Source organism: Lysinibacillus sp. NPDC096382 (genome assembly GCF_044762845.1).
Classification (GTDB): domain Bacteria; phylum Bacillota; class Bacilli; order Bacillales_A; family Planococcaceae; genus Lysinibacillus.
The window spans coordinates 1-109,361 of the sequence record NZ_JBIWFC010000018.1; the positions used below are offsets into that span (position 1 = coordinate 1).

The following is a 109,361-nucleotide window of genomic DNA, read 5'->3' on the forward strand; positions in this document are numbered from 1 at the left end:
GATGTCCAAAATTTTGTTTCGTTCACTAACTCGAGGTTAGCTAGTAAAAACTTTATTGATTACGTTTTGCTTGTTCAGTTTTCAAGGTTCATTTTGCCGCTGCTTTTCTCAACAGCAACTTTTACATAATACCATGTCGTCCACTAGATGTCAACAACTAATTTTCATTTGATTTAATTGTTTTTCAGTAGCTGTCTTAACGACTTGTATAATACTACACTCTTAATTTTAAAAGGTCAACACTTTTTCTAAAAAAACTTTATAGTTTTTCACTTCATTGAGAATCTTCCTATATAATGATTAAGAAAACAATTTATTATTAGACTCACAATCTGACGTTAATTTAATGTTTTATTGTTATCTATAATATAATTTTATCATAATCTCTATTAAAAAATTAATTGTTTTTCACTAAAAACAAAAAACTCGGTATAGAAACCGAGTTTTTAAAATGGGAAGAAAAATGGAATTGCTAGCACCATGACAACAAACATAATAATCTGTAATGGCATTCCAATCTTCACAAAATCCATAAATTTATAACCGCCAGCTGTCATCACAAGCGCATTTGTTGGGGAAGCAATTGGTGTGACAAACGCCATACTCGCTGCTACAGCAACAGCAATCATAAATGTCGTGGGACTTGCTTCCATTGCAATCGCGGCATTCATAGCGATTGGTGCGAACAAGACCGCAGTCGCCGTATTACTAATAAACTGTCCAAAAATAGCTGTTAAAATATATACGCCAACTAGTACTCCATACGGTCCATAATCTCCAAGTGCATTAATGATACCATCAGATAAAATAACCATACCACCTGTTTTCTCCAATGCAGTCGCCATCGGAAGCATTGCAGCTACAAGCACAATACTTTCAAAATTCATATTGCTGTATGCGTCTTCCATATTTCGCAAACAACCTGTTAATATCATCAATACGGCACCAATCATAACGGAAATTACAGCAGGGAAAATTTCAAAAGCCATTAACACAATCATTAAAAGCATAATGACACCAGCAATACCAGCTTTACCCGTTGCTGCTGCGACACTCGCATGCTCTTTCGGCTGACCAACAACAACGACATCCTGCGTTTCCCTTGCAAGTAATAAAATTTCATCCCATGCACCTTGCACTAAAATGGCATCGCCAAATTTCAATTTATGCGTCACCATATCTTGTAGTTTATAGCCGCCTCTACGATTAATGCCAATTATATTAAGATTATATTTTTCTCGAAAGCCTAGGGTGCTAACAGTCTTATTAATAAAGCTCGAATTTGGCGTTAATAATACTTCAGCAATACCAAGATGCTTTGATACCAATTCATCAGCCTCTCCTTCGACTAATTCCTGCATCTCTAGACTATAATCCAAAGCAAAGCGACGAATATTTTCTTCCTCACCTTGGACATACAATTCATCTTTGGCATGTATCACACTCGTTGGACCTGCCATTTCCTGATATGTCATCGGTAAAAAATTAATGCCTTCTTGAGATCGTCGGTGAATTTTCATCATACAAAGCGCATATTTGGCCGGAAGCTTTAATTCTGCTAATGTTGCGTCAATAATCGACGAATCCTCTGGGACAAACACTTTAAACAAACGATTGTTTAAATCATACTGCTTAATAATTTTCTTTGGAGATAGTTTATAGTCAGCTTTTGTTTGTGTACGATTTTTTTCATTTGGTAAAAGAATATTGCGCACGAGTACTAAATAGATAATACCGACTATCATTCCTACAATACCGATGGGTGTCACTTCGAAAAATCCTAACTTATTATAGCCTCTATCTACTAATAACTGACTGACAATTAAATTTGTTGGTGAGGCAATTAATGTCATAAGCCCAGAAAGACTCGCAACATAAGAAAGTGGTAGCAAGAATTTCGAAGGACTTTCCTTCATACTAATGGCAATACTAACAACGATCGGCATCATTAAAGCTACAGTACCTGTATTACTCATAAAGGCACCTACCGTCCCTACAATAATGAGCAATAGCACAAATAACTTCAGCTCACTATCACCTGACCATTTCAACAATAATCGCCCTGCCATCCCCGCAAGTCCCGTGCGTAAAATTCCTGCGCCCACAACGAACAACCCTGCAATCATTAAAACTACAGAGTTCGAAAAGCCAGCAAGCGCCTCTGTTGGCGTTAAAATATCTGTAATGACGAATGCTAGTAGTGACACAATCGCAACGAGATCCGCTCGTACTTTATTTGTCACAAATGCAATAATCGTCGCTCCTAAAATAAAAAATGTTAATGTAAGCTGCACTTCTAAGAATTCCTTTCTAACATTAATCATTACGCTAGATGATACACACAACCTTTTGTATATCATTTAGATTTATTATATCTTACCCAAACCTGTAAATGAGAAAGTTCACCATCTTTTCAAAATAAAAGACTCCTCCTTATAACGTGAGATTGATTTTCGTTCCAACTGGGCGCTTTCCTGAGGGCGTCCGATGAGCCGCTTCGCTGCAGGGTCTCATCCGTGACGCTAATCCCCAAGGAGTCGCCCAGTCTCCACTACAATCAACAATTTATCGACGAAAAAACATAAAATAATGCGTATCATTAAACTAATGTTGATCTCCACTCCGAGTTGGTGCTTTCTGCACAAGCTAATCCCGCAGGAGTCGCTACTCTCCGCGAAAAATCAACAGCCCCTCATAATTTATTTAAAAATCCTAAATTGCAACGGGATATGTTTGATAGTTTTCGCGCAAGGAAAGCATAAAAGTTTCTTTCAATACGCTACATGACGAGGTCTCCCCAATAAATTACCATACCGCTTTTTAAAACAAATAGCTTTTACCTACAGTTTGAAGCGCAGTTTAAAACCACACTCTATTATCATGTATCGCCCATACCTAGATTATTTTTGATAAAGATTATGCTCTTTAATATAGTCATAACAAGCGTCAGGCAGTAGATATTTGGGTTCACCGCCCATTGCGAATTCTTCTCGAATATAGGTAGAGCTAATTTCCATCGCTAAGCCTTTGTCAATCAAATGAAATCTTCCATCATCATGATTCCTCAATATTGGAGAACGACTAATTGTTGATAACATATCAATCCCATGCCTTGCCATTACAATAAATTTGTTCTCATCTACTAACACTTCTCCTTTTTTCCACAATCCTGCGCCAATATCAACTAATAAATCAGCTCCCATAATAAAATGAATGTCATCATTAGGGTGCTGTTCTCTAAAATATTTCATCGTATCATATGTGTAAATGTTCCAGCCTTCTTGCTCCATTTCATATGAATCTGCAATAAAACGCTCATCCTTAGTAATAGCCAGCTGCAGCATATTCCATCGATGAGTATTTTCTGTTTTTATTTCCTTGTCCTTTCGTTTATTTGAGCAAGGTAAAAAAATTACTTTATCTAATTTGCAACGATGCGCGACTGTGCTCGCGGTCCAAAGATGAACATTTGTAATCGGATCAAAGGACGATCCGTAAATTCCTATTCTCGCCATCTCTATCCCTCCGTTCTTCTTCTCCTTTTGGTTCTCCATTTATCATCTTTACAACTTTTTCTTTAATAATTAAATCGACGGGATACTTTTCTGGATTCATTGTTCGTTTATACTTACTCCATAGTAGATGTAAATTCTCTTCTATATATACCATCACCAAAACGTGTGGTTGATTTCCGTTCCGACTGGGCGCTTTCCTGGGGGCGTCCGATGAGCCGCTTCGCTGCTCTGCAGGGTCTCATCTGTGACGCTGATCCCCGAGGAGTCGCCCAGTCTCCACTCCAATCAACTATTTACATAGTAGAAGTTTTAACAAAAGTCACCCTCAACTTTTGGTGATGAACCATGGATTTCCTTAAGTGTTGGTTCTTTGTAAAGAATAGATCCATTTACTACAATGTCTTGCTGTAATTCTTTCGCTGTAAAATTCTTCACGAATTTGCTGATATAAGTATGAACAGGGTGAAACATTTTCAAGCGCTTTTCCTCTTGCGGGTTTTCATTGTCTAACGCAATATAATACCTTCAATTTAAAAAGCATAAACAAGGCACCTCTGCCTTATTTATGCTTTTCGTATTATTCAATTCACTAGCTGATTTTTCAAAAGAATACCATCCTGTACGACAACTCGCCCATTTTTAATTACAGTATTCGTATGATTCATGCCATAGAAATATTGTAACTGCTTATAATTGGCAACATCCAATATAATGACGTCAGCTTTTTTGCCCGCTTCAAGAGAGCCAATTTGATGCCCACGATTAAGTGCATATGCTGCATTAATAGTAGTCGCCGTTAACACTTCCTCTAATGTCATACCCATATGCATACAAGCTAAATTCATGATAAACGGCAGACTCATCGTTGGGGATGAGCCAGGATTAAAGTCAGTTGAAATAGCTACAGGTACCCCTTCATCAATCATGAGGCGTCCCCTTGCAAAAGGCGCACGTAAGAAGAATGCTGTTCCAGGTAGCAGCACTGCAATCGTCCCGGCTTCAGCCATTTTTTGTATACCCTCATCCGAAGCAACTAATAAATGCTCCGCCGAAATTGCCCCTACTTCCGCGGCAAGCTCTGCTCCCTTATAAGGCTCAATTTCATCTGCATGAATTTTCGGTGTTAACCCCAACGCTTTTCCCGCCTCTAAAATGCGTTGTGATTGCTCTGGCGTAAATACACCTTTTTCACAAAATACATCATTGAATTCTGCAAGATTTAGCTCAGCTACTTTCGGCAGCATGTCATGAATGACTACATCCACAAATTCATCCTCACGACCCTTATAATCACGTGGCACCGCATGCGCCCCCATAAAGGTACTAACGACATCAATGTCATGTGTGGCTTGCAGTTCCTTAGCTACCTCAAGCTGTTTCTTTTCAGTTTCCCAATCCAAACCATAGCCAGATTTTGCTTCAACTGTTGTGACACCATGCTTTAAAAACACATCTAAATGATTCATCGTTTTTCTATATAAATCACCAAAGCTAGTTTCTCGAGTCCACTTTGTTGTGGCATGAATCCCACCACCCGCATTCATAATTTCCATGTATGTGGAACCATTGAGTCGCATATTAAACTCCTGCTCACGTGTTCCTCCATGAACTAAATGCGTATGACAATCAACGAGACCTGGCATAACAACCTTACCTGAGGCGTCAATAACCTCAGCCACCTTGACAAGTTTAGGGAAGTCCACTTCTAGCTGCGCAATGGGCCCTACTGCTATAATGCTATTGCCCTCCATTAAAACACTGCCATTTTCCAGCACCGCAATTTCACGCATTTGTTCTTTTGTACGAGGACCTTGTACGGCACTTTTTAACGTGATCACTTCATTGGCATTTTTGATTAAAATTGTCACTTCGCATCATCCTTTAACATTGGTATACGCACACCTTTGTTCTTTGCTGTATTAATAGCAATTTCATAGCCAGCATCTGCGTGACGCACAACGCCCATTCCTGGATCGGAAATTAACACTCGTGCAATCTTCTCTGCCGCTAACTCAGAACCATCCGCTACTAGCACTTGACCAGCATGCTGAGAATAACCCATACCTACACCACCACCGTGATGAACACTTACCCAGCTGGCACCACTTGCTGTATTGACAAGCGCATTTAGAATCGGCCAGTCTGATACTGCATCAGAGCCATCAAGCATACCCTCTGTTTCACGATTTGGCGATGCAACTGAGCCTGAGTCTAGATGATCTCGACCAAAGACAATCGGCCCTGATAGCTCACCATTAGCAACCATTTCATTAACCTTCAATGCAAAACGATGACGATCACCATAGCCTAACCAGCAAATTCGTGCCGGTAACCCTTGCCATTTCACCATTTTTTGCGCCATATCAATCCAGTTCACAAGACCTTCATCTTCAGCGAACATCTCTTTTGCAAGTGCATCTGTTTTATAAATATCCTCAGGGTTACCCGAAAGTGCAGCCCAACGGAATGGTCCTTTCCCCTCACAGAATAATGGACGAATGTACGCCGGAACAAAGCCAGGGAAGTCAAAGGCATTCGTTACACCCATCTCTTTGGCATAAGCACGAATGTTATTACCGTAATCAAATACTTCTGCGCCCGCCTGTTGGAAGTCAAGCATTGTACGAACATGCTCAGCCATCGTCTCTTTTGCTCTTCGCTCATACGTTTTTACATCACTTTTACGCAGTTCAAGCGCTTCCCCAAATGTCATACCATTTGGAACATAACCATTTATCGGATCATGAGCAGATGTTTGGTCAGTTACAAAATCAGGGATAATTCCTCGATTCAATAGCTCACGATTAACATCCGCACAGTTGCCAACAAGACCAATCGACGCAGGCTCTTTTTGGTCACGTAGTTTATTGACTAATTCAATAGCTTCATCTACTGTCTCCACAAGATAATCACAGTAGCCCTCTTTTATTTTACGTTCAATTCGAGCACGATCTACTTCGACGACTAAAATGACAGCGCCAGCCATTTTCCCAGCTAAAGGCTGTGCACCACTCATACCACCCATACCACCTGTAAGGATGAATTTACCGCGTAAATCTGCTGTGCCAAATACTTTTTTACCTGCCTCTACGAATGATAAATACGTTCCTTGTAAAATGCCTTGTGCGCCAATATAAATCCAGCTACCAGCCGTCATTTGACCGTACATCATTAAATCACGGTCCTCCAACTCATAGAAATGCTCCCAATTTGCCCACGCTGGCACTAAATTAGAATTTGCAATCAATACACGTGGCGAATGTTCATGTGTACGGAATACAGCTACCGGTTTTCCTGATTGAATAAGAAGTGTTTCATCATTCTCTAATTCTTTTAATGACGCAATAATTTGCTCATAGCTCTCCCAATTACGCGCCGCTTTACCGATACCTCCGTAAACGATTAGTTCATCTGGATTTTCTGCTACTTCAGGATCTAAATTGTTCATTAACATACGCATTGCAGCTTCCTGCGTCCAACCTTTACATGTTAATTCATTCCCACGTGGTGCACGAATATTTGTTTTAACTACCATTAAAAACACACTCCTTTAAAATAGTAAAAATGCTATTGGTGTTACGATGATTAACGTTAATACGACACGCTCAAACCAAATGAGTAAAATTTGGCGCAATGTCAATGGAATTTCAGATGATAAAATAAGCGGAATAACGGCTGAAAAGAACAGAACTGCCGATATCGATACGACCGCCACAATAAATTTCGTCACAAGTGCTGCCTGTGTGACAACAAGTGCTGGTAAAAATACTTCTGCTAACGATAATGACAGCGCTTTCGCTGCTAAATATGGTTCTGGAACTTGTAACACATATGTGAATGGTACAAAAATATACGCAAGCCAATCAAAAATTGGTGTATATGTTGCAAGTACAAGCCCTAGCAGACCGATTGATAGAATCGATGGAATAACACCCATCGCCATAATGAAGCCATCCTTTAAATTCGCCCATAAAACTTTAGATAAGGGTGGATTTTGCTCAACTGCATCCATCGCTTGACGCCATGCTTCTTTAAAACGGTCCTTCTTTACAATCTTTTCAGGCATCGGCGTCGCGCCCTTATAGTATTCATCCTTCATTGAACGAAGTGGATAAATACGCGCTGTTAACGCAGTGACCACAAATGTTACAACGAGCGACACCCAGAAAAACGCATTCCAATGCTGCATAATATCCAGCGTACTCGCAATGACAACCATAAACGTTGCAGATACAGTCGAGAAACCTGTTGCAATAATCGCGGCTTCCTTCGCTGTGTAGCGACCTTCCATATAAACACGATTCGTTAAAAGTAAGCCAACCGAATAACTGCCGACAAATGAGGCAACTGCATCCACTGCTGAACGTCCAGGTGTTTTAAAAACAGGCTTCATAAACGGCTGTGTTAAAACACCGATGTATTCAAGCAACCCATAGCTTACTAGAAGTGCTAAAAACAAAGATCCAATCGGGATTAGTATCCCTACCGGCTTAATAAGCTTCTCCATTAAATACGGACCGATGCTTTCATTTGCTAGCCATGCAGGTGCTATATTAAAAATTAATAAAATCCCGGCAACCATACCGCCCACTTTAAAAATTGACAATACAATATTGACTATCGACTTATTCCACTTCTTCGTAAGGAATGGATGAACCGCTCCACCTACAAGCATTATGAGTACATATGCAGTTACAAGTAGTGGTGCTTCAGTGCGAATAAAATTCACAATGTGATCAATTAAAATTGTATTCTTACCTTGCCATTCAAACGATATGAAGAAACTGAATATTCCGACCAAACTGCACGCAATCATCTTCATAGCGGAGGAGACTCGGAATTGCGAGTCTTGCCTCAGCTCTTGTTGTTGAAATTCCATCCTATTCCCCCTCGACTGTTAATTAGAATTCCCTGTCAATCCGGACAAATTGAAAGATTTGTTGGATTTCCTATAGGAAATTATCATCTAAGGTTTACATATACTCGTTTAATAGAACATCACTCGTTAATAAATACTGTGAAAGCGCTTCTATTTCATCGCCGATTGGTTGATCCGCTAACAGTGGCGGACAAAATTCACGCACTTTTTCTAAATACTTTCGAGTTGTTGGAGATAACTGCTCTTCCGCTTTGTCTAAATGGATAGCCTGCGATGCACAAATCATTTCTATTGCAATGACACGAGCGGCATTGTGTACGATTTGACGTACTTGGCGCGCTGATGTTGTACCCATGCTCACATGATCCTCTTGGTTCCCTGATGTCGGTATAGAATCCACACTTGAGGGATGTGCCAACACTTTGTTTTCGGATACGATAGAGGCTGCTGTATATTGAGCAATCATTAGCCCACATTCAATACCAGGATTTGTCGCTAAAAATGGAGGCAAACCTTCATTAAGCTGTGGATTAACCATGCGTTCTGTACGTCGCTCCGAAATATTAGCCCATTCACATACACCGACTTTTAAAAAGTCCATTGCTAATGCAATTGGTTGACCGTGGAAATGCCCACCAGATAATACTTCTCCATTTTCTAAAACAATCGGATTATCTGTCGTTGCATTCATTTCGGTTTGCACACGGTCCTGAGCATAGAAAAATGACTGCCATGAAGCACCATGCACTTGTGGAATACAACGTAGTGAATAGGCATCCTGCATACGGATTTCACCTTGCTTTGTCACACGTTTACTTCCATCAAGCCATTTACGGATTCGTGCGCCAACAAGCTCTAATTCCGGGTGTGGTCTTACCGCCAAAAGTGCTGGATCAAATGCTGAAGTAATACCCTTCAGTGACTCAAGCGTTAAACTTGCTGCCATATCTGCTGCTAGCCCAATACGCTCTGCCTCGTTGACTGTTAAAACCCCGATACCCGTCATTGCTTGGGTACCATTTACAAGCGCTAGACCTTCCTTAGCTTGTAGTCGGACAGGCGTTAGCCCAGCTTGCTGTAACGCCGAACTGCCACTCATAATCTCTCCATTAAACTCCGCCTTACCTTCACCTACAAGCACTAAAGCCAAATGTGACAATGGCGCTAAATCTCCACTTGCCCCAACTGAACCTTGAGACGGCACAATCGGATGTACTCCCTTATTTATAAAATCCAATAGCAGCTGCACTGTTTCCAGACGAATTCCTGAAAAACCACGAGCTAGAGCATTCGCACGTAAAACCATCATTGCACGTACAACATCTGTTGGAAACGGTGCACCCACACCAGTTGCATCTGAGCGCAATAAATTTAACTGTAAAAGCTCAATGTCTTCCTCTTCAATCTTTATATTACTCAGCTTTCCAAAGCCTGTATTCACACCATATATCGTTTGCCCCTCAGCTAAACGCTTTTCAATGCGTTCCCTACTTAAACGTATACGCTCCACACTGTCTAGAGAAAGCGCTACCGTGGCACGACCTGCTACAATTTCCCCTATTTGCTGTCTTGTTAATGTCTGACCATCAAGCTCGATAATAGACTTCATAATGTCATCCCCCTGTTTCCTTAGAGCTATGTAAAAATGCTTTTAATCAATTTCGCTATCGCTACAAAAGATAAATAACAATTACACTAACTACATTGTACTAACTACCTTTTTCAGAAAATAGGGAATTTTAAAAGAGAAAACATGAATTATTTCAGAATTTTTGTTATTTTAATAATATAATAGTATTTTTTTACGAAACTAGATTATTTTAAGGAGGTTTGAGTTTTGAAATTATTACTAATTGACAGGGATTCCACTGATCTTTCAGGGATTCGTTGGTTTTTACATACATATTTTCCTGGGGATGTAACTATAGAAATAGGTACAACTATTAATGAGGCACTTCAAAGTATCCAGCAATTCGAGCCTGAGGTGATACTGCTAAATATTGACCTATTCTCAAATAATCGTTTAATTGCACTTTATCGTGTTTTACAAAAACATTCAGGGACTATTTTAGCTATGACGACAGAGCCACTTTTTAAAAATGCGTTAAAGGCAATTGATTTACAGGTCGCACATCTCTTCGTTAAACCAATTGATTTAGAAGTATTAAAGCAAAAGCTCACTGCTATTTCCCTTCGGACAACCAAAGCAGAAGCTGTGTATCAAGAAGCAACAGATGAATCCTTTTACTATCAACTATTTTTAGATAGTAAAACTAGTTCCATAGAGACAAATATACATTTCACAATGATCGAGCCTGAGCATTCCGAAATGTTTAACAAACTATACAACTGGCTTCAGCAAACGCCTATTTATTCTAGCATGAGGATTTATCCTTTATCAGAAAAAATTGTATGTTTATTCCAAACAAATGATTTAGAGAAGGATGTTCGTACATTAATGAAGGAATGGCGATTAACGAATAATAGCTCGTTAAATATTGGGGTTTATGATGGGGAACCGACCACCATGAAGAATATGTATACCTTAACAAAACGTGCACTTCATCAAAGCTTTTACGAAGGCTATGGGCATATTTTTTATGCGAGCAAACAATTGGAGACACAGCCCTTCGATCCTTTACTAACACCTGAAGAGCAGCAATTACTAATAAGTAGTTTAGAGGACGGAAATATTGAAGCCGTCAAAGCATTTTTATATCGACTATCTAATGAAGGAATATATTACAAGCAAGATGACTTACGTATTCATCTAACGAGTGTTCTGGCGCAAATTCGGCGTTTTATGCTGAAGTATAAATTACATGAGAAAGCGGCAATTGAGCAAAACTATCGTCAGCTTTTTCATTTAATTATTGAGCATCCTATATTTTATACCATTTTAAATGGCATCATATCATTTACACAAAGACTGATTGAATTAGCTAATGAGGCTCGAATAGAAAAACGGGCTGACTATGTAGAACTGGCCATAGAAATTATCGACCAGCAATTTCAGGATAGCGGGTTATCATTACCTTACGTTGCTCATAAATTAGGGATTAGTCCCAATTATTTAAGTACGATTTTTTCAAAGAAGCAAGGCCTGCCATTTAAACGCTACCTACAGCAAGTCCGAATTCAAAATGCCACAAAAATGCTTGTAGAAACCGATTTTGCTATTAGTGAAATTGCCGATTTAAATGGTTTTGATGATTCGAATTACTTCATAAAAATTTTTAAACAGCACATCGGAATTACTCCCCATCGTTATCGCAAAACTTAAAAAGACGTTTAAGTAACAAGGAGTTGATTTCCGTTCTAACTAGAAACTTGTGCGAAGCGTAGCGGGTAAAGGCTATATCTTTAAGGGATCTCCGATACCTGATCCCCAAAACTTTCACTGCAATTATTTTCAATTATCATACTCTATTTTCAATAAGAATAAGTAAACAAAAGAATTCATTTTATTCTTAAGCTTCCTCTTCTTCATAACTTATTTTCAAGTAATTCTCGAAAATGTTTTAAAAACTAAATTAGTGGTAAAGGTTATTCATAAGCTATTTAAATCTAGCATATATTTGTAGTCTGTATCTTAATGTAAAAATTCTTTAACAATAATAATTATAATTTACTAGCAATTCTAATTTACATTTGTTATAGTTATTGATGAAGAGTTTGACTCACAATTTTTCTTAGGAGGTAAACTAATATGACAAATGAAAATAACCGTAGCCGTCGTTTTACAACAGCAGGTGGTGCTCCAGTAGTAAGCAACCACGATTCTATGTCAGCAGGTCCTCGTGGTCCTCTATTACTCCAGGATGTATGGCTAGTTGAAAAATTAGCGAACTTCAACCGTGAAGTTATTCCTGAACGTCGTATGCATGCTAAAGGTTCAGGTGCATTCGGTACTTTCACTGTAACGCATGATATTACTAAATATACAAAAGCAAAAATCTTCTCAGAGGTTGGGAAAAAGACTGACATGTTTGCACGCTTCTCCACAGTTGCAGGTGAGCGTGGTGCAGCGGATGCTGAGCGCGATATTCGTGGCTTTGCGCTTAAGTTCTATACAGAAGAAGGTAACTGGGATTTAGTTGGTAACAACACACCTGTATTCTTCTTCCGTGATCCTTTACACTTTACAGATTTAAACCACGTGGTAAAACGTGACCCACGTACGAATATGAAAAATGCGAATTCAAACTGGGATTTCTGGACTTCATTACCAGAGGCGCTCCACCAAGTAACAATTGTTATGTCTGACCGTGGTATTCCGGCTGGATACCGTAATATGCATGGTTTCGGTTCTCACACTTATAGCTTTATTAATGCTGAAAATGAGCGCGTATGGGTTAAATTCCACTTCCGTACAGAGCAAGACATTAAAAACTTAACTGGTGCTGAGGCTGCTGAAGTAATCAGTAACGACCGCGAATCTTCACAACGCGATCTATATGAGGCTATTGAAAAAGGCGACTTCCCTAAATGGAAAATGTACATTCAAGTAATGACAGAGGAACAAGCTCGTGAGTTACCATATAACCCATTTGATTTAACGAAGGTATGGTATAAAAAAGACTTCCCATTAATTCCTGTGGGTGAATTCGAGTTAAACAAAAATGCGGACAACTACTTTGCGGAAGTTGAGCAAGCTGCATTTGCACCATCTAACATTATCCCTGGTATTAGCTTCTCGCCAGACAAAATGTTACAAGCTCGTATCTTTGCGTATGCAGACGCACAACGCTACCGTTTAGGTGTGAACCACTACATGCTTCCTGTAAACGCACCAAAATGCCCATTCCGTTCATTCCACCGCGACGGCGCTATGCGTTTCGATGGCAACCTAGGTTCAACTTTAAGCTACGAACCAAATAGCTATGGTGAGTGGGAACATAATTTAGACTATAAAGAGCCTGAATTACGTATAGACGGTAATGCTGGTATCCACGATTTCCGTGAAGACGACAATAACTACTTCGAGCAGCCGGGTAAATTATTCCGCCTAATGACTGCCGAAGAGCAACAACGTCTATTCGAAAATACTGCTAATGATATGGCACCAGTTGAAGAGTTCATCAAACGCCGTCATATTCTTCACTGCTATTTAGCTGATCCAGCATATGGCGAAGGTGTAGCAAAAGCTATGGGTCTTTCATTAGAAGGTATGGATCTTTCAAACCCATACGAAAAGCAAGCAACAAACGTTTAATTTTCCATTATTATTGATATCCAATCCAACTTTTTACTCCATGTGAAGGACATCTTCACATGGAGTTTTTTTATATTAATGACAGAACGAGGACTCATCACCATAATGTGTGGTTGATTTCCGTTCCGACAGGGCGCTTTTCTGGGGGCGTCCGATGAAACTAATAAGGCTTGTGCCTAATTTGACACAAGCCTGCTTTACTAATTATTGATAAATTTGACTGCCTGCCCGTTTAAATTCCTCTGCTTTCTCCTTCATACCTTTGTGGATTGCTTCAGTCGTATTTAAGTCACTCTCTTTTGCATAATTACGAATATCCTGTGAGATTCTCATACTACAAAACTTAGGTCCACACATTGAACAAAAGTGCGCAGTTTTTGCCCCTTCTGCAGGCAATGTTTCATCATGGTATTCAACTGCACGCTCTGGATCTAACGAAAGATTGAATTGATCGCGCCAGCGGAATTCAAATCGTGCCTTAGATAGCGCATCGTCACGCTGCTGTGCTCCCGGATGCCCTTTCGCTAAATCGGCAGCATGTGCAGCAATTTTATACGTAATAACCCCTACACGAACATCGTCACGATTTGGTAGGCCGAGATGCTCTTTTGGCGTCACATAACATAGCATTGCCGTACCATACCACCCTATCATTGCAGCACCAATAGCCGATGTAATATGGTCGTAACCAGGGGCAATATCTGTTGTCAACGGTCCTAAAGTATAGAAAGGAGCTTCCTTACACACCTCTAACTGTTTATCCATATTTTCTTTAATAAGATGCATTGGTACATGCCCTGGTCCTTCTACCATCACCTGTACATCATGCTCCCAGGCAATTTGCGTTAATTCCCCTAGCGTTTCTAGCTCTGCAAATTGAGCCTCATCATTTGCATCTGCAATAGAACCAGGACGTAAACCATCACCTAAAGAGAAGGCAACATCATAGGTTTTCATAATTTCGCAGATCTCTTCAAAATGAGTATATAAGAAGCTCTCTTGATGGTGATATAAACACCACTGCGCCATAATCGAGCCTCCTCGAGACACTATGCCTGTTACACGATTAGCCGTTAATGGCACATAGCGTAGCAATACCCCTGCATGAATCGTGAAGTAATCAACACCTTGCTCAGCCTGTTCGATTAACGTATCACGATACACCTCCCATGTTAAATCTTCTGCCACTCCATTTACTTTTTCTAGCGCTTGATAAATCGGCACCGTTCCCACTGGCACCGCGGCGTTACGAATAATCCATTCACGTGTCGTATGAATATGCTTACCAGTAGATAAATCCATAATGTTATCAGCACCCCAGCGTGTAGCCCACGTCATTTTTTCTACCTCTTCTGCAATAGAGGATGACACCGCTGAATTTCCAATATTGGCGTTTATTTTTACGTGGAAGTTACGTCCAATAATCATCGGCTCTGCCTCAGGGTGATTAATATTAGATGGCAAAATAGCACGTCCTGCCGCGATCTCTGAGCGCACAAATTCTGGGTCCATATTTTCGCGTATCGCTACAAATTCCATTTCTGGAGTAATAATTCCCTTTCGTGCATAGTGAAGCTGCGTTACATTTTTACCTTTCTTCGCACGCAAAGGCTTTTTGGATAAATACGGAAAAATATTTTCACTTATTCGTGGATCATCAGCTTTGCGGAATCCATTATCTTCTGGCTTGATAGTACGCCCTTCGTATTCTTCAACGTCACCTCGTTTTTTGATCCATGCACTACATAAAGCTGGCAATCCTTTCGTAATGTCCACCTTATACGCAGGATCAGTATACGGGCCGCTCGTATCATAAACACGTACTGGTGCATTTTCCTCTTCACCAAAGCTTCCTGTCGTTGGACTTAGAGCAATTTCACGCATTGGCACTAAAATATCTGGTCGAGAACCTTCTACGTAAACTTTTTTACTTCCTTCAAAACTAGACATAATCGTAATATTCTTGTCGCTAACTGTTGTCATAAACTACTTCGCCCCCTTTTATATTTATACAAGGACCGAATCTAGCTCACCCCAATAAAGACAAAAGCCGAATCCAAAAAATTTTGGATCCGGCTAAGAATGTAAAGGTATAGTTATTGCAAATACATTGAGTGCAATAATGGTTAACTTTCCCACGCTGGTATGAGCCAGATCAGGTCCAAAGGGTCAAGAAACCTCTATGCGTTTCCCTCTCAGCCTGACTCATCAGACTCCCCTAGTTAATGCTATTAAGTTTGATGATAGTGTAGCAGATATTGTTAAGAGATGGAAGCTTCATTTGTTTTTTTTGCTTATCATCAAAAGTTGGCGACAGCAATTGATCAATTATGCCTCGGCATAATTGCATCTGGATTCGGCATTGTGCTTAGGCCTGCATCTATATTAATTCCTTATCGATCCGTGTTCAGCTGATGCTTGGACACCACTGAAAAGTAACTTAAACCCGAATTGTATCTTACAACCTATAGAGATGGGAGACTTCTACTGAAAGAAGTTTAAACGTAAGCCATGCATATAGGTTGATTGGAGTGGAGGCTGGGCGACTCCTCGGGGATCAGCGTCACAGATGAGACCCTGGAGCGAGCAGCGCGAGTGGCTCATCGGACGCCCCCAGGAAGCTCTGCTCTGTGCGAAAGCGAAGCGTCAGCGACAAATGTTTTAACTGTGCGAAAGCGAAGCGTCAGCGACAAAGCGCCCAGCCGGAACGGAAATCAACCTCACGTTTTGACAATAATCTTTTTTATTCCGAATAGCACCAAACTGTTAAGTAAACAACAGTTCCGCCACATAAATCACAATCGTCACTGTAATACAGCTCACAATCGTTGAAAATAAAACTGTTTGTGCAGCAGTTGCCGATTCTACGTCATATTCTAATGCAAGACTAGAACTATTTCGCGATGTCGGGAACGAACTAGCTATAAAAAGTGATTGTGCCACGACACCATCAAGACCAAGCGCAAAAATGATTAGCAATGCAACGGCTGGCCCTATGACTAGTCGTGTAAAACAGCTAATGAATACTATCTTATTGAACATGGATTTAATTTCAAGTTGCGATAGTTGCGTCCCTAAAGTTATTAATGCTACAGCGATAAAGCCATCTGCCACATGGTCTATCGGAATTCTTACAAACTGCGGAATAGCGATAGTAAAATAGTTCATTGCCACACCAATAATAAGTGCATGAATAATGGGCATTTTGAGGAAGTCTTTCACAATAGACATGCCCGATTTTGTTGAAGAAATTAAATTGTACAAGCCGTAAGTATAGGTCGTCATATTTTGAAATATAACGAGAATGACCTGAATCGCTACGCCAATCGGCTGAGCCACAAAAATCATTTGTGCAACTGGAATTCCATAGTTACCCGAATTAATTAGGACAACACTATTTTTAAACACCGCAGCCTCTGTTTTTACTAAGCCTAGTCCCTTTGCAAGAAAATGACTAAGCACCATTTGGCTTCCGATAAAGAGTAGAATAAATAACGCAACTTCCCCAAGCACAGACAGCTCTATACTCGTTTCATATATATTCACAAAAACTGCTGCTGGCATGAAGCAATATGTAATAAGTTGAGATAACGCCTTTAAATTAAAGCGAAATTTCTTTTGTAAAACTGCACCAAGTACTAGAAGCACTAAAATTGGAGCCACAATTTTAAAAAAAATCATACCGAGATACATCATAGCTTGTCCCCTTCCCTCTCCCATAGTAGTGCTGTTTTTATGCTTGGTCAATGTACTTCAAAACTAACTCACCACTCATATCAAGGCGTTTTTCCTGAACACACTAAACTAATACAGTGTCTTTAACAAGATGGTAAAAGTTATCTTTTAGAACGGTATAGCCCTTGAAATGAGCGTGATTTCCGCACCCAACTACCCAATTTCGTACAAAAAAAATCTGGCACTTCACTTTCATTTTTTTGAAATAATTAAGGATTCTTAAAAACGAACGATAAAGAAAAAGGGACTACATTTCATTTAAGTATAATAAATAGTAAAATATACCCTTTATGTACTAAAACAAAGAAATATATGATATATTATCCATTAAATACAATGATCGGAGTGACTAAAATGAAGAATAAAGTATTAACGACTTTTATGGCAACTGCTATTACAGCAACCCTAGTATCGCCAATGCCCAATGCAGATGCCGCTTCAAGTAATTCACCTTTAAACCACTCAATTCAAATTAATGGGCAGGTAGCTGCAGCCAAAACAAAGGGGCAAACCGTTACCATTAACAACATCACTAAAGAGAAAGTACTTACATCCAATGGCCAATTTAAAATTAGCCATTCGCTGAAGCCCCTCTTTAACACATCGAATAAAACTGCATTGATGGATGCCGAAGCAACAATAGTAGTGAAAAACGGCGAAATTACGAGCGTTACAGAACTAACATTAACTAAAGCTGGCACTGACAAAAAAGCGGTATATTTTGATGGTGGTGACGCACAGATTGAAGGAAGTCTAACTGTAAATGCGGATTATGTAAAAGTTCAAAATGTAACTATTAAAGATAAGCTTATTGTAACTAATCGTGTGAAGAAGGCAATTACAATTGATGACGTTACTATCGGGGATACAATTACTTTTAAACCTTTATTAACTAGAAATATTAATTGGTTAAATGTCACTTTAAAAGATATTAAATCTCCAGACATTAACTTGGAGCGTACGAAAGTACATGTGACTTCTGACAAGACTATTTCAAAAATCAATGTAGTTGGTAAAGTTACAGCATTTGAAGTTACTGCCAATGTTGATAAGCTTACAATCGATGTTGAGAAAGATTTTAGCCTTTACGGGGAAGGTAAAATTGAGCAAGTGATTGTCAAACACGGGGAAAAGGTGGCATTAGATTCAGGACATTTTATTAACAAGGTACAGGTGGATGATAAAAAAGCCTCTGTAAAATTACCTATGGCGAATAAAACTGAGCTAAGTAATTTAGTAGCTATACCCCCATACGTTACCGTATCTGTTAATGGAAACGACGTTTTAACAACTGAGAAATGGACAACGCAGGCTGAACGTACAGCATTCGAATATGCCGTAAGTAGCGCAAGAGCGGTAGCTAATAATTCCAACGCCTCTCAGGAACAAATAAACAATGCTATTACACAATACAGGATTTCATTAACCGTTTATCAAGCTGCGCAAAAGAACGGAACAAAATATGTTTACGGCGATAAGTCTTCATTACAATCGATGATTAATTCTATTCAGTATGTAACGGTTTCTTGGAATAATGGTAATGATGTAGCTTCTTATACGCCTTGGACGACTCAAAGTGAGAAGGATGCTCTAGCTTCTGCCGTTTCATCCGCTCAGTATGTTGTAAATAATAACTATGCAACTCAGTCTGATATCACAAATTCTATTAGCAATTTAAACTACGCGATCACAGTTTATAAAAATGCACAAAAATATGGTACTTACCAAACTAGTGGAGATAGATCTGCCCTTTCATCGCTGATTAACTCTGTTCAGTATGTTGCAGTATCTTGGAATAATGGTAATGATGTAGCTTCTTATACGCCTTGGACGACTCAAAGTGAGAAGGATGCTCTAGCTTCTGCCGTTTCATCCGCTCAGTCTGTTGCAAATAATACCTATGCAACCCAGTCTGATATCTCAAGTTCTATTAGCAATTTAAACTACGCGATCACAGTTTATAAAAATGCACAAAAATATGGTACTTACCAAACTAATGCCGATAGATCTGCCCTTTTATCGCTGATTAACTCTGTTCAATATGTAACCGTTTCTGTTAATGGATCTGAATTATCTTCTTATACAATTTGGACGACGCAAAGTGAAAAAGACGCTCTAGTTTCAGCTGTTTCATATGCTCAAAATGTTGCAAATAATGGCTACTCGTCTCAGTCAGAAATTTCGTCTGCCTATAATTATTTAAATAGTGCTATTTCAACGTATAGAAGTAATCATAAATCCGGTGTAAACTATCGAAATTATGTTGATAAATCTTGGCTAACGTCACTCGTAAATTCTGTTCAGTATGTAAAGACTTCTGCTAATGGAGATGGAACTGACATACCTTATTATGAAAAGTGGACAACAGAAAGAGCAAAACGTGACCTAGAAAAAGCAGTGCAAAACGCTCAATCTGTTGCCAATAACTCCTATGCATCTTCGCACGAAGTGACAGATGCTATTAACAGTTTAGACAAGGCAATCAACATCTATAATGATGTCCAACGTTCAGGTAAACAACGATAAAAATTCTTCTATTATAATAGAAAAACAACAGGCTAGAAAATCTCTATGGCCTGTTGTTTCTTTTATATAAGCAATATCGCCTCTGTATAGGTTTTAAAATCACTTAAATGATTCTCGATAATTGCTTGGAGTATATTTAATTCAATAGCTTGATAATCATGCATAGCAATATTTAGGAACCCTACCAAACTCGTTAAATTTTAGCTAATGTATGGTCAATAATGTCGTTTTCCTCAAGATACTTGAATGCTTCACGACTCATTTTAGGCTTATAGATTCTTGCAGTTCTATCCATCATTCTTGCGATTCTATCCACCTTATCCATCTCTATTGAAAAGCGACCTCTTACCTTTCGTATTCCCAAGTACATAAGACACAAAGTGTTTAAAAAAATGCACAACCTATCTACCTATTCACTCAAAATATACATAAAAGAATCCTAATATATGATAAAATTGGTTTATCAACGTATATTAGGATATTCTCAAGACAATCAAAGATTTCATCTAGGACAAAAATCCTCATGAATTACCATGACACTTGTGAAAAAACCAATTAGGAGGTTTCCCATATTATGAAAAACAAAAGAAAACTAGCCTTCCTCGCCTTAGTTGCAGCCCCTTCACTAATTTATGCTGCACCTACTACGTCAGCATCGGCTGCTGATATTGCTGGACAGGTAAAAACTGCTTACATATACGATAATACTTATTACTACAACTCTAAGGTTTCGAATGTTGTTCGACTTATTTCGAATATTAATGATACAACCTCTTCATTCCAAGCGACTTTAGAGACAGCTAGCAAAGCATACGATGAGTTGACTGCAACGGAACAACAGTACGTTACGAATTATTCAATGCTGTCCAATTATAAACAGACGAAAGTAGCGTATCGTAAGCTTGCTGATCAAATTGAAGAGAAATTAGCTTCAGTGGAATCGACTTCCGTTAATTACTACCAAAATGTTATGGAAACGAAAGATTGGTACAATACGTTAAATGCAGCGCAGAAGACCTTTGTAAGTGCGGAATCACAAAGAATACTGACATCCTATATCTCACCAAACACATCTATCGATAAAGTGGTCAATAAAATCCAATTATTAAACTCTTCTCGCATTACCTTCCATCAAGATGTAGCTGATGCTAGAGCTGAGCTTAATGCACTACGCAGACATACAAACGTCTCATTACCTGCTGGTGTCGAAAAGATGTTGTTAGATGCCGAACAACTTGTTGTAAAGGATAAGGCAGCAGCTAAGGAAGTGGAAAACGCTATTGCCGCTTTATCGCCTAAAACGTCCACTGCCCAAGATGTACAGACAGTGAAAACAGCCTTCGAAGCTTTAACGCCTGTGCAACAGCAGCTTGTGCCAAACGTTTGGACTTTAGTAGACTTTGTAAATGGAAAATATGATCTACCGACTAAAGGGAACGGGACTAAAACTCCAGTTATATCGGATACTGCAGCCGTACCTGGTAAAATCACAGCTATGACTAGAAACAAAAATACTTATACAGCAAAAATAAACGTTGCAGATTCGGAAAATAGTACAGAGCGCTTCGTTTTAACAACAAAATCCAATATGACTGTTATTATTCCACCACTAGGAACTCTTCTTAATGAGGATACTGGTGTTATGGAAATTCAAATTACACGAAATTTGAATCGTATCACATTCCAGGCAACATTAAATAAAAAACAAGTTGAATTCGAGGCGGATATGGAAATCATTATCAATAACCTATCACCGAATGCCTCTATCGTTCGTACCTATGACTTTGGCGATCAAGAACCTGCTGATTACACAATAGAAGGAAATCGTCATTTCATTCAAACAAAGACATCTGGTTCATTCCTAATCCAACAGTGATCTCCAAATAAAGAAAAAATCATGACCCTCTGCCAATTCGTTGTTAATTGCAGAGGGTTATGTTTACCTCCGACTAATTTCCTTAGCTTTGTGAAAGGAGCAGAAATTTGATCTTCGTAAAAGTCCTCTAGGAGACTCTTTTATCCCCGCTTCCTGTATTCACTTGAATGGCCAGAAGGATATGATCATCTTTACCCACTATTTGTTTTCACACCTTTCTAATTCAAGTCATAGAATTTGTAAATACTATTAATCCCAAACATTTTCAATAACATATTAAAAACAAAAAAGAAGCACCTCCATTTCTAAAGATGCTTCCATTATTTTATTGCTAAAGATCAAATGTGCAAATTTTTTAGCTATACTGGTTTTGTTATTTCTTTTTCGTTAGCCAGTTTGTTAATTCCTCAACCTGAGCCAACACAGCTGTTGGGTCGTAATACCATGAGCGCTCCTCTGGCCAAACATAAAGGTGATCATTCTTTACGGCTGGCAAGCTACCCCAAACAGGATCTTTTTTGTACTCTTCCACTGTTCGATTACCATTAGATGTCAAAATAATATAATCGCCTGTATAATCCGCCAACACTTCTTCTGAAATCTCAGCCCACTGCTTTTCCATAATTTCATCTGCTACTTTGACAGGTGGCTTTCGACCAAGTGCCTGATAAACGGGCTGTCCACCACGTCCAAAATTATCACCATAGGCATAATAGGTTTTGCCAGCATCTTCAATAATGGAGAAGCTCGCATCTTCTGGAATTATTGCATCCACCTGTGCTTTGGCATCGGCAATTTTTTGATCATATTGTGCGAGCCACTCCTTTGCTTCTTGCTCTTTGCCAAGTAACTCACCAAAATATGTAAGCTCTTCATGAGCATTCTTCAATTCACCGTAAGGGATGACAACCGTAGGAGCAATTTTACTTAATGCATCATAATTTTCCCCATTGCCGGTAATAATCATATCAGGTTTGAGCGCTAAAATTCTTTCAGCCGATGGTTTTCCATACACACCGATATCTTCTACACCCTTTAATGCTTCCTTTAAATAATAGTTTTCAAGAGTCAACCCAGGAGCTCCCACAGGTTTTACATCTAACACAAGTAAACTAGCGATATATTCCTCTGCTACAATACGCTTCGGATTAGTCGGAATAACAATCTCACCATTTGTAGTCTGCACCGTTTTTGTCTCTGCCTCTTTTTTATCTTGTTCTGCAGAAGGACTAGCTGTCTTTTCTTTTTCTCCGCAAGCCGTTAATATAAGCAGTAATATAAGAAAAAGTGGTGTTATGAAATTTCTATTTTGTTTTAGCAATTTTTTCCCTCCATACGCATCAATTGATAATCATTCTCAATAATTGTAGAAGAATGTAAAATAACTGTCTATGTATGGAAGTGATTTGTTGCCCTGTACTTTTGTGATGTCAGTACTCCCATTAATTTATGTAATTGAGATGCTGTAGATAATGGATCATATCCATAAAATAATTCATACTGATTAATAAAATACACCTGCTTCTTTTGTACAGCCATAAGCGATTGCCATTTTTCTGAGTGTAACACTGTTAAGAGACGCTCTTTTCCGAAATCTTTTGTAGGAAGAGCAGTTATGAATATATAATCAGCTGGAAAATGAACGATTTCTTCAATATCTACTGTTAAATATCCTGTTTGTTCAATATTTTGTGTGATTATCGCATCTGGTCGACTAAAGCCTAAATCTTCGTATAGTATATGACTCCCTCGCCCATGGCTACTATTTAGGCAATAAGCTGCATGACTACCTATTTCCCAAACAATAGCAGTACCTCTTGTGCCATGCTGTTGATCAAGAATATGGTTACAGAGAGCTATCTGTTCATCATATTGCTGGAGCCAGCTCTTATATACTTCTCTTCTATCAACAATATTGGCAATAAGCCCAAATTGCTCTCGCCAGCTTAACTGTCTACATGGCAGCTCGAATACAGGTGCTAATGACAGTAAAAATTGTTTTTCCATGCTGCCACTGTAGTTAATAATGACATCTGGACAAGCAGCTGTTATCTCCTGATAATTTGAGGCGATATCATGCTCATAGCCTTTTAATTTGTGGACCGGGCTTACTTGCCTTACACTCTCCAACCAAGGAGAATATACACCTAGTTCGGGTGTAATACCGAGAGCAATGAGGCACGCTGTATGATTTGTATTAAGTGCAACTATCCGTTTTTCCTTCTTGTAATAAGCAGTAGGAGAGACCCCAACCAACTGTTTAAACTTCCGACTAAAATACGTCCCTTCACTGTAACCAACCTCTTGAGCAAGAAGATCTAATTTCGGCATATGCTGGAGTAATCTTTGCTGTGATTTTCGAATTCTCAGTAATGTAAGATAAGCACTGAATGTATAGCCCGTATGTTTGTGAAAAGTGCGAGAAAAATGCTCTGGGCTTACTTGTGCAATTTCAGCCACCTGATCACGTGTTAGCTCATCATGGAAATACAAATCTATGTAATCAAGTACTTTTTCTATCCATAAATCATCGTGCTTCTTTCGATTATCTAATTCGTTATAAAGTGCTTCTAGTAGCTCCACAAACATTCTTTGAAAATGAAACGGGTTACCAATAGAGGTATTCCTTGAAGCCTTTTGCAATTCTAGAGCTAAATTAATAATTCTATAAGAGCAATTCAAAAGCGGTTTAGCATGATGCAATATGCTTGGCTTTTCATGACCATACGTACGATATTGAATGACTATGCCTCGTAATTTTGACTCTACAGTGATGAGAAAATTTTTTGCATTATCCAAAAGTAAGACGGATCCACGCGATAACTTAAACTCCTTATCATTTACTGGACATAATGCCACGCCTTCAGAAACAACAACAATACAAGGCAAAGAAGACAATTCTTCATGGTCACATATAATGTCCTCTAATCTAGTTATTTGAACAGGATAATAAACTTGTGAAATCGCCATATCTTGTTTACATTTATTTTTCTTCATATAGATGCCATCCCCTAATATACGAAATTATTCACCAGAAACTTATTAATATTAATAGTTTTTCATTCGTACTAGCGACAGTCGATTGTCATTGTAAAGATTTCTTATTATCTCCCTAGGATTCATTCCAAATTTCTCCTTAAAAACCCCCGCAAAATAGCTAGGATTAGCTCAGATGAGCTCCTTTCCCACTATGTATCACTTGAAACTTCTTTAAAATGTAATCAATGTTGTCTAGTTGTATTTCTGCACTTCCTTTTGTTGCAAATAAAAATACACTGGCAGGTAATTGATAGTTTCGCAAAGAGTTATCCTTCTTCATTCTCGTATAACGTATATCCAACACTTTAATAGAGGCTTGAATCCATAAAAAAATATGATGATCCACATTCATGGCATTCACTCATTTCTTTTGTTTGAAGTTGTCAACATAAATCATTATAATTGATAATGATAACTATTATCAATTATTCTAGTGCAAAGGATGAGGTGGATTGGATAATGGAAACGGAGAAAATACATTACATATTTTTTTGCTCCGCTATCGCCTCTTCAATGCAAATCCCCTCTTATCTATATGCACTAATAACGAACCCATCATACTGAGTATCATTACATCAAAACTTTGCCCGCTTTGTATGCTAAACACCTCCCCTTTTTTTCAACATTTCTTAGTCAAAAAATGCGCCGTCATCCCTTCATTAGGACGCTCTTTCATCACGTTCTTTCAAAAAATTTTCAGATAACTATTGACAATTGTCATAAAACAGGGATAATCATTAATAAAGTTTCCTTAGAGAAACAATATGGAGTTAGAGAAATATTATTATAGAGAGGAATAAAAAATGCATATGGAAAAAACATTAAAACCACTTTCTGAATGCTCATTCGGAGATTGCTTTTTAATAAAAGAAATTAATATTAAGGGTCCTCTTAGAAGAAGATTATTAGATTTAGGCTTTGTGAAAGAAGCAGAAATCTCTGTTCTTCGTAAAAGTCCTTTAGGAGACCCTGTTGCTTATCGCGTAAGCAATACGACGATTGCATTACGTAATAATGAAAGCTCTATGATTTTGGGCGAAATTGTAAGGGGGAATACAAAATGAGCGTTAATAGAATAGCTTTAGCGGGAAACCCAAATACCGGTAAAAGTACATTATTTAATACATTAACAGGATTGAAACAGCATACTGGGAACTGGCCAGGGAAAACAGTTGTTCATGCAGAAGGATCTTTTGAACACAAAGGACAGCAATATGTACTTGTGGATTTACCCGGGACCTATTCTCTATTTTCCAATTCGGCAGATGAAGAAGTCGCAAGAGACTATATTATTTTTGACCAACCGGATGCAACGATTGTTGTTCTCGATGCAACATCATTAGAGAGAAATTTAAATCTTGCGCTTCAAGTTTTAGAAATGACTAATAATGTCATTATTTGTATTAATTTAATTGATGAAGCTGAGAAAAAAGGGATCCGAATTGATGAACAGAGATTAGCTCGTGAACTAGGAGTCCCAGTTGTAAAAATATCAGCAAGAAATAAAAAAGGGATTAATCGATTGCTGGATACGTTAAATCAACTGGTGAGTGGGCAAATTGTCACAACTCCGTATCGTATGAAATATTCAAAAGAAATAGAGGACGCCATTACAAAGGTAGAATCCAAATTAGAAGGTTATTTTGATGATAAATATCCATCGAGATGGGTTGCCCTTCGCTTACTTGATGGTGATGAGGAATTAATCTTAAAACTGCAACACCATAAAAATAATAACCAGCAAGAGGTGAGAACGAATGGAGTCCCAGTCAGTGTTAAATCATAATTCACTTAAGGGTATTTTAGCTGAAGTAAACGAAGTTTCAAATGAGGATATTCGAGATGAAATCGTTAGTGATATTTATACCAAAAGCAAATCTTTATGTAAAAAAGCAGTATCACAGCAGCCTGCAATGTACAGATCTGATAAATTAGATGAAATTTTCACATCCCGCATTTGGGGATTCCCTATTATGCTTCTCTTGCTTGGGGCTGTCTTTTACATTACTATTGCTGGCGCAAACGTACCTTCAGATATGTTAGCAAACTTATTCGGCTATCTAGAGGGTAAGCTAACAATTCTTTTTGAAACATTGCACGCACCAGAATGGCTACACGGTATTTTAATTCTTGGGCTATTTAGAGGTACAGGTTGGGTTATTAGTGTTATGCTGCCACCAATGGCTATATTCTTCCCTATCTTCGCTCTATTAGAAAACTACGGTTACCTACCACGTGTAGCATTTAATATGGACCGTTTATTTAAACGAGCTGGAGGACATGGGAAACAATCATTAACAATGGCAATGGGCTTTGGCTGTAATGCTGCAGCTATTCTATCAACGAGAATTATAGAATCTCCTCGTGAACGAATGTTAGCCATTTTAACGAACAATTTTGTTCCTTGTAATGGGAGATGGCCAACACTTATTTTATTAGCCTCATTATTTATGGTAACTGGTTTTTCAGGTGCAACAGGTTCAATGATAACAGCGGCTATTTTAATAGGATTTGTTATGTTAGGCGTCGTTGTGACATTATCCGTTTCTTGGGTTCTTTCTAAAACGGCTTTAAAGGGTGTACCTACCCATTACACATTAGAGCTTCCACCATTCCGAAAACCAAAGTTTTGGGATACAGTTTTAAGAGCAAGTATTGATAAAGCATGGAATGTACTAAAAAGAGCTGTTATCGTTGCAGCGCCTGCCTCTATTTTAACTTGGGTATTCGCCAATATTTACGTTGGCGATACGAGTATTCTAATGCATTTTGTTAACTTTTTAGATCCGTTTGGTCAGGCTCTTGGTATGGATGGCTTTATTATGGCTGCGTTTATTCTTGGGCTACCAGCCAATGAAATCGTTATCCCTATCCTAATTATGGCGTATTTATCACAAGGAGCTATGCTAGAAATTGAGGATTTATCGAAGTTAAAACAAGTGTTTATCGACCAAGGATGGACGTGGCTAACAGCTTTAAATATGATGTTATTCTCACTTCTACACTTCCCTTGCGGAACGACTTTAGTCAATATTTATAAAGAAACAAAAAGTGCAAAGTGGACATTTATGTCGTTTTTAATTCCAACGGTTATTGCTATTGGTGTGACATGGCTAACGGCGACAGTTGCTCGAGCGTTTGGTTGGGTATGAGTATGAAAAGGGTGGTCTTAAATAGGCCCCCTTTTTTATTTCTATCTAAAGAATGCTATTAAACTTGCAAAAAAATCTACCATTTGCTATTCCCATAATAAACACCTTAAATTAATTCACTCAATTTAAGCTGTATTGTGAGTTAGAGATATATCCTCTACAATCGATTAAGATCTCTTAATATTTCCCTAGGATTAATTCCAAATCTCTCCTTAAAAATCTCTGCAAAATAGCTAGGATTAGAATATCCCACTGCACTCGCAATGTCAGTTACATTCATAGTTCCCTCTTGTAATAAAAGAAATGCTTTCTCTAGCCTTTTTTCTCTTAAATATCCAAACACTGTTGTCCCAAACATTTCTTTAAATCCCTTTTTTAATTTGTAATCGTTTAAACCAATTAAACGCGATAACTCAATTAGTGTTGGAGGATTGGACATGTGCTCCATAATAATTGATTGGGCTTGCTGTATTTTTGTTCTATCACTTTTTGAAAACATAACAGGGCTAAGAGAATTATCCAATAGATGAGATCGAAATGTCATAGATAATAGCTGTAATGCTCGACATTCTAGCTCTAAATTGGTCATTTTCTTACTTGCTATAGCATTTAACATTTGCCGAACAATAATTAGGGAAGATGCGTTAATTCTCTCTTGAAATAGTCTATATCTTTTTCCATCAAGAATTTTAGAGAAACTAAAGGATTCCCTACTAGTTTCACCAATTTCACTCATAAAATGATTGAAGGTTGAAATTGGAATACCAACCCCCACCATTTGATAGGATTGATTTTTATGAAACATAAAATTTGCCCCCACTTGCTCTATAAATTGAAGCGAGCATGTTCCTGAAGAAATTTCATATTCTGAACCTGAGATGTAAACACCTCTATTACCTTGTAAACAGAAACTAAGTTCAACCATAGGCTGCTTTGTTACTACTTGCATTTGGTACTCTCGATAAAATGAATAATCAGATATAACCACTTCTAAATCTGGCCGAGGAATAAAACGATGTACAGCTCCTTCCTGCACATTTGGTTGGAATGCAAACGGACATTCTTGTACCTTCAATATTTCCAATGCATGAAAAAATTCACTAAAGTTCTCATGGAAATTAGTATTCAACATGTTCGTCACCATCCTTCGGTTTCAATTGAGAACGATTATCAATCATAACCAAAGTATAGCAAACGAACAGAGATTAAGCTATTCTTCTTTAGTAGTAAGTACCATTGATAATAGTAAACATAAAAAGAAAATAGTAGCTCCAAAACCATAAGCAGTAGCATATCCCCCAGTATATTCTATAAGCCATCCTGCGAGTCCAGGCCCAATCATTTGACCGATAGCGTAAAAGATGGAAATAAAGCCGATCGCTGGCGCCACATATTTTGCCGATACCTCTTGACTCGCCTTCATTTGAATGAGTACAAGGACACCTCCAAGAGACGAACCCCATATAATAGCAGACACGATAAATCCAATTACATTAGGAATTAACAGCGGAAAGACATCTCCAATAACTGACAAAAATAACGCTCCCATTAATGCTTTTTTCACACCTATCTTATCCGCTAGCATTCCCCATATTGGAGCACCGCCAATTGAAACGATCCCTGCAACAGCATAAATGGAGCCCGCCACTGCATTCGAAATCCCAATGTCCTTCATATAGCTTGTTTGATATAAATTCGGAATAAGATAAACGAGTCCAACAGCAAAATAAATTCCAGCTAAAAGGTATAGTTCTTTACTTCTCCAGGCTTTAGTTTTTTCTTGTACAGTACCATTTTCTGCCGTTGATTGTGGTGTCTTTATCACCAAAAATGCAACTAACACGACTATAATTGTGATTACCGTAAATACTAACCATACTCCTCGCCAGCCAAGCTCAGGAAAATGCCGAAGCATAGCGGGTACAAGTACTCCAGATAAGAGCATTCCTACTCCCACACCACTCATTAGCAATCCCATCACTGCCCCTCTTTTCTTTGGGAAAGAGCTCACTGCTATTGATAATAGAGGTGTATAGACAAGGGCACTACCAGCACCAGCCAAAAATAAAGGTATAGCGGCCCACCAAAAGTTCGTTACAAATATAAGACCTCCAAAACCTGCAATAACAAAGCCTCCGCCTATCAACAGCACATTTTTCGCCCCAATCCGCAACGTAAGCATCCCAGACAGACCTACTGTAAGTAAATAACCTAAAAAAAGCACCGTACCTAATAAACCTGACTGTGTTGTAGTTAATGACAGCCCTTCCTGCATAAAAGGTAATATAATACCGTAAGCCATACGAGCAAATCCCGTAGTTGTAACGATTAATAGCATTCCTGTTATAACAAATACCCAAAAGTTTTTCATTTCCATTCCCCTTTCATTATTAATGCCTATGACTCTTAAAATAAAGAAACTATTCACTATGTGGATCTTAGATCCCCTTTTCATTTTTTCTATTTTTAGGAATATAGTTATCTTAATTTTTTTAGTTCTACTACTCTACCGATTGACGGATAATAAGGCGGTTTAACGGATTTTATTTTAAACATAAAAAGACACCTCAATGGGATTTGAGGTGTCTCTTCTAGGAAATATACATTTCTATCAGTAATTTTATTCAAAGCATTAGACTTGCTTCTTATTGAAAAATGGAAAGCAGAGCAAGCACTACAATTTTATAACGACCAAGTAGATACCGAACGGAAAATTAATTTCTGATGGTAATGATTTGCTATTAAGTCTTTCTTCTCACAGCTAGACGAATTCGTTTGAAATAATTTGAAAGTGAATCGTTAAATTCATTTTAATATTTTTATGGAATTATTAATTAACGTTAAATCTTGTTTAGCATATATGCTTTGACCAATTCAAGAAATGCCTATCAAATATATACAACAGCCTTTGCTAAGATTTTAGCCAGGGGGTTTCATCCAAAGTGAAAACCAAGTGGTCTTTATATGACCACTTGGTTTTTGTATGCTTATGGCGTTGTTTGGATGGCAGGGTCCTTATAGCCAACCTTCGCATAAAACTTATGGAAATTACCATACTTATCTTCCAATACAATTGTTACCCAGTCGCCGTTAAAGAATTTGGCTGGATGCGTCAGCTCTTTTGTAATACGAGCAATATTTGTTGCAATTGTTCCTGTTCCTTTTGCTAATGAACTATTTGAACCATGCACAACTGTATCAATTACCTCCGCTGGTAATCTATTTTTAATAACATTAGGATCTGTTCCTGCTGTATCTGATAAGTAGTAGTACTTCAGTAATTCGCCATTTTCATAGAATTGTTGAGCAGAGCCCAGCAAATCGAAAGTAGCTTGAACTTTTCTATCGTCACCTAACGATTCAAGGTAGCTAAGTTTAATTTCCATAAACTTCGCATCCAATGTTCTGTATAGATATTGACCAGTATTAATGAACTTATGTCCTTCATAGCCTGGAATAACAAAATCTCGAGTTTTATCATTCATTGTAACAGTAATTGTTTTATTACCGTCACTTGGTAATTTCGGTTTAATAATGAGTTTACTTTCTTTTGTAGTATCTGTTCCTACTGTATAAGACACAGGTTCGTATTTGTTTGTAACATCAATATCATTACCATTCGTGTCTTTTGTAGTAATCTTCAAGATATCTGCCAAACCAACAACAACTTTATCATCTGTTCCTACAAGGCTTGATTTACCGTTTTCATCACGCATAATCGTTTCACTAAACGTGATTGTAAATGTATCATCATCATTGCGGTAGATAAGTCCTGGATACTTTATATTGTCCATAGGGGACGTCATGCCAATGCTTGGTGGTGTACCATCCGAGTAGAAATCTTGTTTCATCAAGCCCGTTGCTGATCTATCATGGTCATTATATGGATCATTCGCCTTATAAATCGTGAAATTACCATACGTATCCTCTGCTCCGACGTAAACAACATATTCAGTATGTGGCTTTAATGATACGCCTACCGCATCTACTTTCCCCGAAATACCTTTACCTATTTTAGATACAGATGGACTTGCTTTCAGTTTCGTTTCTAAATACTTTTCATCAGCTGGCGCCGTTAATTTAGCGTCTGGATTATCAATTAAATTGCCATCTTTATCTTTAATTCTCTTTTCTACAAACCAGTAATGAACTTTTGCTGTTTCGTTCGTTTCAAAGCTAATCGTTGCTTTTTTATCATCATTTTCTTTTGGTTTAAGATCCAAATCTCGAATTAACGGTGCTTTAACATCTCCAAATACTTCTTTAGGACCTGCAATTTTAGAAAGCTCACCACCACGATCTCTTAGTACCATGTAAACAGAATAGCTGCTAAACGGATCCAGTTTATTTTCTTCAACAGATACAGGGAATTTTTGTGTGGCCGTTTCTAAATCAGCAGTACCTGAGCCACGTTGAATATAAACATCTTTTCCACCAATTTGGAAGTAACCAGATTTATTAGAATCACCGGCAAATTCATTGGTAAAATCACGTTCTGTAATATTATGATCTGTTAAATACTGTTGGAAAGTTTTCGTTTCGCCATTATCGACTACTGTATCTGGTAGTATCATATAGTAATACGTACCGGCCTTATTCGGCTTGAATTCAATTTCTGCTCGACGGAAACCGTCAGATTCATCAGCTTTATTCACCGTATTTTCTATTTTTATAACTGGCATTACAGTATCATCATGTTTATACTCCGCGTAGTTACGGATAGAGTTTCCTGGCTTCACGTTATTTGCGTTTTCAAATGCATTATCCGCTAAATCTTTAACACCTGGTAACACCGTTACACGTAATGTATCACCATTAACAAACCCTGTATCCGATGGAATTGTTAATAATACTTTTTTATCTCCAGGCTTATACTCTACAGCTGATGGTTTAATCCCTTTTTCTCCAGTTACATTGACAATAACTGTACCTGTTAACAAATAATTATTAACGTCGTTAGCACTTTTTGGGTCTAATGCTTCGCTCACAGTTAGCTCAAACTGATTGTTGCTCTTTCTTACTAGCTTTCCTTGTTCCACATATGGAGGAACATTATCAAGCTCGCTCGTTTTAAATTCTTTTGCCACAGCGGGATCTTTTGAATAATTACCTGAATCATCCTTCATCACTACATAAAGTTGGTATTCCGTTTCAGCCTCTAAACCTGTTAGAATTTCAGTAATTCCAAGTTTCCCTGCAACTGCCTTGCCCTTACCTGTTGGTTTAGCAACAATATCTGCTGTTGTTGGATCAGCAGCAGTTGTCTTTTTACGTACGTAGTAGTAATAGTCTCCTGGTTCACTCGCTGTAAATGTAAACTCTGCACGTGTACCACCATGTAGAGGTGTAACTGTTAAAGATTTAACAGCTGGCGGTGTTCCATCTTTCATTTGGAATGATTGCGATTTAATATCCGAAACATTTTTCGCCCCGTCAACAACCATCACATAAACGATATATTCTTTTTTCTCACCTAAATTAGTGATTTTAATAGTGTTTTTGCCATTCACCGCTGCGCCTGTTCCATTTGCCGCATTGTCAGTAGAAATACGATTCACCATTTCTTTTTTCGTTGGTGCTTCAGCGCCTTTTTCACGAACAATATAGTAGTAAGTTCCAACTTTATCTGAAGTAAAGTCGACCTGAACATCACTACCGTTTAGAACTGCTACATTTGTAATGTCGATTAAAGGTTTTGTTTTATCAGCTGGTTTTTGATTATCAATGTCATCTTTATCGACTGGTTTACCATCTGGATCTGTAATAGTGCCAATATTATCTTTATCCTCTAGGAAGTCATCGAAAATATTATTCGGTGACTCGTCCTTCGGTATAATAGCTTTGTCAACATACGTGTAATCGCCAAGATCCACCCAACCATAAACATTATCAACGTACAAAATCCCTACGCGACCGTCTATATAAAGCTCTAAATCAGTAAAGCTATTGTAATTTACCCTGTCGATATTACCAGTTCCGTAAATTGTTATCTTCGTTTCTGTATCGAGGTTTAGTGTGCCAATATTTCCTTGAATCTCAAATTCGCGGACATTCCTAATGATGTCTACACGTGGTAGCTTCATATTTGTTTCGATTTTTGTACCACTTTGAGAGACAACTAGGCGTGATACAGTGCTGTTATAAAATTCAATATGTTTTTCAACATTTTTCATCGTCACTTTATCTTTAGACCAGTTCACAAATGGCTTGTTTTTATCAGGATTTTTGTCAGAATTCTGATCTGTCCAATTTTGAAGATCTGTTGTTGGACCGTTATTTGATGAAGACGAGCCTTCATCAGTTGGATTATCTGGATTAGACCAGTTGATAAATGCCGTATTTGTGCTTGCTATAGGGCCCAGCCATAAAGGCTTATAGTAGGAAACGCCTAATTGTAAAGGTGGACGTACCGTTTCATTAACAAACATTGTGCCAGTCAATGTAACATTGGAAAATTCAATATAGTTCCCATTGACAACGATTGTTGCACCAAAGGACCCATGATTTCCATCAAACTCTAGAAATCTTGAGCTTGTCCCACTAGCGTTCAATGTTAGCTTCGACACAGAGCGAATGGTTTTGCCTGAAAGATCTCCTTCAATAAGTGCACCTTTTAATACCGCTGCATTATCTTCGTTAAAAATATGCGAGAGACTTTTCGGTACTGTGTAAGGCTCACCATTTATGTAGATCTGTTCGTCTTCAACACCTGTAATTTTGAAAGATGTGGCATTGCCCCTTTTCTCTTGTGAACGCACAATAAAGGATGCAATTTGTCCACGTGTTACCGCATTATATGGTGAGAAAGTGACAGGTGTTGTCCCTTCTGTAATCTTTAAATCTACTAAAGTTTGAATATAGATGGCGTTGCTTGTTTGGCTAGTTACATCTTTGAAACTATTGTTGTAATTAGATGCTACCTCAAATTTAAAGCCAAGCACTAATATTTTCGCTAATTGCCCACGCGTAATCACTTCATTAGGCATAAATGTTCCGTTTGAATACCCCGCCATGATTCCTGCATTTTGTAACGCGGCTATATACTTGTAGTATTCACTGCTTTTTGGGACATCTTTAAAATATGGATCTTGTACATTATTTAAATCTAAGTTTAAAACAGTTGCCAACATTTTTGCTGCTTGACCACGTGTTACATTTTGATCTGGTCGAAAGGTTTTATCTGCATACCCACTTATCGCACCTTGAGAGTATAATTTTAAAATATTATCGTAATGGCTTGAATATTGGTCAATATCCGTGAATGGTGAATTAGCCGCAGCGGCCGCTTTTTGTGGTGGTGGCACTACAGCAGCAATCCCACTAGTAGCAAAAACAGTTGCTATAAGTGCTTTATTCACTTTTTGGACTTTTGTTTTATCCATTCCACTCTTCCTTTCATCTATGTATTTGATACGTTCAAAATATCATTTTCATCATACCCTTTATATCGACAGGTATATAGTGAACCTTCATAGATAAACCTAAATTAATGGAAGAAAAACGTTAACAAAATACAGAAATAAATATACGGAAGTTCACCATCATAACGTGAGGTTGATCTCCGTTCCGACTGGGCGCTTTCCCGGGGGCGTCCGATGAGCCGCTTCGCTTCGCTGCAGGGTCTCATCTGTGACGCTAATCCCCAAGGAGTCGCCCAGTCTCCACTCCAATCAACCTATACAATGGCATACGTTTTGTACCAACCTATGTGATGAATCAAAAAACTATTTGGACACTGACACTCTAAGCTATCCAAATTGCACTACTCACCAATCACTTATCTTTTCTCGATTCCTTTCCCTTAATCCAATAAAAAAAGCCAAGGAGCATCGGTGCTTACTTGGCTTTAACGATATATAGGCGTACATCTAGTCGCTTGCGATGTCATAAGGGAAAGGGGGATAACCTTACATCTTGTCAAGTCGATCGAGAGATGTGTCCCGAGTTTACGTATCATTTGAACAGGATATACAAGTCATATGGGAAATGACTTAAAAGTAGCTTGCCCAAATAATCGTTCCATTAATCATGTACCCTAAAAATTAGAAATGTATGCTTATTTTAAAACATTTTTTTATTTATTTTTTTGGCTCTGCTACCATGACTCGATTTCGTCCAGCTTGTTTTGCAAGATACAGCGCATCATCTGCTGCTTCAATCAACTTTTCTGTCGTGTCAGCCATATGTGGATACACTGCAACACCCGCTGATAATGTAACCGGGCGACCACAAGGACTTGTAGTATGTGCCAACATATCGCGGAGTTGTTCAGCAATCTGTGCCGCTTCCTTAGCAGTAGTAGTTGGCAATAACATCACAAATTCCTCACCACCGTAGCGACAGCAAACATCTCCTTCACGAGCGACTGCTTTCATATCCCGAGCCAAAAATTGTAAAACTTTATCACCTACGGCATGACCATACGTATCATTAACACCTTTAAAATGATCTAAATCTAGCAAAATGAGAGCATGTGGCAAATCGTTCTCAAGCCACTCAGCTAGCATCGCATCCATTGTGCGACGATTAGTTACACCTGTTAACGGATCTGTTGTAGATTGATCTTTAAAATAGGACACCTGTCCCTGTAAAAATGTTAAACTTCGAATGAGTGCACTTTTTAAAAAGTGCGCTTCAAAGTACCAACTACGTACAGATTTCAAGCCTTCTACATTTTTCGATTCCATGCTCTCCTCTGTTAAAGTAGCCAATTGCTGTAAGGGATTAGCTATACGTGCTGCCATCCAAAGGACTATAAAAATCGAAATTAGCATAAGCGGAATGGATTTTATAGCTACATCCTGTACTCTATCAAATGAAGGAGCCAATGCTACCTTTAACGGTCTTTGAGCAACTACTCCCCAGCCTGTTAAAGGTACGGTGCTATAACCAGCAAGCATTTCTACTCCTTTAGTATTCGTTACTTGTTGAGCCCCACTTTTCCTAGAAACCACTGCTTGAACAACTTCATTATCAATAGCGATATCATTGATCCGACTTGGGTCCTGATGATAGATAACGCGCCCATCTGAATCAACTACGTACACATATGAACCATCATGATAATAATGCTCTCCGAGTAATTCATTAAAAACATTTCGTTCCTTCAAATAAATTGTCCCAGCTACCATTCCTAAATATTCATTTGTCTCTGAAAATATAGGATACGAGATAAAAATAAGGAGACGCCCTGTAATCCCCTTATAAGGCTTTGAGACAAGAGGTTCCCTTTTAGATAAAGCCTCTTTCGCTCCAGCTGAAGTTAATACTTTACCTTGTACCTCCTCAGATGGTGGTGAAATAGATAATACATGACCTTTTGCATTTGTGATAAGAACAGAGTTAAACATGTTATTTTGCTTTTTCAAACGCTCAGTTTCTTGAATTAATGCATTGCTATCATGCATTTTCGTCTTTATCGCACTCGCGCTATACCTTAAAATTTGGAAGGATTCTTCAAGATAGGAACTTGCGGTTGTTGCTAATTTCTGTGCATATACTCGATTCGTTTCAAGCGAATTTTCTTTAATCGAAGCAACATTCATACGGTAACCGCTCCAAACGCTACCAATGCCTGTTAAGAAAAAAGCAGCCATGGCAACACCCATGATTAAATACTTTAACTTTATCTGTTTTGATTTCATTTTCTATCATTTACCCCTAGTTAATAATTTCTTCTATTATTCTATTTAAGCACAAAAAATTCTTTATTAAGAAAATTTCTCGTATTGAGAGCAAAATATTTGTGAAAAGCAGTACTTTTGAAGTCCCTGTTATAACAAAAGCAAAAATATAGACTTATCATAAAAATTCGAGATGAAAATTTACCTTGTTGATTGGCGTGAAGGCTTGGCGATTCTTTGGGGATTAGCAATAACGGAACGCGAGTGAAGCGGCTCATCGAACGCCCTCAGGAAGCTTTGCTCTGTGCGAAAGCGAAGCAGCGACAAAGCACCCAGCCGGAACGGAAATCAACCCCACGCTTTAATGGTTAGCCATATAGTAGGCAAAGTTCCAGGATTTTAGCATCGTTAATATGACAAAAATATAGTATTTTATATCTATAGAACTTTTATTATTTTGATAGATTTTCATTATAAATTTATTATTAGAAGAGGGTTTAAATATGTTGTTACGTAAAGTAGCTCCAATTATGGTTGGTTTTAGTATGGCTCTATGGACGAATACTGCTCTCAATTCGAATAAGTCAGCTCGTACAAAAATAACAAATACACAAAAAACCTTGTCACTATCCAGCTTTCAAAGTGAATATAAAATGAAATGGCATCGAGTAGAGATGGACTACCCCCAATATTCCCTCGTAGGAAGGCATAACTCCAAAGAGGTCGGAGGATATGAAACACGCGCTGGGCATAGCGTATTTGGTATTCCTATCGGTGCTAATCGAATAGATGTGAATAAAATATACGGTCTTCCACTTAGAGCTATTCACTATCAAAACACAAGCTATTTGCTCGATTACAATGATTGTGACGGTAATACTACACACGGGACCTATTTGATTGATGGTCACTATGTTACTTTTTACTATGATTTACACAAAAACAATATTGTTCGTTCTATTATTTGGATTAATGTCAAAACTGAATTTAGTAAACGTGGTTATTATGGCAAGCCTTCCGATGAACTACGAATAGGCCTTGAAGATTTAATGGTTGAACTTATTAACCATGAGCGGGTTATAGAAGGTTTGCAACCACTCATTTATGACAAAAGATGCAATCCTATCGCTCGGCAGCATAGTAGCAATATGATCACACACCAATTCTTTAGTCATGAAGATCATAATGGTAATCATTCCAATGACCGCCTCAATGCTGGTAGAGTTAATCACTATTGGTATGGCGAAAATATAGCACAAGGTCAGCCCAATAGTATATTCGCCCATGAAGCACTGATGAATTCAAAAGGACATCGTATAAATATTTTAAGAAAAGAATTTACACATATTTTTGTTGGTGTCTGCTTCAAAGATAACGGTACGCCCTATTATACAGTTAACTTTTATTCTAAGTAATTTAATGGTTAAATTGATGACGATGACCAATATACACAAAAATCTCTATGCAGGAATCTATTGCATAGAGATTTTTTAACCTTATCGCAGTCTGAAATTTGATAAAGAATTTCCATTAGCTCCAATTCTAAGAAATGAGTGTGAAATTTATTAAAACATATGATTTTATAAGTCGATTGGTTTGGACCAAACGAAAACACCCCTTATTATAGAGATCACGTACATTCTGAATTTTTTTACTTTTATTGTTATTCTGACATATGATTTTTCAACTAGATATTTTATAATAAAATTTAACATAGTCAAGCCATCAATTCTTTTGTTATAATACTGATGATTTATCACCGCTCTGTATTAATACAGAAGTGATGCATGCTTTTCGCAAAATGGGGATTAAGAGAAAAGCGCTACAATGCATTCTTGAATACAGTGTAGCCTACACAAAAAGGGGTTGGGAGATTTGGGTATTTTAAAGGGGTTAAAAATTCTCGATTTTTCTGCATTACTACCGGGACCAATGGCAACAATGATATTTGCTGATCTTGGCGCTGAGGTTATTCACGTTGAATCATCAAAGCGCGTAGATTTAACACGTATTATGCCTCCTTACGACGATGATCATGAGGCGTATATTCATCAACATCTGAATCGTTCTAAAAAGTCATTAACATTAAATTTAAAATCGCCTGAAGCTATAGAAATTGTTAAGTCACTCGTGAAAGAGTACGACATCATTATCGAAGGATTTCGACCTGGTGTCATGCAACGACTTGGCATCGGCTATGAAGCTCTAAAAGAAGTAAACCCTAAGGTTATTTATTGCGCTATTACAGGCTATGGACAAACTGGACCATATAGCAATCGGCCAGGACATGACAATAACTATTTATCATTAGCTGGCATACTTGATTATTCACGTCATAAAGATAAAAAGCCTGTCTCAATGGGTATTCAGCTTGCTGATTTGGCTGGGGGCACGATGCATTCAGCAATCGGAGTACTCGCAGCTGCTTTACATCGTGAAAAAACAGGTGAAGGGCAATATATTGATATAAGTATGACCGATGCTGTATTTTCACTGAATGCTATGTATGGATCTGCCTATATTGGCGGCGGTCGTATACCTCAGCCTGAGCAAGAAATTTTAAATGGTGGAAGCTACTATGACTTTTACAAAACAAAGGATGGCCGATTTTTCTCGGTAGGAAGTCTTGAGCCTCAATTCCGCAGATTACTCTGTGAAGCGCTTGATATTCCTGAGCTCATTGATAATACTTTTAATGATTCATACTACACACAAATTCGTTTTAAAGAAGCTGTCCATGATGCGTTTTTATCGAAGACTTACGAAGAATGGCTTGAAGTATTTAACGAGGATTTCGAGGGATGTGTCGAACCAGTATTAACTTTCCCAGAAGCATGCGAGCATCCTCAGCTTAAGGCTCGTGATATGATTGTTGATATTCCCAAAAGCGACGGTACTACGCAAAAACAAATTGCATCTGCTTTTAAGTTTGACGGTGTTAAGCCTCAGTACAAGCATGTCGGTGCCAAGCTTGGAGAGCATAATAAAGAAGTGTTGTCTTCACTTGGCTATAGTGTCGAGCAAATTGCTGACTTAACGGACAAAGGGGTTTTAGAATAATATTGTTAGCCAACTACACGAAATAAAAAAGGTGTCTACTGTTGCAAAAAAACACATTAGACACTTTTTCGTATTTCTAATCAATTATGCCTCGGCAAGATGTTAATTACTCAGTCGTGTATTGTTGCTGTCGCTTCGCTTTCGCACAGAAAAAAACCGTGTTGCTGTCGCTTCGCTTTCGCACAGAAAAAAACCGTGTTGCTGTCGCTTGCTTTCGCACAGATAAATTGCCACAGGACGTGCGTTCTTAGACTGAGTCCCTCTTTTATTTACCGCGGATGTCTTTTGTGCCGATAGCGTAGCGACAGGTACGGATGTTTGTACACCCGCTGAAATAAGTTAAACATATGCGCTTATAAAGATTCGTAGCTTTTCAAAATGGTCATCAATAAGTAAATATTTTTTATAAATTTCCATTAATTTTTCAAACAGCTCATACTGTTCCGTCACAAATAAAACTTTTAAAATATTGAGCATATGCAAGGATGCGCTCAGTGCTACCAAATAGCAAGGTGTTTCTAGCTGACGATAATATCGACGCCATTCTTCCACAGACAAGCCAATATGCTGTAATGAATTATTCACATGGAGAGCAATATCCTGTTGAACGGACGCCTCAATCGCAATAAATTGCTCGTTACTATAGTTACCCTGTACTAAAGAGGCATAAATTTTTTTATTGGATGCTAGTACATGTTCCTTTAAAAGCAGGAGCCCCTCTTGATAACGCCCCATTTTCACATAATGATCAAGCAATACTGCATACAAGTTTTCTAAAAAATTAAGTTCATAATTTTTTATAATGGCCGGAGGTGTTGGCTTACGATTCGGCAATAAGTCCTTATATTCCAACAAAATCTCTATCGCGTAATTATTAAGTCGTTCATCTTCTAATAAATACTCTCCGTAGTGAATAACAGTTTCAGGATTATGCTCCTGATGTGCTATATGAAACAGTAGATACGCAATCAGAACTTTTTCTTTCTCTGTCAGTGCATACATCGAATAACGCCAATCCGCTTCAAAGGAAGTAATTAGAGCTTTAACACAACGATAATCCCCTTTCGATAAACGATAGTGCGTTACAATTTGGTAAAGATGTAACTGTTTTTTAGCCAAGCAAGTAGAATTGCGGTTATCCACATAAGTTATACACTTATCAAGAGTTTCCCTGTAATTATTCACAAAGTTATCCACATGTACACAAGTTTTTCTTGTGGATTGCTCAACATGCCCCATCATTTCATGGATAAATGTGAATTGTTCTAATGGTTTGTGGATAAATAGTGAATAAACTTTTTTTATGAAAAGCCAATGCCAAAATTGGGCTTCTTCTTTATAAATCATATGCACAAAATATTCGTTGTCAAATTTATACAAAAATATAGTTTGTAGTTCGTTAACTGGCATTGTAATTTGCATTCGCTTCCCGAAAATCAGCCAAATTAATCTCTCTAAGTCCATTGTATGCTGTGCAAAAAGCTGCTCAAAAAAGGTTTCCTTGCCTTTTTGCGTATAAAAAAAGGCATTGAGACGTTCATTAACAAATTTAGTATCTAAACCATGGTTATTAAAAAAAGTTGTCATATCTGCTGTTACACGACCCCAATATTTTCGTGCAGTTGAAAACGCAATATTCATCGCTGTTTCCTCATTCACTAAAAATAAACTCGGTGAAAGTGCAGTACCTAGAATTTTCGGGTCTGCTGGTGAATCAATCTCTGCTTCTACCCATTTTGAAAGTAACTTTTCAGCACCCTTTTCACCACTTTGTTTATATGTCATGAATAACTGCTCATCACAATCCAACAACATGCAAATGGAGCCCCCCATCAAATTCAACCAACAAAGATCTTCCCCTATCATGTAAAATACTTGCCTAAAAGTTTAACCACTCTTTCTTCAATATAACAAATCTTATCCAACATATGCTAAAGAAATCGTGATATGGATAAAAGAAATGACAGCAAAAGTATTCGTGTAATATCACAACTTTAACTACAACGCATAAAAAAAGCCATCTAAAGGTCAAATACCTCATAGATGGGGAAAGATTATTTGCTGTTTAAAAGATGAGCGGCAAATGAGCTCATTGGACAATCACTCATAAGTTGGTAGCCCATTCGTATTGTCACAAATAGCTCATTGCCTACGCCAGCTCAAAGCTAACGCCATAGTACGCACAACTAAAACAGCTATGCATCATTCACCAATACAAACGAGAAAAAGCACTCTCACAACAGTAGACGGGCGACTAACAAAATAGTTACAAAAAACATCCGTCAAATTTTTTGAGGGATGTTTTTCTGCATCGAAAGCGCAGCGGCAGATGCAAAAAGCTCTTTACGTCAAATTTTTGAGGGATGTTTTCTGCCCCGAAAGCGGAGTGGCAGGAGCAAATATTTTCTAATCCGTCCATTTTGACGGATTTTTTTCTGCACCGAAAGCGCAGCGGCAGATGCAATGTTTATCTTTGCGAAGAACAAGACGTTTTTCCGCCACTTGCTTAAACTTTTTCCTCACCAAAATAAAGGATACTTCCGCGTTTCTCGCAGATTATTTATCACTAGACCAAAGAATACGATAATGAGAGCACCAATAAGGACGGGCATTACTAGATAGCTCCATCCATAGCCTCCTAAAATAATAATAATTGGATTCGCTCCTGCTGGCGGATGAATGATTCCTAATAAAGCCATAAAAAAAATGGTTAAACTTACGCCAAGGCTAATTGAGACTATGCTCGTCCCTAACAACGAATACATGGTTAAGCCGACAAAAGCTGAAATCAAATGACCTCCTATAATATTTCGAGGTTGGGACAACGGCGCATTCCAAACGACAAATACAAGTACACAGCTCCCACCAAGTGACCCCATTAACCATGGGGTGCCTGTATAGTTCGTCAACCAAAGCAAGGCGGAAATACATATTAATCCACCGATTGCACCTGTTATCGCATCAGCAAAATTTGTTCGTGAAGGAGCATGTCCCCCACCTTTCATCTTGAATATGTATGTTTTAATAGGGTTTGATTTTTCTTCCTTGTTCTGCAAACGTACGAAATCTGCCATGAGTCACCTTCCTTTCTATTCAAAATTCTATAGAACCGTATCGATTTTTTGTATATTCTAAGCTTGTTTTATTATAACAACTACTAAATAGAATTCAATTTATAAATGTAAAATTTTGGATATAATTTAAAATATGTCTTTCACCATAATTTTTAGCATTATAATCTATTAGAAAGAAAAAGCAAACTATGAAATTTTCTAGTTTGCTTTCTTTTTAGGCTTTTAGGTATGCATTTAATCATATTGTTTTTTCACTGGTTTATAAATTTTCGCTTTTTTTAGTACTGTTTTAGGTACTTGGAAAGTTGCTGTTACAACTCCTGGATGACGACCAATCTCAATCGATCCTGTAATCGTCGCTCGATTCATAACCTCTAGCTCGCTCATCTCAAAAAGCCTTGCAGCACGACTTATAGCATTAGTTGTTGCTTCATTTAATGTTGTTCCAGAGCCAATAATTGATACAGGGAATACTTCCTCCACTTGTTTAACGCCGAATTCCTCAGCAAGCTCACGTGCACGACGTTTTTCTTCCTTAGTAAAAGGTTTAGCCGTATAAGGTAAATCCTCTGTATTTGGCAATAGCACAGGGCCATCCAAAGCTACTTTTTTCAACACACTTACCTGAAGTTGAACAATACCAGCAACATCCGTTGTATGTCCTGCAATTTCTCCGTCCCCTTGCATTGCGTGCATATCACCAATATACACACCACCGCCCGGAACCTTTACTGGACAAATAATTGTTGCCCCCTCACGAACACGGCTTATATCCATATGTCCATCTGTACGATGTGTATCTAATTCAGTCTGCGTAAATGCATATTCATGTGGCGCACCGATTAAAAAAGAGCCAAAGTCACCAGCATTATGGGAATCGGGCAGCGCCTTTGAAGGTGTCGTTCCAAGCTGCCCTAAAAAAGGTCGCATTCTTGTCATTACACCAACCAAATCACTTGGTGCTAATGCAACCGCAGGATTTTGCACAGAATTTTCAGGTGTACGCATATAATTTTTAGCATCAAGTGCAATTCGGCGAGCACCTTCTCGCCCAACAGTCACACCAATATTACCTTTATGATCTAACGCCATAGTATAGCCATGTGTCATGTTAAAAGGTGATGTTTCTGTATCACATGTCGAACAGCGAATGGCCTGTCGACCTATTCCCTTGACAACTGTACTAGGATGAAGCTTACCACAGCCTGGACACTTTACTGATACGAATGGATCCCCAATGAATCGGTCCAAAATCGCCTCATCATGCCCAGATGCTGTTGCTACTGATGTTACCTGTATTGATTTAATCTTGATAACAATGGCGTCTCCTACCTCTGCCCCTTCTACAAATACAGGCTTCGTTACTTCATGCCCACCACGGATCGTTGGTGTTAGCATCGGGCCCCAGCAGCCTGGCGTCGTATTAGCAATAATTGTTCCACCGTCTTTGATAGGTCCAAGCATATTTTGTTGTGGATCTAAAATACCATCTATGAACTCATTTACGAATAATGTTTCGACAGCTTGCGGCTGCTGTACAAGATCTTCACTTTGTATTCCTTCTTTTTCTAGCATTTGCAATTCGCTTGTCATTTTTTCGTCACGCCCCTAGCTCTGATTTTATGTATATACTTAAGTTAAAAATGCTCTCCACAAAACGTAGAGAGCTATATTCCTTAATTGTTCATGTATAAATCAAATATGTGTGAGAAATCTCCTTTCTTGTATTTTCCCTTATGGTCAATCATCCAATTATTCGCAAAACATGTAATCTCCTCAAATGATGCAGATGGTGGGACATTGTCATTGCCGATACGACCAATGGATGAAGAAGCAACAGATGAACTCTTTTCTGCCACCTCTAACTTGTATGCATTTTGCTTTTGCCCATAGCTAATGGCATGCAACGCTTTATATAAATCTTTAATGTCATCGATAAAACGTTTATGAATATCAATTGATAATGGTGTATTGTCGATTGTAAATTTAATTTCGACATCAAGGTCAATAGTTCCTGCTGTTTCGAGGAATACATTACTAATATTATGCATTAGGTAGTCGTAACGACGCAGTAAACGCTTTTTGCTCATCGCGCTCTTACCGTCTACATGGATAATCGCACGATTTGTAAAGCAATAATCATCTGCATCCGTCTTATCATAGTACTCTCGAGTGATAACTACACTAATATCTGAAAGTCCGAGCGCGTCTGCTGTTATTTTTTTAAACATTGCTCCCCCCTTAATGGTTGATACTCTTATTACGCTTTACATCTGTAAAAGTGTCAAAAAGCCTTAGTACTCTTACTAATACTGACCTTTTCTGGAATGGTTTTAAAAAGTTATGAAAAAGCTCCTGCGATCAATGACACGCAGGAGCTAGAGAGTATTCTAATGTAAAGTTGTTTTCATTCTTCTTTAATATTACCTAAAAATGATTTAAAACCATTGAAATCAATCCGTAAAGCATTCCAATAATCGGTATCAAAGCCCACCATTGTGTTGTTTGAAGTTTATTATCTGTATTTTGGATTATAATCTCTTTTTGGAAATCCTTGTCACCCTTAACCAATTCATCTAGCGAAATATTATATAGCTCACTTAATAAAATGAGATTATCTAAATCCGGATAACAATTACCGTTTTCCCATTTTGAAGGTTCATCACCAAAAGTTATGGATGACTTTTGTTAAAACGTCTACTATGTAAATAGTTGATTGGAGTGAAGACTGGGCGACTCCTCGGGGATCAGCAATAGAGGAACGAAGGCTAAAAGCATCACATCCTGTGATAACGCCTTCGTGACCAACATCGTGTTAGCCCGAGACCCTGCAGCGTAGCGGATGTTTTCTGTGCGAAAGTGTAGTGTTAACGTAGCGGCAGCAAATGTTTTGACTGTGCGAAAGCGAAGCGGCAGCTACAAAGCGCCCAGTCGGAACGAAAATCAACCGCACGTTTTGATGATGATCCATTTTGAAACAGATTGTCTAGAAACATTTAATTTTTGAGCAATGTCTTCTTGTGAAAAACTGTGCTCTTCTCTTTTATTTTTTAAATTCCGAGATAAATTCATCCATCATTCCGCCTATCATTTTTGATACCTTAACTTTACTAAAAATCCCAAAATCAATCGAGAACTCATTGGTTACTTTTTCCGCAACCTAAAGTTGCATCGTTGATTTTAAAGGCTTTTCCACAAAGTTCTAGAGACCTATACGTGTTTAAAAATAAACTTTTCAGCTGAGTATGTAAATCATTATTTTCCCTTTATAGGTAACTAATTGGTCTTAATATTTATTAATTCAAATAATGAATAATGTCTCAATTCCTTTTTCAAGCAAATTTCATTTATAATGAGTCACATAACGTGAAATTTTCAATCGGTAACTTTTATTGCAAAATAATAAGGAATTGCTTATCGTGCTATCACTAACTTATTAGCCATACGCTATTCTTAAAATTCTAATGACGATTGACAATATAAAGAAGAAAGGACGTGTGAACAATGCAAGAACCAACAATTCTAGTAGTGGATGATGAGGCAGATTTAGCAAAGCTTCTAAAAGTCAGCCTGCAAAAAGAAGGTTATAAGCAAATTCATACAGCTGGCTCCATTCAAGAAGCTTGGACGAGCTTTCAACAGACTCAACCCGATATTGTACTTCTTGACGTGATGCTTCCTGATGGTGAGGGCTACGATTTATGTCGACGTATTCGAGAAGTGTCGCATGTGCCGGTGCTTTTCATGTCAGCCAAAAACGAGGAAATTGATAAAATTTTAGGACTTGCTATCGGAGGGGACGATTATATTACGAAACCTTTTAGTCCTAAGGAGGTCGCCTATCGTGTGAAAGCACAGCTTCGCAGAGCTGGTTATCAAACGCAGGAAGCAGTGCCAGTAACTTCAGCGAAATCGATTCAAGTTGGTCCATTCTTGCTTAATGGAGATGAAATGGAGGTACATAAGGACGGCGTTTTATTGGAGCTAACAGCGAAAGAAATCGGTTTGATGGCTTGCTTTATGAAACATCCTAATCGAATTTTAAGTAAAGAAACTCTGTTTGAGCGTGTATGGGGAGAGGACTTTTTCGGCTCAGACAACACTGTTATGGTGCATATTCGACGTTTGCGTGAAAAGGTTGAAAAAGATGCATCAAAACCTAGGTATATTACAACGGTAAAAGGGCTTGGCTATAAATTTGTCGTTCCAAAAGAGGAGCAAGTATGAAATGGAAATTAACAGCTAGATTTCTGCTTTCTGTGCTGTCTATTGTTATTATTGTTATTTTCCTGAATACAGCCATTTTAATTGGTTTTTTCATTTTTCAACAGGTAAATAAATACGATAAAACAACTTCGTATTCAGAGGAAAACTTCGTGCGTGAGTTCCAACAGTATATTGATATAAGTAATGGGACGGTAGCGGTAAGCAAGGATGGACTTCAACAATTGCATCAGCGAAATGCTTGGATTCAATTACTTGATAATAATGGACAGGTCATTGAAGCCCATTTTGCTCCAAAGAAAGCTCCTACACACTATGCGCCGATTGATTTAATTCAAGTTTATAAATATAAAGAATTCGACGTAGATACAACCGTATATGTGGGAAGTAAAGAAAGTATCAGTTATCTTATCGGCATCGAAGGAAGTGGCGTTACTAGATATGTCACTCATTTTTCTGGTTCTTCCGTATTACAGTTTATTGGTAAGTTTGGTTTGCTCATTGTCCTTGCTGATTTATTAGTAGCTACGCTCGTTGGCTGGCTTTTCGGTCGAACGTTGACCAAGCCCCTACACGCAATGATTGAACGTATTCGTCATTTAAAAAATCATGAGCATGTTTCTAGTAAAATGCCAGGTGGTGTGTACAAACCTGTTTTCGAGAATTTAAATGAAGTATCAAAAGAGCTTGCCGCACACGAGCAGGAACGTAAAAGATTAGAAATGATGCGTGAGGAATGGATCAGCAATGTGTCACACGATATGAAAACACCTCTTGCTTCGATTCGTGGTTATGCGGAGCTACTGAATGATGGAAAATTGACTGCTGATGAACAAAGAGACTACGCTCACATTATCGAAAAACAATCATTGCATATGCAAGATTTACTCGATGATTTAAATTTAACTATGCGCTTAAGACATCAGCAGCTTCCGCTCAGCTTAACCGAAGTAAATATGGTGCAATTTATTCGTGAAATCGTTATAGATACACTCAATACCCCTCAATATGAGGAAGCCAATATTGAGTTTAATGCAACTAACGATGTCATCAAGCATCACATTGACGAGCACTTTATGCGACGAGCGATAATGAATTTTTTACACAATGCATTGCTTCATAATCCTTCTGATGTATCAGTTACTATTCTTGTTGAAGATCATTCAATTACGATTTCCGATAACGGTAACGGCATTTCCGCCGAAGATCTTGAACATATTTTCGAGCGCTATTATCGAGGGACAAATACTGAGCAGACACATGGTACTGGGTTAGGTACTGCTATTGCTAGAGATATTATTGAAGCGCACGGTGGAACTGTAACAATTACCTCTGAGGAACAACAAGGTACAGCTGTCAGCATTCAATTTCAAGTAGAAAAAAAGGAGTAGCCCTAAACTAGGGACTACTCCTTCTTCTTATTTCTTCATTAGCTCCTGTACTTTTGCAGGTAGCTCATGGAATTTTACTTCATCATATGATGAAACTTCTGTTTCTTTTTTTACATAAAGCTTTAAGTATGCATCATGACGTAAATTTTTCTGAGCTGAAAACTTCAATGTTTTCTCTTCACCGTTCTCGTCATAAGCAGGTAGCTCGTACCAATATGACTTCCATATTTCTCCGTTACTTGCCTTGAATTCCTCCATTTCACCATCAGTAGTGATATGAACATAGTATGCCTCTTTATTTAAACGGTTAAAATCTACGGTCATTAGAACAACAAGACCTGCGACGAACAATAAGAACAATGCTCCTATACCTAAGAAAACCTTTTTCATATTAATTCCCCTGTCTAATAATTTTATAGAATGAACGAACTGTAAAGATATAATATACGCCGTAAATTGCTGAATACGCAATCATCCACAGTATTACTGGTTTAGTTATATCCATATTAAATAGCTGTGAAAAGGCTAGTAGCGCAAATGCACTATGTGCTATGCCAACAACGAGTGGTGCACTAAAGATAACGGCAACCTGCCCTGCAACTGTTTTTAATATTTGTTTTTTGTTAACTCCGATTTTATTTAAAATTGCATATTTAGGCTGATCTTCCTCTGCCTCAGTTAAAACTTTAAAGTAAATAATACTTCCTGTCGCTGCTAAAAATACTAATCCTAAAAAGCTTCCTACAAACAATAGTGATCCTACAGTAGCTAAACCATCCTCATAACTTTGCGGAACACTTGAAAACCCTTCTTGCTGTTCAGTAGATAGTTGATTGTAGATTTCCTTTGAAATAGCCTGCTGCTTTAAGTCATTATCCATACCAACTACCTGCATTTTCACATCTTCTGCATTAGTTGCAGCGAACACTTTATCATTTACAACGAGGACTGTACCAGCTGGAATAAAGTTTAATACACTCTCTGTATACATTTTATCAACATGGAATGATTCCCCGTTCTCTAATTTAAATTCTTCACCGGTAAAATCATGTGAAAAACGTTCATCGAAGCTTGTATCAAATAAAACTGTTGCACCATTTGCAATGTGCAATTGTTCATCTTTCCCCTGCAATTTTGCTAGACGATTATAGTCGGATTCCTTTAATAATGTATATTCAAAATACGAAAATTCATTATCCACACGTAATTTTTTCACAGAAAGCGATTCGTTGTATAAGACGTCTTCTTGAGAAAATTTTACCGTATCGCCCTTCCACATAAATGTGTTAGGTAGCGCATGACGTACACTGGCTTCGGCATTGTAATACATACCGAAAACGCCACCACCTGCTGTGATCGTTGTCGCACTTAAAATAGCGATAATAGAAAGTGATTTAGCATTTGCTCGAATACGGTACAATAATTGTGATACACCAATTAAATTCAAGCCTTTCCATGACCAAGAAGTTGCTTTTTTCAACGCCGTTAACACAAATACGCTAACACTATGGAATAATAAATATGTCCCTGCAATTGTCATACCTATAACCATTAGTGGCGTACCTAGAATTGTGAAGAATCTCCAAATTTTACTCGTAAAGATATCTGAAGACGCTGTATAATAACCAAATGCAAGTAGCGCTGTCCCAAGTATAGCTGCTATTAATGATGCACGCGGAATTTTCTCTCCTTGCTTCTCAGCATGGAACAGGTCAATCAATTTAAATTGATAGATGACACGATAACCTTGTAAAGATGTGAATAAAAATAGTAGTGCAAAAATCCATGTTGTATTTACTAGAGCCTCAGGGGAAAATGTTAAACTTCCTACAACCTCAAAGCCCATTAAACGTACTAAGATCATTAATAAACCTTGTGACATAAAGAATCCAAGAACAATTCCTAGTACTAGGGAAACAAAACCGATCACTAAATTCTCAAAAAAGAGCATTAAGCCGATTTTCTGCTTACGCACACCTAATAGCGAGTAAAGTGCTACTTCCTTTTTACGTTTTTTCATAAAAAACGAATTGGAATACGCCATAAAGATGACGATAAAGAATAATAACACAACAGATGATCCACTCATCAATCCTTTAATTTGCCGTGAAAATTGTTGTGAGGCTAAAATATCATCATTATATTTTAATGTCACAAACGTAAAGTAGATAACGATACTAAAAACCATCGAAGCGATATATAAAAAGTAGTTCGACAAATTACGCTGGATATTTTTACGCGCTAAACTAAATAACGTCATTTACTCCACCTCCGATGCCTCCAAGCACCTGTAAAATCTCTTGGAAGAATTGCTTTCTTGTTTGAGTACCACGGTGAATTTCCTTAGAAAGCTGTCCATCTTGAATAAATAGAATGCGCTGGCAAAAGCTTGCTGCGAATGCATCATGCGTCACCATCATAATAGTGGACGCTTGAGAATTATTCAAATCACTTAAACTTTCAAGTAAGTCTGTTGCTGATTTTGAATCAAGAGCACCAGTTGGCTCATCCGCAAATATTAATTTCGGCTCTGTAACTAATGCACGTGATGATGCTGTACGTTGTTTTTGCCCACCAGAAATTTGGTATGGGTATTTATCGAGTAACTCTTTTATCCCAAACAGTGTAGCTATGCGTTCTACCTTTGCGTTAATTGCCTTTGTTGGCACTTTTGCAATCGCAAGTGGCAGTACGATATTTTCACGAACGGTTAAAGAATCAAGTAAGTTATAGTCTTGGAAGATAAAACCTAGATTGTCGCGACGAAAATCTGCTAACTCTGCGTCCTTCATGCGCGCTAAGTTTGTATCACCAATAATGATTTCACCAGTCGTTGGTGTATCAATTGTCGCTAACACATTTAGTAGCGTCGATTTCCCAGCCCCCGAAGGCCCCATTACACCAACAAACTCTCCTTTTTCTACTTCAAATGATATATTCGATAGCGCTGTAAATGTATTTGCGCCTTTGCCGTAAGTTTTTTCTACATTTTGTACCTTTAATAATGGCGTCATAAACGCTCACCTCTTCTTTCTGACTTTAGTATACGACCCCAAACTTACAACAAAGTTGTCGCAAGCTTACAACAACCTTAAATCGTAGGCATAACGAGGGGGGGGATGTCCGTTCCGACTGGGGGCTTGTTGTTGCTGTCGCTTCGCTTTCGCACAGATAAAACATTTGTTGCTGTCGCTTCGCTTTCGCACAGATAAAACATTTGTTGCTGTCGCTTCGCTTTTGCACAGAGCAAAGCTTCCTCGGGGCGCCCAGTCGTCGAAGATCAACTTATCCACATGATATACGTTTTAACAAAATGTCATCCAACTTTTGGAGTTTTAACGGAGCACTTTTGCGTTTTATCGCCCAACTTTTGAAGTTTATCTACCAACTTTCACGTTTTATCAACCAACTTTTAATGTTTATCGACATCCACCTTTCTAATGAGCATAAAAAAGGATTCACACACAAAACTGTGCGTGAATCCTTTTTTATGCTAATGCTTTTTGTATATCATCCTCAAAGCTACTTGGCTTATCGGCCGACCCATAGCGTCCAATGACTTCACCATTACGATTCACAAGAAATTTTGTGAAGTTCCACTTTATACTGTTGCCTAGAAAGCCTTTAGAATGGGATGTCAAATGCTCAAAAATAGGGTGTGCATCTTTACCATTGACCTTTACTATTTCATGCATCGGGAATGTCACTCCATATGTCAAACGACATTGTGATGCTGCTTCCTCAGCAGTCGCAACTTCTTGCTTAAACTGATTTGATGGGAAGCCAAGAATAACAAGGCCTTTATCCTGATATTTTTTATATAGATCTTCTAATTCTTCAAACTGTGGTGTAAAACCACATTTGGAAGCCGTATTAACAATTAACATTGCCTTACCCTTATAACGATCTAAACTATATTCAGTACCATCGTCTAGAGCAACTTGAATGTCGTAAATGCTCATTTCTAATTACCCCCAATGTTATAAACGCCCATTTTTTCTGGCAATCTGCTGTAGAGGATCCCAAACACCATTGAATGGAGGCGCGTAGGCTAAATCTAAATCTAGTAAATCTGGTAATGTCATTTTATTGTATAAGGCGGTCGCAAACACATCGATCCGTTTATCAACACCTGCAGGTCCAACAATTTGTGCTCCTAAAAGTTGTTGATCTCGTTTACGAACAACAATTTTAATAAACATCCGTTGAGCACCAGGGTAATAACCTGCAATATGGCGGGCAGATAATTTAAAGGCCTCATACTCAAAGCCTAGCTCTTTAGCCTTGCGCTCATTAATACCTGTCGTAGCGATTGTTAAATTGAAAAACTTTAAGATTGAAGTACCTACAATACCACTAAAAGGCGCAGATTTGCCTGACATATTGAGTCCCGCTAAACGACCTTGCTTATTAGCAGTCGTGCCAAGAGGTACATAATCTAAGCGTTCTTTTACAATATTAAAATGCGTTGCACAATCTCCCGCAGCATAAATATTTTCAACAGATGTCTCTAAATGTCGATTGACGATGACCGCACCATTTTTAGCTAGTGCTACACCTGTTCCCTCTAAAAATTGTGTATTCGGTTTAATTCCAACGGCCATAATGACTAAATCTGTATCAAAAGCGCCATTGTCCGTTATAACACGCTCAACACGGTGATTGCCCTCAAACGCCTCTACTTTTGTATTTAGCACAAGCTCGATGTCATTCTTTTTTGCTTCCTCATGAACATGTTGCGCAAACTCTTCGTCTAAAATTCTTGCAACATAGCTACCTCGTTGAATCAATCTTACTTTTTTACCGCAAGCATGTATCGTCTCGGCCATTTCTAGCCCAATATAGCCTGCACCTATAATTGTTACATTTTCTATATCTAACGTTAAATCAGCTAGTAAATCCTCTAGCTGCGGTATTGTTTTTACCGTGTGTATACCCGCTAAATTTGAACCCTTCTCCACTGGCATAATAGGATCTGCACCTGTTGCAATAAGTAGCTTATCATAAGGAATTTCAAACGATTCCCCGGACGACCGCGTTCCAAAAACTAGCTTCTGTTCAACATCAATTCTGTTCACCTCATGACCAACACGGGCATCGATACGATACTTATCACGAAAAGTTTCTACATCTCTTGCTATAAGTCGCTTTGTCGATGAAATACGCCCATCTACCACATAGGGTAAGCCACACTGCCCATATGAATAAATAAAGCCACGTTCTACAGATGTAATCTCTGCTCCTGGTACATTTCGATATATTTCCATTGCTGCTGACATTCCGGCAGCATCTCCTCCAATGATTACGTATTTCATCCAACAATCCCCCTTATTTTTTTCTCGTTGCTAGTAAGCCTGCGTAATAGTCCATAAATAAACGGCGTCTGCCTCCACTTACGATGACCCTTATTACATGAATAACAATTACCATCGTTAGAACAAAATTCGCAATAAAGGCTAGCAATGTAATGACAATTTGCAGTACATAAAATGGTGAATCCATATCTAATTGAATATTTCCGAAAGTTGTTATCATTTCCGAAGTACATACTACCACGAGAATAGCAACACAGCGGCGCCAAGATTGATTTACAATACTTTTGCCGTTTTCACTGACCATTGTAAAACGCATAAATTTCATCCCTAATGTTGCCCCACTTGTAAAGCTTGGAACAACTCCAAATAGCAACATATACAAAGCAATTTTCACTAAAAACTCGAACATACCACTATAGCCTGTTACGACACCAACGAAGAACAAAATGAACTGTACGATAATCAAATCCACTGCTAGTGCTAACAAAATAGATAATGGCTTGATGATATCTTTTTCGACCATTTCTGCTGCTTTAGCCGCTACCTCTTCATGTGAAGGAAACAGCGCCCACACAACAGGGGCTAAAAAGAATCCTAATAGTGCACCAACACTGTTAAGCATTAAATCATCCACATCAAAGATTCGATACGCACAATTAAAGATGCCATAAATCCCCGTAAATTGAGTTACCTCATAAAACAATGTTAGCAAAAAGCTAAATAGAAATGCACGCTTCCAGTACTCCCTTTTTTTAAGAAAATAACGCAAGTATACACCGAATGGCATGAGCAGTAAGAAATTATAGAATGCTTGATAAAAAGCAGGCTGCTTTGGTATATAAATCCACGTTGATGGATTCGTCAGAACAATCCCACTATCCTTTAAAATATCCGTGACAAATTGAAAAGGATGTAAATTATAATGGACTGTATCTGCAGCTTGTAGAGAGCAAGTATCACGTGTTTCCGGGAAAGGTAGTAAAACTAAACATAATGCCGATAAAAAGTAAAAAATAAATGAGAACATAATAATCGTTTTGGATACAGATAAGTAGCCATATTTCCGATAGGTATAAATAAGCCAAGGTACAAATAGTACAAAGGATAAGAAAATTGTTATTAAAAAAGCTACCATAATAGAATTTGTATAAACTGACATAGAACACCTCTTCGTTTAAAAATCGGCTCTTCACCATAAAGTGTCGTTGATTTCCGTTTCGACTGGGCGCTTTCCTTGGGGCGTCCGATGAGCCGCTTCAGTGATAAACTTCAAAATAATCTTAAACTTAGTTTAGCACTTGAACACAACACGAATGTTTCACCAACCTTAAATAATCTTAACTAATGATGTAAAGTTAAAATTCCGCGTAGACTCCCAGGAGACAAACAAGAGTACGCCAATGTAGCTCGTGCCTGCCCACTGAAAGAAAAGCGGAATTTTACCAAATAAGAATATTAATTTTTGTTTGGAAAGGCTTTTACGCCAGCATATTATGCTTTTGCAATTTCCTCTTTACAAAATGCTAAAATTTCCTCTAGCTCTTCATCCTCTAATGCAAAGTCTAAATATTCGCCTTCAGCTTTTTCGATGATAAAGTAATTTAAAATAAATGACTCTTCACCTTTTTCAGCAATTAGTACACGAATTTCAATTCCTGCTTCGTGATAAAGCTCATCTTCTTCATCAATATCTACATCTAAAATAAATTCGTAGCGCTTGCCTTCAATAATGTTTGTTGGATCTAAAATTTCTTCCATCGAGAATTGTGTAATTTCCATTGTACGATCTCCTTTAAGTTAACCTGTTCTTATATATATTAAATCAAATTCAGCATGGGTCAAATAGAAAACTCATATACACTAGAAAGTAATTATGCCACAATGAAATAAAACTAATTGAGAAATATGATTCTCATATGAATACTCTACATAAAGGGGGAGGCTTTTTCTTGAAAGAACTACTATATTATCAAGATGTTATGCTGCGTGAATTTAATGCAACAGTTGTCAATAAAGGAACCGATATAGATGGCCGTAACTACGTGGTGCTATCAAATACTGCTTTTTATCCAACAGGAGGCGGGCAACCTCATGACACAGGTACTTTAAATGATATCGAGGTCATCGATGTTGAGAAAATTAATGATGAAATTCGTCATTATATTCAAGGTGACTCTTCAAATTTAGTTGGAGAGGTGCATGGTAAATTGAATTGGCAACGACGCTTTGATCATATGCAGCAACATGCAGGTCAGCATATTTTAACAGCGGCTTTTGTCGAGCTTTTTGATGCACCTACCGTTAGCTTCCACTTGGGCACTGAGCAGGTCACAATTGATATTGCAGTGGATACCCTAACGGAAGAGCAGCTTGTAGCAGCAGAAGCTCGTGCTAATGAAATTATTCTAGAGAATCTTCCGATTGAAACGAAATGGATTACAGAAAAAGAACTTGAGAACTATAGCCTTCGTAAAGAGATAGCCGTCACAGGAGATATTCGACTTGTTATTATTCCTGATGTTGATTTCAACGGTTGTGGCGGTACACATCCAACATCCACAGGACAAGTAAGTGCGATAAAAATCCTTGGCACTGAAAAAATGAAGGGTAATATTCGTGTCTCCTTTGTCTGTGGTCACAGGGTTTTAGCAGAGCTTGCCATGCGAAAGAAAGTACTAGCTGACGTTGCAAGACAATTAAGTGTACCTGAGGTTGAAGCAGCTACAGCACTTACAAAAATCTTAACAACACAGAAGAATACAGAAAAAGCACTCGTGGCAGTAAAAGAGGAGCTACTAAATTATGAAGCAAAGGCGCTAGTTTCTAGTAAAGAACGTATTATTACTGCAGCCTTTACTCAGCGTACTATGCAAGAGCTGCAAAAATTAGCAAGAACTATTGTCGCTGAGCAGACTGAAGCGATTGTATTACTTATTTCAGAAAATGAAGACAAGCTCCAGTTTGTCGCAGCGCGTGGTGCAAAAGTTGAGAAAAGTATGAAGGACATTGCTGCAAAAGCATTGCCACTCGTTAATGGAAAAGGTGGCGGCAGTGAGCAGATGGTACAAGGCGGTGGCGAGCGTATTATTTCTACCGAGCAACTTTTTGAAGCTATGCAAGAAGTAGTTAAATAACAAATCTTTTCGATGATAGGAGCTCCCCATTACTGGGGTAGCTCCTTTACTCATTTAGCATCATCATTGCTGAACATTCTATTGCTGCTATCTCCCCCATCGATGATTATCCACAGACATTTGCTCAGCTGCAGTAGTCGATATCTTATTTTCCCACATATTATCCACATTCAACGCACAACTTATCCACAATCTATCCCGATTACATTAAATTGAATCCTCAGTTGGATTAAATTATAAATTTTACCAAGGATACCTGATTATAATTTACTTTTTTTGCTGATTATAAAAAATAGAATAGTTTCTATACATTTTGAGGGGAGGATTTCTATGAGTTCAGAAAAAGATATTTCACGTCGTGATTTTTTAAAAACGACAGGGATTGCAGCAGGTACATTAGTCGGCGGTGGATTAATAGGAGGCCTTGTAGGCTATAACATGCCTGGTAAAGGAACTGCCACACTAGAGCATGGTCAGCATGGAACTGCTACTGAAGAGACTGGCTCGCCAAAAGCTAAAATGTTTTTTATGAATCAAAGAGATTTCAATATTTTAGCAAATGCTACTGAACGTATTTTCCCTGAGGACGATTTAGGTTCAGGGGCAAAGGGCTTAGATGTGCCTTACTTTATCGACCATCAGCTAGCAGGCCAATATGGTAGTAATTCTAAAGAATACATGCATGGACCATTCGGTGAGGGTGCTCCAACACAAGGTTATCAGAGTCGTTTAACGCGTGCGGAAATTTTTAAGCAAGGTGTCCAAAGGTTAGAGTCGGAAGCACAGAATCGCTATAAAAAGAGCTTCAATGATATAGATACTAAGCAAATGGATGAAATTTTAACTGCCTTCCAGAAAGGCGACGTACAAATGAGTGGCGTCACATCTGCTTTCTTCTTTACTTTATTACGTGCGGCAACATTAGAAGGTGCTTACTCTGATCCAATATATGGTGGTAATCGCAATATGGATGGCTGGCGTATGAAAGGCTTCCCCGGTCATCAAATGGCGTATATTACGCAAATCGAAGAACCGAAATTCCAAAAAATTGAACCTAATTCATTAGGTAGCCACTAATAGGGGGTTAGTAAATGGCAAAAACATTACCAGGTGTAGACGTTGTAACAGTCGGGGTAGGTTGGACCGGCGGCATTATCGCTGCAGAGTGCTCGAAGGCTGGCTTAAAGGTCGTTGGCTTAGAGCGTGGACAAAAGCGCGGCACAGAAGATTATTTGACAATCCACGATGAGTATCGTTATGCAATTCGTTATGATTTAATGCAAAATCTCTCAAAGGAAACGATCAGCTTCCGTAATAATCGGAATATGAAGGCATTGCCTATGCGTCAGCTCGGTTCCTTTTTACTTGGTGAAGGGCTTGGCGGCTCTGGTACACATTGGAACGGTATGTCGTATCGCTTCTTACCATATGATTTTCAAATTAAAACAATGACAGACAAACGTTATGGTGCGAATAAGCTTGGACCTGATTATTTATTACAGGATTGGGCATTAACATACGATGAACTTGAGCCCTATTTCGACAAATTCGAAAAAACGTCCGGTATTTCCGGTGATGATAAAAATCCATTTAGCGGAAAACGTTCAAATCCTTATCCGACGGGGCCAATGAAAATGACACCGATGCTTACGCAATTTGAAACAGCTGCAAAAAAATTAAAACTATCGCCTTACATGGTACCTTCTGCAAATTTATCAGAAGTTTATAAGAACCCGGACGGTGAAACGATTAATGCTTGTCAATACTGCGGCTTCTGTGAACGCTTTGGTTGTGAATATGGCGCCAAATCATCTGCGGAGGTTACTGTTGTTCCTACTGCATTAAAAACAGGTAACTTTGACTTACGCTATAATTCCAATGTTGTTGAAATCTTAAAGAAAGGCAATAAAGTAACTGGTGTCCGATACATCGATACGATATCTGGTGAAGAATTTATTCAACCAGCAAACGCTGTTGTACTTACTAGTTATGTCTTTAATAATGCCAAGTTATTGATGGTCTCTAACATTGGGGAACGATATGATCCAGCTACTGGAAAAGGGACACTTGGAAGAAACTATTGCTATCAAATACTCCCTGGAGCTGCAGGGTATTTCGATGAGCAGTTTAACACATTTATGGGTGCAGGTGCCCTTGGTATGAGTATAGATGACTATAATGGTGATAATTTCGATCATAGTGATTTAGATTTTATTCACGGTGGAAATATAGCTCTAACACAAACAGGTGCACGTCCTATCGGCTCGAACCCAACACCTCCTGATACGCCAACATGGGGATCAGAATTTAAAAAACAATCTATTCATTACTATACACGCTCATTCGGGATTGGTGCACAGGGTGCTTCAATGCCACATAAAGAAAATTATTTATCTCTTGATTCTACGTATAAGGATGCTTACGGCTTACCTCTTGTACAGTTAACTTACAATTTTACGGATCAGGATCGCGCACTTCATAAATATATTTCAGCACGTGCAGCTGACATTATGAAAGAAATGGGCGCTAAAATTGTTGTCCCAAATGCTGAAATCACTGATTACAATATTGTACCGTATCAAACAACCCACAATACAGGCGGAACAGTTATGAGCTTAAAGCCAGAGGATGGCGTTGTGAATAACTACTTGCAACATTGGAATGCAGAAAATCTTTTTGCTGTGAGTGCCGGAAACTTTGCACACAATAGTGGCTATAACCCAACAGGTACTTTAGGGGCACTAGCCTACCGCTGTGCAGAGGGTATTGTGAAATATAGCAAATCAGGTGGTTCCTTAGTATAACTTCTTTTTAGCGGGTGTTTGGACACCCGCAAAATAGAGGAACTCAGTCTAAGAACGCCACGTCCTGTGGCAAGTTATCTGTGCGAAAGCGAAGCGACAGCAACACGGGTTTTGTCTGTGCGAAAGCGAAGCGACAGCAACAACAACACACGACTGAGTGACCAACATCATGCTGCTGACGCTGCGTTGGCACTACGCTTTCGCGCAAAAGACATCTGTTGGCCCAAAGCCTCCGGCGAATGTCACCGAATCGGCAAGGAGTTCTTGGTGCTTGCACAAGGCCGATTCCAGACGCAATTATGCCGAGGCATGATTGCTATACTAATTTTATAAAAAGGAGGTAAGACTATGGGAGGTCTCGGAGCAATTGGTGTACCTGGGTTAATCATCATTTTAGTCATTGTTTTAATCGTGTTTGGTCCAAAGAAATTGCCGGAAATCGGCGGTGCAGTCGGTAAAACATTTGCGGAGTTCAAAAAGTCCACGAAGGGGCTTATCGATGATGAGGATGATTCAGTGAAAAAAGAAGAAAAAAAATCTGACGCTTCGTAGGAGGTTGTCCTATGGATCCATATGAAGAAGGAAAAAGAAAATATTTAAGTCCACTTGATAAGAAAGAAGCTGAGCCTCTCGCACCTGTGGAGGCTTTTGTTGAAGTTCCAGTTGAGACAATTGAACCGGATACGAAAGCCGATGGGCCACTTTTTCCAATAGCCTCATTGCTTGAACATCTTACGGAACTGCGAAAACAAATTATTAAAGGGCTTATCGTATTTATTTTATTTTTTATTATCACATTCTCTACTATTAATATTTGGTTTCCTTATGTAACTCGAGGACATTCACTAATTATTTTAGGGCCGTTAGAAGTTGTCAAATTTTATATGACGATTTCCACAACACTAGCATTTGGGCTATCAATGCCATTTTTAGTTCATTTTTTGTGGAGTTTCGTAAAGCCAGGTTTAAAAGAAGAAGAAAGCCGTTTCCTCGGTCTTTATGCACCTGTCATGCTTTTCCTCTTTTTATTAGGCGTAGCTTTCGGTTACTTTATTGTGAACCCACTTAGCTATTCATTTTTAGTAAGTGTAGGAGCAGCTAATTTTGATGTGATGGTATCCGCAAATGAATACATGCATTTTTTAGTGATGACAACTGTACCACTCGGACTACTCTTTGAATTACCAATTGTAGCCCTCTTTTTATCGTCCATTGGTGTACTAACGGCTGAATCCATGAAAAAAATACGAGGCTGGTCTTATATCGGGATGGGCGTTGGTTCTGCTGTAATTACGCCACCCGATTTTATTAGTCAGCTACTCGTCTTAATTCCGATGATTATTTTATATGAAATAAGTATCTACCTTGTTAAACGTATAGAGCGTAAACAAATAGAAAACACTGCGTAGCAAAGACGCAGTGCTTATTTTTTCTTTAATTCCATGACAACAATCTCTGGTGGATTAAAAATCCGCATAGGTACTGTACTATTGCCTAATCCTCGACTAACGGCCATCGTTGTTGTTCCTTCTTTAGAAAGACCAGCCGTATATTTCGGGAATATTCCCTGTCCTCGTGCGAAAAGACCGCCAATACCAGGAATTCGAACTTGTCCACCATGCGCATGTCCTGCAAATACTAAATCAATTCCAAACTCCACATACGTATTAAACACTTCTGGTCGATGTGCTAGTAATATCGTTAATATATTTGGTGGAACATTTTTTGTTGCTATCTCTAGCATTTCTTTCGTTGTTCTACCTGATAACGGATCTTCTATGCCAACAATCGCCAAGCGCTCCCCGTCGCGCTCAATGAAGGTCGATTCATTGGACAACACATGTACACCTAACGATGATAGCTCCTCATAAATTTCATTCACTTTATTCGTCGCTACTTCATGGTTTCCTAGTACATAATAGACATCCGCTAATTTAACTAATCCTCTAGCAGCTTGCAAGCTTCGCTCCAAATCATAACGATTACTATCAACTAAATCACCTGTAATAAAAATCAGGTCAGGATTTGTTGCTTTCACCTTTGCTATGAGCTTCTCTTGCTGTTCGCCAAAGAGAGCATCCTGTAAATCTGATATTTGTGTAATGCGTAGCCCATCGAAGCTGGCAGGCACTTTTTCTGACTCGAATTCATACTTGCTTACAACCAGCCAGTGATTGTTTACGTACAAAAAAATGACTATAAAAACAACAAAAGAAGCTACATATAATAATTTTTTCAATCGCAATCGCTCACCCTAGGCTACTTTTTCATCAGATCAATTTCGCCTTGGCGTAATCGCCGCTAACGCTTTGCTTCGCGCAAATAAACAATGCGTCCGGATTTTCCACAATTCAACCCTTTAAAAATCCGCCGGAGGCTTTGGCCAACATGATGTTGGTCACTCAGTCGTGTGCTGTTGTTGCTGTCGCTTCGCTTTCGCACAGACAAAACCCGTGTTGCTGTCGCTTCGCTTTCGCACAGACAAAACCCGTGTTGCTGTCGCTTCGCTTTCACACAGACAAAACCCGTGTTGCTGTCGCTTCGCTTTCGCACAGATAACTTGCCACAGGACGTGGCATTCTTAGCTTAAGTTCCTCTATTTCAGTAGGTATTTGGATATCCACTGAAAAGGAACACATGCACATTTATCTCATCACCTTTAGAGGTGGGAGATTCTACTGAATGAAGATAAAAATCTGACCCCCCTATTATAAGCATAAAATAAAATAATTGTAAGCACATACACATAAAATCATTAGATTGAACAAAAGAGTAACCCAAAAGTGCTACATTTAAAGAGTTCCCTCTAAAGTATTACAAACAAAATACTGTAGATATGAAATTCTATGTTTGCAACATCTTCTAGAATGTTAAAATCAAACTTTATTAAAAATTATTAATCTTTTTATATAACTCGAGCTTCAGTTAAAAACAATAGATATTCATTACCTTCATTCATTTTTTCATACCCGTGAAAACTATGATTAGTGCATTCTTAAAGACCTCTGTTTGAACATCTTCTTCCTTAATTCCCTTAACAATAATAGGCGATACCTAAAAGTAGGGTCTATCCAATAAAATGCTTCTTTTGGATTACTAAATTTTTTGCTATTTAATTTGTGGGCTTGTCCTCAAGTACTTGGAAACAAAATAGTACTGTTAAGCAAAAAAATACAAACAAAGTTTTCCACTTTATAAATACCCCCATTTTTATTCTCAGAATATTCTGATATATATACCGTAATATAATGTATAATAAAAGTCAATGGTGATAAAATTTATTAAAAAATTATGAATAGGCGGTGCTTTATTTGTTAAAAAATACAACTATAATATCTTTTGCTTTAGTACTCCTCATTTTTGGTATCGGATGTTCTAATAATGCCCAAAAAATTATATTGGATATAGCCGATGACAAAGGAAATTATAAAGAACGTATAGAAATTCTAGATAAAGACCAAGTTTCAATCGTACATAAAATTCTTAATAACGCTGAATGGGAAGAAGAAAATGAGGCATCATTTAGGTTATTAAAATATAGAATGTCTTTTGCTTTTATAGATTCCAATAAAGAGGTTAAGTCTTCTTACTATTTAATTTATATATATTCAAATGAACAATTAATTTTGGTAGAGAATGACGCGAAGTTTACTAAATTATCAATAGAAGATTCCAAAAAATTATTTGATATACTACCTAGCGACACTTGAAGAGAACCGCTAAGGACTACTGCAGCAATATCTACACACCAGTCTCCAAACATAGCCGTAGAAAGTTATGGGGCCCCGAAGAGATATAATAAAATGAATACTCAACAAAAACAACAAGCGCATTTAGACACTCCTTTAATTTAGTCTAAATGCGTTTTATCCCTTATAATATTTTTTCTAAGAAATCCTTCGCACGCTGAGTAGATGGTGCTGCGAAAAACTGTTCTGGTGATGTATCCTCAATTAACTTTCCGCCATCAAGGAATAGTATACGGTCAGCCACTTCACGTGCAAAGCCCATCTCATGCGTTACGATTAACATCGTCATCCCTGTATCAGCAAGATTTTTCATAACCGCTAATACCTCTTTTACCATTTCAGGATCAAGAGCAGAAGTAGGCTCATCAAATAACATTACTTTTGGATCCATTGCAAGTGCTCGGGCAATGGCAACACGTTGCTTCTGCCCTCCAGATAGACGGTTTGGATATTCATTGCGCTTTTCAAATAGTCCTACCTTCGTTAATAAATCTTCAGCCTTTTTAATCGCAGCTGCCTTATCCATTCCCTTCACATTAATCGGTGCATATGTTAAATTTTCAAGTACCGTTTTATGAGGGAAAAGATGAAAATGCTGAAATACCATACCGACTTCTTCACGGATCTTCATAATGTTTGTCCCTTTGTCCGTTAGAACGTCACCAGCAATTGTAATCTTTCCGCTCGTTGGCTCTTCTAATAAATTTAAGCAGCGCAGGAATGTTGATTTACCAGATCCTGATGGTCCAATAATAGCAATTACTTCTTTTTCTTTAATTTCTGTTGAAATACCTTTTAGTACTTCATTTTTTCCATACGATTTGTGTAAATCTTCAATTTTAATCACTTTTTCTCATTCCTTTCTCGATTCGTTTGCCAAGGAACGTTAATACAAGTGTCATAATGTAGTAGATTACACCTGCAAATAGTAAAGGTTCTAGATAGCGATATGTTGCACCACCAACAATGTAAGCACGGCGCATAATATCAAGTGCACTAATAACTGTGACAACAGCGGTTTCTTTATTTAATGTAATAAACTCATTCACTAAAGATGGCAAAATATTTTTTATTGCTTGTGGGATAATAATATCCTTCATCATTTTTGCATACGGAATACCAAGTGCTTGTGCCGCTTCCATCTGTCCTTTATCTACCGCATTAATACCAGCGCGAATGATTTCAGAAATATAAGCACCTGAGTTTAACCCAAATGCAATAATAGCCGTTGGAACCGGGTCAATTTGAATATCTAATAACTGTGGCACTGCATAGTAAATAATCATTAATTGTAATACGAGCGGTGTGCCACGGAAAATCGATGTATAAAAATCTGCAAACCAACGCAAAACATTCACTTTACCAATTTTACATAACGCGAGTAATATACCAATTATAAAACCGATGATTGAAGCACCGATTGCAATTTGAAGTGTAACACCTATCCCTTTTAATATGTAAGGAATAGAGGGAATGATAGCTGTAAAATCTAAATTCACAGTGCCCCCTCCTTTCTTGTGTTCTTTTAAAGAAATGAAAGTATAAGCGATAGCTCGAAATAGAGCTATCGCAGTTCAACTTGCTTATTTAACTTTTAACCATTTTTCTTCTAGCTCTTTAATTTTGCCTTCAGCAGCTAATTCTTTTAATGCTTTGTTAATTTTATCTTTAAGATCGCTACCTTTTTGAACAGCGATTGCTTTGAAGTCTTCAGGTTGCTCTTTAACAAGGAACGCCTCAAGTTTATCATTCGTATCAAGATAACCTTTTGCTACACCACTTTCTACAATCCCAGCATCTAAACGTTTAGACATCATGTCTTGAATAATTTCAGGAATGCGTGTACGTCCTTCAACTGTTGCATCTACTTCTTTAGCAATTTTGTTGCCTAATTTTTCTTGGATAGAAGCGTTTTGAACACCGATTTTTTTACCAGCTAAATCAGCTTCTTTTTTAATTCCACTATCCTTTTTCACGATAAACACTTGCTCTGTTTGATTGTATTTCTCAGAGAAATCTACAACTTTTTCACGTTCTTTATCAGGAGACATACCAGAAATAACAACATCCACTTTACCTGCTTGTAGAGCTGGTACTAGACTATTGAAGTCAATATCTTGAACTTGCATTTCTGCACCAATCTTGTCACCAACTAATTTAATTAAATCAATATCAAAACCAATAATGTCTTCACCTTTTGCAGCGTCAACATACTCAAATGGTGCATAATCAGATGAAGTACCTACTTTTAATACTTGCTTTTCTTCTGTGCCTTCGCTTGCATTTGATTTTTTATCGCTTGCCTTATCATCTTTTGCGCCACATGCTGCTAATACACCAATTACTAGAACAAGCATTAGCATGAAAATTTTGTTTTTCATATTCATGATCCCCTTTTTTTTATATTTTATTGTTTATGAAACTCGTGTTCTTGAAAATGACGAATGGATATTTATTCACTATAGAGAATAAATATCTATCTGCTAATAAGATATACTTTTTTGAAGTAATAATCAAGCTAATCTGAAAATATCCCAATAAAACATTATATACTTAATCTTCTGATAAATCAATCTACTCAGATTTATCTATAAGAAAAAAAGCTCATCACCCTAACGTATTAACAAATGCAGCAGTTATATTCAACAAAAGACCCCCAAAAATGGAGGTCCGCCACTTATTTTATTTTTCATCTGGAAATAGCTTTTCCTTCAACTCATCCTCCCCAGACCCTTCTGCTAAAGGTACACGAGAGCGATACGCTGCACGACATATTAAATGCCCTGCTACAGGAGCTGTTACGAAGACGAAGATAATTCCTAAAATTAAACGTACACTCACATATCCATCATGCACCCAAAAGTAAATAAATGCACCTAGTAGACATGTTAAGACCGACAATGTTGAACTTTTCGTTGCAGCATGTGAGCGTGTGTAAACGTCCGGCAAACGAATCATCCCTAATGCACTAATAACACTTACAATGGAGCCAATCAATATAAGGGTAACTGCCGCCCATTCAATCATTTGATTTACGTTCAACAATCACACCTCTTTCAATATATTTCGTAAACGCAATCGTACCGATAAAAGCTAAAATACCCAATATTAAAATAGCTTCTAAATACGCCTTTGTTTTCAATATAATTGAGACGATAGCGATTGCTGAAAGTAAATTAACACCTATTGTATCAAGTGCTATGGCACGGTCGGGCAACGAAGGACCTCGAATCACGCGAAACAGCGACAACGCTATCGATACACTGAATAGCGCAAGAGCCAATAGCAAAATTTTTTCAGTCATTAACGTGTCACCTCCATGATTGCTTGTTCAAATTTCCCTATAGAACGAATGACAGCTTCTTTTGATTGTTCAATATCCATTGCATGAATATAAAACATATCTCCCTCTTCACAAACTTCCATCACTACTGAGCCCGGAGTAAGAGTGAGCAACAACGCAAGCGCTGTTATTTCCCAATCTCCTTTAAGCACTGTTTTATACGTAAATATACCAGGCGTAATATTGAGTTTCGGCGTAGTAATTTGTCTTATTACACTAAAACTCGATAATAGTAGCTCCCAATTAAAGAGCCATAATAATTTAATAATTGAAAATACACGTCGTAAATAAAATTGCGTGCCGTAAAAGCGATGCATAGCATATAAAATTCCTATTCCGACGATAAACCCCATTAAAAATGTCGAAAACTGCGGTATAACTTCATCCTGTAACAAGAGCCAAAGTGTTGCGATAAATAAATTTAAGATAAATTGCATCGCCATTATTTATTCACCTCACCTTGCCATGTCGTACCATCCAGGACTGCATCAATATAGATGGATGGTGTGTAGAGCGTTTTTGCTGCATCTGTTACATACGGAGCCATCCATTCAGCTCCAATTCCTAAGCCAATTGTACAAGCTGCCAATAATGTTAGTGGCAAGACCATGCGCTTTGGTAACGGCTTTTCATCCTCTAGACTAATAATGGTTTCTCCAAAGAATGAGGAGAGGAATATTCGTAATAGTGAATACAAAACAATTAAACTAGATAAAAATCCTAATCCTAGTAGAACAAAATTTCCGCCCTCAATAGCTCCTTGTCCAATTAAAACCTTCCCTAAAAAGCCACTTAATGGTGGTATTCCAGCAAGGGAACACATGACAATAAAGAATAGCCAACCAAAAAGAGGGTAATTTCGAATGAGCCCACTCATTTTATCAATAACCGTTTCGCCAGTAACGTACATCATCATTCCAACTGCTAAAAACAGCATGGCCTTAGCTACCATATCATGCATCAAATAATAGGTTACACCCTGTAAAGCTGACTCCGTACCGATCGCTAGACCAGCTACTATAAAGCCGACACCAATTAGGACATTATAAGAGGCAATTGTTCTTACATCTCGCCCTGCTAATGCTCCCATACATCCAGCAATAATCGTAACTCCCGCCATAATCCCTAGCACCATATGAGTCACTTCAGTATTCGTTGGGAAAAGTAATGTAAAGGTACGGACGAGTGCATAAATTCCAACCTTCGTTAATAATGCTGCAAAAAGTGCAGCTATAGCTGTTGGAGGTACACTGTATGAGCCCGGAAGCCAGAAAAATAATAGTAGGCCAGCTTTCAAGCTAAAAACAATTAAGAAAATAAGAGCCACAGTCGTTATTAGTGGGTTAGCTCCTGCCTCCATAACGCGGACAGAAATATGTGCCATATTCAACGTTCCAACTGTTCCATATAAAAAAGCTAATGCCACTAGGAAAATCCAAGATGCAACAATATTAATCAGGACATATTTTAACGCCTCGCGCAGTTGAACTTTATCGCCACCTAAACTAATAAGTGCATAAGAAGCAAGTAACATAACCTCAAAGCACACAAACAAGTTAAAAATATCCCCTGTTAGAAACGAACCGTTAACTCCCGCTACCATAAGTAGGACAAAGGGGTAAAAATACATCTTTTCAAAGCTCTTACCGATTGAAAAAATGGCATACAACAAACAAATGGCTGCGACAATATTCGCTACTAATACAAGAAGCATTGCGAATGAATCTGCAACAAATAAAATTCCGAATGGTGGTGCCCAGCCACTAAAATCAATACGCATCACACCTTGTTCTTGAATCTCTAGCAATAAAATGACACTAATAAGAACAACAAAGCTTAATGTCAATAAACTAATTATGCGCTGCAAAAAAACATTTTTACGTAAAAACACAAGTAAAATCGCCGTAATAACCGGCACAATTAATGGTAAGACAATCATATTACTCATCCGGCGTACCTCTCAATTCATCAAAATTCGCCGAATCGTTCGTTTTATACGCTCGGTAACCAAGAACGAGTACGAACGCCGTTACTGCAAAGCTAATGACGATTGCAGTTAAAATTAATGCTTGCGGCAAAGCATCTGTATAAGGACCTTCTGATTCTTCTAAGAGTGGTACATCCCCCTTTTTTAGTCCACCCATCGTTAATATCAGTAAATGTGCCGCATGCGATAAGACTGCAGTTCCTAAAATCACACGTAATAACTGTTTCGAGAGGATTAAGTACGTCGCAACAGCTACTAATACACCAACTAACACTAGTATTAAAGACTCCATTGGCTACTCATCCTCACTTATACTTAAAATAATTGTGACTACAACACCTACTACCGTTAAAGCCACGCCAGCCTCGAAAATTGTTACAGTCGAAAAGCCCATTTTCCCAAATATCGGTACATTTATATAACTATGTGTCTGCGTTAAAAACGGGACATCGAAAAATAATGAGCCGATTGCTGTGCCTGTCGCAAGTAATACGCCAAGCGCCGCAACTTTTTTAAAATCCAATGGCATTCCTTTATGCACTGTTTCAATGTCATATGCTAAATACAACAGAACAATGCCAGAAGCTAGGACGAGACCACCTATAAAACCTCCACCAGGAGCATGATGCCCTGCAAAGAATAGATAAATACCAAGGGTTAAAATAATGAAGACGACCGTCTTTGTAATAGTACGTAAAATGACGTCATTGATTTTCATGATCCGTTTCCTCCTTTCGTGGCTTTAGCTTCGTTAATGTATACACTCCTAAGCCTGCAATCAGAAGAACGACCACTTCTAGCATCGTATCAAATGCACGGAAATCGCCTAATATTGTGTTGACAATATTTGAACCACCCGCTAGTTCGTAGGAATCGTTGAAGTAAGTAGCCACTGGCTTAAAGCGATCAAAATGGACAACCGCTAAGCCGATTAATGTAACTGTGGCGCCAACGAAAATGGATAAAATCGCCTTAGACCATTGCTTTTTTTTCTGAGAAGCTTCAGGCATTAAATCGGGTAAATATTTAAAGCATAGAAGGAATAATGCAGTTGTTACAGATTCAACGACTAATTGGGTTAATGCTAAATCAGGGGCACGGAAAATAACAAAGAAAAATGCAATTGAATAGCCGAGTACGCCATTTAATAACATGGCTGTTACACGTCCCTTAGCGAAAATTATCCATACTGCGGCGAACATCATCACAAATACTAAAATGAGCTCATAAGACTCAATTGTGGAATCCTTCGCAAAATTAAATGCACTAGCATCAGACCAAATAAAATATCCTGCAATTAGCGCAACAAAAAATACATAGATGTAGATAAAATAATGCGTTAAATTGCCTGTCATATAACGATTAGTAAGCTTCGCACAACTATTTTCACTAAACTCAATCATACGATTGTAATACGTATTAAACGTATATCTTTGCGGGAATATCCGATACAAAGGCTTCCAGGTTTTTAACGTTTTAAATAAGATGACCCCAATAATAATTACACCGAGAGTCATTAACAATTCTGCATTTATGCCATGCCAAGCATGAATATGTGGTGTTAATTCACTAGTTGATGGGAATGTTGGATAAATACTCGCCATAGCAGGCTCTAAAATATAATGCCCTAGCACGTTTGGGAAAAAGAAAATCCCAACTACAAAAAGGCACAGAATGATTGGCGAAAATAGCATACCTAACGGAGCTTCATGCGGTTTTTTATCCAACTTATCTAGCCGTAGTTTTCCGAAAAATGTTCGACAGATCAAAATCATACAGTAAACAAATGTAAAGATACTTGCCACCCATGCCACTATTGGAAAGAGTAGTCCCAAATCAGCAATTGAAAATGCCTCTACGTTGCGAATCGCTAGTACCGCTGCGAAAAACATTTCTTTACTTAAGAAGCCATTAAATGGAGGTAAGCCTGCCATAGAAAATCCACCAATGACTGCAATTGTGAAAGTTATCGGCATTATGGCCATTAGCCCTCCGAGACGGCGAATATCGCGTGTGCCTGCTTCATGATCGACAATACCAACCATCATGAATAGTGCACCTTTAAACGTGGAGTGATTAATAAGATGGAACAACGCTGCAAAGCTTGCCTGCGTATAAAGAATAGTATCTGTAGCATAACCGTAATAATGACCTACCGATCCTAGCCCAAATAAGCTCATAATCAATCCAAGTTGACTAATCGTTGAAAAGGCCAGTAACGCCTTTAAATCGGTCTGACGCACAGCATTAAATGAACCCCAGAACAACGTTAGAAGGCCAATCACACTTACTAGCCAGAACCAAACAGCCTCTCCTCCAAATACTGGAGAAAAACGTGCAACTAAATATATACCGGCTTTTACCATCGTTGCCGAGTGTAAATAAGCACTAACTGGTGTTGGCGCCTCCATCGCATCTGGTAACCAAATATGGAAAGGAAACTGTGCGGATTTTGTAAATGCACCGATTAGAATAAGGATTAACGCTGGGATAAACAGTGTATGATCTCGTATAACGCCTACATTGGCTACGATTTCGCGAATACTAAATGTACCCGAAGCTACATAGAGCATCAAAAAGCCTGCTAACATTGAAAGGCCACCAAAAACGGTAATTGTCATAGCTTTCCTTGCACCAGCACGAGATGCTTTTCGATGATGCCAAAATGCAATTAACAGGAAAGATGACACACTTGTTAACTCCCAAAATGTGTATAAGACCATTAAATTATCTGAAAAGACGACGCCAAGCATAGCGCCCATGAATAGTAATAAATAGCAGTAAAAATGGTGAAGAGATTCTTTCGTTGATAAATAAAAAATAGAATATAAAATGACTAAACTACCTACGCCCGTAATCAGTAAACCAAAAATCATACTGAGTCCGTCGAGATAAGTTGTGAAATTTATATTAAAAGAGGGGATCCACTCATATGTATGCATAAACGTTTTACCCTCGGCAATTTGAGGAATGTAGCGCGCGAGTAAAAGAAACAAGATGAATGGAACGGATAACACAAACCAGCCTAGATGTGCAACACGCCTTAGTCGCCTATAAAGTAGTGGAATAAGTGCAGCACAGACAATTGGTAAAAGAATCGCAAAGAGAACTGTAACCAAGTGAAAACCTCCTACTAACAATTTCGTTCAGCAACTGTATGATATGGTGCGAAAAACTTTGTATATGAGAAAATAACCGATAATAAAGTATTCCCAAATCTACTGAAGTTACTACTGTTTTATACTTTGCTTCACGCACAAAAATTTATAACAATTGCTGGAGATCCTTAAAAAAACTCACTAAAAATGAATAAAGCTAACTAACATATTAGAAATTCTCTTGAAATTTGATTCATGTAATAAAGTGTGTACTCCTTGAATCGGTAAACAAATGGTAAAGATCTAGCTCATTCAACATAGCACATATTTTATACAGGGAGAAGCTCTGGTGATTACACTGCATCAAACAAGGGGAATCTTTCAGGCTATGAACTTTATCTACTGAGAAGCCTAAATACCAATAGCGTATTGCCTTAGAAAATGGCATGACTTTTTGAGAGATAATATGTACACACTATCCATGTCACTATGGTGTACCAAGTCACTTGACTAACTAATTAACTAACTGCATAATAGTGTGGCATATAGAAGCAATTGGCTTAAATGCACGGAATGCATAATTCAAATAACTGTAAAGTATAGAGATAACCCTGTTTCCTCAAGGTTTTCCCAATATATTATCATTAACTTTTATACGTTTTTTAGTATACAATATAAATGAGCATAATGCACTGTATCAGTATCGATTTTCGCTGTTTTAGGCTATTTTTTTCAAAATCGACTGTAGAAATGACAAAATAACGACAAGATAAGAGGTGTTAATTTTTATGAAGCATGTAAAAGGGCGTTTAGATGAAAGTATATTAGTTTGTGTCTACTATGGGCTTAACGGTGAGCGATTAATACGACGTGGTCATAAAATGGCTACAATGTTAGATTGTCCGCTCTATATTCTTTCGGTCGATTCGCAACCCCTTGATGCATTTGATGCAGAGAAATCTAGCTACATTGAGCAATGGAAAAAGTTATCTGATGAGCTTGAAATTGAAAAGTTCATATTACAAGATAATGAGAAGCGCCCCATCCAAAAGGTTATTGCAGAAGTGGCAAAAAATTACGGAATTTCCCAAATTATAGTAGGCCAAAGTGCACAAAGTCGCTGGGAAGAGATTACAAAGGGTTCCTTCTTAAACGTCTTACTAAAAGAGGTTCCTTTCGTTGATTTTCACATTGTAGCTGTCCAACGTCCAACTGACGACGATGCGAACGATACATACGAAAAAGGTGTACGTGCTTATTTAATCCAAGAACACGAAGATTTTAAAGTAGCATTTACATGTCCTAAATATGTATCAATTGAAGGTATATTTTTCAAAGAGATTGGCACTGACTTTGATAATGGTATTTTTAAATTCACTTACAACGATAAAATGCATGAAGTTCACATATCAGAGGGCTATGTACTAGATATAGAAAAACTTCCAGCTGAATTTTTATCTCCATTACGCCAATAATAAAAACGCGTTTCTCAAACTTGAGAACGCGTTTATTTTACGCCGCCGAAGCTGGCTTATCCTTAGGTAAGAAAAATGCTACTAGTAACAATAAAGGTAGCAAAGATACAACCATCATCGTAAAATCAATACCCCTGTGATCCATTAATACACCAATTACCATCGCACCGATTGCGCCCATTCCGAAAGCAAAACCAGTTGTTAAACCAGCCATTGTACCAATTTTTGTTGGAACAAGCTCCTGTGCGTAGACAACTGTTACTGAGAAGCTAATCATAATGAGTGTACCGATAATCACTAAAAATATCATTGCTGCCCATAACGGTACATAAGGTAATGCCAAACAAAATGGCATCGGCACAACAACGGACAGTAAAATAACGTTTTTTCTACCAACTCGATCTGATAATGAACCTCCGAAAAATGTGCCAACGACGCCAAAGGCCATAAAGGTGAAAATTAATATTTGTCCAAGACGAAGACTAACATCATAATGATCCATTAAATAAAACACATAAAAACTTGTAATATTAGTTGTATAAAATGATCTCGCAAAAATAATCGTAAATAGTAACGTCAACGCAATGCCTACTTGTTTCTTTGTTAATGGGGGTAAGTTAGAAACTAATACTCGTTTTTTCTTTGCCATACGTTCTTGCTCCAACTGCTTTTTATACCACTTTGCAATTTTACTTAATAGTAGAATACCAATTGCTGCCACTACTAAGACAATTGCGGCACCACGTTGTCCAAAAACAGCAAAAATATAAGCACTAATTAGTGGTGCGAGTGCTTGCCCAGAGTTACCTCCAACTTGATAAATCGATTGAGCAAGTCCTCTTTTTGAGCCTGCTGCCATAAATGAAACACGTGAACCCTCAGGATGGAAAATAGCTGAGCCAAACCCTAAAAATAATACTGCAATAATAATTATCCAATATTGTGATGTGAACGCTATAATAGCAATGCCTATGAATGAGCTTGCCATACCAATCGGTAGTGCGTAAGGCATCGGCTTTTTATCGCTAGCAAAACCAACAATTGGCTGTAAAGCAGAAGCAAACATATTTAATGCGAACGAAATAAGACCTATTTGTGTGAAAGTTAGCCCTAAATCACTCTTCAATATCGGGAACATCGCTGGAATAACTGCTTGCATCGTATCATTGATAAGATGGGCAAGAGCTATTGCAATCATAATTGGATAGACTGGATTATTTAAATTTTCTATTTTCTTATTCATGTCGCCACCTACTTCCAATTTTATTCAATCTCCATTTATAAGAGATCGTCGCATACTATTAACCTTTTTGCACAAGCTATTCATTGAAATAGCAGTTTTAAGGGAGTTGATTTATGTATGAATATAGACGAATTTTTTAAAGCTGATTTTTGGGAAATGATACTTAGGTCCACACTTTCCTTCTTTGCGTTACTCATCGTAACCCGACTACTAGGAAAAAAACAGCTTGGACAGCTTACATTCTTCCACTATACAACAGGTATCACATTCGGTTCCATTGCATCAGAAATAGCAGCACAGGCTGAGACACCCTTTTTAGATGGACTCATTGCCCTCATTTGGTGGAGCGTTTTAACATATTTAATGACCATCATTACCATTAAATCTAAAAAAGCTCGTGTAATTGTTGATGACAAGCCAACAATCCTTATTCAAAATGGAATTATTTTAGAGTCTGCCTTAAAGAAAAATCGTTTGCATATGGATGAATTAGCGATGATGCTAAGGGAACAAGCCGTATTCTCTGTACAAGATGTACAATATGCGTTACTTGAAACTACGGGTAAACTAAGTGTGCTACCAAGGCCTGCTGAACAACCAGCTACAAAACAAGATGTAAAGGCCGATGTCACACCACCAACCTATATACCAACAGAAGTAGCTTCAGATGGGAAAGTTATTTATGAAAACTTAGTTGAACTTGAATTGACTGAAGATTGGCTTATGAAAAAGCTGAAAAAGCAAAACGTCCAATCCGTAGAAGATGTTTATTTTGCTCAAGTTCAAGGAAACGGTTCCTTATATGTAAGCTTAAAGGATAAAGCAAGACGGTCAAGCTCTTAACAGCTTGTCTCGTCTTGCTTAATCTATTTTTACAATATCTAATGGTGTAACAATGCCGATTAATTTTTGATGTGGTTTGCCATGCTCCGTTATTAATAAAGCTTCAAAGCGACGTCCCCGTTCCACACCTTGTTTAAAAATATCTTCGGCCTCGTAAATGGTTATGTATCTACTCACAAATTTATAATTCACCCTATTTTTTTCATGCATCAAAATATCATGTAAAGACGGAATCTTCTTAGGTATTTGATCGCCTCCCATCATCGTAGCTAGCCAATTTGTAATTCCTACTGTCGTCACAAGCCCTTTAAATTGATCTTTATGATATACGGGAAACTGTGTAAATTTACGATGACGTATAACTTTTAAGACATGTTTTAATGAATCTCTTTCCTGAAAAACTAATACTTTTTTATGAAACATTTGGCCAACAAGTGTTGGCTTAGCAAGTGTTGCATCTATATATTCAATTCTTTCCACAACATCTATATGTGGTTCAGCGATGACATACTCTAATGATATGCGATGATGAACAATTGCATTTCGTAAATCTGCATACGAGCGTAAATCGTCTTCGTATTTACGAACTAGTACTTCCTTCTTCTTCGCTTGATCGATAAGACGATAAAAGGGCATAAAGTCCTTTGCGCCAACAATATCTCTTAACCTATGATCTATCCGATTAAACGCTGTAAGAAAGCGATCGGAATTTTCTGTAGCCAATTTTTCCACATCCTCCTACTTATATTTTCATATTTTCCGAGTTATTTGACAAATTCTGTTTCATAGCTCCATTATATTCCTAAGTTATGGATATTCCAAGATAAGTGATTACATCATATAGCCTTGTAGCCGACAAATGTATTTTATTTAAGCTACTTTTTGGCAGTGTCTAAACACCCGCTAAAAGAAGATAAAGTTGAAGGAATTGAGAAGAAATTATAATGCAGATCAAATTCAGTGCAACGCATTATTAAACGAATGATGGAAAAAGTAGAGGAAGAATACAAAGGTGATGATTCCTTTTTTAGAAATATGCAGGAAATAAAGACGGCATTTTTTTGATGCTTGGCTTAGATGTTATTTTTGATCCAATTGCAAATGCATTAAATAATCACTCTGCTAGATTAGTAATGACAATTGTGAGGGCGATATTATTTGTCGGAAGTTGGCTAGTACCAAAGAAAAAAACATCGGGATCTCTTAAGCCGAAATCGTTTAGTATAGGAGCAATGATTGCTTTAGGATTTACGACTTCTCTTTTAGAAGTGGCAACAGCTTTACCCTATTTCGCAGCAATAGGTATTTTAAACGAGCAATCATTTAGCCTTTTACGAATAGTTGCCCATTATAGCCGGATATAACCTAATAATGATCACGCAAGCCTACCTATTACTCGGCTTACACATACTGTTCAAACGCTCGTTCTTATTTTGCTGATGCATGGTCGTATGATTTAAAAAATAATATAGTAAAAATCCGCTATAGTTTTTCATCGATAGCGCCGCTGGTTTTAGTGCTCGTGCCCTATCTTAAAAGTTTACGCGGATTTTCACCTCAATACTTCCTTTAAATTTTCGTCATCGATGCGTTTTTCTTCATTGTCCAAATTCCTATACTCATACAGATTATGGTGATAACTAATGTAATAGATAGGCTCCACCAATAATCCGACATCTCCATCGTGCCCCTCATTAATTGAACACCATATACCGGTAATTTCCAAGGTGATATTGTCCAAAATGCCCCAACTAAAGCATCCAATATTTGCCCAATAAATATGACAGCAAATGCACATGCTGTTGCAACCACTGTTTTAAAAGTTGCACTCATCATTAATGTCAAAGCTATCACAAAGAGCAACCAAGAAAAATACGTAAAAAGGCTTGCCATAAGTGTCCCTATCTCAAATGTCCCATAAAGTACAACCGTATAGTATACGCTCGCGGTAAAACCAGCTAAAATACTAACAAGGCCAACAGTACTCATGACGATAAATTTACTCATAAAATAAGCGCCGAACGATATTGGACGGACATACAATAAAGTAGCCATTCCACTTGCTCTTTCTTTACTTATGGCTCCTACGAAAGTAGCCATTAATACGAGTAAACCTATCGTTTTAAACTGTCCAATGGAAGCTTGTAATAGGTCCACTGGCATTAATTCTGGCATCAACATTTCAAAGCCTTCTGGTACGTTACCAACAGCATTTAAAATATCCATCATATAATAGTTCGTCAGTGGATCGCTCATCCCGAGCAAAGCAAATACAAGAGGTATCCATAAAAACTTCCAGCTTCGCCACGCTTCTCTGAATTCCTTTTGAAGAAGTACAGTAAATCCTCTCATATCTTTCTCGCCACCTTCATGAAAATCTCTTCAAGCGATGCTGTTTGACGCTCTACTTTTCGTATTTTATAAGGACAACTACTCAAATGTTGAAGCAGCCCCTGCATACTTGGTTGTTCATCAATAATTTCTATATATACATGACCGCCCTTAGCTTTTCCTATAAGTTCAGATTGACTGGCAAAAAGTTGTGCTTCTTTTTCGGTGCTAAATTCTACAACATAATTTGATTCTTCGAAACGTTGTCGAACTTCACGTAATGTCCCCTGCTCTACTAGCTTGCCATCACGTAAAAACAGTAATTGATCTGTCATCTCTTCAGCATCATTTAAAATATGTGTCGAATATAAAATCGTTGTTTCTTGCTGTAAGCCCTTCAATAAATCAAGAACTTCCCTACGACCTACTGGATCCAATGCAGACACAGGTTCATCTAATAACAGTAATTTAGGCTTATGAACAATAGCCTGGGAAATGCCAAGCCGTTGCTTCATGCCACCAGAAAACGTGGAAATTTTCTTATTCAAATCATTACCAAGACCTACAAACTCAAGTGTTTTTTGGGCTTCTGCTTGTGCTTTTTTTGCGGGCATACCATTTAGCTTTGCTGCCATTTCAGTAAACTCTAACGCACTTAACCAAGGATGGAATTGCGGATATTGTGGCAAGAAACCAATATTAGCTCTTAAATCACCATCTAGCATTTTTACACTTCCGGAGGTTGGTTTTAATAAACCTGTTAGCATCAATAATGTCGTTGTTTTGCCAGCGCCATTAGGTCCAATTAAAGCTGTCGATGTATTTTTTTCTAAAGAGAACTCAATCCCATCCACAACTACTTTTTCTGCAAATTGCTTTGTAAGTCCTGTTACCTGAAGTAATATCGTCATGATTGTTTTCTCCCAACTATAAAGTACGCAATCGATCCAATAATATTTGTAAAAATAATAAGAAACGCCCATAAAACTTTAGGCCCATTTGTTGCATGGACTTTGCGTAAATCAACTAAAGCTACAATCATTAAAATAAATTGAACCACTATTAGTGGTGCTATGACTGCCCACGGAACTTTCGCTAATTCCTCCATCATATAGATTCACCTCATCTTTGTTATATTATCACTATAACAAAATCTGTTCTAAAGTGTATAGCACAAATTTATGTATCTGCTGTTAAAAATAATCCGGCTAAGCACTTTCTCGGGGCGTCCAATGAGTCGCATCGCTTGTGCTACAAGATCTCATCCGTGACGCTGATCCCCAAGGAGTCACTTAGCCTTCACTCTGATCAATTTAACAAATATCATCTATATGTTTCTTCCACCTAAATCGGGTATGCATTAATTTGAAGCAAAACCGTTAGAACCATCGACTGCTAACGCCATAGCTAAAGCATAGAATGTGCGACGTGCTCCAGCACAGTTTGGAGATTCTTTATCAGTAGTAGTTAGGTCTGTAGCCGAGCTAACAGTCCCATCTGTATTTGAAGCATCGGCTAATATATCTAAGCGAGCTAAATCCCAAAGACCTGAACGACCGTGTGATGGGAAGGCATTTTGACCATGTAATGCTCGACCAACTTCAAGTTGGAGTTTAATTGCTTCCCCGATTTTATTATTAATACTTGTAAATCCTTGACCTGCGAATCCAGGATAAACATTGAACAATCCGACCATGGCTTGATTGATCCCCTCGCCCTTATTAGGTATTTGCCATGGATTTTTAATCAACTCGGATGAACCTAACATTGCGTTTTCTGGAATGTACATACCCCAATATTTAGCTTGGCTAAACGAATTATTCATTAAAGTGTTTTTGATAATTGAATAGTTTGTAAATATATCTTGGTAAGTATTAATCATCTGAACTACCATAATTCCAGAATCTGAATCAGAATTTGGAACAAGATTGTACCATGATGAAACTGTTGGATTTTCAATCAAGCTTGCAAAGATTTGTAAGAATGTTATTGCAAATGTATTATATGCCGGAGAATCAAATCGAGATCGCAGCATATTATTCGTTAAGTTCACTTCGGAATATCCATGAACCGGAAGAACTCTTTTAGCAGTTAATGCATCGTTAAATGGCTCTTGTTGGAAACGCCCTTTAGCATCATTAGCAACTAACGTATTTGAACCCCAATGAGTATAGCTAAGAACATCTCTGATTGCATTTTTTAAGTTATATGCAGGATTTAATGAAGCTCCAGTTTTATTCACTTTTACATCATAAACATGTGCCGCCATCCATAATGCAATTGTATTTAGCGATTCGTTAAGAATAAATCGCTCGTTTTTAGTGTTGAAATAGGAATGGTGATCTATATAATCTCTATCACTTGTTCCTGGTTGAATACCAGCAAAAGAAACTTGTCCTGAGCTATCAAGAACTGTTGGCATCTCTAAGTATTTTTTTTGAGGATCTGTGGATAAATCTGCGGTAGTTATCCAGTATCCTATTTGACCCGAATATGGTCCAGTAGCAAAACGGTACGCTTTTTCTGAGTCATTATATGTCCAAGCAGACGGAGTCCGATGATACATTAACGCATAGTTTTCTTTATAACTTAATACTTCATTAGCAAAATAGTCTCGGTATCGCACTAACAACTCATCTACATTAGAAAGTGATACATCGCTTTGAGATTCATCCAACTTCTTAAGCATCGCTACACCAAGATAAATAAAGCCTGCTAATGGATTGATTGACGGGAAATTATATGTTCTTTTCAAAAGTTTAGGAATAACAGCATTAACCATTTCTTTGTAAACTGCATCACGCTCTCCAACCAATGCCTTTTGTTGAGCGAACTGTGCACAGAACATCATTAATTGCCCAACACCTTGTTGATATGTGGAAGCATCACTTGTACCATTTAATAAATGATTCTGGAAAAATTTCCGCACTCGTGGATATCGACCTTTATCCTTCTTATAGGGATGGTTTACAGATACCTGCTCGTTAGACAATAGAAAAGCTTCAGTAAAGGCTTGAGCCTCTTGTAAGGGTGTAAATGTAGTCAATCGATTCACTCCTAAATTTGTATTTTTAACTTACAAACATAAAAGTGAATTATATTTTCAAAAATAAACCAATTTGTTAATTTTGATTTTTTGATAAAAATGTATAATTCACTAACTAAAAAAAGAAGATGTACCAAAGTTGAAAAAACTATTGGTTCATCTTCTTTTTTATTTGTATAGCTTCTGCAAAGCATCTGCCATTTTTGGACGAATTGTTACTTGTGGACGGGCTTTCTTTACCGCCCCTTCCGCTTCCTCTAGAGAATTGGCCATGCCAAGCTCCATTAATACAGCAGTGGCAGCCACTCCTGCGCGACCTCCCCCGCTTCCGCAATGGAAGTACACTTTTTGTCCATTCTCATAGGCAGAAACAATTTCTTTCGCAACTTTTTCAATTGATGGTGCAACTTCTATGTCCTCATCTGCAATTGGCATATGCTTGTACGCATATGAAGCCGCTTCTTGCTCCTCTTTAGATAAGCCATTTACTCGAACATCAATCACGATATCAACCGTTTCTTGTTCAAAAGCTAAATCTGCATCTTTCGCACCGCCAAAGAATAATCGATCCTTCACTAATACATCGTAATTTTTCTCCATTGTATGCACGCTCCAAACGACTATTTAAGTAAATGTTTAATATCATCATAAAATGGAAGAGCTGTTAATGCCCCTGCTTTAGTGGCTGCTAAAGCACCCAGCTTATTGCCAAAGCTTACACAACGAACAAGTTCCTCTTCCGTTGTAGGTAAACCATTGTAATGAACATCGCGTAATACACCAGCCATAAATGCATCTCCAGCACCTGTAGTATCTACTGGCACAACCTTTTCTGTCGGTACATGGCTAACCTCACCATTTAATACCGCATATGTGCCATTTTCCCCTACTGTTACTAAAATAATGGGCACTAAATAACTGTTTAATTGCTCAATGCCCTCTTCCAAGCTAGTTGTTTCTGTTAGGAAAAATAATTCTTCATCAGTAACCTTTAAAATATCTACGTGCTCAAAAAATGACGTGATCGTTTCACGGCAAATCTGCTCACTGCTCCAGCGTAGAGGGCGAATATTCGCGTCCATTGCGATAATTGCCCCTTTTTCCTTTGCCATCTCTACAGCAGCACGTGTAGTATCAAGGGCTGTAGGATGGAACATTGTACCTGAGCACACAGTTAAAGCAGATGCATGTTTAAAAGCTGCTTCATTTAATTGGGTTGCTTCTACTTGTAAATCTGGCGTCTCATCGACATAATCCTTAAAAATTCGCTCACATGCTTCCGTTAAATGTACATAGACACCGCTAACACGCTTCGCAGGGTTAAATACCGCATAATCCAGGCTTACCCCTTCTTGTGCAAGGCCATCTCGAACAAACTGAGATCCTTCGTCATCTCCTGTGATCGTAATTAATGCAGATGGAGCACCGATACGGCTAATTCCCGCAGCAACATTTACCGTTGCACCACCCATATATTTAGTAAAAGATGTATTTGTTACATCATCAGCGATATAGTCAATAAAAGCATCTCCATAAACTAAAATATAATCCTTATCTTCCTTTGTCATTGTTGTCCTCCCGAAACTCTAGTCATTATAGATTAACATGAAAATCGATGTCGTATAAAGTTTTAAACTTTCGGAATAATAATCAACTATGCCTTGGCATAATTGCGTCTGGAATCGGCTTTGTGCTTAGGCCTGCACGATGCAGGTCAGTTAGCCATTATCGCATGGATGCGATGGTTTTAGGCTAACATCCCCTAAGAACTTCTTTCCGATTCCGTGACATCCGCCGGAGGCTTTAACTTCTTTCGGCGGGTGTTTGGCACCCGCCGAAAGAAGTTAATGATGCCATCAGAATATCACCATTTACTCAAAAACTTGAGTCATCCTCTATCTTTGTTATACTTGCCTATAGAAAGGTAGGGATTTTGACAATGAGTATTACAATTCGACAAGCGCAACCACAGGATGCCCATGCCGTTGTACCATTAATTATTGATGCGATTGGTGATATTGCAAACCGTTTAACAGGTGAACAAACAGCGAAAGCCGTTGAACAAGAACTTACTGTACTATTCAAACGTGAGGACAATCGACATTCCTATTTAAATACTTTTGTTGCTGCCCTGAATGGGCAAGTATTAGGAACTCTTGTTTACTATAATGGTGTCGAAGCCATTCATATGGATGCAAATCTCGTAAAATGGCTTGAAGAGAAAAATGCGCCTTCTATCATCATCGATAAAGAGGCTCATGAAGATGAATATTATATTGATACTATTTGTGTAGCACCAGAAGCTCGTGGTAAAGGAATAGGAACATTATTACTGCAATTTGCCGTAGAGGAAACACAAAAACGAGGCTATACAAAATTATCATTAAATGTTGAAACGGAAAAAGAGGACGCTCGTCGCCTTTATGAACGCATGGGCTTTGTCATTACAGAGCCATGGTCCATAATTGATGAACCATTTCATCATATGGTAAAGCAATTTTAGGAAGTGAAACAAAAAAACATGAAGAAAAATTTATTATATCCTCTTTTAATTGTCATTGCTTCTAGTAGCTACGGTGTACTATCGACAATTGTCAAAGTAGCTATGCAGCATGGCTTTACAACAGGAGAGGCAGTATCAAGTCAATATATTATTGGCTTTATGCTTGTTGCAACAATTTTTATAGTGACACAAAGACAATTGCCGAAGCTTTCTAAAAAGGGACTGCTTATTTTGGTGTGCGCCGGGATATTTACCGGAACTACAGGAATTATATACGGCGAATCATTAAAGTATCTACCAGCTTCTCTTGCAGTAGTAATGCTCTTCCAATTCACGTGGATCGGCTTATTAATAGATTGCGCCCTTCATAAACGCTTTCCAAGTCGGACTGAAGTGATTTCCATCATTGTATTATTTGCTGGAACGATTTTAGCCGCTGGCGTACTAAATGTAGATTTAAGCGATATTCCTATTCAAGGCTGGCTACTAGGTTTTGCTGCTGCCTTTACTTTTGCTTGCTTTATTCAATTTAACTCTCGTCATGTGGAGGGTATTACAACGACATCACGCGTGTTGATTGTTTCTTTTGTCGCCCTTATCATTATTGGTATTTTCCTAAACCCTGAAGTTCTTTGGAACGGCAAATTATTCGCCGGGGGGTTATGGAAATTTGGACTAGCACTGGGGCTATTCGGTATTATTTTGCCAATTTATTTATTCTCTATAGCTGTTCCGAAAGTGGGAGGAGCTCTTGCCTCTATTTTAAGTGCTATGGAGTTGCCCGTTGCCGTAACCGTTTCAGTTATTGTTCTCCATGAGCCATTAACTTCTTTACAAATAGCGGGTATTATTTTAGTTATTTTAGGTATGATGCTACCGACAATACTTTCGCAGCGACGACAAAAGGGAAAATCTTTAGAGCCTGTCAGTAAGTAAATACTTTAATCTAAATTAGAAAGGGAGATGGATCATTTTTTTGATACATCTCCCTTAATTTAAGTATGAACTTTTATAAACCAAGCGCTCGATACATGAACACTGTAAATTGTGCACGTGTTACGTTTTCATTTGGTCTAAAATTGCCGTTTTCATCACCTAGTGCAATGTTATGGTCCGCTAGTGCGGCAATATTTTCACTCGTCCAGTATGATGGATCGATACGCTTTAGAAAATTTTGAGGATTCCTATTCTCTCCTTGATAGAGAGCGGATCACAACCGAACCCTGTTTGCCTAGAATCATGAATTAGGGATCCCTTTCAAAATCACCAAAATCAATATTTGTTCACTTACATATTCGCTATTCTATCCCTCAAAACTCTTATACTTTAAACCTCCGCTACTTTAAAACGTTTCCAACTTTAGTGAAGCACCATCGCTATCTAATATTTACCTAGCTACGATGAATATAATTATAATTTTTTAATTTTTCTAACATTAACGCTAAGTTTTAGGATTATACTAATAGTATGTAAGTTTTTCACTATTAGGGAGGGGGAAGATTATGCAGAAAACACGAATTTTCGGTATTTTACTTGTGCTGATGCTTCTTGTCTTAGCTGCTTGTAGTAGTGACAAGGCTGCTACAAAAGATAGCGACAAAACGTCCAGTTCTGAAAAGACCGATGTAGCAGCTAAGCCATCTGGAAAGCTCGTTATTTATACAGGGCGCGATGAAGAAATGGTGCAAAAAGTAATCGATCAGTTTAATGAAAAGTACCCGGACATTGAAGTGGAATTTTTAACGATGGGCGCACAGCAAATTTTAGAACGCCTACGTGGTGAAAAAGCAAATCCTCAGGCTGATTTTTGGTGGGGCGGTACGCAATCTGCACTAACTGTCGGTGCCAATGAAGGTTTACTTCAAGCTTGGAAGCCTAGTTTTAACGACTCCATTGATGCAGCTTATAAAGATGCGGATGGTCGTTGGTTTGGTGAAATGTTACTGCCAGAAGTCATTATGATTAACAGTGATGTGTTAAAGAAAGATACAGGTCCACAAGATTGGGATGAATTATTAGATCCAAAGTGGAAAGATAAAATTTTAATTCGTGGTGTGTTAGCATCTGGGACGATGCGTACTATTTATTCATCTATGATTTTACGTCAAGGTGCAGATACACCTGAGAAAGGCTATGATTGGTTATTAAAATTAGATGCCAACACGAAGGAATATACACAAGATCCGAATGCACTTTATTTAAAGATGACAAGACAAGAAGGCAGTGTTTCTTTATGGAATTTGCAAGATATTTTATTAAAGAAATATACGACTGATTATCCGTTTGATTATATTTATCCGAAAAGTGGTGCACCGATTTTAGTTGATGGTGTTGCTGTTGTCAACAATGCTAAAAACCTAGAAAATGCAAAGCTCTTCGTAGAGTTTTTATTTGGAAAGGGAATGGTGACTCAACTAGCAAACGATTACTATCAAATTCCTACTCGCTCAGATATCGATAAAGCTTCAATGCCTGAGTGGTATAAAGAATTAGACTTAAAAACTTTTGATATAGACTGGAAACTCATGTCTGATAAAGAAGCAGAATGGATGGAGTATTGGGATAACAATATTAAAGGACGCGGAAAAAAGTGACCGATTTTTAAAGATTTTTGACTCAAAAACACCTACAAATATTGTTCATATTTTTAAGCCTCGAGTATATTTTTGCTCGAGGCTTCATGTAACTAATTTTCTAACGAGAAAGGAGCATTTCAGTTGAAAAGTGTCAAAATAAAAAATGTCTCTAAGAAATTCGGTCACATTCATGGCGTAAAAGATTTAGATCTTCATATTAAAGCTGGTGAATTTTTCACCTTCCTCGGCCCAAGTGGTTGCGGGAAAACGACTACACTAAGAATGATAGCCGGCTTTTATTACCCAACAGAAGGGAAAATTCTTTTTGATGATTTTGATGTGACAAGGCTTCAACCTAATAAACGGAATATCGGTATGGTGTTTCAAAATTATGCCCTCTTTCCACATATGACGGTAGATGAAAATATCGCCTTTGGATTACAAGTACGAAAATTTTCGAAGTCGGAAATCAAACAAAAGGTCGACCGTATTAGAGGGCTTGTTCATTTATCGCAATATGGGAATCGGAAAATTAATGAATTATCTGGTGGTCAGCAGCAACGGGTTGCATTGGCAAGAGCACTTGTGATAGAGCCTGATATTTTATTGTTAGACGAGCCATTGTCGAATTTAGATGCTAAATTACGCGAAGAAACGCGCGTAGAAATAAAACGTATTCAATCCGAGCTTGGTGTTACAACCATCTATGTTACGCATGATCAAATGGAAGCTATGTCCATGTCAGATCGGATCATGGTCATGGAAAATGGGAACGTCAGACAAATCGGTACTCCGCTAGAAATTTATAATCGACCTTCTAACCGCTTCGTCGCAGATTTTATTGGTGAGACAAACTTAATTGAGGCGACAATTGATGCTGTTAATGGTGACGATATACAAGTAAAAACGGCAAGTGGACTTGTTTTGACTGGGCGAAAGCAACAAAGCTCCCCCACTTTCACGCATATGATTGGAGACAAAGTATTTATTTCTATTCGCCCTGAATCCATTAATCAAGGTATTGGTGAAAACACATTAACAGGTAAAATCACTTTTGTTGAATTTACAGGAATAAGTGTGAACTACATTGTAGAATGCCTAGATTTTTCACTAAAAGTAATGATTATCAATATGAACGGTCAACTTAAAAAAATTGGTGAAGACATCACCTTAAATATAGCCCAAGATTCACTGTATTTTTTGGGAGAATAGGAGGGTAACAACATGGAAAAAACACACCTCAATCCTTCTGAAGGAAATGCATGGACACGACTAACTAGCTCAAATTGGTTTGTCTATATTTTAGTTGCACCTTTATTTTTAGTGTTGTTTGCCTATGTAGTATACCCATTCTATCAAACTTTTACAGAAAGCTTTTCTGGTGATGATGTACTATCTAATTATAAAAATTTTTTTAATATAGCTAGCCCAGCAAATATAGAAGCATTATGGACTAGTATTTATATATCCGTTATCAGTGTTATTTGCTGTGCAATCGTCGGTGTAACTATGGCATTTTTACTGGAACGCTATGATTTCCCAGGCAGACGGATACTCTCTGTTTTAGTATTGATACCCATGGCTCTTCCGCCGCTAGTAGGTGTGCTGTCCTTTACATTTTTGTATGGAGAGAGTGGGATTTTCCCACGTGCGTTTCAGCACCTATTCGGTTTAGAGCAAGTTCCATTTTCATTAAAAGGCATATGGGGGGTTATCGTAGTACATACATTCACTATGTACACTTACTTCTACTTAACCGCCTCAGCAGCTATAAAAGGTCTTGATCCAGCTTTAGAAGAAGCCGCAACTAGCTTAGGTGCCGGGCGTGTTCGAGTATGGACAAAGGTTATTCTGCCCATGTTAACACCCTCGATTGTTGCCTCATCCCTACTCGTATTTATGATTTCTATGGCATCCTACACTGCACCTTTAATGTTCGGTGTTGAACGCACAATGACTATGCAAATCTATTTATCACGTACGAATGGGAATTTAAATATGGCAGCGACACAATCTATGATTTTATCCTTTGTTTCCATTACCTTTTTAATTATTATGCGCTGGTATCAAAACCGCCGAAATTACCAAAATCTTAGCAAAGGTATTAGTGTTCATCGATCTGAAGTGTCTTCAAGAGGCATGAAAGTTATGGCGACTATTGCATCTTTCATAGGTACATTAATTTTAATTTTGCCGATTTTAGTGCTTATATTAATTTCATTTTCCGTTGATGGTGCATGGAAAACGCAAATTCTCCCAACAGACTATACATTGGATCATTATCATGCTCTTTTTACAGATGAACGGACGTGGCGACCGATTTGGAATTCTGTTCGAATGGGGATTGTTGCCACGCTCGGCAATATCATTTTCGGTGTTGCTGCAGCCTATGCTATGGTACGGTTAAATTTTAAAGGTAAAACATTACTCGATATTTTAATCATGGTTCCTTGGGCATTGCCGGGTACGGTTGTAGCTGTCAATCTGATTGCAGCCTTTAGTACGGAAAATATATTCTCTTTTAATCAGGTTCTTATCGGGACATTTTGGATTTTGCCGTTAGCTTATTTTATTAGACATTTACCTCTTGTTTTCCGATCGACATCTGCATCACTTGTGCAATTAGATCAATCTATCGAAGAAGCATCACGAAGTTTAGGTGCAACATGGTGGTATTCATTTAGACGTATTGTACTACCACTTACATTTACGGGCATTTTGGCGGGTACATTACTAGCACTTGTTCAAAGCTTTGGCGAATTCGTAGCGTCTATTCTTCTTTACAGTACGTCAACGATCCCATTATCAGTGGCGATATTCCAAAAATTGTATTCTTTTAAATTTGGAACTGCTTGTGCATACGGTGTCTTACAAATTTGTTTAATTTTAATTGTACTTATTATTTCCGAGAAGTTATCTAAAGGCAGTGCTGGTTCGGCCATATAACTGCTAATCTACTAGGAGGCAATAACTATGTTTGAAGATTTCCGCAACAAGACCCAGCGGGAAGATGGGATGACCTTCCCTTCTAATATTTATCGTAAAATTGTCTTGCAACCGGCTTACGATGAAGCCAAGAAAAATTTTTTAACAATTATGTTGCAAATCAATATTGCACACTTAAAAATGTTAGAAGAACAGGGTCTAGTTAAACAAGAAGAAGCTAAAGAAATTGGTACTGCTTTAAAAAAACTAGACTTGAACTATTATCGTATAGAGGATTACAGCCCGCGATATGAGGATTTGTTTTTCCGCATCGAAAATAAATTAATAGAGCTTGCTGGTGATGTTGCAGGGAATCTTCACATTGGTAGAAGTCGTAATGATATGGGCATTGCCATCTATCGCATGACTTTAAGAAAAAAATTGTTATTGCTTATGCAAGAATTACTGACATTACGAGATGATTTAATCGCAGCTGCTGAGGAGCACGTTGATACGATTATGATTGGCTATACACATACGCAGCAGGCACAGCCAACAACCTTTGCGCATTATTTGAAAGCTGTCATCGATCAACTTGAACGAGATTTTGAACGTTTACAGCATGTCTATAAAACGGTGAATCGCAGTAGTATGGGGGCTGCGGCATTAACGACAACAGGCTTCAATATTAGTCGAGAGCGCATGCGTGAGTTATTGGCATTCGATGATATTATCGAAAATGCGTGGGATGCTGTTGCAGGAGCAGATTATATTGCTGAGGCAGCGAGTATCGTGCAACTTGCGGCACTTAATCTTGGCCGCACATCCCAAGATTTCTTACTTTGGGCTACACAGGAATTCAATGCATTTACGCTAGCAAGCCCGTACGTGCAAGTGAGCTCTATCATGCCACAAAAGCGCAATCCTGTTTCGATAGAGCATACGCGTTCATTGCTATCAGCAGTTGTTGGTGATGCTAGTACAGTATTACAAATGGTACATAATACACCTTTTGGAGATATCGTAGACACAGAGGATGATATGCAACCTTATTTATGGCGCGCCATCGACCGTTTAATAGGTATTTACAAACTATTTGGTTCACTTGTTGTCACGATGGATGTAAACAAGAAAAAACTAAGAAATCGAGCAGAAAATAGCTTTGCCAATGTGACAGAGCTCGCAGATACGTTTGTGCGCTCTGAAGGGATTTCCTTCCGCCAAGCACATAGTATTGTTAGTAAATGTATTAAAGTATTGCTCTCTCATGGGGAGGAATCTCTAGCAAGTCTTACATGGGGTCTTGCCAATACACAATCTAAATTAATTACTGGTAAGCCATTAAAAATTTCTGAGGAAGATTTTTATAGCACATTAAAACCAGAAACTTTCGTTGGTGTACGTACATTACTTGGTGGTCCAGCGCCCGCAACGATGAAAGAATCTCTGGAACGCTCCAAGGCAAATTCTCATAACCTTAAAGAGTGGGTTAGTTTGAAAGAGTCTAAGATTGTTGAGGCAGAAAAACAATTAACAGTAATTTTCGAGGAATGGAATCAATGATGGAATGGCTACTTATTATTGACGGTGGTGCTACAAAAACGGCATGTGCGCTCGTACATGCCGAGTCTGGTGAAATAAAATATACAACATCAACCAGTGGCTCGAATTATCAAGCGATCGGTGCTACAGCTGCTACAGAAATATTGCAAGCATTATTAGCAAATGTGCAAGGTTTTTTACAACAGCAAGATGACTCAAATATTGCTGTTGCTACATTTGCAATGGCTGGGATTGATTCTCCTAAAGATCATGAAGCCGTATCAGCAATCGTTCATAGTGCGCTATCTACATTACAGTTAAAGATAGATACGCTTATTATAGAAAATGATGCACAAGCCACTTTACTTGGTGTTACTGCTGGACAGGCAGGCGCGTTACTCATTGCTGGAACAGGAGCTATTGCGTATGCATTTGATGGTACACAAATAGTACGTGCAGGTGGTTGGGGGCATCGTGCAGGAGATGAAGGCAGTGGCTATTGGTTAGGACAAGAAATTATACGCGCCATTTTCCGTATGGAAGACGGGCGTGGTGAGCCGACCATATTAAAAAGTGCTGTCTATGATTACTTACGGATCCAAGATGTTACAGAGCTAGCTTCATGGCTATTCCGTCCATCCTACACAAACGCGCAGCTTGCAAAAATGGGTGCATTTTTGGCAGGGGCCGTGACCAAAAAGGATTCATGCGCTATTCAAATATCAATGCGTGCTGCTCATGAATTAGTACTCCTTGCATGCGCTGTGGTGAAAAAAATTGACTATAAGGGCGAAGCACTCAGCCTTTATTGTAATGGTGGTGCCATAAAGCATAATCCATTAATTTTTAAAACTTTTTCATATGAAATGAAATCGATGTATCCACAAATTGAAGTTTCTCTGTGTCAGCATTCGCCAATCCATTATCTTATAGAACGATCAAAAAAGGCCTATGACAATCTGTAATGTCATAGGCTCTTCATGTTGTTGAAAACTATTATGTTCAATGAAATCAAGGTGTCTATTTAAACAAAGTACTACTCTTCTGTAAGACGAGGGGTTGATTTCCGTTCCGACTGGGCGCTTTGTTGCTGCCGCTTCGCTTTCGCACAGAGCAGAGCTTCCTGGGGGCGTCCGATGAGCCGCTTCACATAACGTGTATCTTCTGGCATGTCACTCATATCATTTTATTGATCAAGTTAAAGCGCCATTTTCTTTAGTTCATTTGTCGTGAAATATAAATAGTTGTCCTGCACAAATAAATCCTTCGTTTCTTCCCTATTTAATACTTTTTCGCCGCTTCCATCCGGGCGAATCTTTGTTAAATACGCTCCTTGTGAATAATTACTAAAATATAGCCAGCCATCTGCATAAACGATGTACTGTGCACGTGATTTAGTGACGCGTTTCGATTTACCAGTTTGTAAATCAAGCACGTACAACTTATTATCATCAGCAACATTACTATAAAATATTTGCTGCCCTACTTGTGCAACGAAATCTACATTATGAAAGTAGCTATACATTGTACTCGTTGCTTTCGGGTAGTCTTTAGCAATCCATGTATGATCCTTTGCCATCATTCGATCATCCACTAAAAAGTATTGATAGCGAACCGCCCCTTTACGATCAGGCACCGGGTCATTCCATGTTGTATCGAGGTGATACCATTGACCATCCAGCTTTACTAAATTCCAAGCATGTCCTTCCTGTCCGACATAGCCTACGATATATTTCGTTTCTATACCTAGCTTTTGTAACATCGAATGAGCCAACAACGCATAGCCCTGACAAACACCACCATGTTCCGCAAGCACTGTATAAGCGCTATGTGGACTTGAATTCGTTTGATCTGTATAGGCGGTATTGGCGACGATATAATCATTGACAGCCCTAACCTTCTCTACATCACTTAATGATTTCTTATTGATTGAGGCTACAATCTCTTGCACATTCATTTCAACAAATGATGCCTGTTCTGGTGTCATTAAATAACTTTGCTCTCCAAAGATTTTGGCTGTTTTTCTTCCATATTCAAAACGAATTGAATGCTTACTAATATGTCCATATACATAATCATCCCGTTTTATAGCATTTTCATAGGCTTCTTCCACTAACTGTTCAATTCGTTGTGTATCGCCTTTATATTGAATCTCAAACGTAGGTGAAAAACTACTATAGTACGCATACATCGCATCAGCCATTTCCTTTGCATTAGTTACAACTAACTTTGCTTCAGGTTTTTTGGCTACAGGAGCTGTAACGGCTCCTCCTTCTGGCTTTTCTTCTATAGGTGTGGCCGTTTCAATGGAGGTATTCTCTGAAAGTTTAGCAGTAACATCTATGATTTTGTCCTTTGTTGAAAGAAGCACCGTTTCTATTTCATCATTATTTGCCCAAGTTATTACTTGTTGTACAACTGCTTTACCAGCCGTATAAATGGGGTCAATAAAAATAATTAAAATTACAATAATGGCTAATTTTTTCCACAAAATCCTCACCTCCAACCGTTTTCCTGTTTTCATTATATACAAAAAAAGCACAAAGGACTCACTCGGAAGTCCTTTTGTGCTGTCATTTTATAAATAGAAAAGAATATTTGAAGTTTATTTTATTTTAAGCTTCTGTTCTTTGCCATTAACAATATAAACTAAGTAATTATCATTAATTCTTAAATCAGAAACTACTTGCTTCACGAGCACCTCAGTTTTTAATGTTTTAAGATTTAATTTTGTTAAGTAGCCACTGTTACTGTAATCACTGAAATATAAAAAACTATCCGCTCCTGTAATATACAAAGCACGTTTATCAATGACCTTTGTTTTTTTACCACTTGCTAAATCCAGCGTATACAATTTATCTTTGTCTGCCGTATTGCTAAAGTACAGTGTATTATTAACCTGATATGCAAAATGAACATTTTGCATATAGCTATATTTTGTACTTGTTGCAGCAGGATAATTTGATGCTATCCATTTATGATCTTTCTTTAGCTGTGCATCCGTTACTAAAAAATAATCATACGAAGAAGCACCGAAACGATTTGGTAATGGATCATTCCATGTTGTATCTAAATGATACCATTTACCATCAATCTTCACTAAATTCCATGCATGTGCCTCGTTATTATTAACAGTACCAACAACATATTTTACATCGAATCCAGCTTGTTCTAACATTTTATAAGCTGTTAACGCGTAGCCCTGACATACAGCTTGTCCTTCCATTAACAATGCATAAGCACTATGAGGACTAGCCTTTGTTTTAGTACCATATGTAGTATTTGACACAATATAATCATTAATCGCTTTTACTTTTTCGAATTCTGTTTTCATTGAAGGCTTAATAATCGTTTTTAATATTTGATCCACTTTTTTTTGTACGGCCGCTTCTTGCGTTTGGTTTGTCAAATATTTCACTTTAAATGTCACATTACCCATTGAGTCTGCAGAAATAGCCGTACTCTCCATATGACCACTCGCGTAGACTGCTTGTTCCTGTGCTTTTTCAAAGGACTTCATAAAATTCTTTTTGAAATCAGTCATTGATCCACTATATGTAATTTTAATTTCAGGAGCGAAATTATTTAATTGCTTTACGATTTCTGTTGTGAATTGATCCCAAGTTGTTACTTTATTATCAGCTACTACATTATAAGCAAACACAGAGGAAGTATTTACTGAGCGAGCGTCTGCATGTTGAGCATAGGCTGCTGTTGGACTTAACATCAATAATGCTGCTCCGCTTATCAACCATTTCTTCACAATAAATCACCTTCCATTTGTTATATTCTTGTAATTAGAATAACAGATAAAGGAACTACAAATCTATCGGACAAGTTCACTATCCATGACTTTCAACCATATGTACAACACGTAATCAATAGGTATAAATACCTCGAAATAAAATATAAGTATCGAATTAAACTATATTTTTGTAAAAAAATAAAAACTCACCTGTTTTAAAGTGAGTTTTATGATGATCTTTTTTATAAGGTAGGCTTCCCTTTATTTAACGGCTTTTCACCACTAAATTAACTGCTTCTTGAATAGCTTCATTCATTTTCTCGCCATCACCTTCAGCATTTTGTACACATTCTAAAAGATTCGTACTAACAATAACACCAACTGTACGATCTACTGCTGAGCGTACTGCCGATAATTGAGTAATGACTGCCTTACAGTCCTTTTCTTCTTCCATCATTTTTAAAATTCCACGTAGCTGACCTTCCATCCGTTTCACACGATTTTTCACTTGATCTGAATATTCCATCATCATAGCTCTCCTTCTTTCTATACTTGCTACGTTCTTGAGTAATTTTTATTCTTTATCCTAGCATATTACTTCACCTATAGTTATTTTTCCTTGGATTTAAATAATTCATAAGCATTTTAGCAATAATTGACCCTGCATTTGTTATTTCATCATACTGGATCACTGTATTTTTCTTTATTCGTAGCTGGCCTATCTCTACTTCAAAAATTGGACACTTTCTTTTAATTGCCGCAACTAACATATTTGTGTCGTAGTCATATCGTTCACCTTTTACTTTCATCAGCCACGGTAGCTCTTTTTTAGAAATAAAGCGTAAACCAGTTTGTGTATCCATCAGTTTTCTATGATAAAGGATTTCAAAAAACAAACTTGTTGTTCGATTACCCCAATATGATAAAAACGTGCTGTCCGAGGAATGGAAATTACGTACGCCTAACACAATTCCTTCAGAAAATACCTTTGTCATTGTTAAAACTAGCTTCACATCCTGTAAAGAATGTTGCCTATGAGCACCTACTGTTATAACACCTTGAAACATCCCTCTTTGCTCCATTACATAGGCAAAGGCTGTTTTTAGTGCGCCTCCCTTTCCAATATTGTTGTCATGCTCTAGTACTCGACAGCAGTCAATCTTTTGTAATTCTTCAAATACATTTGCATATTTTTGGTCGCTACCATCATTGACAATAATAACTTGGCTAATAGCGGTGGCTAATAATTGGTGGACATAGGTTATAAGTGACTGTTGTGGATTATAGGCTGGTATAATTGCTGCAATATTTTTCATCATTTCTATCCCCCGGATAATATGAAACTTTGGCATATGCGCTCTCTAATAATCGTTACTGAATTTCAACAACTCTCCTTATAACAAATAGTATCATGTATCGAGGACAATTCAACAATAACGGTATTTTCCCGATATATGAAAAAAGAGGATATCATCGTAGTGTATTGTTGATTTCCGTTCCGACAGCAACAGCACGATATTGGTCACGAAGGCGTTACCATAGGATGTGATGGTTTTAGCCTTCGTTCCTCTATCGCTGATCTTCAAGGGTTCACCCAGTCGGAACGGAAATCAACTAATATACTCGGTGTTAACAAATTAAATATCCAGATTTTTAGTGAAGAGCATACAAAGAATGAAAGAGGTGATTGCTATCGTTGTACAATATGAAATCCTCCAAGATCAATGTAAGAAGTTAAAAGCTTTGTGCTTGGTGAAATTGGCTAATAATTTACAGGATGCTAGCTCGCTCGCCATTGCAAAGCCAGCTCTATCTCTTCAAAAATCACTCCTAGTACTGGAGGAAGTTTTATATGAACTTTATAAGCTGGAAATGCATACCGAACCGAAGCTAAAAAATATTCGATCATTACTCAATAATCGTAGCTTTGTTGCAAAAATTCATCCACGTCGCATTTATTTATTAATGAATCTTGTAAGCAAAATGACTTCTAGTAATAGAAGTGAAGTTGTGGAGGCAAAGGCAGCAAAAATTGTTCTTGATTATATAAGTGATATTGTAGAATGGTTTATCGAACGCTATGACCGTACCTTCAAGGCAAAGTTGATGCGGCAAAGCTCCCGCTTTGAAGATATAACTTCAGCTTTTGATATAAATACGCTACTTCAAGATGACCAATCAACCGAGGCCTATAAAACTGCTGCAGACTGGTTTGAGCTTGCCGCAAAACAAGGGAATGCAAGTGCTCAATATAATTTAGGCGCTCTTTATAATCAAGGGCGTGGTGTTAAGAAAGATTATGCAGTTGCAAAAATGTGGTATGAACGTGCCGCTGCGCAAAATGATGCAAACGCGCTTTATAGCTTAGGCGTGTTCTATCATTTAGGTCACGGTGTTATCCAAAATTATGAAGAAGCCGCTCACTATTATAAAGCTGCTGCAGATTTAGATAACGCAGATGCGCAGTACAATCTAGGAGTCCTATACAATCAAGGACTCGGTATGCCACTAAACTTTTCCGAGGCGGCAAAATGGTACATGCTAGCAGCCAATTCAGGGAATACAAGCGCTCAAAATAATCTTGGATTCCTTTATCACAATGGAACTGGTGTCGAGCAAAGCTATGAGGAAGCTATAACCTATTTTGAAATGGCTGCATTAGCAGGTGATGCTAGTGCTCAATATAATCTTGGCTATATGTACCTTAAAGGTCGTGGCATCTCGCAAAATTTTGAAGAAGCTGCGCAATGGTTCCATTTAGCTGCACTTCAAGACCATACAAATGCAGAATTTCAATTCGCTATGCTATATAACACTGGACAAGGTATTCCTTATGATCACCTAGAGGCTATAAAATGGTTTAAGCTCGCAGCACATAAAGGACACTTGAATGCCCAATACTGTCTTGGTGTGCTCTATGTTAAAGAAAACGACATAACTTTAGCTAAAAAATGGTTACAGCTCGCCGCTAACAATGGACATATAAGTGCGGGCTTTGAGCTTGGACGTATTTATATATACCACCTCCAGCAACCAGAGGAAGCTCTCCCTTACTTCAAAGCGGCTGCTGAAAAGGGTTATGCTGATGCTCAGTACGAGCTCGGATTATTATATGAAGCTGAATTGAACTATGATGAAGCAGTAAAATGGTGGAGGGCCGCTACTGATCAATCCCATATTCAGTCTGAATATCAATTAGGGTTATTATATGAGCACGGATTAGGGATCGAGCAGGACCTAGAAGAGGCCCGACGCTGCTATCGACTAGCAGCGACCCAAGGACATGCCGGTGCTCAATATCAGCTCGGTAATTTATTTGATAAGGGTAAAGGTGTCGAACGGGATTATACTGAGGCTGCGAAATGGATTGAACAAGCTGCCGCTAAGGGACATGCCAAAGCACAATATCAATTGGCTCAAATGCACAGTCATGGGCAAGGGGTACCAAAGGATTTTGTGAAGGCCGCCCAGCTGTATCGACTCGCTGCCAATCAAGGGCATCAAAAAGCACAATTCCAGCTTGGTATGCTTTACAAAAAAGGACACGGTGTTGCACAGGATTATACTGAGGCAACAAAATGGCTTAAGAAGTCTCTTGAAAATATTAAATAAAGGACTCGTTAGCTAAAGTGGGGTTGATTTCCGTTCCGACTGGGCGCTTTGTTGCTGACGCTTCGCTTTCGCACAGAAAAACATTTGTTGCTGACGCTTCGCTTTCGCGCAGAGCAAAGCTTTCTGAGGGCGTCCGATGAACCACTTCACTCAACCTATCCACATGAATACATTTTAACAGAATGTCATCCAACTTTTTGTTTTAGCGATTAACTTTCATGTTTTATCAAATGTCATATCTAGCTTTTGATAACGAGCCAAACAAAACTGTTCTTCATAAAAAATACCGTGTCACTCTTATTAAAGACGGTGACGCGGTATGTTGATTAGTTTTTCATTTCTTCTTTTTGATCTACCATAAACGTTACAACGATGAATAAAGCAAAGCTGTTATCCCACCTACGATAAAGAAAATCATTGTAAATGTTCTGCTAAAACTAAATGGACTCAAATTGTAAAACCACATGCCTAGCGTTAAGCCAAAAACACCGAGAACCGCGGATCAACCATGTACTGTCACTAATTTTTGTAATTTCACTTTAAAGGTACGATAGCAAAAACCCCATGCAAACATACTTAACCAATCTATGAGTAATTATGTGCATGTATCGGTTTATATTCGTAACTACCTGAGCTAGACATATGTGAGCCTAGATACGTATCAAATAAGGCAAAAATCGCAGCAAGACGAATAAGGCGTATACTCCATTTTTGTTCCAAAACGATACCCCCCTAAGCTTTTTCAACTTATTTAGCAGTTTATCTTGTGAACATAAACTTTACAGGTACTCCTCATTACAGTTTAGGTAAGTGGACACGCACCTTCGTACCGGAATTTATAACACTATCCATATGAACCGTTCCTCCATGTAACTCAGCAATTTGCTTCACGATGGCTAGTCCAAGCCCAGTACCTTGCTTTGTTCTGGACGCATCTACTCGATAAAAGCGATCAAATACCTTTTGTAGTTGCTCGACAGTCATTCCTATGCCGCTATCCTCAATAAGCACTTCAACTGAGGTTGAGGATTCTTGTATGTGAATATGAATTTCTCCACCTTCGACATTGTATTTAATGGCATTTGTCAATAAATTATCCCACACATTTTGTAATAACCCAGCATCGCCATCATATGTTACTGGTTCAAGCTGATACGATAATTGTACATTAGCGTCTTCAAGCTGCCAGCGATATTTCCTTACGGTTTCCTTTAATTGCTCATCTAAACGATAAGGTTCACACTTTAACAACCTTGTAGATTGATCGAGTGACGTTAGTAATAGTAATTGCTTCGTTAATGTCGACATACGCTTCGTCTCTAGTTCAATAATCGTTGTATATTCCTGCCTTTCCTTGTCGGTCAGCAAGGGATTCTTTAGTAAATCTACATAGCCTCGAATATTCAACAATGGTGACTGAAAATCATGCGATACATTACTGATAAACTCTTTACGTATTCGATCATTTTCCTGTAATTTTTCTGTCATGACATTAAAGCTAACCGCTAATTGTCCAATCTCATCTGCTCGATCTATATCCAGTAACGTATCGAATTTTTCATGTGCAAGCTGATGTGTTGCCTCTGTTAGTTGTGTAATAGGGCGAATTAGAGCCTTAGCAAAAAGTAGCATTGCCAATAGACTAAGTACTGTCATCGTAAGCATAAGTCCACCAAGTATCGTATGCACTTCAGAGAACAACAAGCGAATATCAGGTCTAATGAACAGTGCATACTGCTTATTTTCATAAGTAAACGACACACCTATCGTATTAATTAACTCATTCGCAAAAAAGCCTGTCACAAAAGTCTCTTTTGGAAAATCACGCATACCATGATAAATTTCCCCGTTTAAAACACGCTTGACTGTATTTGATGGTAATGTTTTATCACGATACTCACCTCCGAAAAAATGCCCTTCGCCATCAGTTGTTACATAAATTTGATAACCTATTTCACCAAGAGTCGCTAAATAATTATCTAAATCGTTAGACTTTGAAGACTCAATGTATTTCGCAATATCCTGCGCAATTTTCACATTTTTAGCATCGTTTTTTTCCTTTACAACTTGATGATAATACGTATTTGTCGCTAAAAAGCCGATACATAAGCTGCCAATCATAACGAGCATCGTCGTGACAACAAATCTACTATATAACGTTTTTATCATGTACTAACCTCAAGCTTATAGCCAACACCACGCACTGTTGTAATCTCAACACCTGATTTATAACGATGAAGACGTTCACGAATCCGCTTCACATGCGTATTTAAAGTCTGCTCATCCCCATCGTAATCATAGCCCCACACCTGCTCCATAATAAAGCTACGTGTAAACACCTGATTCGAGCGAGATGCTAGTAATGCCAATAGTTCAAATTCCTTTAGAGGTAGAACAAGTGTATCTCCCCCAATGACAACCTCAAAGCTTCGACGATCAATAACGAGTCTACCCACCTGGATGGTTACCTGATTTTTCTTATCGAATCTACGCAATATCGCGGCTATGCGAAACAGCAATTCTTTAGGTTCAAAAGGCTTTACAACATAGTCGTCTGAGCCTGCCAAAAACCCTCGTTCTTTGTCCTCAAGCTCGCCTTTTGCTGTTAATAACAATACGGGGATATCGTACTCCTGGCTCAATGTCTCGGTTAATGTAAAACCATCCATTCCTGGCATCATAACATCTACAACTGCCAAATCAGGCAAGTTTCCTTCAAGTAGTTTAAGAGCCTGTTGTCCGTTTTCCGCCTGTATCACCTGATAGCCCTCTCTTGTCAGATAAATATTCACTAGCTGTAAAATATGTACATCATCATCTACAACGAGAATTTTCATTCAGGTCAACCTCCATCCAACTTGTTTCTGGTACACTATTTTAACAAAAAATCCGCCGAAAAAAGTTAAAGTCTCCGGCGGATGTCACAGAATTATGCCGAGGCATAATTGATAACTTCATTTTTTTTCATATTATAACGAAAAGAAAGAAATAAACAGCAATATAAGTAACGGCAAACCAATTACGATATAGCCACGTGGATTTGCAAAATTCATCGTCCAACCGACCCCAAAGCGTTTCTCTACAAAAACGGAAGGATCTTGACGATTCGCATAAATTAATCCACCCCTCCAATAGCGATCCTCATCAACATCCATTACTTCTGAAACGACATTGTCTCTATAGCTCACCCTCAGCTTGCGTTTCTTCCAGGCGTAAACAAGGACTAAGCCAAGAACAAGCAATAAGAGCAAAATAAATACCGGTAGTAGACTTTTTGCCGTAGCCATTGAAGGGTAGATGTTGCTTAGCTGTAATACTGTAAATAATATTGTAAAGGCATAGCTTAATAACATAATGCTCCAACTCATATACTTTCGGCTTTTTAACTGCTCTTCCAATGATTCTTCCTTACGATTAACAGCCAACCTGATTGCTGAACGCTTTATAGAATCTACAATTCCCCACATCATACATTGCATCATCAACATAACAAGTGGCAGTGAAACAGCAGTAAAATATGTTTTGCTTCTCCATGAATCCGCTTCACCACTAGGTCCCCAGTGTACAGCAATGTGATCTGGTATTTGATCATAATGGCGGAATGTAAAGATAATCAGAAACGCTGTAACACCAAAAGGGATTACATAAAATGGCCACGGAAGCATTTCATCACGACTACGTGCTGTTAAGTCAACAGCACGAACTTGTTTTATAGTTAAGCCCCATTGCCCTTCCTTTTTAAGTTTTAAAATTTTTTGATGGTTTATCCAATATAATGTCATACTGACTGCAAGCATTGCAAATAAGCATCCAAGCAGTAAAATACTTTGCATAAACTCAGATTGTGCAAAATAATAATAGCTAAAAATCTTTATCATTAATAATATGACACCAAATATTCCAACAATTTGAGCATAATGCTTTTTCATATTACGTAATACAGGATGTTTTACATTTTGTTCAGGTACAGTAACGCCAAAAATGATTGTCTCACGTACTATATATGGAACAAATACTTGTAGAGCTAAAGTTAAGAGATAGACGGTTAAGAAAACAAAAAGTAGCATGTGCTACACCCCTTCTGCAGGTATTTGCAAATCAGAAAATACCTTTTTAATCATGTGCTCGATTTGTTCAGCTGTTGCGCCGAGCACCATTCCTTCTACCACAACAGGCTTTAGGTTTTTTTCAATTTGTTGAAATTGTTCAGGAGTTAATGCTCGCTCCTCAGTTGAACGAATAATAGCACCTGATTTGGCTCTTATAGTAATGATCCCCTTTTCCTCTAGCTCATGATAGCTTTTATTAACTGTGTGCATATTGACGCCCAGATCTGCCGCTAAACTACGTACAGATGGTAGGGTATCTCCTGGTTTCATTTCTCCTCTTGCAATACCTTCAATAATTTGCCGTGTTACCTGTTCATAGATTGGTACATCAGATTGTGGCTCTATTTGAATAAACATTCATATCATCTCCATTTTTGTTATACAAACAGTATAACAAACAATCATTACTTGTGCACAAAGGAGGGATATTGAAATTATAGAGAGTTCTTAATAGTTTCTATAAACTTTTGCACAAGTAAGCTATGCCTTTCATTCTTTCTTGTGCAAATTGCAATTTTATGTTTAATATGAACATCCTTTACATAAACCCTTGCCAATTGCCCACTATCAACATACTCTCGAACAGCTAGTGACGAAATAAAATTTGCACCGTAGCCCGCGATTACCGAACGAATCGTTTCATTGATTCCATTAAATTGTAGTGCGATTTTAGGTGGTTTGACTTGATAAGTTTTACATAAAGAAAAAAGATGCTCTCTCATTGAGCTCCCTTCCTCTCGCATAATAAATGGCTCTCTCATCATGTCAGCAAGTGAAATGGATTGATTTGCATAAGGATGTTCAGGTGCGACTACAAACCATAATTCATCCTCAAAAAGCTCCTCCCACGCTACTTCTTCTGGTCTTTCTGAGATACCACCTCCATAAATAGCAATATCAGCTTTATACTGTATTAACTGCTTGAAGGCATCTTGGGTATTAGTTGTCGTAATGACTAAATTAATATCTTCATTTGTACCTTTAAAGGTAGCGGCCCACTTAGGAATTAGAAAGTTAGCTGGTAAGTATGTAGCAACTATATGTATTGTTCCTGCTTTAGCAAGTCGATAATCTCCAATGAATGATTCAATATGTTCTTCAAGCATAACGAGTTTTTTGGCCTTTTCTGCTAAAGCCTCTCCAAATTCAGTTAATACTACGCCCCGTCCTTGCTGTTTAAATAATTGAACGCCAATCTCATGCTCAAATTTTTTTATTTGGCTTGAAACTGCCGGTTGACTTATACGAAGTAATTCCGCTGCTTTCGTAAAACTGCCTGTAGTAGCAACTTGATAAAACAATTTTAATCCATGAATATTCATGATTTCACCTCATACCCATAATCTAAAGTTATGAGTTAATAATAATAATATATTTTCATTATGATTCATTCTATCATACACTTTACATGCAAGCTTGCACGAAAAAATGCGGAAATGGGGACTGTTTGATGACCAATTTTAATGTTTGGAATAATGTAGATGAGTACTTTATGAAAAAACTAATACCGGCAGACACAGAACTTGAAGAAGTATTACAAGCTAATAAAGCAGCGGGTATTCCGGAGATTGATGTATCACCAACTCAAGGCAAACTATTATATTTACTAGCTAAAATAAAAGGAGCAAAAAACATTTTAGAAATTGGAACACTTGGTGGCTATAGTAGTATTTGGATGGCCCGTGCACTACCGAACGAGGGTAAAGTTTATACACTCGAAATTGATCCCGAGTATGCCTCAGTAGCTAAGGAAAATATTAAAAGAGCTGGTTGTGAAGATAAAGTTGAAATTATCGTTGGAAAGGCCTTAGATACGTTACCTACTTTGAAAAAAATAGCCCCACCGTTCGATTTAGTATTTATCGATGCAGATAAGCCTAATAATCCACACTATTTGAAGTGGGCATTAGAATTGGTTAAAACAGGAGCAATAATTATCGCTGATAATGTAGTTCGTGATGGTGCTGTAATTGATGAAAAAAATGAAGATGGAAGGGTTCAAGGTGTGAGACAGTTTATGGATTTATTGCAAGAAGAATCTCGAATTGAATCCACAGCAATACAAACAGTTGGCAATAAAGGCTATGATGGCTTTGTGCTCGCCGTAGTTAAATAATTGAAAAAGGAGATGTCTCATGTTTAATTCGAGACATCTCCTTTCAGCGATAGCTTTTTCGAAGCTATTGCAAATTTTTCTTTCAAACATGTAACAGCTTGTTCTGTACCAACTGTACATCCTATTTCATTTAATGTTTCCCTTATTAATCGGTCCAGGAACCAATAATATTTCGTTATTTCGTATGTTATACTCCTCCTTACAAGCTCCCATCTAAGCTCGTAAGACATCTTTCCATTTAATTCTCTTTACTTTTATTAATAGACCCCTTTTTTGTAACCGTGCTCATTTTTCAGTAAGGAACGAGGGAACAGACCTCGCTCGTTAGTAGAATAAGGTGGACTCCATTCGAGTTTAGTCCACAACAATTTAGGAAAGTTGGATATGTTCATTTAGTAGATCTCAAATCAATTATCAGCGATTGCTGAAAGAAGTTAAGCTAATTTTTCGTATCCTGGAAGCGTCAAGAATTCGGCAAACTCATCTTGCTCAATTAAAGATTTAAACAGCTCAGCAGCTTCTTCATAGCGTCCGCTGTTATAGGCTTGTTCCCCAACAGCCTCTTTAATTTTTACAAGCTCTTCCTCCAAGATATCTAGTACAAAGGCCAATGTAATACCACGGCCATCATCTAAGACCCCTTTTGGATGACGAATCCATTGCCATACTTGTGTACGAGAGATTTCTGCAGTTGCAGCATCCTCCATTAAATTGTTAATCGGTGCAGCTCCATTGCCTCGTAGCCAAGAAGCAATGTACTGAACCCCTACACTACAGTTAATACGAAGACCTTCAAGTGTAATTGTACCTTCTGGAACAGCAACTAAATCTTCCGCTATAACATTTACATCCTCACGCTTTTTATGGATTTGGTTTGGTGTCGCCATAATCGCGTCAAACTGTTCCATTGCCGTTGCAACCATACCCGGGTGCGCTACCCAAGTACCATCGTGGCCATCTGTTGCCTCGCGACGTTTATCTTCTGCAACCTTTGCAAATGCTACAGCATTCGCGTCGTCATCCCCTTTAACAGGGATTTGTGCTGCCATACCGCCCATCGCAGGAGCATTACGTTTATGACATGTTTGAATACATAAAGATGTATATGCCTTCATGAATGGTACAGTCATTGTCACTTGCCCACGGTCCGGTAAAATTACATCAGGCTGATTGCGCAGACGTTTGATATAACTGAAAATGTAATCCCAGCGCCCACAATTCAGACCAGCCGAATGTTCACGTAGTTCATATAAAATTTCATCCATTTCAAATGCTGCTAAAATTGTTTCAATTAATACAGTAGCCTTAATTGTCCCTTGTGGAATTCCGATATAATCTTGTGCAAACACAAAGACATCATTCCATAAGCGTGCCTCCAAATAGCTTTCAAGCTTCGGTAGGTAGAAATAAGGTCCCGTACCTTGCGCCAATGCATTTTTAGCATTGTGGAATAAATACAGACCGAAATCAAAGAAACTACCAGAGATCGGTTCGCCATCCACTAGTACATGCTTTTCAAGTAAATGAAGACCACGTGGACGAACTAATAACACAGCTGTGTTTTCGTTTAATTTATACGTTTTACCATTAGATGCTTGTGTAAATTCAATTGTCTTATTAATAGCATCACGCATATTAATTTGACCGCCAATCATGTTTTCCCATGTCGGGGCAGATGCATCCTCGAAGCAAGCCATAAACATTCTTGCACCAGAGTTTAATGCATTAATAACCATCTTACGGTCAACAGGTCCTGTAATTTCTACACGACGGTCTTGCAAATCTGCTGGAAGTGGTGCAATTGTCCAATCCCCCTCACGGATATGCTTTGTGTCTGGTAAGAAGTTAAGTTTCTCACCTGCATCAAGACGCTTTTGGCGTTCTTGACGAGCCTCTAACAGCTCTTTTCGACGGGCATCAAATTTTTCGTGCAGGGCAAGAACAAACTCAATGGCTTCTGGTGTTAAAATTTCTTTTGTCTGCTCGTTTTGTTCCCCAACAATTTTAAGCTTACCTGTTGTTGCTTGTTCCATCAGTTATTTCCCCCACCTTTGCGAATTTAAGTAGTCATCCCCCGCTTTAGGAGGAGCGGAGGAGACTAATCTATGATTATGAATTTAGGAATACGCGTACTTTGTGAAACTTAAACGAATTGTTCTGTCTCTGTAGAACCAGCCATTGCCGTTGTAGAAGAAGTACCACCAGAGATAACTTGAGATACATCATCAAAGTAACCAGTACCTACTTCACGTTGGTGACGTGTAGCTGTGTAGCCTTTTGGTTCTGATGCAAACTCAGCTTGTTGTAGCTTAGAGTATGCAGCCATACCATTATCTTTATAATCATGTGCAAGCTCAAACATAGAGTGGTTTAATGCGTGGAAACCAGCTAATGTTACGAATTGGAATTTATAACCCAATTTACCTAGCTCGCGTTGATATTCTGCGATTTCTTCTTCTGATAAATTTGCTTTCCAGTTGAATGAAGGTGAGCAGTTGTATGCTAGTAATTTACCTGGGAATTCAGCATGAATAGCTGCCGCAAATTCACGAGCTTCCTCAAGGGATGGTTTAGAAGTTTCACACCAAATCAAGTCTGCATATGGCGCGTAAGCTAAACCACGAGCAATCGCTTGTTTGATGCCTGGTTTTGTACGGAAGAAGCCTTCTGGAGTACGTTCACCCGTAATAAACTCAGCATCACGCGGATCGATATCAGATGTTACCATATCAGCAGCATCAGCATCTGTACGAGCGATTAAAATCGTATCCACACCCATTACGTCTGTTGCAAGACGAGCAGCGATTAAGTTACGAACAGCATTTTGTGTTGGAAGTAACACTTTACCACCTAAGTGACCGCACTTTTTCTCAGAAGCTAATTGGTCTTCTAAGTGAACACCAGCGGCTCCAGCTTCAATCATTCCTTTTACAAGCTCAAATACGTTTAGAGGGCCACCGAAGCCAGCCTCAGCATCTGCTACGATCGGAGCGAACCAATCAAATTGATCTACACGCCCTTCAGCATGATCAATTTGGTCTGCACGTTGTAAAGCTTGGTTAATACGCTTAACTACTGCTGGAACAGAGTTTGCTGGATATAAGGATTGGTCAGGGTACATTTGACCAGAAAGATTAGCATCAGCAGCTACTTGCCAACCCGATAAGTAGATTGCTTTTAATCCTGCTTTTACTTGCTGTACAGCTTGATTACCAGTCAATGCACCTAATGCATTAATGAACGGTTCTTCTTGTAAAGACTTCCAAAGTCGAGCCGCACCTTTAGTTGCTAAAGTTTGTTCAAGTACTACAGAGCCCTGTAGCTTAATAACCTCTTCAGCTGAATATGCGCGTTCAATACCAGCCCAACGAGGGTTCTCTGCCCATTGTTTTTCTAATGCTTGGATTTTTTCTTGACGTGTTGACATATTGAAATTCCACCTTCCCCTTTGTATACAATATACTCTGTTAAAAAACTTTTAATCAACTGTTCCATAACAGGTTTATTTGTTATAAATTAATATATAACAGAACATCTGAATTTTCATTATTTTTAGATAAAATACCAAATTTTAATGACAAAACTGCTTTTTTGGGCGACGAAATTTGGTAAACTGTTTACAAACAAGGGGGATATTCACAATGAAAAATGAGTTTAATTCTTTGCCAAAAGATATATCGCAACAGTTTATTTCAATGTTAAAAGACTGGGTTCCAGCCAATTCATCCATTGCAATTGCTGCTGAAAACTCCTATATCTATTTTCATTCTGGACATCAAAACATTAACTTGGAAATAGGTCAACAAGTACATTCTGGTAGCATTGCCGAGCAAGTACTACGCACAAGGACACGAACAGATGCCGTTTTAGATAATTCCTTATTCGAAACACCCTATTATGGAATAGGTTACCCTATAAACATATTAGATGTGCCTGCAGCACTTGTTGTAGTTTTACCTTCAACCTTTACCGAAAAGAAATTGGAGCCCTTTCAATTTTTAACTGGAAAGCAAGAAGAGGAATGGAATCCTGTTGCAATTGAAAAAATCTCTCATATTGAAAGCCTGCAGAAAAAAACGTGGTTTTATGTAGATGGGGAACAATTTAAAACAAGTATTACTCTTAAAGAACTTCAAATGCGTCTACCGTCATCTTTTATTCGCATTCACAGGTCTTATATTGTTAATATTCATTTCATAAAAAAAATGGCTCGTGATCTTACTTCTAATTTTATTGTCACTCTAAAGGATGGTAGTGAACTACCTGTTAGCCAATCTTATTTAAATAATCTTCGAAACGCCCTTGAATTTTAGATTTTGCCTTGCGTAATTGTTGTTGCTGTCGCTTCGCTTTCGCACAGAAAACATTGCTGATTGAAGATAAAAGGCTGTCCTATACATTTATTGTATAAGACAGCCTAAAAAATAAAAAAGCCTGAGAAAAAAATCTCAGACTTTAGATTGCCTAGCGACGTCCTACTCTCACAGGGGGAAGCCCCCAACTACCATCGGCGCTAAAGAGCTTAACTTCCGTGTTCGGTATGGGAACGGGTGTGA

Annotated in this window: 89 protein-coding genes, 1 rRNA gene, 4 pseudogenes and 1 riboswitch; of the genes and pseudogenes, 30 read left to right on the top strand and 64 right to left on the bottom strand. The window is 38.0% G+C overall.

Annotation, left to right across the window (positions count from 1 at the left end):
• Nucleotides 1-446: 446 nt before the first annotated feature.
• The 7 genes and pseudogenes from ACIQZA_RS19970 to hutH form a co-directional block, all read right to left on the bottom strand.
• Nucleotides 447-2,324 (bottom strand): SLC13 family permease, encoded by a 1,878-nt coding sequence (locus ACIQZA_RS19970; RefSeq protein ID WP_400939888.1) that lies wholly within the window; start codon nt 2,322-2,324, stop codon nt 447-449.
• 576 nt (nt 2,325-2,900) lie between these two features.
• Nucleotides 2,901-3,515, bottom strand: a complete 615-nt coding sequence (gene nadD / locus ACIQZA_RS19975) for a nicotinate-nucleotide adenylyltransferase (protein ID WP_400939885.1) — start codon at nt 3,513-3,515, stop codon at nt 2,901-2,903.
• Nucleotides 3,516-3,863: 348 nt separating this feature from the next.
• Nucleotides 3,864-4,034: pseudogene (locus ACIQZA_RS19980) on the bottom strand (nicotinate phosphoribosyltransferase); the annotation flags it as partial.
• 62 nt (nt 4,035-4,096) lie between these two features.
• Nucleotides 4,097-5,383 (bottom strand): imidazolonepropionase, encoded by a 1,287-nt coding sequence (gene hutI / locus ACIQZA_RS19985; RefSeq protein ID WP_402883599.1) that lies wholly within the window; start codon nt 5,381-5,383, stop codon nt 4,097-4,099.
• Nucleotides 5,380-7,050 carry a urocanate hydratase gene (gene hutU, locus ACIQZA_RS19990; RefSeq protein WP_400939880.1) on the bottom strand — a complete coding sequence of 557 codons (1,671 nt, stop codon included), beginning with the start codon at nt 7,048-7,050 and terminating at the stop codon, nt 5,380-5,382. The genes hutI and hutU overlap by 4 nt, the downstream gene beginning before the upstream one ends.
• A 15-nt stretch (nt 7,051-7,065) precedes the next feature.
• Entirely contained in the window at nt 7,066-8,394 is a 1,329-nt protein-coding gene (locus tag ACIQZA_RS19995; RefSeq protein WP_402883598.1) for a YjiH family protein, read from the bottom strand.
• Nucleotides 8,395-8,488: 94 nt separating this feature from the next.
• On the bottom strand, nt 8,489-10,003 hold the full coding sequence (gene hutH / locus ACIQZA_RS20000; RefSeq protein ID WP_402883597.1) for a histidine ammonia-lyase: 1,515 nt from the start codon (nt 10,001-10,003) through the stop codon (nt 8,489-8,491).
• A 228-nt stretch (nt 10,004-10,231) separates the two neighbouring features.
• Here hutH and ACIQZA_RS20005 point away from each other — a divergent pair, with 228 nt between their 5' ends.
• On the top strand, nt 10,232-11,677 hold the full coding sequence (locus tag ACIQZA_RS20005) for a helix-turn-helix domain-containing protein (protein ID WP_400939872.1): 1,446 nt from the start codon (nt 10,232-10,234) through the stop codon (nt 11,675-11,677).
• Between the two features lie 426 nt (nt 11,678-12,103).
• Nucleotides 12,104-13,609 (top strand): catalase, encoded by a 1,506-nt coding sequence (locus tag ACIQZA_RS20010; protein WP_142509581.1) that lies wholly within the window; start codon nt 12,104-12,106, stop codon nt 13,607-13,609.
• A 204-nt stretch (nt 13,610-13,813) separates the two neighbouring features.
• Here the strand turns inward: ACIQZA_RS20010 and thiC are convergent, their stop codons facing one another.
• Both thiC and ACIQZA_RS20020 read right to left on the bottom strand, forming a co-directional pair.
• Nucleotides 13,814-15,592, bottom strand: coding sequence for a phosphomethylpyrimidine synthase ThiC (gene thiC, locus ACIQZA_RS20015; RefSeq protein WP_402883594.1), 1,779 nt, complete (start codon nt 15,590-15,592; stop codon nt 13,814-13,816).
• Between the two features lie 132 nt (nt 15,593-15,724).
• Nucleotides 15,725-15,839, bottom strand: a riboswitch (TPP riboswitch).
• 536 nt (nt 15,840-16,375) lie between these two features.
• The gene (locus ACIQZA_RS20020; protein WP_402883593.1) at nt 16,376-17,305 is read right to left on the bottom strand and encodes an AEC family transporter; all 930 of its coding nucleotides are present in this window, start codon (nt 17,303-17,305) and stop codon (nt 16,376-16,378) included.
• Nucleotides 17,306-17,698: 393 nt separating this feature from the next.
• Between ACIQZA_RS20020 and ACIQZA_RS20025 the strand changes: the two genes are divergently transcribed.
• Entirely contained in the window at nt 17,699-19,870 is a 2,172-nt protein-coding gene (locus ACIQZA_RS20025; protein WP_402883592.1) for an S-layer protein, read from the top strand.
• A 62-nt stretch (nt 19,871-19,932) separates the two neighbouring features.
• On the opposite strand, the gene ACIQZA_RS20030 is transcribed toward ACIQZA_RS20025, so the two are convergent.
• Nucleotides 19,933-20,034, bottom strand: a complete 102-nt coding sequence (locus ACIQZA_RS20030) for a hypothetical protein (RefSeq protein ID WP_142509584.1) — start codon at nt 20,032-20,034, stop codon at nt 19,933-19,935.
• Nucleotides 20,035-20,063: 29 nt separating this feature from the next.
• Nucleotides 20,064-20,186, bottom strand: coding sequence for a hypothetical protein (locus tag ACIQZA_RS20035; RefSeq protein ID WP_400939861.1), 123 nt, complete (start codon nt 20,184-20,186; stop codon nt 20,064-20,066).
• Between the two features lie 258 nt (nt 20,187-20,444).
• On the opposite strand from ACIQZA_RS20035, the gene ACIQZA_RS20040 reads away from it, so the two are divergent.
• Nucleotides 20,445-21,746 (top strand): hypothetical protein, encoded by a 1,302-nt coding sequence (locus tag ACIQZA_RS20040; RefSeq protein WP_402883590.1) that lies wholly within the window; start codon nt 20,445-20,447, stop codon nt 21,744-21,746.
• 373 nt (nt 21,747-22,119) lie between these two features.
• Here ACIQZA_RS20040 and ACIQZA_RS20045 read toward each other — a convergent pair whose 3' ends face one another.
• The 3 genes from ACIQZA_RS20045 to ACIQZA_RS20055 all read right to left on the bottom strand — a co-directional run bounded on the left by ACIQZA_RS20045 (nt 22,120) and on the right by ACIQZA_RS20055 (nt 25,137).
• Nucleotides 22,120-23,067 (bottom strand): ABC transporter substrate-binding protein, encoded by a 948-nt coding sequence (locus ACIQZA_RS20045; RefSeq protein ID WP_400939856.1) that lies wholly within the window; start codon nt 23,065-23,067, stop codon nt 22,120-22,122.
• A gap of 68 nt (nt 23,068-23,135) precedes the next feature.
• Nucleotides 23,136-24,743, bottom strand: coding sequence for an ABC transporter substrate-binding protein (locus ACIQZA_RS20050; protein WP_402883589.1), 1,608 nt, complete (start codon nt 24,741-24,743; stop codon nt 23,136-23,138).
• Nucleotides 24,744-24,909: 166 nt separating this feature from the next.
• Entirely contained in the window at nt 24,910-25,137 is a 228-nt protein-coding gene (locus ACIQZA_RS20055; protein ID WP_402883588.1) for a hypothetical protein, read from the bottom strand.
• A gap of 451 nt (nt 25,138-25,588) precedes the next feature.
• On the opposite strand from ACIQZA_RS20055, the gene ACIQZA_RS20060 reads away from it, so the two are divergent.
• Genes ACIQZA_RS20060 through ACIQZA_RS20070 form a run of 3 tightly spaced genes read left to right on the top strand, consistent with a single transcriptional unit; the run spans nt 25,589 to nt 27,937 of the window.
• Nucleotides 25,589-25,849: a FeoA family protein gene (locus tag ACIQZA_RS20060; RefSeq protein ID WP_132363535.1), complete on the top strand. Its 261-nt coding sequence runs from the start codon at nt 25,589-25,591 to the stop codon at nt 25,847-25,849.
• Nucleotides 25,846-26,571, top strand: a complete 726-nt coding sequence (locus tag ACIQZA_RS20065; RefSeq protein ID WP_142509586.1) for a FeoB small GTPase domain-containing protein — start codon at nt 25,846-25,848, stop codon at nt 26,569-26,571. The genes ACIQZA_RS20060 and ACIQZA_RS20065 overlap by 4 nt, the downstream gene beginning before the upstream one ends.
• Nucleotides 26,543-27,937, top strand: a complete 1,395-nt coding sequence (locus ACIQZA_RS20070) for a nucleoside recognition domain-containing protein (protein ID WP_142509587.1) — start codon at nt 26,543-26,545, stop codon at nt 27,935-27,937. The genes ACIQZA_RS20065 and ACIQZA_RS20070 overlap by 29 nt, the downstream gene beginning before the upstream one ends.
• Before the next feature lie 157 nt (nt 27,938-28,094).
• Here ACIQZA_RS20070 and ACIQZA_RS20075 read toward each other — a convergent pair whose 3' ends face one another.
• From ACIQZA_RS20075 to ACIQZA_RS20090, 4 genes are all read right to left on the bottom strand, one after another.
• Nucleotides 28,095-29,069: a helix-turn-helix transcriptional regulator gene (locus ACIQZA_RS20075; RefSeq protein WP_402883587.1), complete on the bottom strand. Its 975-nt coding sequence runs from the start codon at nt 29,067-29,069 to the stop codon at nt 28,095-28,097.
• A 78-nt stretch (nt 29,070-29,147) separates the two neighbouring features.
• Nucleotides 29,148-30,308 carry an MFS transporter gene (locus ACIQZA_RS20080; RefSeq protein ID WP_402883585.1) on the bottom strand — a complete coding sequence of 387 codons (1,161 nt, stop codon included), beginning with the start codon at nt 30,306-30,308 and terminating at the stop codon, nt 29,148-29,150.
• 616 nt (nt 30,309-30,924) lie between these two features.
• The gene (locus tag ACIQZA_RS20085) at nt 30,925-35,319 is read right to left on the bottom strand and encodes an S-layer homology domain-containing protein (RefSeq protein WP_402883583.1); all 4,395 of its coding nucleotides are present in this window, start codon (nt 35,317-35,319) and stop codon (nt 30,925-30,927) included.
• A gap of 696 nt (nt 35,320-36,015) precedes the next feature.
• A complete protein-coding gene (locus ACIQZA_RS20090; protein WP_400939837.1) occupies nt 36,016-37,581 on the bottom strand; it encodes a diguanylate cyclase in 1,566 nt (521 codons plus the stop codon).
• A gap of 482 nt (nt 37,582-38,063) precedes the next feature.
• Between ACIQZA_RS20090 and ACIQZA_RS20095 the strand changes: the two genes are divergently transcribed.
• A complete protein-coding gene (locus ACIQZA_RS20095) occupies nt 38,064-38,975 on the top strand; it encodes a CAP domain-containing protein (protein WP_402883581.1) in 912 nt (303 codons plus the stop codon).
• Nucleotides 38,976-39,435: 460 nt separating this feature from the next.
• Nucleotides 39,436-40,620, top strand: a complete 1,185-nt coding sequence (locus tag ACIQZA_RS20100) for a CaiB/BaiF CoA transferase family protein (protein WP_142509593.1) — start codon at nt 39,436-39,438, stop codon at nt 40,618-40,620.
• A 339-nt stretch (nt 40,621-40,959) separates the two neighbouring features.
• On the opposite strand, the gene ACIQZA_RS20105 is transcribed toward ACIQZA_RS20100, so the two are convergent.
• The 6 genes and pseudogenes from ACIQZA_RS20105 to ACIQZA_RS20130 all read right to left on the bottom strand — a co-directional run.
• Nucleotides 40,960-42,435, bottom strand: a complete 1,476-nt coding sequence (locus ACIQZA_RS20105; RefSeq protein WP_402883579.1) for a hypothetical protein — start codon at nt 42,433-42,435, stop codon at nt 40,960-40,962.
• Nucleotides 42,436-43,139: 704 nt separating this feature from the next.
• Nucleotides 43,140-43,694 carry an HPP family protein gene (locus ACIQZA_RS20110; protein WP_400939827.1) on the bottom strand — a complete coding sequence of 185 codons (555 nt, stop codon included), beginning with the start codon at nt 43,692-43,694 and terminating at the stop codon, nt 43,140-43,142.
• Between the two features lie 234 nt (nt 43,695-43,928).
• Nucleotides 43,929-45,287 (bottom strand): acetamidase/formamidase family protein, encoded by a 1,359-nt coding sequence (locus tag ACIQZA_RS20115; RefSeq protein ID WP_402883578.1) that lies wholly within the window; start codon nt 45,285-45,287, stop codon nt 43,929-43,931.
• An 83-nt stretch (nt 45,288-45,370) separates the two neighbouring features.
• Entirely contained in the window at nt 45,371-45,925 is a 555-nt protein-coding gene (locus tag ACIQZA_RS20120) for a PH domain-containing protein (protein ID WP_402883576.1), read from the bottom strand.
• Nucleotides 45,926-46,229: 304 nt separating this feature from the next.
• Nucleotides 46,230-46,346: pseudogene (locus tag ACIQZA_RS20125) on the bottom strand (helix-turn-helix domain-containing protein); the annotation flags it as partial.
• Nucleotides 46,347-46,661: 315 nt separating this feature from the next.
• A pseudogene (locus ACIQZA_RS20130) lies at nt 46,662-46,766 on the bottom strand (helix-turn-helix transcriptional regulator); the annotation flags it as partial.
• Nucleotides 46,767-47,198: 432 nt separating this feature from the next.
• On the opposite strand from ACIQZA_RS20130, the gene ACIQZA_RS20135 reads away from it, so the two are divergent.
• Together ACIQZA_RS20135 and ACIQZA_RS20140 are read left to right on the top strand one after the other, a co-directional pair.
• Nucleotides 47,199-47,921: a response regulator transcription factor gene (locus tag ACIQZA_RS20135; RefSeq protein ID WP_400939818.1), complete on the top strand. Its 723-nt coding sequence runs from the start codon at nt 47,199-47,201 to the stop codon at nt 47,919-47,921.
• Nucleotides 47,918-49,309 carry a sensor histidine kinase gene (locus ACIQZA_RS20140; RefSeq protein ID WP_402883575.1) on the top strand — a complete coding sequence of 464 codons (1,392 nt, stop codon included), beginning with the start codon at nt 47,918-47,920 and terminating at the stop codon, nt 49,307-49,309. The genes ACIQZA_RS20135 and ACIQZA_RS20140 overlap by 4 nt, the downstream gene beginning before the upstream one ends.
• Nucleotides 49,310-49,336: 27 nt before the next feature.
• On the opposite strand, the gene ACIQZA_RS20145 is transcribed toward ACIQZA_RS20140, so the two are convergent.
• From ACIQZA_RS20145 to ACIQZA_RS20175, 7 genes are all read right to left on the bottom strand, one after another.
• Nucleotides 49,337-49,699 (bottom strand): YxeA family protein, encoded by a 363-nt coding sequence (locus tag ACIQZA_RS20145; protein ID WP_400939813.1) that lies wholly within the window; start codon nt 49,697-49,699, stop codon nt 49,337-49,339.
• A gap of 1 nt (nt 49,700) precedes the next feature.
• Complete coding sequence (locus ACIQZA_RS20150) at nt 49,701-51,569, bottom strand: ABC transporter permease (RefSeq protein WP_400939810.1); 1,869 nt, start codon at nt 51,567-51,569, stop codon at nt 49,701-49,703.
• Nucleotides 51,556-52,323 carry an ABC transporter ATP-binding protein gene (locus tag ACIQZA_RS20155; RefSeq protein ID WP_142509604.1) on the bottom strand — a complete coding sequence of 256 codons (768 nt, stop codon included), beginning with the start codon at nt 52,321-52,323 and terminating at the stop codon, nt 51,556-51,558. Before ACIQZA_RS20155 ends, ACIQZA_RS20150 begins: the two co-directional genes overlap by 14 nt.
• Nucleotides 52,324-52,797: 474 nt before the next feature.
• A complete protein-coding gene (locus tag ACIQZA_RS20160) occupies nt 52,798-53,271 on the bottom strand; it encodes a glutathione peroxidase (RefSeq protein WP_400939807.1) in 474 nt (157 codons plus the stop codon).
• An 18-nt stretch (nt 53,272-53,289) separates the two neighbouring features.
• Nucleotides 53,290-54,624: an FAD-dependent oxidoreductase gene (locus tag ACIQZA_RS20165; RefSeq protein WP_402883573.1), complete on the bottom strand. Its 1,335-nt coding sequence runs from the start codon at nt 54,622-54,624 to the stop codon at nt 53,290-53,292.
• A 13-nt stretch (nt 54,625-54,637) separates the two neighbouring features.
• A complete protein-coding gene (locus ACIQZA_RS20170; protein WP_402883571.1) occupies nt 54,638-55,783 on the bottom strand; it encodes a VanZ family protein in 1,146 nt (381 codons plus the stop codon).
• A 332-nt stretch (nt 55,784-56,115) separates the two neighbouring features.
• On the bottom strand, nt 56,116-56,403 hold the full coding sequence (locus tag ACIQZA_RS20175) for a DUF6509 family protein (RefSeq protein WP_387096702.1): 288 nt from the start codon (nt 56,401-56,403) through the stop codon (nt 56,116-56,118).
• Between the two features lie 170 nt (nt 56,404-56,573).
• On the opposite strand from ACIQZA_RS20175, the gene ACIQZA_RS20180 reads away from it, so the two are divergent.
• From ACIQZA_RS20180 to tatC, 5 genes are all read left to right on the top strand, one after another.
• On the top strand, nt 56,574-57,758 hold the full coding sequence (locus ACIQZA_RS20180) for an alanyl-tRNA editing protein (RefSeq protein ID WP_402883569.1): 1,185 nt from the start codon (nt 56,574-56,576) through the stop codon (nt 57,756-57,758).
• A gap of 330 nt (nt 57,759-58,088) precedes the next feature.
• Nucleotides 58,089-58,835, top strand: a complete 747-nt coding sequence (locus tag ACIQZA_RS20185; protein WP_402883568.1) for a gluconate 2-dehydrogenase subunit 3 family protein — start codon at nt 58,089-58,091, stop codon at nt 58,833-58,835.
• A 14-nt stretch (nt 58,836-58,849) separates the two neighbouring features.
• A complete protein-coding gene (locus ACIQZA_RS20190; RefSeq protein ID WP_402883567.1) occupies nt 58,850-60,562 on the top strand; it encodes a GMC family oxidoreductase in 1,713 nt (570 codons plus the stop codon).
• Between the two features lie 348 nt (nt 60,563-60,910).
• Entirely contained in the window at nt 60,911-61,114 is a 204-nt protein-coding gene (gene tatA / locus ACIQZA_RS20195) for a twin-arginine translocase TatA/TatE family subunit (protein ID WP_132363581.1), read from the top strand.
• Nucleotides 61,115-61,125: 11 nt separating this feature from the next.
• A complete protein-coding gene (gene tatC, locus ACIQZA_RS20200; RefSeq protein WP_402883565.1) occupies nt 61,126-61,971 on the top strand; it encodes a twin-arginine translocase subunit TatC in 846 nt (281 codons plus the stop codon).
• A 14-nt stretch (nt 61,972-61,985) separates the two neighbouring features.
• On the opposite strand, the gene ACIQZA_RS20205 is transcribed toward tatC, so the two are convergent.
• Nucleotides 61,986-62,801 carry a metallophosphoesterase gene (locus ACIQZA_RS20205; RefSeq protein ID WP_402883564.1) on the bottom strand — a complete coding sequence of 272 codons (816 nt, stop codon included), beginning with the start codon at nt 62,799-62,801 and terminating at the stop codon, nt 61,986-61,988.
• Between the two features lie 1,072 nt (nt 62,802-63,873).
• Here ACIQZA_RS20205 and ACIQZA_RS20210 point away from each other — a divergent pair.
• The gene (locus ACIQZA_RS20210; RefSeq protein ID WP_402883562.1) at nt 63,874-64,272 is read left to right on the top strand and encodes a YhfM domain-containing protein; all 399 of its coding nucleotides are present in this window, start codon (nt 63,874-63,876) and stop codon (nt 64,270-64,272) included.
• Nucleotides 64,273-64,435: 163 nt separating this feature from the next.
• On the opposite strand, the gene ACIQZA_RS20215 is transcribed toward ACIQZA_RS20210, so the two are convergent.
• From ACIQZA_RS20215 to ACIQZA_RS20260, 10 genes are all read right to left on the bottom strand, one after another.
• A complete protein-coding gene (locus tag ACIQZA_RS20215; protein WP_402883561.1) occupies nt 64,436-65,158 on the bottom strand; it encodes an amino acid ABC transporter ATP-binding protein in 723 nt (240 codons plus the stop codon).
• A complete protein-coding gene (locus tag ACIQZA_RS20220) occupies nt 65,151-65,810 on the bottom strand; it encodes an amino acid ABC transporter permease (RefSeq protein ID WP_132363591.1) in 660 nt (219 codons plus the stop codon). The genes ACIQZA_RS20215 and ACIQZA_RS20220 overlap by 8 nt, the downstream gene beginning before the upstream one ends.
• 84 nt (nt 65,811-65,894) lie before the next feature.
• A complete protein-coding gene (locus tag ACIQZA_RS20225; RefSeq protein WP_402883560.1) occupies nt 65,895-66,692 on the bottom strand; it encodes a transporter substrate-binding domain-containing protein in 798 nt (265 codons plus the stop codon).
• Between the two features lie 301 nt (nt 66,693-66,993).
• Nucleotides 66,994-67,353, bottom strand: coding sequence for a Na+/H+ antiporter subunit G (locus ACIQZA_RS20230; protein ID WP_142509619.1), 360 nt, complete (start codon nt 67,351-67,353; stop codon nt 66,994-66,996).
• Entirely contained in the window at nt 67,331-67,615 is a 285-nt protein-coding gene (locus ACIQZA_RS20235) for a Na(+)/H(+) antiporter subunit F1 (protein WP_049663615.1), read from the bottom strand. Before ACIQZA_RS20235 ends, ACIQZA_RS20230 begins: the two co-directional genes overlap by 23 nt.
• Nucleotides 67,615-68,097: a Na+/H+ antiporter subunit E gene (locus ACIQZA_RS20240; RefSeq protein ID WP_402883559.1), complete on the bottom strand. Its 483-nt coding sequence runs from the start codon at nt 68,095-68,097 to the stop codon at nt 67,615-67,617. Before ACIQZA_RS20240 ends, ACIQZA_RS20235 begins: the two co-directional genes overlap by 1 nt.
• Nucleotides 68,097-69,602 carry a Na+/H+ antiporter subunit D gene (locus ACIQZA_RS20245; protein WP_400939777.1) on the bottom strand — a complete coding sequence of 502 codons (1,506 nt, stop codon included), beginning with the start codon at nt 69,600-69,602 and terminating at the stop codon, nt 68,097-68,099. Before ACIQZA_RS20245 ends, ACIQZA_RS20240 begins: the two co-directional genes overlap by 1 nt.
• Nucleotides 69,595-69,933 carry a Na(+)/H(+) antiporter subunit C gene (locus ACIQZA_RS20250; protein ID WP_132363601.1) on the bottom strand — a complete coding sequence of 113 codons (339 nt, stop codon included), beginning with the start codon at nt 69,931-69,933 and terminating at the stop codon, nt 69,595-69,597. The genes ACIQZA_RS20245 and ACIQZA_RS20250 overlap by 8 nt, the downstream gene beginning before the upstream one ends.
• 3 nt (nt 69,934-69,936) lie before the next feature.
• Nucleotides 69,937-70,359, bottom strand: coding sequence for a Na(+)/H(+) antiporter subunit B (locus tag ACIQZA_RS20255; protein ID WP_132363603.1), 423 nt, complete (start codon nt 70,357-70,359; stop codon nt 69,937-69,939).
• Entirely contained in the window at nt 70,346-72,760 is a 2,415-nt protein-coding gene (locus ACIQZA_RS20260) for a Na+/H+ antiporter subunit A (RefSeq protein ID WP_402883556.1), read from the bottom strand. The genes ACIQZA_RS20255 and ACIQZA_RS20260 overlap by 14 nt, the downstream gene beginning before the upstream one ends.
• Nucleotides 72,761-73,527: 767 nt before the next feature.
• On the opposite strand from ACIQZA_RS20260, the gene ACIQZA_RS20265 reads away from it, so the two are divergent.
• Nucleotides 73,528-74,214, top strand: a complete 687-nt coding sequence (locus tag ACIQZA_RS20265) for an adenine nucleotide alpha hydrolase family protein (protein WP_142509623.1) — start codon at nt 73,528-73,530, stop codon at nt 74,212-74,214.
• Between the two features lie 37 nt (nt 74,215-74,251).
• Here the strand turns inward: ACIQZA_RS20265 and ACIQZA_RS20270 are convergent, their stop codons facing one another.
• Nucleotides 74,252-75,457, bottom strand: coding sequence for an MFS transporter (locus ACIQZA_RS20270; RefSeq protein WP_400939773.1), 1,206 nt, complete (start codon nt 75,455-75,457; stop codon nt 74,252-74,254).
• 117 nt (nt 75,458-75,574) lie between these two features.
• Here ACIQZA_RS20270 and ACIQZA_RS20275 point away from each other — a divergent pair, with 117 nt between their 5' ends.
• Complete coding sequence (locus ACIQZA_RS20275; protein ID WP_402883555.1) at nt 75,575-76,300, top strand: DUF421 domain-containing protein; 726 nt, start codon at nt 75,575-75,577, stop codon at nt 76,298-76,300.
• A gap of 18 nt (nt 76,301-76,318) precedes the next feature.
• On the opposite strand, the gene ACIQZA_RS20280 is transcribed toward ACIQZA_RS20275, so the two are convergent.
• Entirely contained in the window at nt 76,319-77,023 is a 705-nt protein-coding gene (locus ACIQZA_RS20280) for a CBS domain-containing protein (protein WP_403009961.1), read from the bottom strand.
• 338 nt (nt 77,024-77,361) lie between these two features.
• On the opposite strand from ACIQZA_RS20280, the gene ACIQZA_RS20285 reads away from it, so the two are divergent.
• Nucleotides 77,362-77,664, top strand: a complete 303-nt coding sequence (locus ACIQZA_RS20285) for a hypothetical protein (protein WP_402883553.1) — start codon at nt 77,362-77,364, stop codon at nt 77,662-77,664.
• Between the two features lie 205 nt (nt 77,665-77,869).
• Here ACIQZA_RS20285 and ACIQZA_RS20290 read toward each other — a convergent pair whose 3' ends face one another.
• The 6 genes from ACIQZA_RS20290 to ACIQZA_RS20315 all read right to left on the bottom strand — a co-directional run bounded on the left by ACIQZA_RS20290 (nt 77,870) and on the right by ACIQZA_RS20315 (nt 83,245).
• Nucleotides 77,870-78,652 carry an ABC transporter permease gene (locus ACIQZA_RS20290; RefSeq protein WP_402883551.1) on the bottom strand — a complete coding sequence of 261 codons (783 nt, stop codon included), beginning with the start codon at nt 78,650-78,652 and terminating at the stop codon, nt 77,870-77,872.
• Nucleotides 78,649-79,542: an ABC transporter ATP-binding protein gene (locus ACIQZA_RS20295; RefSeq protein ID WP_402883549.1), complete on the bottom strand. Its 894-nt coding sequence runs from the start codon at nt 79,540-79,542 to the stop codon at nt 78,649-78,651. The genes ACIQZA_RS20290 and ACIQZA_RS20295 overlap by 4 nt, the downstream gene beginning before the upstream one ends.
• Nucleotides 79,539-79,742 (bottom strand): PLD nuclease N-terminal domain-containing protein, encoded by a 204-nt coding sequence (locus ACIQZA_RS20300; RefSeq protein WP_142509628.1) that lies wholly within the window; start codon nt 79,740-79,742, stop codon nt 79,539-79,541. The genes ACIQZA_RS20295 and ACIQZA_RS20300 overlap by 4 nt, the downstream gene beginning before the upstream one ends.
• Before the next feature lie 249 nt (nt 79,743-79,991).
• Entirely contained in the window at nt 79,992-81,677 is a 1,686-nt protein-coding gene (locus ACIQZA_RS20305; RefSeq protein ID WP_402883548.1) for a hypothetical protein, read from the bottom strand.
• 168 nt (nt 81,678-81,845) lie between these two features.
• On the bottom strand, nt 81,846-82,277 hold the full coding sequence (locus ACIQZA_RS20310) for a protein-tyrosine phosphatase family protein (protein ID WP_402883547.1): 432 nt from the start codon (nt 82,275-82,277) through the stop codon (nt 81,846-81,848).
• A gap of 20 nt (nt 82,278-82,297) precedes the next feature.
• The gene (locus ACIQZA_RS20315; protein WP_402883545.1) at nt 82,298-83,245 is read right to left on the bottom strand and encodes a carbohydrate kinase family protein; all 948 of its coding nucleotides are present in this window, start codon (nt 83,243-83,245) and stop codon (nt 82,298-82,300) included.
• 371 nt (nt 83,246-83,616) lie between these two features.
• Here ACIQZA_RS20315 and ACIQZA_RS20320 point away from each other — a divergent pair, with 371 nt between their 5' ends.
• The gene (locus tag ACIQZA_RS20320; protein WP_402883543.1) at nt 83,617-84,180 is read left to right on the top strand and encodes a GNAT family N-acetyltransferase; all 564 of its coding nucleotides are present in this window, start codon (nt 83,617-83,619) and stop codon (nt 84,178-84,180) included.
• An 18-nt stretch (nt 84,181-84,198) separates the two neighbouring features.
• The gene (locus ACIQZA_RS20325) at nt 84,199-85,116 is read left to right on the top strand and encodes an EamA family transporter (RefSeq protein WP_400939749.1); all 918 of its coding nucleotides are present in this window, start codon (nt 84,199-84,201) and stop codon (nt 85,114-85,116) included.
• Nucleotides 85,117-85,189: 73 nt separating this feature from the next.
• Here the strand turns inward: ACIQZA_RS20325 and ACIQZA_RS20330 are convergent, their stop codons facing one another.
• Nucleotides 85,190-85,339 carry an S-layer homology domain-containing protein gene (locus tag ACIQZA_RS20330; protein WP_400939892.1) on the bottom strand — a complete coding sequence of 50 codons (150 nt, stop codon included), beginning with the start codon at nt 85,337-85,339 and terminating at the stop codon, nt 85,190-85,192.
• Between the two features lie 343 nt (nt 85,340-85,682).
• Between ACIQZA_RS20330 and ACIQZA_RS20335 the strand changes: the two genes are divergently transcribed.
• From ACIQZA_RS20335 to ACIQZA_RS20355, 5 genes are all read left to right on the top strand, one after another.
• The gene (locus ACIQZA_RS20335; protein ID WP_402883541.1) at nt 85,683-86,774 is read left to right on the top strand and encodes an extracellular solute-binding protein; all 1,092 of its coding nucleotides are present in this window, start codon (nt 85,683-85,685) and stop codon (nt 86,772-86,774) included.
• A 123-nt stretch (nt 86,775-86,897) separates the two neighbouring features.
• Complete coding sequence (locus ACIQZA_RS20340; RefSeq protein WP_400939743.1) at nt 86,898-87,968, top strand: ABC transporter ATP-binding protein; 1,071 nt, start codon at nt 86,898-86,900, stop codon at nt 87,966-87,968.
• Nucleotides 87,969-87,980: 12 nt separating this feature from the next.
• A complete protein-coding gene (locus ACIQZA_RS20345) occupies nt 87,981-89,702 on the top strand; it encodes an ABC transporter permease (RefSeq protein WP_400939742.1) in 1,722 nt (573 codons plus the stop codon).
• Between the two features lie 27 nt (nt 89,703-89,729).
• Complete coding sequence (gene argH, locus ACIQZA_RS20350) at nt 89,730-91,244, top strand: argininosuccinate lyase (RefSeq protein WP_400939740.1); 1,515 nt, start codon at nt 89,730-89,732, stop codon at nt 91,242-91,244.
• Nucleotides 91,241-92,188, top strand: coding sequence for an N-acetylglucosamine kinase (locus ACIQZA_RS20355; protein ID WP_402883540.1), 948 nt, complete (start codon nt 91,241-91,243; stop codon nt 92,186-92,188). Before argH ends, ACIQZA_RS20355 begins: the two co-directional genes overlap by 4 nt.
• A gap of 233 nt (nt 92,189-92,421) precedes the next feature.
• Here ACIQZA_RS20355 and ACIQZA_RS20360 read toward each other — a convergent pair whose 3' ends face one another.
• The 4 genes from ACIQZA_RS20360 to ACIQZA_RS20375 form a co-directional block, all read right to left on the bottom strand.
• Entirely contained in the window at nt 92,422-93,714 is a 1,293-nt protein-coding gene (locus tag ACIQZA_RS20360; RefSeq protein ID WP_403009964.1) for a transglutaminase domain-containing protein, read from the bottom strand.
• A 114-nt stretch (nt 93,715-93,828) separates the two neighbouring features.
• Nucleotides 93,829-94,986: a transglutaminase domain-containing protein gene (locus tag ACIQZA_RS20365; RefSeq protein WP_400939732.1), complete on the bottom strand. Its 1,158-nt coding sequence runs from the start codon at nt 94,984-94,986 to the stop codon at nt 93,829-93,831.
• A 247-nt stretch (nt 94,987-95,233) separates the two neighbouring features.
• Complete coding sequence (locus ACIQZA_RS20370) at nt 95,234-95,494, bottom strand: metal-sensitive transcriptional regulator (RefSeq protein WP_004233098.1); 261 nt, start codon at nt 95,492-95,494, stop codon at nt 95,234-95,236.
• Nucleotides 95,495-95,567: 73 nt separating this feature from the next.
• Entirely contained in the window at nt 95,568-96,287 is a 720-nt protein-coding gene (locus tag ACIQZA_RS20375; RefSeq protein WP_400939731.1) for a glycosyltransferase family 2 protein, read from the bottom strand.
• A gap of 355 nt (nt 96,288-96,642) precedes the next feature.
• Between ACIQZA_RS20375 and ACIQZA_RS20380 the strand changes: the two genes are divergently transcribed.
• The gene (locus ACIQZA_RS20380) at nt 96,643-98,580 is read left to right on the top strand and encodes a tetratricopeptide repeat protein (protein WP_402883536.1); all 1,938 of its coding nucleotides are present in this window, start codon (nt 96,643-96,645) and stop codon (nt 98,578-98,580) included.
• 326 nt (nt 98,581-98,906) lie between these two features.
• On the opposite strand, the pseudogene ACIQZA_RS20385 reads toward ACIQZA_RS20380, so the two are convergent.
• The 6 genes and pseudogenes from ACIQZA_RS20385 to ACIQZA_RS20410 form a co-directional block, all read right to left on the bottom strand.
• A pseudogene (locus ACIQZA_RS20385) lies at nt 98,907-99,300 on the bottom strand (hypothetical protein).
• Between the two features lie 75 nt (nt 99,301-99,375).
• The gene (locus tag ACIQZA_RS20390; RefSeq protein ID WP_402883600.1) at nt 99,376-100,746 is read right to left on the bottom strand and encodes a sensor histidine kinase; all 1,371 of its coding nucleotides are present in this window, start codon (nt 100,744-100,746) and stop codon (nt 99,376-99,378) included.
• Entirely contained in the window at nt 100,746-101,417 is a 672-nt protein-coding gene (locus tag ACIQZA_RS20395) for a response regulator transcription factor (protein WP_402883534.1), read from the bottom strand. The genes ACIQZA_RS20390 and ACIQZA_RS20395 overlap by 1 nt, the downstream gene beginning before the upstream one ends.
• 132 nt (nt 101,418-101,549) lie before the next feature.
• Nucleotides 101,550-102,647, bottom strand: a complete 1,098-nt coding sequence (locus tag ACIQZA_RS20400) for a DUF1648 domain-containing protein (protein ID WP_402883532.1) — start codon at nt 102,645-102,647, stop codon at nt 101,550-101,552.
• A 3-nt stretch (nt 102,648-102,650) separates the two neighbouring features.
• Nucleotides 102,651-103,046 (bottom strand): GntR family transcriptional regulator, encoded by a 396-nt coding sequence (locus tag ACIQZA_RS20405; RefSeq protein ID WP_142509646.1) that lies wholly within the window; start codon nt 103,044-103,046, stop codon nt 102,651-102,653.
• 77 nt (nt 103,047-103,123) lie between these two features.
• Nucleotides 103,124-104,011, bottom strand: a complete 888-nt coding sequence (locus tag ACIQZA_RS20410) for a LysR family transcriptional regulator (RefSeq protein WP_400939720.1) — start codon at nt 104,009-104,011, stop codon at nt 103,124-103,126.
• Nucleotides 104,012-104,139: 128 nt separating this feature from the next.
• Here ACIQZA_RS20410 and ACIQZA_RS20415 point away from each other — a divergent pair, with 128 nt between their 5' ends.
• Nucleotides 104,140-104,805, top strand: coding sequence for an O-methyltransferase (locus ACIQZA_RS20415; protein ID WP_400939717.1), 666 nt, complete (start codon nt 104,140-104,142; stop codon nt 104,803-104,805).
• A 434-nt stretch (nt 104,806-105,239) separates the two neighbouring features.
• On the opposite strand, the gene aceB is transcribed toward ACIQZA_RS20415, so the two are convergent.
• Nucleotides 105,240-106,838 carry a malate synthase A gene (gene aceB / locus ACIQZA_RS20420; protein WP_400939714.1) on the bottom strand — a complete coding sequence of 533 codons (1,599 nt, stop codon included), beginning with the start codon at nt 106,836-106,838 and terminating at the stop codon, nt 105,240-105,242.
• A gap of 110 nt (nt 106,839-106,948) precedes the next feature.
• Nucleotides 106,949-108,232 carry an isocitrate lyase gene (gene aceA / locus ACIQZA_RS20425; RefSeq protein ID WP_402883530.1) on the bottom strand — a complete coding sequence of 428 codons (1,284 nt, stop codon included), beginning with the start codon at nt 108,230-108,232 and terminating at the stop codon, nt 106,949-106,951.
• 214 nt (nt 108,233-108,446) lie between these two features.
• On the opposite strand from aceA, the gene ACIQZA_RS20430 reads away from it, so the two are divergent.
• The gene (locus ACIQZA_RS20430) at nt 108,447-109,118 is read left to right on the top strand and encodes a LytTR family DNA-binding domain-containing protein (RefSeq protein WP_400939712.1); all 672 of its coding nucleotides are present in this window, start codon (nt 108,447-108,449) and stop codon (nt 109,116-109,118) included.
• 149 nt (nt 109,119-109,267) lie between these two features.
• On the opposite strand, the gene rrf is transcribed toward ACIQZA_RS20430, so the two are convergent.
• Nucleotides 109,268-109,361: ribosomal RNA gene (gene rrf, locus ACIQZA_RS20435) — 5S ribosomal RNA — on the bottom strand; the annotation flags it as partial.

Excerpts from the sequence above, each read along its gene's own strand:
- ACIQZA_RS20225 (WP_402883560.1), bottom strand. The coding sequence starts at position 66,692 with ATGAAAAACAAAATTTTCATGCTAATGCTTGTTCTAGTAATTGGTGTA.
- ACIQZA_RS20055 (WP_402883588.1), bottom strand. The coding sequence starts at position 25,137 with ATGAATGTGGATCATCATATTTTTTTATGGATTCAAGCCTCTATTAAA.
- ACIQZA_RS20325 (WP_400939749.1), top strand. The coding sequence starts at position 84,199 with ATGAAGAAAAATTTATTATATCCTCTTTTAATTGTCATTGCTTCTAGT.
- ACIQZA_RS20190 (WP_402883567.1), top strand. The coding sequence starts at position 58,850 with ATGGCAAAAACATTACCAGGTGTAGACGTTGTAACAGTCGGGGTAGGT.
- thiC (WP_402883594.1), bottom strand. The coding sequence starts at position 15,592 with ATGACAACAGTTAGCGACAAGAATATTACGATTATGTCTAGTTTTGAA.
- ACIQZA_RS20395 (WP_402883534.1), bottom strand. The coding sequence starts at position 101,417 with ATGAAAATTCTCGTTGTAGATGATGATGTACATATTTTACAGCTAGTG.
- ACIQZA_RS20150 (WP_400939810.1), bottom strand. The coding sequence starts at position 51,569 with ATGACGTTATTTAGTTTAGCGCGTAAAAATATCCAGCGTAATTTGTCG.
- ACIQZA_RS20355 (WP_402883540.1), top strand. The coding sequence starts at position 91,241 with ATGATGGAATGGCTACTTATTATTGACGGTGGTGCTACAAAAACGGCA.
- argH (WP_400939740.1), top strand. The coding sequence starts at position 89,730 with ATGTTTGAAGATTTCCGCAACAAGACCCAGCGGGAAGATGGGATGACC.
- ACIQZA_RS20290 (WP_402883551.1), bottom strand. The coding sequence starts at position 78,652 with ATGAGAGGATTTACTGTACTTCTTCAAAAGGAATTCAGAGAAGCGTGG.
- ACIQZA_RS20270 (WP_400939773.1), bottom strand. The coding sequence starts at position 75,457 with ATGAATAAGAAAATAGAAAATTTAAATAATCCAGTCTATCCAATTATG.
- ACIQZA_RS20275 (WP_402883555.1), top strand. The coding sequence starts at position 75,575 with ATGAATATAGACGAATTTTTTAAAGCTGATTTTTGGGAAATGATACTT.
- ACIQZA_RS20115 (WP_402883578.1), bottom strand. The coding sequence starts at position 45,287 with ATGACAAGCGAATTGCAAATGCTAGAAAAAGAAGGAATACAAAGTGAA.
- ACIQZA_RS20095 (WP_402883581.1), top strand. The coding sequence starts at position 38,064 with ATGTTGTTACGTAAAGTAGCTCCAATTATGGTTGGTTTTAGTATGGCT.
- ACIQZA_RS20065 (WP_142509586.1), top strand. The coding sequence starts at position 25,846 with ATGAGCGTTAATAGAATAGCTTTAGCGGGAAACCCAAATACCGGTAAA.
- ACIQZA_RS20085 (WP_402883583.1), bottom strand. The coding sequence starts at position 35,319 with ATGGATAAAACAAAAGTCCAAAAAGTGAATAAAGCACTTATAGCAACT.
- ACIQZA_RS20070 (WP_142509587.1), top strand. The coding sequence starts at position 26,543 with ATGGAGTCCCAGTCAGTGTTAAATCATAATTCACTTAAGGGTATTTTA.
- tatC (WP_402883565.1), top strand. The coding sequence starts at position 61,126 with ATGGATCCATATGAAGAAGGAAAAAGAAAATATTTAAGTCCACTTGAT.
- ACIQZA_RS20320 (WP_402883543.1), top strand. The coding sequence starts at position 83,617 with ATGAGTATTACAATTCGACAAGCGCAACCACAGGATGCCCATGCCGTT.
- ACIQZA_RS20245 (WP_400939777.1), bottom strand. The coding sequence starts at position 69,602 with ATGAGTAATATGATTGTCTTACCATTAATTGTGCCGGTTATTACGGCG.
- ACIQZA_RS20345 (WP_400939742.1), top strand. The coding sequence starts at position 87,981 with ATGGAAAAAACACACCTCAATCCTTCTGAAGGAAATGCATGGACACGA.
- ACIQZA_RS20300 (WP_142509628.1), bottom strand. The coding sequence starts at position 79,742 with ATGATGGAGGAATTAGCGAAAGTTCCGTGGGCAGTCATAGCACCACTA.
- ACIQZA_RS20370 (WP_004233098.1), bottom strand. The coding sequence starts at position 95,494 with ATGGAATATTCAGATCAAGTGAAAAATCGTGTGAAACGGATGGAAGGT.
- ACIQZA_RS20105 (WP_402883579.1), bottom strand. The coding sequence starts at position 42,435 with ATGTTGTTGGATTGTGATGAGCAGTTATTCATGACATATAAACAAAGT.
- ACIQZA_RS20165 (WP_402883573.1), bottom strand. The coding sequence starts at position 54,624 with ATGAAATACGTAATCATTGGAGGAGATGCTGCCGGAATGTCAGCAGCA.
- ACIQZA_RS20240 (WP_402883559.1), bottom strand. The coding sequence starts at position 68,097 with ATGGCGATGCAATTTATCTTAAATTTATTTATCGCAACACTTTGGCTC.
- ACIQZA_RS20160 (WP_400939807.1), bottom strand. The coding sequence starts at position 53,271 with ATGAGCATTTACGACATTCAAGTTGCTCTAGACGATGGTACTGAATAT.
- ACIQZA_RS20075 (WP_402883587.1), bottom strand. The coding sequence starts at position 29,069 with ATGTTGAATACTAATTTCCATGAGAACTTTAGTGAATTTTTTCATGCA.
- ACIQZA_RS20155 (WP_142509604.1), bottom strand. The coding sequence starts at position 52,323 with ATGACGCCATTATTAAAGGTACAAAATGTAGAAAAAACTTACGGCAAA.
- ACIQZA_RS20040 (WP_402883590.1), top strand. The coding sequence starts at position 20,445 with ATGAAAAACAAAAGAAAACTAGCCTTCCTCGCCTTAGTTGCAGCCCCT.
- hutH (WP_402883597.1), bottom strand. The coding sequence starts at position 10,003 with ATGAAGTCTATTATCGAGCTTGATGGTCAGACATTAACAAGACAGCAA.
- ACIQZA_RS20295 (WP_402883549.1), bottom strand. The coding sequence starts at position 79,542 with ATGACGATATTACTTCAGGTAACAGGACTTACAAAGCAATTTGCAGAA.
- ACIQZA_RS20140 (WP_402883575.1), top strand. The coding sequence starts at position 47,918 with ATGAAATGGAAATTAACAGCTAGATTTCTGCTTTCTGTGCTGTCTATT.
- ACIQZA_RS20060 (WP_132363535.1), top strand. The coding sequence starts at position 25,589 with ATGCATATGGAAAAAACATTAAAACCACTTTCTGAATGCTCATTCGGA.
- ACIQZA_RS20430 (WP_400939712.1), top strand. The coding sequence starts at position 108,447 with ATGAAAAATGAGTTTAATTCTTTGCCAAAAGATATATCGCAACAGTTT.
- tatA (WP_132363581.1), top strand. The coding sequence starts at position 60,911 with ATGGGAGGTCTCGGAGCAATTGGTGTACCTGGGTTAATCATCATTTTA.
- ACIQZA_RS20400 (WP_402883532.1), bottom strand. The coding sequence starts at position 102,647 with ATGCTACTTTTTGTTTTCTTAACCGTCTATCTCTTAACTTTAGCTCTA.
- ACIQZA_RS20315 (WP_402883545.1), bottom strand. The coding sequence starts at position 83,245 with ATGACAAAGGAAGATAAGGATTATATTTTAGTTTATGGAGATGCTTTT.
- ACIQZA_RS20145 (WP_400939813.1), bottom strand. The coding sequence starts at position 49,699 with ATGAAAAAGGTTTTCTTAGGTATAGGAGCATTGTTCTTATTGTTCGTC.
- ACIQZA_RS20090 (WP_400939837.1), bottom strand. The coding sequence starts at position 37,581 with ATGAAATCAAAACAGATAAAGTTAAAGTATTTAATCATGGGTGTTGCC.
- ACIQZA_RS20255 (WP_132363603.1), bottom strand. The coding sequence starts at position 70,359 with ATGAAAATCAATGACGTCATTTTACGTACTATTACAAAGACGGTCGTC.
- ACIQZA_RS20310 (WP_402883547.1), bottom strand. The coding sequence starts at position 82,277 with ATGGAGAAAAATTACGATGTATTAGTGAAGGATCGATTATTCTTTGGC.
- ACIQZA_RS20250 (WP_132363601.1), bottom strand. The coding sequence starts at position 69,933 with ATGGAGTCTTTAATACTAGTGTTAGTTGGTGTATTAGTAGCTGTTGCG.
- ACIQZA_RS20080 (WP_402883585.1), bottom strand. The coding sequence starts at position 30,308 with ATGAAAAACTTTTGGGTATTTGTTATAACAGGAATGCTATTAATCGTT.
- aceB (WP_400939714.1), bottom strand. The coding sequence starts at position 106,838 with ATGGAACAAGCAACAACAGGTAAGCTTAAAATTGTTGGGGAACAAAAC.
- nadD (WP_400939885.1), bottom strand. The coding sequence starts at position 3,515 with ATGGCGAGAATAGGAATTTACGGATCGTCCTTTGATCCGATTACAAAT.
- ACIQZA_RS19970 (WP_400939888.1), bottom strand. The coding sequence starts at position 2,324 with ATGATTAATGTTAGAAAGGAATTCTTAGAAGTGCAGCTTACATTAACA.
- ACIQZA_RS20170 (WP_402883571.1), bottom strand. The coding sequence starts at position 55,783 with ATGTCAGTTTATACAAATTCTATTATGGTAGCTTTTTTAATAACAATT.
- ACIQZA_RS20135 (WP_400939818.1), top strand. The coding sequence starts at position 47,199 with ATGCAAGAACCAACAATTCTAGTAGTGGATGATGAGGCAGATTTAGCA.
- ACIQZA_RS20020 (WP_402883593.1), bottom strand. The coding sequence starts at position 17,305 with ATGATGTATCTCGGTATGATTTTTTTTAAAATTGTGGCTCCAATTTTA.
- ACIQZA_RS20010 (WP_142509581.1), top strand. The coding sequence starts at position 12,104 with ATGACAAATGAAAATAACCGTAGCCGTCGTTTTACAACAGCAGGTGGT.
- ACIQZA_RS20415 (WP_400939717.1), top strand. The coding sequence starts at position 104,140 with ATGACCAATTTTAATGTTTGGAATAATGTAGATGAGTACTTTATGAAA.
- aceA (WP_402883530.1), bottom strand. The coding sequence starts at position 108,232 with ATGTCAACACGTCAAGAAAAAATCCAAGCATTAGAAAAACAATGGGCA.
- ACIQZA_RS20030 (WP_142509584.1), bottom strand. The coding sequence starts at position 20,034 with ATGCATGATTATCAAGCTATTGAATTAAATATACTCCAAGCAATTATC.
- ACIQZA_RS20120 (WP_402883576.1), bottom strand. The coding sequence starts at position 45,925 with ATGTTTAAAAAAATAACAGCAGACGCGCTCGGACTTTCAGATATTAGT.
- ACIQZA_RS20410 (WP_400939720.1), bottom strand. The coding sequence starts at position 104,011 with ATGAATATTCATGGATTAAAATTGTTTTATCAAGTTGCTACTACAGGC.
- ACIQZA_RS20185 (WP_402883568.1), top strand. The coding sequence starts at position 58,089 with ATGAGTTCAGAAAAAGATATTTCACGTCGTGATTTTTTAAAAACGACA.
- ACIQZA_RS20380 (WP_402883536.1), top strand. The coding sequence starts at position 96,643 with ATGAAAGAGGTGATTGCTATCGTTGTACAATATGAAATCCTCCAAGAT.
- ACIQZA_RS20405 (WP_142509646.1), bottom strand. The coding sequence starts at position 103,046 with ATGTTTATTCAAATAGAGCCACAATCTGATGTACCAATCTATGAACAG.
- hutU (WP_400939880.1), bottom strand. The coding sequence starts at position 7,050 with ATGGTAGTTAAAACAAATATTCGTGCACCACGTGGGAATGAATTAACA.
- ACIQZA_RS20375 (WP_400939731.1), bottom strand. The coding sequence starts at position 96,287 with ATGATGAAAAATATTGCAGCAATTATACCAGCCTATAATCCACAACAG.
- ACIQZA_RS20265 (WP_142509623.1), top strand. The coding sequence starts at position 73,528 with ATGAAGCATGTAAAAGGGCGTTTAGATGAAAGTATATTAGTTTGTGTC.
- ACIQZA_RS20175 (WP_387096702.1), bottom strand. The coding sequence starts at position 56,403 with ATGGAAATTACACAATTCTCGATGGAAGAAATTTTAGATCCAACAAAC.
- ACIQZA_RS19995 (WP_402883598.1), bottom strand. The coding sequence starts at position 8,394 with ATGGAATTTCAACAACAAGAGCTGAGGCAAGACTCGCAATTCCGAGTC.
- ACIQZA_RS20335 (WP_402883541.1), top strand. The coding sequence starts at position 85,683 with ATGCAGAAAACACGAATTTTCGGTATTTTACTTGTGCTGATGCTTCTT.
- ACIQZA_RS20050 (WP_402883589.1), bottom strand. The coding sequence starts at position 24,743 with ATGAAGAAAAATAAATGTAAACAAGATATGGCGATTTCACAAGTTTAT.
- ACIQZA_RS20025 (WP_402883592.1), top strand. The coding sequence starts at position 17,699 with ATGAAGAATAAAGTATTAACGACTTTTATGGCAACTGCTATTACAGCA.
- ACIQZA_RS20110 (WP_400939827.1), bottom strand. The coding sequence starts at position 43,694 with ATGGCAGATTTCGTACGTTTGCAGAACAAGGAAGAAAAATCAAACCCT.
- ACIQZA_RS20235 (WP_049663615.1), bottom strand. The coding sequence starts at position 67,615 with ATGACTGAAAAAATTTTGCTATTGGCTCTTGCGCTATTCAGTGTATCG.